Annotated in this window: 101 protein-coding genes, 2 tRNA genes and 1 riboswitch (2 of these 104 only partly in view); of the genes, 41 read left to right on the top strand and 62 right to left on the bottom strand. The window is 71.3% G+C overall.

Annotated elements, in window-relative coordinates:
- The 3 genes from ABEA82_RS05905 to ABEA82_RS05915 all read left to right on the top strand — a co-directional run.
- Positions 1-245, top strand: the 3' portion of a protein-coding gene (locus ABEA82_RS05905) for a UBP-type zinc finger domain-containing protein (protein ID WP_345660305.1). It extends 16 nt beyond the left edge of the window; the window shows 245 of its 261 coding nt (coding positions 17-261); the start codon falls outside the window, past its left edge; its stop codon occupies positions 243-245.
- Between the two features lie 274 nt (positions 246-519).
- Positions 520-933, top strand: a complete 414-nt coding sequence (locus ABEA82_RS05910) for an ATP-binding protein (RefSeq protein WP_003992877.1) — start codon at positions 520-522, stop codon at positions 931-933.
- Positions 934-950: 17 nt separating this feature from the next.
- Positions 951-2,096, top strand: coding sequence for an RNA polymerase sigma factor SigF (locus ABEA82_RS05915; protein ID WP_345660981.1), 1,146 nt, complete (start codon positions 951-953; stop codon positions 2,094-2,096).
- Between the two features lie 3 nt (positions 2,097-2,099).
- Here ABEA82_RS05915 and ABEA82_RS05920 read toward each other — a convergent pair whose 3' ends face one another.
- Entirely contained in the window at positions 2,100-2,549 is a 450-nt protein-coding gene (locus ABEA82_RS05920; RefSeq protein WP_345660306.1) for a hypothetical protein, read from the bottom strand.
- Between the two features lie 117 nt (positions 2,550-2,666).
- On the opposite strand from ABEA82_RS05920, the gene ABEA82_RS05925 reads away from it, so the two are divergent.
- Together ABEA82_RS05925 and ABEA82_RS05930 are read left to right on the top strand one after the other, a co-directional pair.
- A complete protein-coding gene (locus tag ABEA82_RS05925) occupies positions 2,667-3,635 on the top strand; it encodes a diacylglycerol/lipid kinase family protein (protein WP_345660307.1) in 969 nt (322 codons plus the stop codon).
- Positions 3,636-3,954: 319 nt separating this feature from the next.
- Positions 3,955-4,212, top strand: a complete 258-nt coding sequence (locus ABEA82_RS05930) for a WhiB family transcriptional regulator (protein ID WP_003992873.1) — start codon at positions 3,955-3,957, stop codon at positions 4,210-4,212.
- A 243-nt stretch (positions 4,213-4,455) separates the two neighbouring features.
- On the opposite strand, the gene ABEA82_RS05935 is transcribed toward ABEA82_RS05930, so the two are convergent.
- Positions 4,456-5,922 (bottom strand): sensor histidine kinase, encoded by a 1,467-nt coding sequence (locus ABEA82_RS05935; protein WP_345660982.1) that lies wholly within the window; start codon positions 5,920-5,922, stop codon positions 4,456-4,458.
- A 416-nt stretch (positions 5,923-6,338) separates the two neighbouring features.
- Positions 6,339-7,049 carry a TetR/AcrR family transcriptional regulator gene (locus ABEA82_RS05940; protein WP_345660308.1) on the bottom strand — a complete coding sequence of 237 codons (711 nt, stop codon included), beginning with the start codon at positions 7,047-7,049 and terminating at the stop codon, positions 6,339-6,341.
- A 97-nt stretch (positions 7,050-7,146) separates the two neighbouring features.
- On the opposite strand from ABEA82_RS05940, the gene ABEA82_RS05945 reads away from it, so the two are divergent.
- The gene (locus ABEA82_RS05945; RefSeq protein ID WP_345660309.1) at positions 7,147-7,899 is read left to right on the top strand and encodes an SDR family oxidoreductase; all 753 of its coding nucleotides are present in this window, start codon (positions 7,147-7,149) and stop codon (positions 7,897-7,899) included.
- 77 nt (positions 7,900-7,976) lie between these two features.
- On the opposite strand, the gene ABEA82_RS05950 is transcribed toward ABEA82_RS05945, so the two are convergent.
- Entirely contained in the window at positions 7,977-9,050 is a 1,074-nt protein-coding gene (locus ABEA82_RS05950; RefSeq protein WP_345660310.1) for an SIS domain-containing protein, read from the bottom strand.
- A 247-nt stretch (positions 9,051-9,297) separates the two neighbouring features.
- Between ABEA82_RS05950 and nagB the strand changes: the two genes are divergently transcribed.
- Positions 9,298-10,083: a glucosamine-6-phosphate deaminase gene (gene nagB / locus ABEA82_RS05955; RefSeq protein ID WP_345660311.1), complete on the top strand. Its 786-nt coding sequence runs from the start codon at positions 9,298-9,300 to the stop codon at positions 10,081-10,083.
- Between the two features lie 22 nt (positions 10,084-10,105).
- On the opposite strand, the gene ABEA82_RS05960 is transcribed toward nagB, so the two are convergent.
- The 6 genes from ABEA82_RS05960 to ABEA82_RS05985 form a co-directional block, all read right to left on the bottom strand.
- A complete protein-coding gene (locus ABEA82_RS05960) occupies positions 10,106-10,651 on the bottom strand; it encodes a hypothetical protein (RefSeq protein WP_345660312.1) in 546 nt (181 codons plus the stop codon).
- Positions 10,648-10,896 (bottom strand): helix-turn-helix transcriptional regulator, encoded by a 249-nt coding sequence (locus ABEA82_RS05965; protein ID WP_003992865.1) that lies wholly within the window; start codon positions 10,894-10,896, stop codon positions 10,648-10,650. The genes ABEA82_RS05960 and ABEA82_RS05965 overlap by 4 nt, the downstream gene beginning before the upstream one ends.
- 30 nt (positions 10,897-10,926) lie before the next feature.
- Positions 10,927-12,459 (bottom strand): glycoside hydrolase family 3 protein, encoded by a 1,533-nt coding sequence (locus ABEA82_RS05970; RefSeq protein WP_345660313.1) that lies wholly within the window; start codon positions 12,457-12,459, stop codon positions 10,927-10,929.
- Between the two features lie 9 nt (positions 12,460-12,468).
- Positions 12,469-13,308 carry a carbohydrate ABC transporter permease gene (locus ABEA82_RS05975; protein ID WP_345660314.1) on the bottom strand — a complete coding sequence of 280 codons (840 nt, stop codon included), beginning with the start codon at positions 13,306-13,308 and terminating at the stop codon, positions 12,469-12,471.
- Entirely contained in the window at positions 13,305-14,291 is a 987-nt protein-coding gene (locus tag ABEA82_RS05980; protein ID WP_345660315.1) for a carbohydrate ABC transporter permease, read from the bottom strand. The genes ABEA82_RS05975 and ABEA82_RS05980 overlap by 4 nt, the downstream gene beginning before the upstream one ends.
- A gap of 73 nt (positions 14,292-14,364) precedes the next feature.
- A complete protein-coding gene (locus ABEA82_RS05985) occupies positions 14,365-15,648 on the bottom strand; it encodes an extracellular solute-binding protein (protein ID WP_345660316.1) in 1,284 nt (427 codons plus the stop codon).
- A 314-nt stretch (positions 15,649-15,962) separates the two neighbouring features.
- Here ABEA82_RS05985 and ABEA82_RS05990 point away from each other — a divergent pair, with 314 nt between their 5' ends.
- The 5 genes from ABEA82_RS05990 (at position 15,963) to ABEA82_RS06010 (ending at position 22,530) form a co-directional block, all read left to right on the top strand.
- Entirely contained in the window at positions 15,963-16,727 is a 765-nt protein-coding gene (locus ABEA82_RS05990; protein WP_345660317.1) for a GntR family transcriptional regulator, read from the top strand.
- A 149-nt stretch (positions 16,728-16,876) separates the two neighbouring features.
- Positions 16,877-17,143, top strand: a complete 267-nt coding sequence (locus ABEA82_RS05995; protein ID WP_003992859.1) for a DUF3311 domain-containing protein — start codon at positions 16,877-16,879, stop codon at positions 17,141-17,143.
- A complete protein-coding gene (gene mctP, locus ABEA82_RS06000) occupies positions 17,140-18,765 on the top strand; it encodes a monocarboxylate uptake permease MctP (protein WP_345660318.1) in 1,626 nt (541 codons plus the stop codon). Before ABEA82_RS05995 ends, mctP begins: the two co-directional genes overlap by 4 nt.
- Before the next feature lie 135 nt (positions 18,766-18,900).
- A riboswitch (cobalamin riboswitch) is annotated at positions 18,901-19,040 on the top strand.
- A 122-nt stretch (positions 19,041-19,162) separates the two neighbouring features.
- Positions 19,163-21,523, top strand: coding sequence for a ribonucleoside-diphosphate reductase subunit alpha (locus tag ABEA82_RS06005; protein ID WP_345660319.1), 2,361 nt, complete (start codon positions 19,163-19,165; stop codon positions 21,521-21,523).
- Complete coding sequence (locus tag ABEA82_RS06010) at positions 21,523-22,530, top strand: ribonucleotide-diphosphate reductase subunit beta (protein WP_345660320.1); 1,008 nt, start codon at positions 21,523-21,525, stop codon at positions 22,528-22,530. Before ABEA82_RS06005 ends, ABEA82_RS06010 begins: the two co-directional genes overlap by 1 nt.
- On the opposite strand, the gene ABEA82_RS06015 is transcribed toward ABEA82_RS06010, so the two are convergent.
- Positions 22,443-22,685, bottom strand: a complete 243-nt coding sequence (locus ABEA82_RS06015) for a hypothetical protein (RefSeq protein ID WP_345660321.1) — start codon at positions 22,683-22,685, stop codon at positions 22,443-22,445. The two genes, ABEA82_RS06010 and ABEA82_RS06015, sit on opposite strands and share 88 nt — an antisense overlap.
- Before the next feature lie 93 nt (positions 22,686-22,778).
- Here ABEA82_RS06015 and ABEA82_RS06020 point away from each other — a divergent pair, with 93 nt between their 5' ends.
- Positions 22,779-23,741 (top strand): GlxA family transcriptional regulator, encoded by a 963-nt coding sequence (locus ABEA82_RS06020; RefSeq protein WP_345660322.1) that lies wholly within the window; start codon positions 22,779-22,781, stop codon positions 23,739-23,741.
- Positions 23,742-23,753: 12 nt separating this feature from the next.
- On the opposite strand, the gene ABEA82_RS06025 is transcribed toward ABEA82_RS06020, so the two are convergent.
- The 10 genes from ABEA82_RS06025 to ABEA82_RS06070 all read right to left on the bottom strand — a co-directional run bounded on the left by ABEA82_RS06025 (position 23,754) and on the right by ABEA82_RS06070 (position 33,862).
- The gene (locus ABEA82_RS06025; RefSeq protein ID WP_345660323.1) at positions 23,754-25,124 is read right to left on the bottom strand and encodes a bifunctional albaflavenone monooxygenase/terpene synthase; all 1,371 of its coding nucleotides are present in this window, start codon (positions 25,122-25,124) and stop codon (positions 23,754-23,756) included.
- Positions 25,121-26,206, bottom strand: a complete 1,086-nt coding sequence (cyc1, locus tag ABEA82_RS06030) for an epi-isozizaene synthase (RefSeq protein WP_345660324.1) — start codon at positions 26,204-26,206, stop codon at positions 25,121-25,123. The genes ABEA82_RS06025 and cyc1 overlap by 4 nt, the downstream gene beginning before the upstream one ends.
- Before the next feature lie 306 nt (positions 26,207-26,512).
- Positions 26,513-27,163, bottom strand: a complete 651-nt coding sequence (gene def, locus ABEA82_RS06035) for a peptide deformylase (RefSeq protein ID WP_345660325.1) — start codon at positions 27,161-27,163, stop codon at positions 26,513-26,515.
- 153 nt (positions 27,164-27,316) lie between these two features.
- Positions 27,317-28,297, bottom strand: coding sequence for a tetratricopeptide repeat protein (locus ABEA82_RS06040; RefSeq protein ID WP_345660983.1), 981 nt, complete (start codon positions 28,295-28,297; stop codon positions 27,317-27,319).
- A 117-nt stretch (positions 28,298-28,414) separates the two neighbouring features.
- On the bottom strand, positions 28,415-29,662 hold the full coding sequence (locus ABEA82_RS06045; protein WP_345660326.1) for an HD domain-containing protein: 1,248 nt from the start codon (positions 29,660-29,662) through the stop codon (positions 28,415-28,417).
- Positions 29,659-30,990, bottom strand: coding sequence for an HD-GYP domain-containing protein (locus ABEA82_RS06050; RefSeq protein ID WP_345660327.1), 1,332 nt, complete (start codon positions 30,988-30,990; stop codon positions 29,659-29,661). Before ABEA82_RS06050 ends, ABEA82_RS06045 begins: the two co-directional genes overlap by 4 nt.
- Positions 30,991-31,138: 148 nt before the next feature.
- Complete coding sequence (gene rsrA, locus ABEA82_RS06055; protein WP_345660328.1) at positions 31,139-31,450, bottom strand: mycothiol system anti-sigma-R factor; 312 nt, start codon at positions 31,448-31,450, stop codon at positions 31,139-31,141.
- The gene (gene sigR, locus ABEA82_RS06060) at positions 31,447-32,133 is read right to left on the bottom strand and encodes an RNA polymerase sigma factor SigR (protein WP_189723136.1); all 687 of its coding nucleotides are present in this window, start codon (positions 32,131-32,133) and stop codon (positions 31,447-31,449) included. Before sigR ends, rsrA begins: the two co-directional genes overlap by 4 nt.
- Positions 32,134-32,388: 255 nt before the next feature.
- The gene (locus tag ABEA82_RS06065) at positions 32,389-33,045 is read right to left on the bottom strand and encodes an alpha/beta hydrolase family protein (RefSeq protein WP_425588487.1); all 657 of its coding nucleotides are present in this window, start codon (positions 33,043-33,045) and stop codon (positions 32,389-32,391) included.
- Between the two features lies 1 nt (position 33,046).
- Entirely contained in the window at positions 33,047-33,862 is an 816-nt protein-coding gene (locus tag ABEA82_RS06070) for an SOS response-associated peptidase (protein WP_345660329.1), read from the bottom strand.
- Positions 33,863-33,912: 50 nt separating this feature from the next.
- On the opposite strand from ABEA82_RS06070, the gene ABEA82_RS06075 reads away from it, so the two are divergent.
- From ABEA82_RS06075 to ABEA82_RS06090, 4 genes are all read left to right on the top strand, one after another.
- A complete protein-coding gene (locus ABEA82_RS06075; RefSeq protein WP_345660330.1) occupies positions 33,913-34,635 on the top strand; it encodes a M50 family metallopeptidase in 723 nt (240 codons plus the stop codon).
- A gap of 124 nt (positions 34,636-34,759) precedes the next feature.
- Complete coding sequence (aroA, locus tag ABEA82_RS06080) at positions 34,760-36,070, top strand: 3-phosphoshikimate 1-carboxyvinyltransferase (RefSeq protein ID WP_345660331.1); 1,311 nt, start codon at positions 34,760-34,762, stop codon at positions 36,068-36,070.
- A gap of 17 nt (positions 36,071-36,087) precedes the next feature.
- A complete protein-coding gene (gene rsgA, locus ABEA82_RS06085; RefSeq protein ID WP_345660332.1) occupies positions 36,088-37,098 on the top strand; it encodes a ribosome small subunit-dependent GTPase A in 1,011 nt (336 codons plus the stop codon).
- A gap of 147 nt (positions 37,099-37,245) precedes the next feature.
- On the top strand, positions 37,246-37,569 hold the full coding sequence (locus ABEA82_RS06090; RefSeq protein ID WP_345660333.1) for a DMT family transporter: 324 nt from the start codon (positions 37,246-37,248) through the stop codon (positions 37,567-37,569).
- A 7-nt stretch (positions 37,570-37,576) separates the two neighbouring features.
- On the opposite strand, the gene ABEA82_RS06095 is transcribed toward ABEA82_RS06090, so the two are convergent.
- The gene (locus ABEA82_RS06095; protein ID WP_345660334.1) at positions 37,577-38,185 is read right to left on the bottom strand and encodes a TetR/AcrR family transcriptional regulator; all 609 of its coding nucleotides are present in this window, start codon (positions 38,183-38,185) and stop codon (positions 37,577-37,579) included.
- Positions 38,186-38,443: 258 nt separating this feature from the next.
- On the opposite strand from ABEA82_RS06095, the gene hisN reads away from it, so the two are divergent.
- Positions 38,444-39,244, top strand: coding sequence for a histidinol-phosphatase (gene hisN, locus ABEA82_RS06100; RefSeq protein WP_345660335.1), 801 nt, complete (start codon positions 38,444-38,446; stop codon positions 39,242-39,244).
- 131 nt (positions 39,245-39,375) lie between these two features.
- Positions 39,376-39,768: a CBS domain-containing protein gene (locus tag ABEA82_RS06105; RefSeq protein WP_345660336.1), complete on the top strand. Its 393-nt coding sequence runs from the start codon at positions 39,376-39,378 to the stop codon at positions 39,766-39,768.
- A gap of 85 nt (positions 39,769-39,853) precedes the next feature.
- On the opposite strand, the gene ABEA82_RS06110 is transcribed toward ABEA82_RS06105, so the two are convergent.
- Positions 39,854-41,305, bottom strand: coding sequence for a catalase (locus ABEA82_RS06110; RefSeq protein WP_345660337.1), 1,452 nt, complete (start codon positions 41,303-41,305; stop codon positions 39,854-39,856).
- Positions 41,306-41,450: 145 nt separating this feature from the next.
- On the opposite strand from ABEA82_RS06110, the gene ABEA82_RS06115 reads away from it, so the two are divergent.
- From ABEA82_RS06115 to ABEA82_RS06130, 4 genes are all read left to right on the top strand, one after another.
- Positions 41,451-41,867, top strand: coding sequence for a Fur family transcriptional regulator (locus ABEA82_RS06115; RefSeq protein WP_345660338.1), 417 nt, complete (start codon positions 41,451-41,453; stop codon positions 41,865-41,867).
- A 133-nt stretch (positions 41,868-42,000) separates the two neighbouring features.
- On the top strand, positions 42,001-42,768 hold the full coding sequence (locus ABEA82_RS06120; RefSeq protein ID WP_345660339.1) for an ABC transporter ATP-binding protein: 768 nt from the start codon (positions 42,001-42,003) through the stop codon (positions 42,766-42,768).
- Positions 42,765-43,628: an ABC transporter permease gene (locus ABEA82_RS06125; RefSeq protein ID WP_345660340.1), complete on the top strand. Its 864-nt coding sequence runs from the start codon at positions 42,765-42,767 to the stop codon at positions 43,626-43,628. Before ABEA82_RS06120 ends, ABEA82_RS06125 begins: the two co-directional genes overlap by 4 nt.
- Positions 43,625-44,755, top strand: coding sequence for an ABC transporter substrate-binding protein (locus ABEA82_RS06130; RefSeq protein ID WP_345660341.1), 1,131 nt, complete (start codon positions 43,625-43,627; stop codon positions 44,753-44,755). Before ABEA82_RS06125 ends, ABEA82_RS06130 begins: the two co-directional genes overlap by 4 nt.
- 48 nt (positions 44,756-44,803) lie before the next feature.
- Here the strand turns inward: ABEA82_RS06130 and ABEA82_RS06135 are convergent.
- The 4 genes from ABEA82_RS06135 to ABEA82_RS06150 all read right to left on the bottom strand — a co-directional run bounded on the left by ABEA82_RS06135 (position 44,804) and on the right by ABEA82_RS06150 (position 50,223).
- Positions 44,804-44,877, bottom strand: a tRNA-Met gene (locus tag ABEA82_RS06135).
- Positions 44,878-45,097: 220 nt separating this feature from the next.
- Positions 45,098-46,921 carry a tetratricopeptide repeat protein gene (locus tag ABEA82_RS06140; RefSeq protein ID WP_345660342.1) on the bottom strand — a complete coding sequence of 608 codons (1,824 nt, stop codon included), beginning with the start codon at positions 46,919-46,921 and terminating at the stop codon, positions 45,098-45,100.
- A 234-nt stretch (positions 46,922-47,155) separates the two neighbouring features.
- Positions 47,156-47,229 (bottom strand) — tRNA-Met (locus ABEA82_RS06145).
- A gap of 57 nt (positions 47,230-47,286) precedes the next feature.
- Positions 47,287-50,223, bottom strand: a complete 2,937-nt coding sequence (locus ABEA82_RS06150) for a UPF0182 family membrane protein (RefSeq protein WP_345660985.1) — start codon at positions 50,221-50,223, stop codon at positions 47,287-47,289.
- A gap of 163 nt (positions 50,224-50,386) precedes the next feature.
- Between ABEA82_RS06150 and ABEA82_RS06155 the strand changes: the two genes are divergently transcribed.
- The gene (locus tag ABEA82_RS06155; RefSeq protein ID WP_345660343.1) at positions 50,387-50,929 is read left to right on the top strand and encodes a PPA1309 family protein; all 543 of its coding nucleotides are present in this window, start codon (positions 50,387-50,389) and stop codon (positions 50,927-50,929) included.
- 145 nt (positions 50,930-51,074) lie between these two features.
- On the opposite strand, the gene ABEA82_RS06160 is transcribed toward ABEA82_RS06155, so the two are convergent.
- From ABEA82_RS06160 to ABEA82_RS06175, 4 genes are all read right to left on the bottom strand, one after another.
- The gene (locus ABEA82_RS06160; protein WP_345660344.1) at positions 51,075-52,166 is read right to left on the bottom strand and encodes a YlbL family protein; all 1,092 of its coding nucleotides are present in this window, start codon (positions 52,164-52,166) and stop codon (positions 51,075-51,077) included.
- A gap of 102 nt (positions 52,167-52,268) precedes the next feature.
- The gene (locus ABEA82_RS06165) at positions 52,269-52,433 is read right to left on the bottom strand and encodes a hypothetical protein (protein WP_003992824.1); all 165 of its coding nucleotides are present in this window, start codon (positions 52,431-52,433) and stop codon (positions 52,269-52,271) included.
- A gap of 116 nt (positions 52,434-52,549) precedes the next feature.
- The gene (locus tag ABEA82_RS06170; protein ID WP_345660345.1) at positions 52,550-53,011 is read right to left on the bottom strand and encodes a molybdenum cofactor biosynthesis protein MoaE; all 462 of its coding nucleotides are present in this window, start codon (positions 53,009-53,011) and stop codon (positions 52,550-52,552) included.
- A 116-nt stretch (positions 53,012-53,127) separates the two neighbouring features.
- A complete protein-coding gene (locus tag ABEA82_RS06175) occupies positions 53,128-54,249 on the bottom strand; it encodes an SDR family oxidoreductase (protein WP_345660346.1) in 1,122 nt (373 codons plus the stop codon).
- Between the two features lie 192 nt (positions 54,250-54,441).
- On the opposite strand from ABEA82_RS06175, the gene ABEA82_RS06180 reads away from it, so the two are divergent.
- Together ABEA82_RS06180 and ABEA82_RS06185 are read left to right on the top strand one after the other, a co-directional pair.
- Complete coding sequence (locus ABEA82_RS06180) at positions 54,442-55,890, top strand: zinc-dependent metalloprotease (protein WP_345660347.1); 1,449 nt, start codon at positions 54,442-54,444, stop codon at positions 55,888-55,890.
- Positions 55,887-56,414 (top strand): NUDIX hydrolase, encoded by a 528-nt coding sequence (locus tag ABEA82_RS06185; RefSeq protein WP_345660348.1) that lies wholly within the window; start codon positions 55,887-55,889, stop codon positions 56,412-56,414. The genes ABEA82_RS06180 and ABEA82_RS06185 overlap by 4 nt, the downstream gene beginning before the upstream one ends.
- A 213-nt stretch (positions 56,415-56,627) precedes the next feature.
- On the opposite strand, the gene ABEA82_RS06190 is transcribed toward ABEA82_RS06185, so the two are convergent.
- The 4 genes from ABEA82_RS06190 to ABEA82_RS06205 all read right to left on the bottom strand — a co-directional run bounded on the left by ABEA82_RS06190 (position 56,628) and on the right by ABEA82_RS06205 (position 60,644).
- Entirely contained in the window at positions 56,628-57,383 is a 756-nt protein-coding gene (locus ABEA82_RS06190; RefSeq protein WP_345660349.1) for an AIM24 family protein, read from the bottom strand.
- A gap of 17 nt (positions 57,384-57,400) precedes the next feature.
- Complete coding sequence (locus ABEA82_RS06195; protein ID WP_037766080.1) at positions 57,401-58,081, bottom strand: AIM24 family protein; 681 nt, start codon at positions 58,079-58,081, stop codon at positions 57,401-57,403.
- Between the two features lie 11 nt (positions 58,082-58,092).
- Positions 58,093-59,853 (bottom strand): TerD family protein, encoded by a 1,761-nt coding sequence (locus ABEA82_RS06200; protein WP_345660350.1) that lies wholly within the window; start codon positions 59,851-59,853, stop codon positions 58,093-58,095.
- A gap of 182 nt (positions 59,854-60,035) precedes the next feature.
- The gene (locus ABEA82_RS06205) at positions 60,036-60,644 is read right to left on the bottom strand and encodes a M48 metallopeptidase family protein (protein WP_345660351.1); all 609 of its coding nucleotides are present in this window, start codon (positions 60,642-60,644) and stop codon (positions 60,036-60,038) included.
- Between the two features lie 270 nt (positions 60,645-60,914).
- Between ABEA82_RS06205 and ABEA82_RS06210 the strand changes: the two genes are divergently transcribed.
- Positions 60,915-62,129: a TOMM precursor leader peptide-binding protein gene (locus tag ABEA82_RS06210; RefSeq protein ID WP_345660352.1), complete on the top strand. Its 1,215-nt coding sequence runs from the start codon at positions 60,915-60,917 to the stop codon at positions 62,127-62,129.
- Positions 62,122-63,492 (top strand): ABC1 kinase family protein, encoded by a 1,371-nt coding sequence (locus ABEA82_RS06215; protein ID WP_345660353.1) that lies wholly within the window; start codon positions 62,122-62,124, stop codon positions 63,490-63,492. Before ABEA82_RS06210 ends, ABEA82_RS06215 begins: the two co-directional genes overlap by 8 nt.
- Positions 63,493-63,510: 18 nt before the next feature.
- Here the strand turns inward: ABEA82_RS06215 and ABEA82_RS06220 are convergent, their stop codons facing one another.
- From ABEA82_RS06220 to ABEA82_RS06240, 5 genes are all read right to left on the bottom strand, one after another.
- Positions 63,511-63,720 (bottom strand): hypothetical protein, encoded by a 210-nt coding sequence (locus ABEA82_RS06220; RefSeq protein ID WP_345660354.1) that lies wholly within the window; start codon positions 63,718-63,720, stop codon positions 63,511-63,513.
- A gap of 137 nt (positions 63,721-63,857) precedes the next feature.
- Positions 63,858-64,181 (bottom strand): hypothetical protein, encoded by a 324-nt coding sequence (locus ABEA82_RS06225; protein ID WP_345660355.1) that lies wholly within the window; start codon positions 64,179-64,181, stop codon positions 63,858-63,860.
- A complete protein-coding gene (locus tag ABEA82_RS06230; protein ID WP_345660356.1) occupies positions 64,178-64,546 on the bottom strand; it encodes a WhiB family transcriptional regulator in 369 nt (122 codons plus the stop codon). The genes ABEA82_RS06225 and ABEA82_RS06230 overlap by 4 nt, the downstream gene beginning before the upstream one ends.
- 174 nt (positions 64,547-64,720) lie before the next feature.
- The gene (locus ABEA82_RS06235; protein ID WP_345660357.1) at positions 64,721-65,047 is read right to left on the bottom strand and encodes a hypothetical protein; all 327 of its coding nucleotides are present in this window, start codon (positions 65,045-65,047) and stop codon (positions 64,721-64,723) included.
- A 163-nt stretch (positions 65,048-65,210) separates the two neighbouring features.
- The gene (locus ABEA82_RS06240; protein WP_425588488.1) at positions 65,211-67,463 is read right to left on the bottom strand and encodes an ATP-dependent DNA helicase UvrD2; all 2,253 of its coding nucleotides are present in this window, start codon (positions 67,461-67,463) and stop codon (positions 65,211-65,213) included.
- Between the two features lie 160 nt (positions 67,464-67,623).
- On the opposite strand from ABEA82_RS06240, the gene ABEA82_RS06245 reads away from it, so the two are divergent.
- Positions 67,624-67,866 (top strand): mycoredoxin, encoded by a 243-nt coding sequence (locus ABEA82_RS06245; protein ID WP_003992805.1) that lies wholly within the window; start codon positions 67,624-67,626, stop codon positions 67,864-67,866.
- A 103-nt stretch (positions 67,867-67,969) separates the two neighbouring features.
- Here ABEA82_RS06245 and nudC read toward each other — a convergent pair whose 3' ends face one another.
- The 5 genes from nudC to ABEA82_RS06270 all read right to left on the bottom strand — a co-directional run bounded on the left by nudC (position 67,970) and on the right by ABEA82_RS06270 (position 78,110).
- Positions 67,970-68,914, bottom strand: coding sequence for an NAD(+) diphosphatase (gene nudC / locus ABEA82_RS06250; RefSeq protein ID WP_345660359.1), 945 nt, complete (start codon positions 68,912-68,914; stop codon positions 67,970-67,972).
- Positions 68,915-69,067: 153 nt separating this feature from the next.
- Positions 69,068-70,471, bottom strand: coding sequence for a dipeptidase (locus ABEA82_RS06255; protein ID WP_345660360.1), 1,404 nt, complete (start codon positions 70,469-70,471; stop codon positions 69,068-69,070).
- Positions 70,472-70,481: 10 nt separating this feature from the next.
- Complete coding sequence (locus tag ABEA82_RS06260) at positions 70,482-74,051, bottom strand: ATP-dependent helicase (protein ID WP_345660361.1); 3,570 nt, start codon at positions 74,049-74,051, stop codon at positions 70,482-70,484.
- Positions 74,052-74,142: 91 nt separating this feature from the next.
- Entirely contained in the window at positions 74,143-77,457 is a 3,315-nt protein-coding gene (locus tag ABEA82_RS06265; protein WP_345660362.1) for an ATP-dependent helicase, read from the bottom strand.
- A 266-nt stretch (positions 77,458-77,723) separates the two neighbouring features.
- Entirely contained in the window at positions 77,724-78,110 is a 387-nt protein-coding gene (locus tag ABEA82_RS06270) for an MGMT family protein (RefSeq protein ID WP_345660363.1), read from the bottom strand.
- A gap of 186 nt (positions 78,111-78,296) precedes the next feature.
- Here ABEA82_RS06270 and ABEA82_RS06275 point away from each other — a divergent pair, with 186 nt between their 5' ends.
- The 3 genes from ABEA82_RS06275 (at position 78,297) to ABEA82_RS06285 (ending at position 84,318) form a co-directional block, all read left to right on the top strand.
- Positions 78,297-81,041, top strand: a complete 2,745-nt coding sequence (locus ABEA82_RS06275; RefSeq protein ID WP_345660364.1) for a lysylphosphatidylglycerol synthase domain-containing protein — start codon at positions 78,297-78,299, stop codon at positions 81,039-81,041.
- A gap of 122 nt (positions 81,042-81,163) precedes the next feature.
- Complete coding sequence (locus ABEA82_RS06280; RefSeq protein ID WP_345660365.1) at positions 81,164-82,711, top strand: alpha/beta hydrolase; 1,548 nt, start codon at positions 81,164-81,166, stop codon at positions 82,709-82,711.
- Between the two features lie 137 nt (positions 82,712-82,848).
- The gene (locus ABEA82_RS06285) at positions 82,849-84,318 is read left to right on the top strand and encodes an alpha/beta hydrolase (protein WP_345660366.1); all 1,470 of its coding nucleotides are present in this window, start codon (positions 82,849-82,851) and stop codon (positions 84,316-84,318) included.
- Positions 84,319-84,389: 71 nt separating this feature from the next.
- Here ABEA82_RS06285 and moeZ read toward each other — a convergent pair whose 3' ends face one another.
- The 12 genes from moeZ to ABEA82_RS06345 form a co-directional block, all read right to left on the bottom strand.
- Positions 84,390-85,568, bottom strand: a complete 1,179-nt coding sequence (moeZ, locus tag ABEA82_RS06290; RefSeq protein ID WP_345660367.1) for an adenylyltransferase/sulfurtransferase MoeZ — start codon at positions 85,566-85,568, stop codon at positions 84,390-84,392.
- 63 nt (positions 85,569-85,631) lie between these two features.
- Positions 85,632-86,381 carry a spherulation-specific family 4 protein gene (locus tag ABEA82_RS06295; protein ID WP_345660368.1) on the bottom strand — a complete coding sequence of 250 codons (750 nt, stop codon included), beginning with the start codon at positions 86,379-86,381 and terminating at the stop codon, positions 85,632-85,634.
- Entirely contained in the window at positions 86,369-87,328 is a 960-nt protein-coding gene (locus ABEA82_RS06300; RefSeq protein ID WP_345660369.1) for an NAD-dependent epimerase/dehydratase family protein, read from the bottom strand. Before ABEA82_RS06300 ends, ABEA82_RS06295 begins: the two co-directional genes overlap by 13 nt.
- A gap of 301 nt (positions 87,329-87,629) precedes the next feature.
- Positions 87,630-88,841, bottom strand: a complete 1,212-nt coding sequence (locus ABEA82_RS06305) for a hypothetical protein (RefSeq protein ID WP_345660370.1) — start codon at positions 88,839-88,841, stop codon at positions 87,630-87,632.
- On the bottom strand, positions 88,838-90,559 hold the full coding sequence (locus tag ABEA82_RS06310) for a DUF3492 domain-containing protein (protein ID WP_345660371.1): 1,722 nt from the start codon (positions 90,557-90,559) through the stop codon (positions 88,838-88,840). Before ABEA82_RS06310 ends, ABEA82_RS06305 begins: the two co-directional genes overlap by 4 nt.
- Before the next feature lie 189 nt (positions 90,560-90,748).
- Positions 90,749-92,329, bottom strand: a complete 1,581-nt coding sequence (locus ABEA82_RS06315; protein ID WP_345660372.1) for a dipeptide ABC transporter ATP-binding protein — start codon at positions 92,327-92,329, stop codon at positions 90,749-90,751.
- The gene (locus ABEA82_RS06320; RefSeq protein ID WP_345660373.1) at positions 92,326-93,324 is read right to left on the bottom strand and encodes an ABC transporter permease; all 999 of its coding nucleotides are present in this window, start codon (positions 93,322-93,324) and stop codon (positions 92,326-92,328) included. Before ABEA82_RS06320 ends, ABEA82_RS06315 begins: the two co-directional genes overlap by 4 nt.
- Positions 93,321-94,334 carry an ABC transporter permease gene (locus ABEA82_RS06325; RefSeq protein WP_345660374.1) on the bottom strand — a complete coding sequence of 338 codons (1,014 nt, stop codon included), beginning with the start codon at positions 94,332-94,334 and terminating at the stop codon, positions 93,321-93,323. The genes ABEA82_RS06320 and ABEA82_RS06325 overlap by 4 nt, the downstream gene beginning before the upstream one ends.
- 23 nt (positions 94,335-94,357) lie before the next feature.
- Positions 94,358-96,076 (bottom strand): ABC transporter substrate-binding protein, encoded by a 1,719-nt coding sequence (locus ABEA82_RS06330; protein ID WP_345660375.1) that lies wholly within the window; start codon positions 96,074-96,076, stop codon positions 94,358-94,360.
- Between the two features lie 185 nt (positions 96,077-96,261).
- Positions 96,262-96,354, bottom strand: a complete 93-nt coding sequence (locus tag ABEA82_RS06335; RefSeq protein ID WP_311774658.1) for an Ms4533A family Cys-rich leader peptide — start codon at positions 96,352-96,354, stop codon at positions 96,262-96,264.
- A 68-nt stretch (positions 96,355-96,422) separates the two neighbouring features.
- Complete coding sequence (locus ABEA82_RS06340) at positions 96,423-97,952, bottom strand: DUF3152 domain-containing protein (RefSeq protein WP_345660376.1); 1,530 nt, start codon at positions 97,950-97,952, stop codon at positions 96,423-96,425.
- Positions 97,953-97,960: 8 nt separating this feature from the next.
- Entirely contained in the window at positions 97,961-99,001 is a 1,041-nt protein-coding gene (locus ABEA82_RS06345) for an alpha/beta fold hydrolase (RefSeq protein ID WP_345660377.1), read from the bottom strand.
- A gap of 250 nt (positions 99,002-99,251) precedes the next feature.
- Between ABEA82_RS06345 and ABEA82_RS06350 the strand changes: the two genes are divergently transcribed.
- The 4 genes from ABEA82_RS06350 to ABEA82_RS06365 all read left to right on the top strand — a co-directional run bounded on the left by ABEA82_RS06350 (position 99,252) and on the right by ABEA82_RS06365 (position 101,230).
- Entirely contained in the window at positions 99,252-99,476 is a 225-nt protein-coding gene (locus ABEA82_RS06350; RefSeq protein ID WP_345660378.1) for a hypothetical protein, read from the top strand.
- 204 nt (positions 99,477-99,680) lie between these two features.
- Complete coding sequence (locus ABEA82_RS06355; protein WP_345660379.1) at positions 99,681-100,328, top strand: TetR/AcrR family transcriptional regulator; 648 nt, start codon at positions 99,681-99,683, stop codon at positions 100,326-100,328.
- Positions 100,329-100,463: 135 nt separating this feature from the next.
- Positions 100,464-100,691 (top strand): DUF3107 domain-containing protein, encoded by a 228-nt coding sequence (locus tag ABEA82_RS06360; protein WP_030232462.1) that lies wholly within the window; start codon positions 100,464-100,466, stop codon positions 100,689-100,691.
- 269 nt (positions 100,692-100,960) lie between these two features.
- Entirely contained in the window at positions 100,961-101,230 is a 270-nt protein-coding gene (locus ABEA82_RS06365; RefSeq protein ID WP_345660380.1) for a hypothetical protein, read from the top strand.
- 61 nt (positions 101,231-101,291) lie between these two features.
- Here the strand turns inward: ABEA82_RS06365 and ABEA82_RS06370 are convergent, their stop codons facing one another.
- Positions 101,292-102,041 (bottom strand): ferritin-like domain-containing protein, encoded by a 750-nt coding sequence (locus ABEA82_RS06370; RefSeq protein WP_345660381.1) that lies wholly within the window; start codon positions 102,039-102,041, stop codon positions 101,292-101,294.
- A 480-nt stretch (positions 102,042-102,521) separates the two neighbouring features.
- Here ABEA82_RS06370 and ABEA82_RS06375 point away from each other — a divergent pair, with 480 nt between their 5' ends.
- Positions 102,522-105,236: a DEAD/DEAH box helicase gene (locus tag ABEA82_RS06375; RefSeq protein WP_345660382.1), complete on the top strand. Its 2,715-nt coding sequence runs from the start codon at positions 102,522-102,524 to the stop codon at positions 105,234-105,236.
- Positions 105,237-105,366: 130 nt separating this feature from the next.
- Positions 105,367-106,239, top strand: a complete 873-nt coding sequence (locus ABEA82_RS06380) for an alpha/beta fold hydrolase (RefSeq protein WP_345660383.1) — start codon at positions 105,367-105,369, stop codon at positions 106,237-106,239.
- Here ABEA82_RS06380 and ABEA82_RS06385 read toward each other — a convergent pair.
- Positions 106,236-107,129 (bottom strand): NYN domain-containing protein, encoded by an 894-nt coding sequence (locus ABEA82_RS06385; protein WP_345660384.1) that lies wholly within the window; start codon positions 107,127-107,129, stop codon positions 106,236-106,238. The two genes, ABEA82_RS06380 and ABEA82_RS06385, sit on opposite strands and share 4 nt — an antisense overlap.
- A 229-nt stretch (positions 107,130-107,358) precedes the next feature.
- On the opposite strand from ABEA82_RS06385, the gene ABEA82_RS06390 reads away from it, so the two are divergent.
- Together ABEA82_RS06390 and ABEA82_RS06395 are read left to right on the top strand one after the other, a co-directional pair.
- Positions 107,359-107,511, top strand: a complete 153-nt coding sequence (locus ABEA82_RS06390; protein ID WP_003992775.1) for a hypothetical protein — start codon at positions 107,359-107,361, stop codon at positions 107,509-107,511.
- Positions 107,512-107,659: 148 nt separating this feature from the next.
- Positions 107,660-109,765, top strand: coding sequence for a trypsin-like serine peptidase (locus ABEA82_RS06395; protein ID WP_345660385.1), 2,106 nt, complete (start codon positions 107,660-107,662; stop codon positions 109,763-109,765).
- A 9-nt stretch (positions 109,766-109,774) separates the two neighbouring features.
- On the opposite strand, the gene ABEA82_RS06400 is transcribed toward ABEA82_RS06395, so the two are convergent.
- The 3 genes from ABEA82_RS06400 to ABEA82_RS06410 all read right to left on the bottom strand — a co-directional run bounded on the left by ABEA82_RS06400 (position 109,775) and on the right by ABEA82_RS06410 (position 112,271).
- Entirely contained in the window at positions 109,775-110,380 is a 606-nt protein-coding gene (locus ABEA82_RS06400; RefSeq protein WP_345660386.1) for a MarC family protein, read from the bottom strand.
- A gap of 200 nt (positions 110,381-110,580) precedes the next feature.
- Positions 110,581-111,438, bottom strand: a complete 858-nt coding sequence (locus ABEA82_RS06405; RefSeq protein WP_345660387.1) for a PHP domain-containing protein — start codon at positions 111,436-111,438, stop codon at positions 110,581-110,583.
- Positions 111,439-111,629: 191 nt separating this feature from the next.
- Entirely contained in the window at positions 111,630-112,271 is a 642-nt protein-coding gene (locus tag ABEA82_RS06410) for a DUF6758 family protein (protein WP_345660388.1), read from the bottom strand.
- Positions 112,272-112,430: 159 nt separating this feature from the next.
- On the opposite strand from ABEA82_RS06410, the gene ABEA82_RS06415 reads away from it, so the two are divergent.
- Positions 112,431-112,882 carry the 5' portion of an MFS transporter gene (locus ABEA82_RS06415; protein WP_345660389.1) on the top strand. It continues 811 nt past the right edge of the window, so only the first 452 of its 1,263 coding nucleotides appear in the window; its start codon is at positions 112,431-112,433; its stop codon lies beyond the right edge, outside the window.

Raw genomic sequence — 112,882 nt, forward strand, 5'->3', positions numbered from 1 at the left:
ACGCCGACGCGCTGCCGCACCCCGAGCCCGTCCCGCTCAGCGAGACGTGTCCGGAGTGCCTCGCTGAGGGCATGGATCCGGTACAACTACGGCTGTGCCTCAGCTGCGGTCACGTCGGCTGCTGTGACTCCTCGCCGGGGCGGCACGCGGCGGAGCATCATAAGGAGTCCGGTCATCCCGTGATGAGGACGCACGAGCCCGGGGAGACCTGGCGCTGGTGCTTCGTCGATCATGTCCTGGTGTGACCCGGCGAAGCCCCGGCTCAGGACGGTTCGACCAGGACGGTTCGACCGTCTGACGTCTGGGTACGTCAACCCGGCGCGCGCTCTTCCCATTTGGGCCCGCCCAACCCCTAGACACGGAGCGTGTCCACAGGTTTACTGTGAGTGACGGCAAGGGGTTGGGTCCCGGGGACAGGATCGTCGAGAGCGCGATAGCGTCACCGCTGAACCACGTATCGCGTTACCCCCGGGGAACGACCCCCGGCCCTGAAACGCTTGTACCACCATGGAGGTGAGGGTGTCCCAGATCGCAGGCGAGCCCGCGACCCAGGACTTCGTGGAAGTCCGGCTGCCGGCCGCGGGTGCCTACCTGTCGGTGCTGCGTACGGCCACGGCCGGACTCGCGGCCCGTTTGGACTTCACCCTCGACGAGATCGAGGACTTGCGCATCGCGGTGGACGAGGCCTGCGCGATCCTGCTTCAGCAGGCCGTGCCCGGCTCGGTGCTCAGCTGTGTCTTCCGCCTCGTCGACGACTCACTCGAGGTCACCGTCTCGGCACCGACCACGGATGGTCATGCCCCCTCGCGGGACACCTTCGCCTGGACCGTCCTGTCCGCCCTGGCGGGCAAGGTCTCGTCCGCCGTGGACAAGGACAAAACCGTTTCGATCAGCCTCTACAAACAGCGCGGCGCGGGACCCGGGCCGGCGTGAGGAACGAGGACGGGCCGGTGCGGGACGAAGAGAGCAGCACACGAGAGCTGCCGGCCGAGGGCACAGGCACGGGCGCGGAGACGGGCCCGAGCGGAACCCGGCGCATGGCGGCCGGTATCGACGGCATCCCCGAGCAGGCCCGCCCGCATCCGGAGGACGACTCCGCGGGGGCCGCCCTCCCGGGCGACGGGCGACTGCACCGGGAAGGTGCCGTGCGGAGCGCGCCTCCGGGCGGGGGGATCACCGCATCCCCCGCCCAGGGAGGTCCACCCACTCGCGCGAAGTCGAGAGGGGCGGAGGAGGCGAGGGCTCGGGGAAGGGCGACGGGCGGGACGATGAGCGAGCACGAGCGACACTCCGAGGACGATGCGCCGAGCGCGCAGCACGCACAGGCCGCGCAGCACGGCTCTCCGGACCGCAGCGGGGCGCGCGAGATGTTCCTCAAGCTGCGCGCCCTGCCGGACGGCAGCCCCGAGTACGCGGAGCTGCGCAACCAGCTGGTCCGGATGCATCTGCCGCTGGTGGAGCATCTCGCGCGCCGCTTCCGCAACCGCGGCGAGCCGCTGGACGACCTCACGCAGGTCGCCACGATCGGGCTGATCAAGTCGGTCGACCGCTTCGACCCGGACCGCGGCGTGGAGTTCTCGACGTACGCGACCCCGACGGTCGTCGGTGAGATCAAGCGGCACTTCCGCGACAAGGGCTGGGCGGTGCGGGTGCCGCGCCGGCTCCAGGAGCTGCGCCTGGCGCTGACCACGGCCACGGCCGAGCTCTCGCAGCTGCACGGCCGCTCCCCCACGGTCCACGAACTCGCCGAGAAGCTGTCGATCTCGGAGGAGGAGGTCCTGGAGGGCCTGGAGTCCGCCAATGCGTACTCCACGCTGTCCCTGGACGTCCCCGACACGGACGACGAGTCCCCGGCGGTCGCGGACACCCTCGGCGCGGAGGACGAGGCGCTGGAGGGCGTGGAGTACCGGGAGTCCCTCAAGCCGCTGCTGGAGGACCTCCCGCCGCGCGAGAAGCGGATCCTGCTGCTGCGCTTCTTCGGCAACATGACCCAGTCGCAGATCGCGCAGGAGGTCGGCATCTCCCAGATGCACGTCTCGCGGCTGCTGGCGCGCACGCTGGCGCAGTTGCGGGAGAAGCTCCTCGTCGAGGAGTGACGGCTACTTCTGCGTGTCGCCGGGGTTGCCGGGCCCGCGGATTCCGAGGGCCCGGGTCGTCTCGGGGTTCACGAGCAGGACGAGCGCCGCGACCGCCACGACGGCGAGGGCGATCCCGGCCGGAATGGCCATGCTGTCGGCCTGGAGCAGGTTGTAGGCCACCGGCAGCGCCATGAGCTGGGTGATGACGGCCGGGCCGCGACTCCAGCTGCGGCAGCCGAGCAGTCCGCGCGCGGCGAGCAGCGGCAGCAGCGCGAGCACGACCAGCGTGATGCCTCCGGTCACGGCCTGCTGCCGGTCGTCGGGATGCCCCGTGAGGCCGAGGACGAGGATCCAGACGCCGCCGACGACCAGCGCGAGCCCCTCCAGCGCCGCCAGCAGCGCGGCATACGTCAGGCGCCGGGGGCGGGGGCCCGTGGTTTCCTCGGTCGTGGGGGTCTGCTCACTGCTCACCCCTGAAGAGTAGCCCTCGCCGTACGCGCCCCCGGTGGCGAGGTTCGCCCCCTGCCCTCTTACCGGATCCCTACCTCGGTCTGGGCCCGGTACCACCCAGTAGGTACGCTGCCACTCATGCGTGCACTCCTCGTGGTCAATCCGGCAGCAACCACCACAAGTGCGCGCACACGCGACGTACTGATCCACGCGCTCGCCAGCGAGATGAAGCTGGAAGCGGTCACCACCGAGTACCGCGGCCACGCGCGCGACCTGGGCCGGCATGCGGCGGAGAGCGACGACATAGACCTGGTGGTGGCCCTCGGCGGCGACGGCACGGTCAACGAAGTGGTCAACGGCCTCCTGCACGCCGGTCCCGCCCCGGGGCATCTGCCCGGCCTCGCCGTGGTCCCCGGCGGCTCCACCAACGTCTTCGCCCGCGCCCTGGGCCTGCCCAACGACGCGGTGGAGGCGACCGGCGCCCTGCTGGACGCGCTGCGCGACGGCAGCGAACGCACGGTCGGCCTGGGACTGGCGTCGGGCACGCCGGGCTCGGAGGACGAGGCGGTGCCGGCCCGCTGGTTCACCTTCAACGCGGGGCTGGGCTTCGACGCCGGTGTGGTCGGCCGGGTGGAACAGCACCGCGAGCGCGGCCGGAAATCCACACACGCTCTTTACGTCCGCCAGGTCGTGCGCCAGCTCCTCGGTGAGCCGAACCGCCGGCACGGGACGATCACCCTGGAGCGAGCCGGCGAGGAACCGGTCACGGATCTGGTGCTGTCCATAGTCTCGAACACCTCCCCGTGGACGTTTCTGGGGAATCGCCCGATCTACGCGGCACCTAAGGCCTCGTTCGATACCGGGCTCGATCTCTTCGGTCTCAGCCGCCTGTCCACCGCGGCGGTTGCCCGGTATGGCACCCAGTTGCTCACTTCGTCCCCCGAGCGCGGACCCCATGGCAAGCACGCCACCTCTCTGCATGACTTGACGGAGTTCACCTTGCATTCGAAGGTGCCGCTCCCCCTCCAGATGGACGGTGACCACCTGGGGTTGCGAACGAGCGTGACGTTCACAGGCGTACGCCGAGCACTGCGTGTGATTGTGTGAGCAGAAGGGGCTAAAGTCCTTTCACTCGAACGTTTAGGCCAGGATCCACCCCATGGAAGTACGGCTGTGACCTAGTCGACACCGAAGAATCAAAAAAAACTTTCCAGAAGGGGTTGTATCCGCCGCTGAGGTTTGCGAGTCTCTACGTGGCGATCGGGACGGCCCGCAACACCGGCCTCCACTGATCACCAGAACCCCTCTTCAACTCACAGGACCTCGCCAGGGAACCTGGCGGTCGGCCCTTCACTTGTTGAGGGATTCGTGAAAGCGTTCACATTCACAAGCAACGTGCATGTAATACCAAGGAGAGGTAGCAGCCATGGACTGGCGTCACAACGCCGTTTGCCGCGAGGAAGACCCCGAGCTCTTCTTCCCCATCGGCAACACCGGTCCTGCGCTGCTGCAGATCGAGGAAGCCAAGGCCGTCTGCCGTCGCTGCCCGGTTATCGAGCAGTGCCTGCAGTGGGCGCTCGAGTCCGGCCAGGACTCCGGCGTCTGGGGTGGTCTCAGCGAGGACGAGCGCCGCGCCATGAAGCGCCGCGCCGCCCGCAACCGGGCCCGTCAGGCCTCCGCCTGACAACCCACCCCTGCTGACAGCCTGAGCTTGGCGGCGCGTACAGCGAGTACGCATCTCCCGCCCCCGAGCCGCAGCGCGCAGTTCCCCCGATGCTCCCCCCTCGGCTTCGCTCGAGCAGGGGCCCCATCGCAGAGCAGTAACGAGCTTTAAGCCCCGGGCCACTTGGTGGCCCGGGGCTCAATGCTTTTCCGAGGGTACCGACAGAGGAAGCGGCGGCTGTTCCTTCCGCGTCTCCGCCTGTTCCTACTTCTCCCCCCGCACCGGAATGTCAAGGATCACGCGAGTGCCGCGTTCCGGGGCCGGAACCATGTCGAAGGTGCCGCCCAACTCGCCCTCCACCAGGGTCCGTACGATCTGGAGGCCGAGGTTGCCCGCGGTGTGCGGATCGAAGCCCTCCGGCAGGCCGACACCGTCGTCCTGGACGGTGACCAGCAGACGAGCCTCCTTCGTGGTGCCGCCGCGGACCGCCGAGACCTCGACCGTGCCGGTGTCGCCCTCACGGAATCCGTGCTCCAGCGCGTTCTGCAGCACCTCGGTCAGCACCATCGACAGCGGGGTGGCGACCTCGGCGTCGAGAATGCCGAAGCAGCCGGTGCGCCGGCCCGTGACCTTGCCCGGGGAGATCTCCGCGACCATCGCCAGGACACGGTCGGCGATGTCGTCGAACTCCACACGCTCGTCCAGGTTCTGGGAGAGCGTTTCGTGCACGATCGCAATCGATCCGACGCGCCGTACCGCCTCTTCGAGAGCTTCCCGGCCACGGTCGGACTCGATGCGCCGGGCCTGGAGGCGGAGCAGGGCCGCCACCGTCTGGAGGTTGTTCTTCACACGATGGTGGATCTCGCGGATCGTCGCGTCCTTGGTGATCAACTCACGCTCGCGGCGACGCAGTTCCGTCACGTCGCGCAGCAGTACGAGCGAGCCGATGCGAGTGCCCTTGGGTTTGAGGGGGATCGCGCGGAACTGGATGACCCCGTCGCTGGCCTCGATCTCGAACTCGCGTGGTGCCCAGCCGCTGGCGACCTTGGCGAGCGCCTCGTCCACCGGGCCCCGGGTCGGGGCGAGTTCGGCGGTGGTCTTGCCCAGGTGCTGGCCGACGAGGTCGGAGGCGAGGCCGAGCCGGTGGTAGGCGGACAGGGCGTTCGGGGAGGCGTACTGGACGATGCCGTCGGCGTCGAGCCTGATCAGGCCGTCACCGACGCGGGGTGAGGCGTCCATGTCGAGCTGCTGGTTCGCGAACGGGAAGGAGCCGGCCGCGATCATCTGTGCGAGGTCGGAGGCGCTCTGCAGGTAGGTGAGCTCCAGGCGGCTCGGGGTGCGCACGGTGAGGAGGTTGGTGTTGCGCGCGATGACACCGAGGACGCGCCCCTCCCGTCGGACGGGGATCGACTCGACCCGGACCGGGACCTCTTCGCGCCACTCGGGGTCGCCCTCACGCACGATGCGGCCCTCGTCGAGGGCGGCGTCCAGCATCGGGCGGCGGCCGCGCGGGACGAGGTGGCCCACCATGTCGTCCTGGTACGAGGTCGGGCCGGTGTTGGGGCGCATCTGGGCGACCGAGACGTACCGGGTGCCGTCGCTGGTGGGGACCCACAGGACCAGGTCGGCGAAGGAGAGGTCGGAGAGCAGCTGCCACTCCGAGACCAGCAGGTGAAGCCACTCGAGGTCGGTGTCGTCGAGGGCCGTGTGCTGGCGTACGAGTTCGTTCATGGAGGGCACGTGTGCGAGCGTACCCGGGGGTTTGTACGGCCCTGAAATGTACGGCCCGGCTGTGCGAGCTACGGCCTGGCCTGGCTCCGCCCCTGAAAACACCCGCGGGCCGCGGCGCCTGAGAGGGACCCTCAACCCTCCCGGCACCGCAGCCCGGAGCAGAATCGGCCGTGGGGTGTGCGGTCCCGGTCGGCCGAAGGACGAGGATCCGGGGCAGTCAGGGCAGAGAGCCTCGGTTCCTCTGTCCGTCTTCCTGTGCGGGGAAGACGGAGGCTGGTGCGCGCTTCACGTGCGCCCTCGCACGCGTTCTCACCACGCATTGTGGACTAGACCACTCTTGGGTGTCCATGCGTTGGAGGCTGTTCGTTGTTGTTATTTCTCCGACTGTTCGGACGCACTGGCGTCCATCAGGCAGCCTAACCCGTGTGGGTTCCTGTGCGGGGCCAGATGGACATGGCAATTTCCGCGACCGCCTCCAGTTCCTCCCGGCTCGCCCCGTCCCGCGCCTGTTGTGACATGCCCTGGATCATCGCCCCCGTGTGACGGGCCAGGGCGGCGGAGTCGGTGTCCGGGGGCAGCACGCCGGCGGCGACATCGGCCCTGATGCGACTCTCGAACGCGGCGATGTTGGCGTTGCGGCGGTCCCGCAGCGACTGTTCGACCTCGGGGGTCGAGCAGTTCGCGGCGGCGTGGACGACGAGGCAGCCGTGCGGATGGCCGGGCTCCGTGTACGCGGTGGCGGCCTCGCGCAGCGTGCGCTCGACGGCGCTCCGCGCGGTGGACTCCTCGGCGAGGGCCCGGTCGGTGAACGAGCCGTAGCGCGCGCCGTAGACGTGCACGACCTCCTCGAACAGGGAGCGCTTGTCGCCGAAGGCCGCGTAGAGGCTGGGGGCGCCGATGTCCATGACGCGGGTGAGGTCGGAGACGGAGGTGGCCTCGTAGCCGTGCTCCCAGAACGCCAGGAGCGCCTTCTCCAGCGCGGTCTCGCGGTCGAAGGAACGGGGGCGGCCGCGGGGCCTGCCCTTCTTGCCCTCTCCGGTCGCGACCGCCCTACCGGCGGCGGCCGCCCTCCCGGTGGCCGCGGCCCCGGCTCTCTCGGCCTTCGCGGTTCCGTCGTCGTTCACCATGGAGTGCATTTTATAGCGGGCACTAGAGAAATGTCGGCGGGCTGCTGTACGGTCTTTTTTGTAGCGACCGCTAGGTAAATGAGAAAGGGGAGCCGTCATGGGCGTACTCAGGGGCAGGACGGCGCTCGTCACGGGGGCGAGCAGGGGCATCGGGCGAGGTATCGCCGAGCGGCTGGCGCGTGACGGCGCGCGGGTCGCGGTGCACTACGGCAGGAACGAGGCGGCGGCGAAGGAGACGGTCGCGTCGATCGAGGCGGCGGGCGGCTCCGCGTTCACCGTGGGCGTGGAGCTGGGCACCCCGGGGGACGCCGAGGCGTTGTGGGCGGAGTTCGACCGCCATGCGGACGGGCTCGACATCCTGGTGAACAACGCGGGGATCGGCAACACCCGGCCCATCGAAGAACTCGAGGAGCAGGAGTACGACAGGGTCTTCGCGGTGAACGTGAAGGCGCCGCTCTTCATCCTCAAGCACGGCATGACGCGACTGCGGGACGGAGGCCGGGTCGTCAACATCTCCTCGGGGCTGGCCCGGACGGCGGTGATGCCGGACAACATGGCCTACGCCATGACGAAGGGCGCGCTGGACGTCCTCTCCCGGGACCTCTCCAAGGTGCTGGGTCCTCGGGGGATCACGGTGAACTCGGTGGCGCCGGGGATCATCGACACGGACAACACGGCCCGGTTGCTGCGCGGGACGGCCGACGGCTGGGCGAAGGCCGCGGCGATATCGGCGCTGGGCGGCGTGGGCGAGCCGGCGGAAGTCGCCGACGTGGTGGCGTTCCTGGTCTCGGACGCGGGGCGGTGGGTCACGGGGAGCTGGGTGGATGTGACCGGGGGCTCGCTCACCTAGGCCTGGCGCCCCCGCCCCCGCCTCTCCCGGGCCCTCTGGCTCTCCCGGTCCTCCTGGCCCTCACACCTCTCCCGCCCTCAGCGAGTCTCCGTCACCTTCGCCAGCGCGCGGGGCGCGTCCGGGTCCTGGCCGCGGGCGATGGTGACTTCGTAGGCCAGGAGCTGGAGGGGGATGATCTCCAGGACGGGTTGGACCTCCTCGGCCACGTCGTCCGTCGGCAGGACGAAGCCGGCCGACGCCTGCCCGACCTGGCTCTTGGGGCCGATGACGACCAGGTCGGCGCCGCGGCCGCGCAACCGGTCGAGGACGGGCTGGAGCGCTTCCCCACCCTTGCCGTCGGTGACCACGGCGATGACCGGAGACACGTTGTCGACCATGGCGAGCGGTCCGTGCAGCAGATCGGCGCCGGAGTAGGAGAGGGCGGGGATGTAGCTGGTCTCCATCAGCTTGAGGGCGGCCTCCTTGGCCGTGGGATAGCCGTAGCCGCGTGAGGTGATCACCATGCGTTCGGCGAAGCGGTAGCGGGCGGCGAGGGCGCGCACCTCGTCCTGCCGGGCGAGCAGCTGCTCGGCGAGGTCGGGCAGCACGCGCGCGGGCGCCCCGTCGCCGCCCCGCAGACCCTCGACGAACAGATAGAGCGCGAGGAGGGAGGCGGTGTACGTCTTGGTCGCGGGGAGGGCCTTCTCCGGCCCGGCCATGATGTCGATGTGGTATTCGGAGACTTCGGCGAGCGGTGAGTCCGGGTTGTTGGTGACGGCCAGCGTGATGGCGCCGGCCTCGCGGGCGGCCCGGGTCGAGGCGACCAGGTCCGGGGAACCTCCGGACTGGCTGACGGTGATGACGAGGACGTCGGTGAGGTCGGGCCGGGCGCCGTAGGCCGTGGTGGTGGACATCGAGGTGAGCCCGCAGGGCAGGCCTAGTCGGATCTCCAGAAGGTACTTGGCGTAGAGGGCGGCGTTGTCGGAGGTGCCGCGGGCGGTCAGCAGGACGAAGCGCGGTGCACGGGCGGCGATCCGTCGCGCCACGTCCTGGATGGCGGGGGCGCCGTCGGCCAGGATCCGGCGCAGGATGGCGGGTTGTTCCGCCATCTCCCGGGCCATGGTCCGGCCCGGGAGCTCGCCGAGGGGGTCCGGTGCGGGGGCGGCGGTCATGGCGGGTCCTTCCGGAGCACGGGCAGATGCAGGTCCCATTCCACTCCCCCACACCGTGGAACGCCCACGCGGGACCGGCACTGTTCACCTGCCGGAGACCTGGTCGGCATGGTGCGACCGACTGCTCGGGAGCGGGTTCCCGCACCCTGGGAGCGGCGCCCCTGCTCTGCTAGATTGGTCTAAACCACACGACCCCCCTCCGGGTCCGGTCCCAGTTGAGCGCTCCTCTCAGATCGGCAGGCCCAGCGTGGAAGTTGTCATCGTCCCGGACGCCAAGGCGGGCGGCGAGCTCATCGCCGAGGCCATGGCTCAGCTGCTTCGGCGTAAGCCCGGCGCCCTGCTCGGCGTGGCCACCGGCTCGACGCCGCTCCCTGTCTACGAGGCGCTGGCGGCGAAGGTGCGCTCCGGTGCCGTGGACGTGGCGCGGGCGCGCATCGCACAGCTCGACGAGTACGTGGGGCTGCCCGCCGACCATCCGGAGTCGTACCGTTCGGTGCTGCGGCGTGAGGTGCTGGAGCCGCTCGGGATCGGGATGGACCAGTTCACGGGACCGGACGGCACGGCCGAGGACGTGCAACGGGCGTGCGAGGCGTACGACAAGGCTCTCGCGGACGCCGGGGGTGTGGACCTTCAGCTGCTCGGGATCGGGACCGACGGGCACATAGGGTTCAACGAGCCGTGCTCGTCACTGGCCTCCCGGACCCGGATCAAGACGCTGACCCAGCAGACCCGGATCGACAACGCGCGCTTCTTCGACGGCGACATCGACCAGGTGCCGCACCACGTGATCACGCAGGGCATCGGCACCATCCTGGAGGCCCGGCACCTGGTGCTGCTCGCCACCGGCGAGGGCAAGGCGGACGCGGTCGCGGCGACGGTGGAAGGGCCGGTCGCCGCGGTGTGCCCCGCGTCCGCGCTCCAGCTCCACCCGCACGCGACCGTCGTCGTCGACGAGCCCGCGGCGTCGAAGCTGAAGCTGGCGGACTACTTCCGGCACACGTACGTCAACAAGCCGGACTGGCAGGGGATCTAGAGCCTGTCGTTCGGATCAGGCCCTAGCGGCCCAGCGCCTCCGCCTCCAGTACGTCGTCCTCGGTCGGCTCGTCCTGGACCCGCAGGCCCGCCACCCACAGCGGCATCACCCAGTGGGTGACGAGGACGGCGACGAGCAGGGGCGCGGCATAGGCCTTCGGGGCGTCGCCGTCGGCCAGGCCCGCCGCGAGCAGGGCCAGTACCGCCGTGGCCAGCAGCAGGGTGGTCACGCGGTGGGACCGGGCCAGGACTCGGCTGCGTTCGGCGGACTGGCGCTCGTCCAGCGCGTGTTGGCGCAGCTCCAGCAGGCCCCGGGTGGCGCCGTTGATCACGCCGGTCGCGACCATCCAGGGAAGCATCAGCGCCGCCGTCGCGGCGACGGGCCACAGCGGCTCTCCCTCGGCGAGGTAGAAGTGGGTCATCAGTGCGCCGATGGCCACGGTGAGGGTGATGTGCGAGGCGACGGCCAGGCGGCGGCGTGCCGCCGTGGCGTACCACGCCGCCCCGCGGCGGTCGTTCATCAGCCGCAGCATGGTCCGGTCGTACCGGGTGAGGCGTGTCGTCGTCATGGCTGGTTCCTCCCGTAGACCTCGTCCGTGAGCGGCCGGAACGGTTCGAGGGAGAACAGGGCCTCGACCGGCAGTCCGAAGAACTTCGAGATCTTCAGCGCCAGGTCGAGGCTCGGGTTGTACTGGCCCCGCTCGATGTAGCCGATGGTCTGGTAGTGGGCTCCCACTGCCTCGGCCAGGCTCTGGCGCGACACCTTCCGTTCGGCGCGCACCATGGCCAACCTGTTGTGCACCTGCTCGCTCATGTATAAGAAGTACTACATTCGGAAGGAGCCTTACAACCCCGCGATCACCTCGGCCGCCGCCCGGCCGCAGACGCGGGCCGCTCCGTGGGTGGCGATGTGGAGGGCGCCGCGCGGGGTGGCCTGGGGGACGCCCATCTCGACCACGATCGTGTCGGGGCGGGCGGCCAGCAGGGTGTCCAGGGCCGAGGCCATCCAGGGGTGGCGGTGCTCGTCGCGGACGACGGCGACGATGCGGCGTGGTCCGGCCGCCTGGAGGGCCGCCCGCCCGGCCTCCTCACCGGCCTCGTCCTCCTTGCCGTCCGCGGCGGCGGAGAAGGTGCCGGTCACCGTGCCCGGCAGGAGGTGGAGGAGTTCGGCGGCGACGCCCCAGGGGGTCTCGTCGCCGACCGCGATGTTGGCGACGGGGGTGAGGGCGGCGACGTAGGGCGGTTCGGTGAGGGGCTTGAAGCTCTCCGGGCTTCCCGCGGCGGGGGCGGCGGTCACCGTCAGGGCGCGGCGGGCGGCGTGCAGCCCGACCTCACTCCCGGTGCTCTCCGCGGGCGTGCGACCAGCCGTGCTCGCCCAGCGGGCGAGTGCGCGTACCCGGTCCGCGGCGTCGGCCAGACGTTCCTCGGGCAGGTCACCCCTGCGTACGGCCGCGACCAGGGCGTCCCGCAGCCGGAGTACGGTCGCGTCGTCGGCCAGGCCGCCGCCCACGCAGATCGCGTCCGCACCGGCGGCGACGGCGAGGACGCTGCCGTGCTCGATGCCGTAGGTGCCGGCGATGGCCCGCATCTCCATGCCGTCGGTGACGATGAGGCCGTCGTAGCCGAGGTCGCCGCGCAGCAGGCCGGTCAGGATGCGCCGGGAAAGCGTGGCGGGGCGGTCGGGGTCCAGGGCCGGGACCAGGATGTGGGCGCTCATCACGGCCCGGGTGCCGGCGGCGATGGCCGCGCGGAACGGAGTCAGTTCGCGCTCCGCCAGCACGTCGGCGGAGACGTCGATGCGCGGGAGCGCGTGGTGGGAGTCGACGGCCGTGTCGCCGTGCCCCGGGAAGTGCTTGGTGCAGGCGGCGACCCCGGCGGACTGCAGGCCCGTCACGTAGGCCGCGGTGTGCCGGGCGGCCAGTTCGGTGTCGGCGCCGAAGGAGCGGACGCCGATCACCGGGTTGCGGGGGTCGGAGTTCACGTCGGCGGAGGGGGCCCAGTTGAGGTTGACGCCGCAGGCCGCCAGACGGCGGCCCAGCTCGTGGGCGACCTGGTGGGTGAGCTCCACGTCGTCGACCGCGCCGAGGGCGTGGTTGCCCGGGAAGGAGGAGCCGCTGCGCACCTCCAGGCGGGTCACGTCACCGCCTTCCTCGTCGATCGCGACCAGGACGTCGTCGCGCTCGGCCCGCAACCGGGCGGTCAGCGCCGCCAGCTGGCCGGGGGAGGCGATGTTGCGGCCGAACAGGCCGACGGAGGCGAGGCCCTCGCCGAGTCGGCGCAGCAGCCAGTCGGGGGCGGTGGTACCGGTGAAGCCGGGCTGGAGAACCGTCAGGGCGTCACGCGTGAGCGTGTCGGTACCGCCGGCGAGTGTCGTCATCGGGTGGGGTCATCCCTTCACGGCGCCCGCGGTCAGGCCCGCGGCCATCTTGCGCTGGACGAGGAGGAACAGGGCGACGATCGGCACGGCCATCATCGTGGCGCCGGCCATCATCGGGGCGTATTCGGTGCCGTGCTTGGTGGTGAAGTTGCCGAGCCAGACGGTCGCGGTCTGGTTCTTCTGGCTGAGCAGCATCAGGGCGTACAGGTACTCGTTCCAGGCCTGGATGAAGCCGTAGACCGAGGTGGCGACCATGCCGGGGGCCAGGAGCGGGAAGACGACCCGCAGGAAGGCGCCCGTGCGGGAGCAGCCGTCGACCATGGCCGCCTCCTCCAGCTCCTTGGGGATGTTGACGATGAAGCCCCGCAGTGTCCACACCGTGAAGGGGAGGATGAAGGTCAGGTACGTGATGATGAGGCCGGTGAGCCGGTCGTACTGGCCCAGGTCGTTCAGGAGCAGGAACACCGGGATGATCATGGCGACCAGCGGCACCATCTGGACCGCGAGGATGCCCACGATCACGATCTTCCGGCCGCGGAAGGCGAAGCGGGAGATGGCGAGCGCGGCCAGCAGTCCGACGGCCATGCCGATGACGACCACCGCGAGCGACACCACGAGGCTGCGGCCCACCGGGCCCCAGAAGTCGGCGATGTCCAGTGCCCGGCCGAAGTTGGCGAAGGTGATGCCGGTCGGCAGCAGGCTCGGGTCGGGGTCGATGGCGTCCTTGGCGGGTTTGAACGCGGTGTTGAGCATCCAGTAGAGCGGGAAGCCGGCGGTGACGAAGACGAGAAGCCCGAGGAGGTTCCACCAGAGTCTCGGCGCCCGCCGGGGCGCCACAGTGCCGCTCATTCGACCTCTCCGATCTTCAGCATCTGCCGCATGTAGACGGCGACCACGCCGAGCAGCAGCAGGACGGTGATCAGCGCGATGGCCGAGCCCTGGGCGTAGTCGTTGACCACGAAGGCCCGGTCGTAGGAGTAGGTGTTGAGGACCTGGAACTCCGGCTCGGGGTGGCCGTTGCGCATGACGAACACCTGCGGGAAGACACCCATGTCCCAGATGACCGACAGGGTCGTGAGCATCACGATGATCGGCTTGAGGACGGGCAGGGTGACGTAGCGGAAGACGCCCCACGAGCCGGCGCCGTCCAGGCGGGCCGCCTCCTCCAGCTCCCTCGGCACCTGGGTGAGGCCCGCGCTGAGCGTGATGACCACGAACGGCACGGCCCCCCACACCACCAACAGCATGATCACGGCCAGTCCCTCGGGCCCGCTCGCGAACCAGTTGTGGCCGATCATGTCGACGCCGGGCAACGTGCTGAGCAGCGCGTTGAAGACGCCGTAGTCCGAGTCGAAGAGCCACTTGAAGACCGTGGTCGCCACGATCACGGGCATGCCCCAGCTCGCCACCAGCACGATGTTGATGAGCACCTTCAGCCAGCCCGAGACCCGCTGGAGCAGCAGGGCGAGCGCCATGCCGATCACCATCGTGAAGACGACGGCTCCGCCCGCGAAGACGAGGGTGCGCAGGACCACGGCCCAGAACTCCCCGTCACCCAGCACCTTGGCGAAGTTGTCGAAGCCGACCGTCTCGGCCGGCTGGAAGCCCCACAGCTGGGACTGCCCGAACTTCTGGAAGGACAGGGTGACCAGGCGGGCCAGCGGATAGCCCATGACCGCCGCGAGGACCAGCAGGCAGGGCGCGAGGAGCAGCCAGGGGATCGCGGCCCCGCCCGACGGCCGCCGCACGCGTGGCAGGTCGTCGGCGGGAGGTGGCGGTGCCTGCCGCGGTGGCGGCACCTTGGCGGGGGTGGTGGTGTCTGCGGCACTCATCGCGCGCTCCTTGGCGGTCCCTCAGGTCTTGACGGCGGCGGGGCTCCGCCGATGAGGGAGCCCCGCGCGAAGGTCACTTGGTGTTGATGACCTTGTCGATCGCGGCGTCCGCCTCCTTGGCGGCGGCCTCGACCGACTTCTTGCCGGTGCCGATGCTCTGCAGCATGGTCTGCAGGATCTGCGCCTTCTCGACCTGGCCCCAGCCGGGCGCCATCGGGACGAACCAGCTGGACTCGGCCGCGGTGGCGGGGACCGCCGTCTTCGGGTCGTTCTTGAGGGTCGCGAGGTCGGTCTTGTTGTTGGGCAGGTTGCCCTTGGCCATCAGGCCCTTCTGCCCGGAGGAGCCGGTGAACGCGTTGATCCATTCGGCGGCCAGGGCCTGCGCGTCGGACTTCACCGGCACGGCGAGGTCGCTGCCGCCCAGGAAGACGGGCATGTTCTTGCCGGACGGGCCGGGCATCACGAAGTTCTCGAGGTTGCCCTTGAGCTTGCCGGTCTTGTCGTTCTTGGGGTCCTCGGAGGTCGCGCCCTCCCAGGCGGCGGCGAAGATCATGGCGGACTTGCCCTGGCCGTAGACGATGTAGCGGTCGGACTCGTCCTTGGTCTTGTCGCCGTGCATGTACCTGTCGACGACGTTCTTGAACTCCTTCAGGCCCTTGAGGGACTCGGGCGAGGAGAGGGAGGCCTTCCACCGGCCGCCCGACTCGGTGGCGATGGCGCCGCCGGCGTCGTAGACGAAGGACATGGCCGCGTACCAGTCGCGGGTCGGCTGGTACCAGGCGCTGAACTTGCCGCCCTCCTTCTTCTGGATCTTGTCCAGGGCGGCGGTCAGCTCCTTGTAGGTCTTCGGAGGCGTCTTCACTCCGACCGAGGCCGCCACGTCCTTGCGCCAGTTGGCGACGCGGCCGCCGGCGTAGTAGGGGACGCCGTAGGTCTTGTCCTCGTAGGTCACCGAGGCCTTGAGGCCGTCCAGCCAGGCGTCCGAGTTGTCGAACTTCGCCGCGTCGAGGGGGGCGAAGGCGCCCTTGACCATGTAGCCGAGCATCTCGGTGTTGCCCATCTCGACCACGTCGGGGGCCTTGTCCGTGGCGAGGACGGCGTCGAGCTTGGCGTTCTTGTCGGGCCAGCCGTAGTACTCGTGGTTGATCTTGAGACCGGGGTGCTTCTTCTGCACCGCGGCGTCGGCGGCCTTCACCAGCTGCGGCCAGTTGTTCTGGGCGTCGACGGTCAGCCAGACGGTCAGCTCCTTGGCGTCCGCGCCCTTGTCCGAACCCCCGCTGCCGCCTTCGCCCCCGCACGCCGCGATGGAGACCATCATGCCCGCGATACCGATCGCGGATATCAGCTTGCGCTTCACGCCACCCTCCTCAGGGATGCCACGAACCCCCCTGCTCCCCGCGGTGAACGTGGGGCACCAGGACCTGGACCAATGGTGTAGACCAGTAGGGGGAGCTTGGACCAGACCAGCAGGCCTGTCAAGGGTCCGGTATGGGCTCTGACCAGCCGTTATGCGACCTACATATGCAGGGACCTTTAAGTAAGAAGCCAGCGAAAACCCAGGCGGGCACGGCATACTCCAGGTAGACCACTCGGAGTCGTGGACTAGACCAAAAGAGGCGCCGACGGTATACAAGTGGGATCGTGTCGGCAGAGGAGCCGGGAAGGCGGAGCATGAGCACCGACGTCAGCAGTGCGGAGAACGAGAACGGGGCACCCGTCCGTACCGCACGCGTGCCCAAGTACTACCGCCTGAAGAAGCACCTGCTGGACATGACCGACACCCAGGCGCCCGGCACGCCGGTCCCGCCCGAGCGCACGCTCGCGGCGGAGTTCGACACCTCGCGCACGACCGTGCGCCAGGCGCTCCAGGAGCTGGTCGTCGAGGGCCGGCTGGAACGCATCCAGGGCAAGGGCACCTTCGTCGCCAAGCCGAAGGTCTCGCAGGCGCTGCAACTGACCTCGTACACCGAGGACATGCGCGCCCAGGGCCTCGAACCCACCTCGCAGCTGCTGGACATCGGCTACATCACCGCCGACGACCGCCTCGCCGGCCTGCTCGACATCACGGCCGGTGGACGGGTGCTGCGCATCGAGCGGCTGCGCATGGCCAACGGCGAGCCGATGGCCATCGAGACCACCCACCTGAGCGCCAAGCGCTTCCCGGCGCTGCGCCGGTCGCTGGTGAAGTACACGTCCCTCTACACCGCGCTCGCCGAGGTCTACGACGTCCATCTCGCGGAGGCCGAGGAGACCATAGAGACCTCGCTGGCGACCCCGCGCGAGGCCGGCCTGCTCGGCACGGACGTCGGCCTGCCGATGCTGATGCTCTCCCGGCACTCGCTGGACCGCGAGGGCCGGCCGGTGGAATGGGTGCGGTCGGTGTACCGCGGGGACCGGTACAAGTTCGTCGCGCGGCTGAAGCGGCCCGCGGAGTGAAACCGGAATGAGGGACGGGGCTCCGCCGCTGCTGGGGCCGGGTTTCGGTTGGGTACCGCATTACGGACGAGGGGTTCCGTACGCGGCTCACCCTGACCTAGATTGCCTGCGCATTACACAGGTGATCACTGAGGGGACGGAGCCGCCTGATGTCGCAAGCCCCAGAAGCCAGTAGAGGGCCAGTGGTGACGCCGATGCGCGTCGTCATCGCCGTCTGCCTCATAGCGCCCTTCGTGGCCATGCTGTGGGTCGGCTCCTACGCCAAGACCGACCCGGCCTTCATCGGGATCCCGTTCTTCTACTGGTACCAGATGGCGTGGGTGCTGATCTCCACCGCTCTGACGATGATCGCCTACAAGCTGTGGCAGCGTGACCAGCGCGCCCGCTCGGCCGCGAAGGGCGGTGCGTCGGAGTGAAGGACGGCGTGAACGGCGTAGCGCTCGCCGTCTTCATCTTCTTCTTCCTGGCCGTGACGGTCATGGGCTTCCTGGCCGCGCGCTGGCGCAAGGCCGAGAACGACAGCCTCGACGAGTGGGGCCTGGGAGGCCGTTCCTTCGGCACCTGGATCACCTGGTTCCTGCTCGGCGGCGACCTGTACACGGCGTACACCTTCGTCGCCGTGCCGGCGGCGATCTACGCGGCGGGCGCGGCCGGCTTCTTCGCCGTGCCGTACACCATCCTGGTCTACCCCCTGATCTTCACGTTCCTCCCCCGCCTGTGGTCGGTGTCCCACAAGCACGGGTACGTCACGACCTCCGACTTCGTACGCGGCCGTTTCGGCTCCAAGGGGCTCTCCCTGGCCGTGGCCGTCACCGGCATCCTCGCCACGATGCCGTACATCGCGCTCCAGCTGGTCGGCATCCAGGCCGTGCTGGACGTGATGGGCATCGGCGGCGGCGAGAACACCAACTGGTTCATCAAGGACCTGCCGCTGCTGATCGCCTTCGGCGTGCTGGCGGCGTACACGTACTCGTCGGGTCTACGGGCACCCGCGCTGATCGCGTTCGTGAAGGACACGCTGATCTACATCGTCATCGCGGTGGCGATCATCTACATCCCGATCAAGCTGGGCGGCTTCGACGACATCTTCGCCAAGGCGGGCGACGCGTTCAGCCAGACCAACCCGGCGACGGGCGCGCCACGCGGTGCGCTGGCGCCGCCGGAGACGGGCCAGTGGACGTACGCCACGCTGGCGCTGGGCTCCGCGCTCGCCCTCTTCATGTACCCGCACTCCATCACGGCGACGCTGTCCTCGAAGAGCCGTGAGGTGATCCGCCGCAACACCACGATCCTGCCGCTGTACTCCCTCATGCTGGGCCTGCTGGCACTGCTCGGCTTCATGGCGATCGCGGCCGGGATCAAGGTGCAGAACGGGCAGCTGGCGATCCCGCAGCTGTTCGAGACCATGTTCCCGGACTGGTTCGCGGGTGTGGCCTTCGCGGCGATCGGCATCGGAGCGCTCGTGCCGGCGGCCATCATGTCCATCGCGGCCGCGAACCTCTTCACCCGCAACATCTACAAGGACTTCATCAGGCCCGACGCCACGCCCGAACAGGAGACCAAGGTCTCCAAGCTGGTCTCGCTGCTGGTGAAGGTGGGCGCGCTGGCCTTCGTCCTCACCATGGACAAGACGGTCGCCATCAACTTCCAGCTCCTCGGCGGCATCTGGATCCTCCAGACCTTCCCGGCGCTGGTCGGCGGCCTGTTCACCCGCTGGTTCCACCGCTGGGCGCTGCTCGCGGGCTGGGCGGTCGGCATGGTCTACGGCACGGTCGCCGCGTACGGTGTCGCCTCTCCGACCCAGAAGCACTTCGGCGGCTCCGCCAAGGAGATCCCCGGCATCGGCGAGATCGGCTACATCGGCCTCACGGCGTTCGTCCTGAACGTGGTGGTGACGGTGGTCCTGACCTTCGTCCTGAGGGCCGTCAAGGCCCCCGACGGCATCGACCAGACCAAGCCGGAGGACTACACGGCGGACGCGGGCGACCCCGGGGTCCAGGTGGAACTCCCGCCTGCCACCGCTGGTTCCGCGCACTAGGTCCAAGGGCGCGGGAAACTGCGCGAACAACCGCATACACCCCCGCAGCGGGCCACCGTGACAAAGCGTCACGGTGGCCCGCTGCCCTGTTCGACACAACATCTGGGGGTGCCACCGGAACCCGGCACAAGATGTATGCTCATGCTCGCTGTCGCCGCAGGGGAATCCGGTGCGAATCCGGAACTGTCCCGCAACGGTGTACTTGTGCATGTCTGTCTCCAGGGACGTCACGCACAGGAGTCAGTCCGAGGACCTGCCGACAGCGCACCCGGCCGCCGGCCGGTGTGCCCTGACGTCCGGGCCTCGTGGAATGGGCCGGTGGACGCGACGCCGTGTGCGCTCGTGTGCTGCCCCCCGCCCTCGACGAGGCCCCGTGCCGAGCGAGGGAGAGCCCCACGTGACCATCGCGCCAGCCGATCCGGTCTCAGCCGCCGAGGAACAGCACGACGGTCCCGGTGCCGCGCTGTTGCGGACCCTGACCGAGCTGACCGCCGACCTCCCCGACACCGACCCCGGCCGGGTCGCCGCCGCCGCGTTGCGCGGCCGGTCGGCGCGAGCCGACGAGGCGGAGTTGCGGGACCTGGCGACGGAGGCCGCGGCCGGTCTGATCTCCGAGGACCCCGCCTACTCCCGGCTGGCCGCCCGGCTGCTGACGATCGGCATCCGCGCCGAGGCCGCCTCCCAGGGCGTCACGTCCTTCACCGAGTCCGTCGCGGTCGGGCACCGGGAGGGCCTCATCGCCGACCGGACCGCCGAGTTCGTACGGCTGCACGCGGCCCGGCTCGACGCGCTGATCGACCCCGTCGCCGACGACCGCTTCGGCTACTTCGGACTGCGCACGCTCCACAGCCGCTACCTGCTCCGGCACCCCCTCACCCGCAAGGTCGTCGAGACGCCCCAGCACTTCATGCTGCGCGTCGCCGCCGGCCTCGCGGAGGACGACACCGTCCGATCCGTCGACGAGGTCGCCGCGCTCTACCGGCTCATGAGCCGGCTCGACTACCTCCCCTCCTCCCCCACCCTGTTCAACTCCGGCACCCGGCACCCCCAGATGTCGTCCTGCTACCTCCTCGACTCCCCCAAGGACGAGCTGGACTCGATCTACGACCGGTACCACCAGGTGGCGCGGCTGTCGAAGCACGCCGGGGGCATCGGCCTCGCGTACTCCCGTATCCGCGCCCGCGGTTCACTGATCCGCGGCACCAACGGCCACTCCAACGGCATCGTCCCGTTCCTGAAGACCCTGGACGCCTCGGTCGCCGCCGTGAACCAGGGCGGCCGCCGCAAGGGCGCCGCCGCGGTCTACCTGGAGACCTGGCACTCCGACATCGAGGAGTTCCTGGAGCTGCGCGACAACACCGGCGAGGACGCCCGCCGTACGCACAACCTGAACCTCGCGCACTGGGTGCCGGACGAGTTCATGCGGCGGGTGAACGCCGACGCGCCGTGGTCGCTGTTCTCCCCCTCGGACGTGCCCGAGCTGGTCGACCTGTGGGGCGAGGAGTTCGACACCGCGTACCGGGCGGCCGAGGCGAAGGGCCTGGCGAAGAGGACCCTGCCCGCCCGCGAGCTGTACGGCCGCATGATGCGCACCCTCGCGCAGACCGGCAACGGCTGGATGACCTTCAAGGACGCCGCCAACCGCACCGCCAACCAGACGGCCGAGCCCGGACACGTCGTGCACTCCTCCAACCTCTGCACGGAGATCCTCGAGGTCACCAGCGACGGGGAGACTGCGGTCTGCAACCTGGGGTCGGTCAACCTCGGTGCCTTTGTCGACACATCGACCGGCGATCTCGACTGGGACCGGCTGGACGCCACCGTCCGCACCGCCGTGACCTTCCTCGACCGTGTCGTCGACATCAACTTCTACCCGACCGAGCAGGCCGGGCGGTCGAACTCCCGGTGGCGTCCGGTCGGCCTCGGCGCGATGGGTCTCCAGGACGTCTTCTTCAAGCTGCGTCTGCCTTTCGACTCGCCGGAGGCCAAGGCACTCTCCACCCGTATCGCCGAGCGGATCATGCTCGCCGCGTACGAGGCCTCCGCCGACCTGGCCGAGCGGAGCGGTCCGCTGCCGGCCTGGGAGAAGACCCGCACCGCCAGGGGCGTGCTGCACCCCGACCACTACGACGTCGAGCTCGCCTGGCCGGAGCGCTGGGCGGCCCTGCGGGAGCGCATCGCCACCACCGGCATGCGCAACTCCCTGCTCCTCGCCATCGCGCCCACGGCGACGATCGCCTCCATCGCGGGCGTGTACGAGTGCATCGAGCCGCAGGTGTCCAACCTGTTCAAGCGCGAGACGCTGTCGGGCGAGTTCCTCCAGGTCAACTCCTACCTGGTGGACGAGTTGAAGCGGCTCGGCGTGTGGGACGCCCGCAGCCGTGAGGCCCTGCGCGAGGCGAACGGCTCGGTGCAGGAGTTCGCCTGGATCCCCGAGGACGTCCGTGCCCTCTACCGCACGGCGTGGGAGATCCCGCAGCGCGGCCTGATCGACATGGCGGCGGCCAGGACCCCGTTCCTGGACCAGTCCCAGTCCCTGAATCTCTTCCTGGAGACGCCGACCATCGGCAAGCTCTCCTCGATGTACGCCTACGCCTGGAAGTCCGGGCTGAAGACGACGTACTACCTGCGGTCGCGTCCGGCGACCCGTATCGCCCGCGCCGCCCGGGCGAGCGTCCCCGTGCAGCAGACGGCACCGGACCCCGAAGCCGTCGCCTGCTCCCTGGAAAACCCCGAGTCCTGCGAGGCCTGCCAGTAATGACCACCCAGAACCTTCTCGACCCCGGCTTCGAGCTCACCCTGCGCCCCATGCGCTACCCGGACTTCTACGAGCGCTACCGGGACGCCATCAAGAACACCTGGACCGTGGAGGAGGTCGACCTCCACTCGGACGTCGCCGACCTCGCCAAGCTGTCACCGGCGGAGCAGCACCTGATCGGCCGCCTGGTCGCCTTCTTCGCGACGGGTGACTCGATCGTCGCGAACAACCTGGTGCTGACGCTGTACAAGCACATCAACTCCCCCGAGGCGCGGCTCTACCTGAGCCGCCAGCTCTTCGAGGAGGCCGTGCACGTCCAGTTCTATCTGACGCTCCTCGACACCTATCTGCCCGACCCGGAGGACCGCGCGGCGGCCTTCGCGGCCGTGGAGAACATCCCGTCCATCCGCGAGAAGGCCTCGTTCTGCTTCAAGTGGATGGACTCGGTGGAGAAGCTGGACCGGCTGGAGACCCAGGCGGACCGCCGCCGCTTCCTGCTGAACCTGATTTGCTTCGCCGCGTGCATCGAGGGCCTGTTCTTCTACGGCGCCTTCGCCTACGTCTACTGGTTCCGCAGCCGAGGCCTGCTGCACGGCCTCGCCACCGGCACCAACTGGGTGTTCCGCGACGAGACGATGCACATGTCCTTCGCCTTCGACGTGGTAGACACCGTCCGCAAGGAGGAGCCGGAGCTGTTCGACGACCGGCTCCAGCAGGAGGTGACGGACATGCTCCGGGAGGCCGTCGAGGCCGAGCTGCAGTTCGCGCGCGACCTGTGCGGTGACGGCCTCCCGGGCATGAACACCGAGTCGATGCGGCAGTACCTGGAGTGCGTCGCCGACCAGCGGCTCACCCGGCTCGGCTTCGCTCCGGTGTACGGCTCCGAGAACCCCTTCTCCTTCATGGAGCTCCAGGGGGTTCAGGAGTTGACCAACTTCTTCGAGCGGCGGCCCTCCGCGTACCAGGTGGCGGTGGAGGGCACCGTCGACCTGGACGAGGACTTCTGAGCCGGTTCGCTCTCCCTGGCCTCCTGGGCCTCCCGGATCTGACGGTCGATGCGCCTCTCGCGCACCAGGCCGAACACGGACGGGAGGATCAGGAGGACCAGGATCCCGAAGGTGGCGGTCAGTCCGATCAGGGCTTCGATCTGGTTGCTGTTCATGGACACCACTGTCGCGCTGATTGCTCCTTACCGTCAGTGGCAGTACTGCCGTAGACCCTCGAATTACTGCCACGGACGAGGCACACTGGGAGCATGCTGCAGAACGTGGCCGTCGCCCTGCTCGACGGCGTGAATCCCTTCGAACTGGGTGTGGTCTGCGAAGTCTTCGGCACCGACCGGAGCGACGAGGGCCTGCCGGTGTACGACTTCGCCGTCGCCTCGGCCGAGGGCCCGGTGCTGCGCATGAACTCCGGCTTCTCGCTCCACGCCGAGCACGGCCTGGAGCGGCTGGAGACGGCCGACCTGATCGCCGTGCCGGCCGGGCACAGCTACGCGTCCCGGGACTTCCCGCCGGAGCTGCTGGACGCCCTGCGGCGCGCGGTCGACCGCGGCGCCCGGGTGCTGAGCGTCTGCTCCGGCGTCTTCGTGCTGGCCGCGGCCGGGCTGTTGGACGGCCGCCGCTGTGCCACGCACTGGAAGCACGCCGAGGACCTCTCCCGGCTGTACCCGCGCGTGGTGGTCGAGCCGGACGTGCTCTACGTCGACGAGGACCCCGTGATCACCTCCGCCGGCACGGCCGCCGGCATCGACGCCTGTCTCCACCTGGTACGCAAGGAGCAGGGCTCCGAGGTCGCCAACAAGATCGCGCGGCGGATGGTGGTGCCACCGCACCGCGACGGCGGCCAGGCGCAGTACATCGAGCGCCCGCTCCCCCAGCCCGAGGGCGACACGATCGCCGAGGTGCTGGCCTGGATGGAGCGACATCTGGACGAGGAGGTCACGGTCGAGCAGCTCGCCGCCCACGCCCACATGTCCCCGCGCACCTTCGCCCGCCGCTTCCAGCAGGAGACGGGGACGACTCCCTACCGCTGGATCCTGCGCCAGCGCGTACTGCTGGCCCAGCGGCTGCTGGAGGCGACGGACGAGACGATGGACGCGATCGCCGGTCGAACAGGGTTCGGCAACGCGGCGACGCTGCGCCACCACTTCGTCCGGACGGTGGGGACGACACCGAACACCTACCGCCGGACGTTCAGAGGCCCCGAAGCGGCCTGAGGCACCGGACTGTCACCTCCGTACCGGCCGCAGCCGCAGGTCGTGCGGCCGGAGCGTGATACCGACCCGCGTGGCGGCGTTCGAACCGGCCACCTCTTCGAAGCGGTAGACGGTGGCCAGGGCCGCCGTGATCAGCGTCAGCTGCGCCATCGAGAAGTGGTCGCTCGGGCACTTGCGGTTGCCGGTGCTGAACGGGCTCATAGCGTGCTTCGGGATGTCCTTGACCCGGTCCGGGAGCCAGCGGTCGGGATCGAACTCCAGGTTCCGTTCGTACGACTTCGCATCGCGCTGGATCGCGTACGGGCTGTAGACGATGTCCGCACCGGCCGGAATGCGGTATCCGCCGAGTTCCGTCTCCCGGACCGCCCGCCGCGTCAGAATCCAGACGGCGGGACGCAAACGCATCGCCTCCACGACGACATTGTTGGTGTGCCTGAGGTTCCGGACGTCCTGGAATGCCACCGGCCTCCCTCCGGTGACGGCTTCTACTTCCTCACACACCTTGTCCGCGTGTTCCGGATGTTCCGCGAGCATGTGCAGGAGCCACATGATCGTGGATGCGACGGTTTCGCTGCCGGGAGTGAGGATCGCGACGACCTGGTCGTGGATCTCCTGTTCCCCGATGGGGTCGCCATTGTCGTCCTTCGCCTCCAGCAATGCCGTCAGCAAATCGTCCGGCTTTTGACCGGATGCCCGGCGCTCGGCGACGATCTCGTCGACCAGGAGATGCAAATCGGCCAATGCCCGGTTGAATTCGCGGTTGGCAGGAAGCGGCAGCCTGTAGAGCGGTCCGAGCGGCACCACCATCCGCCGGTACATCCCGCGGAAGACGGTGGCGAGCGCGACGCACAGCCGCTCCGCCCGCTCGTCCATATAGTCGCCGCGCAGCAGGCAGCGGGCCGCGACGCGCACGGCCACCCGGAAGGACTCGGAGGTGCAGTCGATGGTCTCCCCCGGCTTCCAGCGCTCGGTCAGCGCGTGTGCCTCCTCCTCCATGATCGGCCCGTAGGCCGGGATGGCGTCGAGCCGGAAGGCGGGCTGGATGGTGCGCCGCTGGCGCCGGTGCACCGGGCCGTTCGCCGTGGCCACGCCCTCCTTGCCGAGCAGGCCCTCCAGGGACTCCCACAGCGGCCCGGCGATGATGAAGTCGTTGCTCAGCGCGAGCGCGCCGGTGAGCTCCGGGGTGGTCACCGCGTACACCGTCTTCGGTCCGAGTTTCAGACGGACGACGTCGCCGTCGTCCCGGAGCCGGGACATGAACTCCAGTGGGTCGCGCACCAGCTTCCAGCCGTGCCCGAGGAAGGGCACCCCGCCGCCCGCCCGGGGCGGCTCACGCAGCTCGGGAGCGAGAGAGGCTTCGGGCTGTACGGACTCGACGGTCATTTCTCACCTGCCGCTTCGTTGTCGACGTATGGGGGCGTGGACCGGTCGTCCCAGCTGTCGACCATGTACCGGCCGGATTCGTGATGGAACCAGTAGACGGAACTGAACCAGTTCCGCATATTGCTCACACAGGCCCGCACGGCGGCGCTCAGTTCCTTTCCCCGCACGGTGCCGTCGGCGAGATCGTCGGCGAACCGTATTGCTTCCTCTTCGATGTCGAGGAATTCCGATATGCAGGTCTCGACACGGCGCCGGACTTCCACGATCGCCTGTTCCAGGGTCAGCCCCTCATGGGTGATGAGACTGATTCCGAGATTGTGCACCTCGTCGCCCGCAATTTCCTTCGGCAGCGAGCACAGGTCGTTGTACCAGGCGGCGAACTCCTGGCTCAGCAGGGCCGCCCGCCGGTATGCCGGGTGTTTCCGGACGGCATCCGGGAGTTCGCAGCCCGCGGCCGGCTCCAGCAGATCCGTCCAGATCCAGTGGGCGAAGGTGAGCCGGCGCAGACGGAGGTACTCCTCGACCGTCGGAACGATGCCGCGAGTGCGGTTGTGGAACTCCCGGTCGTAGGCGTCGATCACCGCGTGGAAGTGCCGGGCGAACCGGAGGTTCCACGTCCGCGGCAGAAACGCGTACAGCCGCGACACGCTGTCGGCGAACCCGGCGACCAGTGGGTCCTCGTGGTGCAGGTGTGCCGCCGGCGCGTCGAGCGCAGAGTGCAGGCGGTCCCGCAGGCGTCGCCAGGCGACCGGACGGTCGTGCACGATGTCGCGGTCGTGCCGGTCGTCCCAGACGAAGAACCAGGCGCTGTAGTCCGCTATCGCCTGCATGACCTCGTCGGGGGCGCCGATGTAGTACCCGGCCATGAGGTCCGTGTAGCACAGGCCGTCGGCATATTCCTCAACCTTGTCCGCGGGCATGAGCCGCTTTTCGAGCAGCCAGGCGCGGGTCTTCTCCTGGCACTTCGGCCAATACGCGTGGAGTTGCCGGGTAAACGCCGCCTCGATCACCGGGAGAGAGAGCGACGGTGGAACTGCGATCGTGGTCGGTGTCGATGTGGTGCCGTGTGACAAAGCATGCACGAACTAACCCCTCTCAGCCGCCAGTTGGCGCGAGCGCCCCTCCCTTCGTGCCGGGCGTGCGCCGTTGCATACCCCGCTCATCCCATTCAGCACCACAACTGACCGTCCTGGGAACGTATTTGCTTCATTCACTACCCCACAGTGCCGGGATCCTCCCGGTGCGTGACTGGCACCGGCTCACAAGAAGAGCGGATGCGATCGAACGTGCGACGCACGGACGAACGACACAGGAGAACGGCGTCTGTTCGGGATGGGAAACCCGAACAGACGCCGTTCTCCTGGTGAGGCTGAGGTGAGGCCGACGCCTCAGTCGTTGGCCACCACGGGGTAGCGGGGCTCGTTCTCGGCCATCTGCCGCAGCGCGTCCTTGCGTTCCCGCTTGGAGAGCCGGTCGATGTACAGGTAGCCGTAGAGGTGGTCCGTCTCGTGCTGCAAACACCGAGCGAAGTATCCGGTGCCGCGCACCTTGATCGGGTTGCCCTTCTCGTCCTGCCCGGTCACCTCGGCGTAGTCGGGCCGGGCCAGCGGCGCGTACGCGGTGGGCACCGACAGGCAGCCCTCGTTGCTGTCGTCCAGCCGGCGCTTCTCGGCGGGCAGTTCCACGAGCTTGGGGTTGCAGACGACACCGGTGTGCCGGACGCCCTCGTCGTCGGGGCAGTCGTAGACGAAGACCTTCGCGTCGACGCCGATCTGGTTGGCGGCGAGACCCACGCCCTCGGCGGTGCGCTGGCTGGCGAACATGTCCGCGACGAGCTGCTGGAACTCGTCACCGAAGTCGGTGACGTCCTTGCACTCCTTGTGCAGCACCGGGTTCCCGACCACCGTGATCGGCCGCGAGGTCCCCCGCTCCCGCCAGGCCGCCTCGCGCTCCTCGCAGTCCTCCGTGTCGATCACGTACCCCTCGTCATCGACGGGAAGCACGCCCGCACGCTGCTGATCGGTGTCCTGCTGAGCCATGACGTTACGTACGCCTTCCTGAACAAATCCAAGCTGGGATGCTGATACAGGGTACGGGGAAGGCGCCCCCTCAGGGGCCGGGGCTGTGCCGATGTGCGGCTCCGCCGCGTGGGCGCGACCAGCCCCCACCGCCGCCGCAGCGGCACGACGGCCTCAGCACACCTCTTCCAGATCCCGCCAGTCACGAGAGTCCGGACTGTCGGCCACCCACCCGTCCAGCAACCCCCGGACCAGCGAAGCCGGCGCAGCCAGCCCGCACTCCCGCTCCGGCACCCACAGCTGCCCGTCCGTCCGGTGCCCCAGCGGCCCGGGATGCCCCGGCTCACTGTGATCATGCGGGTCGAGATGCTCCCCGTCCCCTTCGTCCGACGGCATCCGTGACTCCGAGCACATCCGGCACAGCAACCGCACCGAAGAGGACCAGTCCTCCGCCGCGAACCCGGCGTCCGCCGCGAGCTGCTCCAGCGCGTCCCGGTCCGACTCGGTCGCCGCCTCCAGCAGCACCACCCAGGTCGGCACCGGGGACGGCGCCCACAGCTCGATCTCGTCGAACACCGGGTACGTGTGCCCGGCGGCCGTGGTCCGCTCCCCGTGCGGCACGCCGTCGTGCAGGACGACCTCACCCCAGCGCCGCCCCGACGAGGGCAGCGGAATGGACAGCACCTCGATCCGCGCCGGATCCAGCCGCCGTCCCCACACGACTTCGGCCTCCCCCTCCGGGGACAGCCGGACGGCCGCGCTGCCGAGATCCATGCCGACGGGCTCACCGGCGTCGTTGGCGGCCCCCGGCGCCCGCAGCCCGTAGGCCTGCCAGGCGCGCCGGGCCAGCGGCCAGTCCTGGAGGGCGGTCGCGGCGATGCCGACGTTCCACCAGTCGGGCGCGCCGGTGTCCCGGTCGAGCAGGGCCACGGCCCTCAGCCCCGCCGCTCTCGCCTGCTCCCAGTCGTGCCGGAACTTGTGCAGCAGAGCGAGGTTGAACCAGGACTCGGAGAGCCACGGCTCCAGGTCGGCGGCACGTGTCAACAGTGCGCCGGCGTCCTCGTACCGGCCGTCGCCGATGAGTGTGAACGCCCGGTCTGTGGCCTGCCGCCAGGAGGCGGAGGGCCGGTTCCGTCCCTTGCCGAAGATCCTCACGATTCCCGCCTGCCAGTTCCGTGCGGTGGGCTGGCCGTAGCTGTGTTGCGAGCCCCCGGACACCTTCTCCTTCGCATCCAACCACGTGCGGCCTCGAGGGCGCTCATTACCCATGGGTTACCCAGCCACGGGCAGGGTCAGACTGCTCCTTGCCAGTACCCGGGCCAGTGATTCCACCACCTCCGGGGCGTACTCCCCGGCGGTGGCGAGCCGGAGTTCCTCCAGCGCCGTCAGCGGCCCGCCGGGACCACCTTCCCGGGACTTCTCCTCGTACGCATTGACCGCCCGGACGATCCGCGCGGCGAGCGGCTGCTCGGCGTAGGGGTCGGCCTGCCGCTCCACGACCACGGCCACCGCTTCGTCGACGCCCGTCTGCCGGACGACGGCTCCGCCGAGCAGGGCGATCCGCCGCTGTTCCGCGGCGGGCAGGGCGGCGGTGGCGCCCGCCGGGACCGGGTCGACGAGGCTCAGCTGGCCGATGTCGTGCATGAGCGCGGCGTACTCCAGCACCGTCAGCTCGGGCTCCGTGAGGCCCAGGTCACGCCCCACCGCCTGGCTGAGCGCGGCCACCCGCCGGGCGTGTCCGCAGGGGGTGTATCCGGCGACCTCGGTGGCCCGCGCGAGGGAGGCGATGGTCTGCCGGTAGGTCGCCCGGACGGCGGCGTACCGCCGGAAGGACATCTGGGCGAGCAGCAGGGGCACGGAGAAGACGGGCAGCGCCCACAGGCCCACGACGGCGACCGCCAGCGCCATCACCGCACCCGTGGCGATGACGGCGGACCCGATGCCGAGCAGGGCGCGCAGTTCGTCCCGCAGCACGGGCCCGAAGGGCCAGCCGGTGCGGGAGTGGGCCAGCGCGGCGGCGAGCACCGCGTCGCACAGCGCGGTCAGGGACAGCAGCGCGAGCAGCAGCAGCGCGTAGGCGGGGCCGCCCCAGTCGTCGAACATGCCCCGGTTGTACGGGGGCTGGAAGCAGAGGGCGACGAACCCGACGGTGAGCATGCGGCGGGCCAGGTGGTCGAGCGTGGGCCCCTGTCCGCGGGCGACGTGCGGCACACTGCCGAGCAGCGAGGCGGCCAGGACGACGGCGACGGCCTGGGCGACGCCGTGGTGCGTGGGCCGGCCGCCGGCCTCACCGAGCAGCGCGTACGACAGGGCCGCGGCGGCGCCGAGCGGCGCGGGTTCCCGGACCTGCGCCCCGTTGCGCCGCGTGAGCTCCCCCACGGTGACGAGGACACCGAAGGCGAGGGCGACCCGGCGTTCCTCCAGCCCGTCGTAGAGGGTGACGGCGAGGGATCCGGCGGCCAGGAGGGCGGCGCAGGCGTGGACGAGGGTGAACAGCGGGGGCGGCCGGTAGGCGCTCATCGGTGTGCTCCCGGCCGGCTGGGGACGGGCGCGCCGGGCGGGGGAACGCGGGGCGTACGGGCGTCGTCGGCGGTCACGGCGGGCCGCCATCCCACCCGGCCGACGGCCTCCACGAGAGCCGCGACCATCACCGGGTCGAACTGGGTGCCGGCGCACCGCTCCAGCTCCGCCAGAGCCACCGCGACGGGCCGGGCCCGGCTGTAGCTCCGGGTGGAGGTCATCGCGTCGAAGGCGTCCGCGACCGCCACCACCCGTGCGGATTCCGGGATCTGACGGCCCAGCAGCCCGTAGGGGTACCCGCTGCCGTCCAGCCGCTCGTGGTGGTGCAGTACGGCGGCGCGGGCCTCGCCGAGGAAGCCGATGCCCCGCACCATCTCGTGCCCGTACTCGGGGTGCAGCTCGATCACCCGCCGTTCCTCGGGCGTCAGCGGCCCGTCCTTCCTGAGCAGCCGGGTGGGCACGCCGAGCTTGCCCACGTCGTGCAGGATCCCGGCGAAGCGGAGCACCTCGACGCGCTCGTCGGCCATGCCCAGCTCGCGGGCGATCATCATGGAGGCCTGCCCGACGCGCTCGCTGTGCCCGCGCGTGTAGCCGTCCTTGATGTCGACGGCCTGGACCAGCGCCCGGATGGTCGCCTGGTGGGCGGCCCGTTCCCGGTGGTACTGCGCGAAGGCCCACCAGGAGACGCACATCGGCAGCAGCACGAGCAGCGCGGCCACGGGCCCGTACGGGCTGCGCCACAGCACGGCCATCATCAGCCCGGCGAGCCCGTGCACGGCGATCGGCGCCAGGGAGCGCTCCACCAGCCCCCGCCAGGCCCGCCGCGCCGGCACCCGCTCCGCCACGACCAGGATCCCGCCGTCCAGCAGCGCGAGCACCAGGCAGAACGCCAGCACGGCCGCCCCGGCCGGTCCGAGGGCGTAGGGGACGTCGCCCTCGAGCACGGCGTCCCGCCCGCCGAGCGCCGAGTGCACCCGGGCCGCGGTCCACACGCCGAGGACGAGTTGGGCCGCCCGCCAGATCCGCCGCAGCGCCACCGGTCGCTGCCCGGCGGGCGAGAGCAGCGCACCGGGCACCGCCACCAGGGCGGCGGCGGACGCGGGCAGCAGGAACGCACCGGCGAGCAGTACGGGGTAGAAGGTCCCGACGGGGTGGGAGATCCCCGCGAACCGGGACCGGGCGACACGCTCACAGCCGGCGTACAGCGCGGCGAGCAGCGCGACCGCCCACCAGGGCGTGCGGACGCCCGGCGGCGGCAGCAGACAGAACAGGGCGGCTACGGCGACACAGGCGACATACACACGTGTCCGCGCCGGTACCGCTTCCATGAGCCCCTCCCCGGCCATGACCATCAGGCCCGGAGCCTAGGGCGCCGGTGGGGGCTTCGCGGGCCGATAGTCCGCGGGTTAGCACGTTCGGGTGACGCCTTCGAGGATGACTACCCCCTCGGGGGGGTAGTTGAAAGGCGCAGGAGTGTCAGGACTCCGTCGGCGTGGCAGGCGAGGCGGTGACGTCCTTGTCGGGGACCGCCTGGCCGGAGCGGATCAGGTCGATCCGCCCCATGACCTTGTCCCGCAGGTCGCCCGGCACGTCGTCATGCCCGCAGCAGCGCTTGACGAGCTTCTTCACGGCCTGCTCGAGCCCGTACTTCTCGAGGCAGGGCGAGCACTCCTCGAAGTGGTGCTCGAACTTCACGCAGTCCGAGTCCGGCATCTCACGGTCGAGGAACTCGTAGAGATGATCGAGGATTTCGCTGCAATCCGTCTCGTGCGGCTCTCCGCAGCTCATGACCCCGAGCCTTTCGCTTCGTTCGACTCTCCGGCACCGGCCGGGACCATCCCGCGGTCACGGGCGTAGTCCTCCAGCATGCCGCGCAGCTGACGGCGGCCCCGGTGCAGCCGGGACATCACCGTACCGATGGGTGTCCCCATGATGTCGGCGATCTCCTTGTAGGCAAACCCCTCGACGTCCGCGAGATAGACGGCGATGCGGAACTCCTCGGGGATCGCCTGGAGCGCTTCCTTCACGTCCGAGTCGGGCAGGTGGTCGAGCGCCTGCGACTCCGCGGAGCGCAAGCCCGTCGACATGTGCGACTCGGCGCGGGCGAGCTGCCAGTCCTCGATCTCCTCGGCCGCGCTGCGCTGAGGTTCGCGCTGCTTCTTGCGGTACGAGTTGATGAAGGTGTTGGTGAGGATCCGGTACAGCCACGCCTTGAGGTTGGTGCCCTCGCGGAACTGGTGGAAGGACGCGTACGCCTTGGCGTACGTCTCCTGCACCAGGTCCTCGGCGTCGGCCGGGTTGCGCGTCATGCGCAGCGCGGCCGAGTACATCTGGTCGAGGAACTCGAGCGCGTCCCGCTCGAAGCGCGCACTGCGCTCCGCGGCCGTCTCCGCACCCGTGCCGCCCTGGCCCTCGGGCTGCTCCGCCTGGCCGTGTTCGGTCCCTGCGTCGGTCCCTGTGACCGGACCCACCTCCTCCAGTGTTCTCGTGAGACCGAAACCGGTCTCACCCGAATCGGAGGATAGACGACGATCCGGTCCGCCCGCCGCCCGAACAGGGGCGGTCTTGCCCGCGTGCAGCACCGTCCACTCCAGGTCGGCGCGGCTGCTGCGGGTCGGGCAGATGGTCGAACCCATGCGGCGGACTCCCTCTCCTACGGCGTCGGTGCTGGTCTCAGCACGTACGTCCCGCACAACAGTGACCGCCGCCCCGGCATTCCCGAAGCTTTACCCCAGTGACCCGGTCCACTCGACGACCGCGTCCGTGATGACCGCCACGGCCTCGTCCTGCGAGATCTCCGCACGCTTCGGCACGGCGAAGCCGTGATCCCCGTACGGGACCTCCACGAGCCGGTAGGGCCCCTCGGGGAACTCCTCCGGCTTCCCGAACGGGTCGTTCCCGCCCTGGACGACCAGCGTGGGCACCCCGGAACCCAGCAGTTCCTCCGCTCGGGACTTCTCCGGCTTGCCCGGCGGGTGGAGCGGGAAGCTGAGGGCGAGGACGGCGTGGGCGCCGAGCTCGGCGGCGGTACGGCAGGCGACCCGGGCCCCGGCGCTGCGCCCGCCCGAGACGACCGGCAGCCCGGGCCTCGCCAGCGCGGGCCAGATGCCCCGCCAGCCGGTGTCCAGCGTCTTCGGCGCGGGCGCCAGCTTCTTCCCGGCCACCCGCCAGGGCTGCTCCACCCGGGCCACGGTCACGCCGTGGGCGGGCAGCACCTCGGCCAGGGCCTTCAGGTCACGGGCCTCGATGCCACCGCCGGCGCCGTGGCTGACGGCGAGGACCAGCCGGGCCTTCTTCGCCGCGTGCCAGGTGATGCGGGCGGTTCCGGCGTCGGTCTCGACGGTCTCGGTGGTCGTGCCTGCCGTCTTCGTCACATGCGTCACATCAGAAGAGTGTGCCCTCTTCGGGCCCTTCCAGCTCCTTCAGCAGCTCCGGTCCGTTGTTGCGGACGTTGCTGACCGCGGTGGTGACGGGGTAGGCGCGCATCAGGCCGCCGGGCGGCGGGGCGAGCAGCTCGCGCAGCTCGTCGTTGCCGGTGCGGGACGGGTCGAGCCACGCGTCCCAGCGGTCGGGCGTCAGCATCAGCGGCATCCGGGGGTGGATGTCGGCCAGGGCCCTGGGCCCGTCGGCCGGGGACACCGCGAGGGGGCTCTGCTCCGCCTCCGTCGTGATGACCGAGCACGTCACCCACCAGGCCTGCGGGTGGTCGTCCGGCAGGGTCTTGTCACGCCAGAACTCGTACAGCCCGGCCATCGCGAAGACCGACCCGTCCGCGGGCGTCACGAAGTAGGGCTGCTTGCGCGGGCGCTTCTTCTTGCCCTCGACCTCCAGCTCGCGCTCCTGCGTGCCGGTGACCCACTCGTAGTAGCCGTCGGCGGGCAGGATGCAGCGCCGGGAGGAGAAGGCGCGACGGTAGGACGGCTTCTCGTGGACGGTCTCCGCGCGGGCGTTGATCATCCGGGCGCCGCCCTCGGGGGTCTTCGACCAGGACGGGACGAGCCCCCACTTCAGCGTGCGCAGCTGCCGAACCGGCCGCGGGTCGTCGGCGTCTTTCAGGGGGCGGTCCAGGACGGCGTAGACCTCTTTGGTGGGCGCCACGTTGTAGTCCGGCTCGAGGGTCTCCTCGGGCTCCCACTTCTCGATCTCAAAGATTCCTGCGAGATCCTCGGGCCTACGACTCGCTGCATACCGTCCGCACATACGTGCCACACTGCCAGATTCCATCCGACCACAGGGAGCCATCGCCGCACATGGACAGCACCGCATCCGCCTCGCTCGCCTCCCTCTGGGACGAGGTCTCCGGTACTCAGCCCGACCCCGACCTCTGGGTGGTGCTCGCGACCCTGGCCGCCGCGCTCGCCGTGGTGGTCCCGCACGGTCTGTGGCGCATCTCCCGCAACGCCATCACCATCGCCCACGAGGGCGGTCACGGGCTCGTGGCCCTGCTCACGGGCCGCACGCTCACCGGCATACGCCTTCACTCGGACACCAGCGGCCTGACCGTCAGCCGCGGCAAGCCGCACGGCATCGGCATGATCCTCACCGCGGCCGCCGGCTACACCGCCCCTCCCCTGCTGGGCCTCGGCGGCGCGGCCCTGCTCGGCGCCGGCCGCATCACGCTCCTGCTGTGGGCGGCCACGGCCCTGCTGCTGGCCATGCTCGTGATGATCCGCAACGCCTACGGCGCCCTGACCATGATCATCACCGGTGGGCTGTTCGTCCTGGTCTCCTGGCTGGCCGGTCCGCAGGTCCAGGCGGCGTTCGCGTACGTGGTGGTGTGGTTCCTGTTGCTGGGCGGGGTGCGGCCGGCGTTCGAGCTCCAGGCGAAGCGGTCGCGGGGCGGTGCGGGCGACTCGGACGCGGACCAGCTGTCGCGGCTGACGCATGTGCCGGCGGGGCTGTGGCTCTTCCTGTTCCACGCGGTGTCGTTGTGCTCGCTGATAGGCGGGGGTCGCTGGTTGCTGGACCTGTGACGCGCCCCGAAGGGGCAGCATCACCAGGGGCGCGGGACTGCGTCGAGGTGCGGCTCCACCGCGCGGGCGCGACCAGCCCCAACGGCGCCGCACCCGAACAACGGCCTGCTTATAAAGTAAGGGCATGGCACTGAACCCCACCGCCCTCTGGCCCGCCCCGCACGCGAGCGGAGCCGTCGACGCGACGGTCCACGTGCCGGGGTCCAAGTCGGTCACCAACCGCGCCCTGGTCCTCGCCTCCCTCGCCTCCGAGCCCGGCTGGCTGCGCCGACCGCTGCGCTCCCGCGACACCCTGCTGATGGCCGGCGCGCTGCGCGCCATGGGCGTCGAGATCGAGGAGGGCGTGGGCCCCGACGGCACCGGCGAGGCCTGGCGAGTGCTCCCCACGGGCCTGCGCGGCCCGGCCACGGTCGACGTCGGCAACGCCGGCACGGTGATGCGGTTCCTGCCGCCGGTCGCCGCGCTCGCCGACGGCCCCATCCGGTTCGACGGCGACCCCCGCTCCTACGAGCGTCCCCTGACCGGTGTCATCGACGCGCTGCGTCAGCTCGGCGCCCGGATCGACGACGACGGCCGTGGCGCGCTGCCCCTGACCGTGCACGGCAGCGGCGCCCTGGAGGGCGGCCAGGTCGCGATCGACGCGTCCTCCTCGTCGCAGTTCGTGAGCGCCCTGCTGCTGTCCGGCCCCCGCTTCAACCAGGGCGTCGAGGTCCGCCACACCGGCAGCACGCTGCCCTCCATGCCGCACATCCGGATGACCGTCGACATGCTGCGCGCGGTCGGCGCCCAGGTGGACACGCCCGAGTCGGGCGGCGAGCCGAACGTCTGGCGGGTCACGCCGGGCGCCCTGCTCGGCCGGGACCTCGTCATCGAGCCGGACCTCTCCAACGCCCAGCCGTTCCTCGCGGCGGCCCTGGTGACCGGCGGCAAGGTCGTCATCCCCGACTGGCCGACCCGCACCACCCAGCCCGGTGACCGGCTGCGCGAGATCTTCACCGAGATGGGCGGCTCCTGCGAACTCACCGAGTACGGGCTCGTGTTCACCGGCTCCGGCTCGATCCACGGCATCGATGTCGACCTGGGCGAGGTCGGCGAGCTGACGCCGGGCATCGCGGCGGTCGCGGCCCTCGCGGACTCGCCGTCGACCCTGCGCGGCGTGGCGCACCTGCGGCTGCACGAGACGGACCGGCTGGCCGCGCTGACGAAGGAGATCAACGAACTCGGCGGTGACGTCACCGAGACCGCCGACGGTCTGCACATCCGCCCGCGCCGCCTGCACGGCGGGATCTTCCACACCTACGACGACCACCGCATGGCCACGGCCGGCGCGATCATCGGCCTCGCGGTGGAGGGAGTGCAGATCGAGAACGTCGCGACGACGGCGAAGACCCTGCCCGACTTCCCCGACCTCTGGACCGGGATGCTCGGGGCGTAGGACGCGGGGATCACGTCATGCGGCGCTACGGCAAGCACACCGACGAGGACGACATCCGCACCCGCCCGGGCCGCCGGAACACCCGGCCCCGGACGAACATCCGCCCCAAGCACGAGGACGCCGCCGAGGGGCTCGTGCTCACGGTCGACCGGGGCCGCCTGACCTGCCTGGTCGAGGACCGTGTGGTGATGGCGATGAAGGCCCGCGAGCTGGGCCGCAAGGCGGCGGTGGTCGGCGACCGGGTGGCGCTCGTCGGTGACCTGTCGGGCAGGAAGGACACCCTCGCGAGGATCGTGCGCATCGAGGAGCGGACCTCGGTCCTGCGCCGCACAGCGGACGACGACGACCCGTTCGAGCGCGTGGTCGTCGCCAACGCGGACCAACTCGCCGTGGTGACCGCGCTGGCCGATCCGGAGCCCCGCCCGCGACTGATCGACCGCTGTCTCGTGGCGGCCTACGACGGGGGCCTCGACCCCCTGCTGGTGCTCACCAAGTCGGACCTCGCCCCGCCCGAGAAGCTGCTGGAGCTGTACGGCGACCTCGACATCCCCTACGTCGTCACCAGCCGCGCCGAACTGGACAGCGGCGTCGCCGTCGACCGGGTGCGCGAGCACCTCGACGGCAAGATCACGGCCTTCGTCGGTCACTCCGGTGTCGGCAAGACGACCCTGGTCAACGCGCTGGTCCCCCAGGAGCGGCGGCGTACGACGGGGCATGTGAACGCGGTGACCGGCCGAGGCCGGCACACCACCACCTCGGCGCTGGCGCTGCCGCTCTCGGGCGGCGACGGCTGGGTGATCGACACCCCGGGCCTGCGGTCCTTCGGCCTCAACCACGTGGACCCGTCCCGGGTCATCCACGCCTTCCCCGACCTGGAGCCGGGCACCGAGGGGTGCCCCCGCGCGTGCAGCCACGACGAGCCGGACTGTGCGCTGGACGCCTGGGTGGCCGAGGGGCACGCGGACCCGGCGCGGCTGTACTCGCTGCGGCGGCTGCTGGCCACGCGGGAGCGGAAGGAAGGCGACTGACCTCCGCGTTGTTTGTCAGAGCGTGTGGATGGCAAGTGCATAATCGCACCGAGCCGGACGCCGGACCGACCGCACGCCGGGGAATCCGGCGAACCAGCTCCAGCCGACTCAGCGGTCGCTGAACGTGGGACACGGGAGGAACGACTCATGGCGTGGCTGCTGGTCATCGTGGCCGGGTTGCTGGAGACCGGCTTCGCCGTGTGTCTGAAACTGTCCCACGGCTTCACCCGGCTGTGGCCGACGGTCGCGTTCTGCATCTTCGCCCTCGGCAGTTTCGGGCTGCTGACCCTGGCGCTGCGGAGACTCGACGTGGGTCCCGCGTACGCGGTGTGGACGGGCATCGGCGCGGCCGGCACGGCGATCTACGGCATGATTTTCCTGGGCGACCTGGTGTCGGCGCTGAAGATCGTGTCGATCAGTCTCGTCATCATCGGCGTGGTCGGCCTGCAGTTGTCGGGATCGGCCCACTGACGTCGTGTCAGCCGGCCGGTCGTTGCAGGGCGGTGCCGACCAGTCCGGCGACGCCGCCCTCGCCGGCCGGCGCGGCGACGCAGGACAGGGCGAGCCGGACGGCGAGTTCGCAGGAGCGGGCCAGGTCGGCGGTGTCGGACTTGGTCGTGCCGGGTCCGGCCAGGACCTTGACCGCGCGATCGCGGACGAGGGTGACGAAGTCTCCGGGTGAGGGCAGTGGCCCGTCGGCGCGGCGCTGGGCCGGTGCGGCGGAGGTGGAGGAGACGGCCGACAGGGGCGGGGCGGGCAGCCGTTCGCACCAGCAGCCGGTGAGCATGGCACGGACCAGGGCGTTCTCACGGGCGGCGGAGGTGGTCCACTCGGCGGTCGCGGCGAGCCGGTCGCAAGGGTCGCCCTGTCCGGCGAGGGCGCGGTCGACTCCCGCGAGATAGCCGTCGGCCTCTCTGCGCACGAGCGCCCGGGCGAGCCCGTCCTTGCTGCCGAACTCGTTGTACAGCGTCTGCCGGGACACTCCGGCCGCCGCGGCCACGTCCACCATGCGTACGGCGGACCAGGGCCGGCGCACCAGTGCCGTGTAAGCGGCGTCCAGTAGAGATTCCCGCGCTGCAGGCATCATCGCCTCCCCTTGGGGCGAGCGGCTGTGCGCCCAGATTTGACGCGCCCGAAACCACTGTCAAGGGCCCGCGACCACACACAGGGACACCTTTCGGCCTTACTGCTCAGCTGCGGGCAGTCGTGCCGCTGGGGCGATGGGGGTCCCCCTGCTCGAGCACCAACACCGAGCACCCGATGAACGCCGACCCCCCACAACGCCCCCACACCCACACAAACCCGCGGTAGCCCCACCCCCACCACGGCAGATACCGTTCGACACATGCCCGACTACCTCGACGACCTGCGTCTCGCCCACGTCCTCGCCGACGCCGCCGACGCCGCGACGACGGACCGGTTCAAGGCCCTCGACCTCAAGGTCGAGACCAAACCGGACATGACCCCGGTGAGCGAAGCGGACAAGGCCGCCGAAGAACTCATCCGCGGCCAGCTCCAGCGCGCCCGCCCCCGGGACGCGATCCTCGGCGAGGAGTACGGCGTCGAGGGCACCGGCCCCCGCCGCTGGGTGATCGACCCCATCGACGGCACCAAGAACTACGTCCGCGGCGTCCCCGTCTGGGCCACCCTCATCGCCCTGATGGAAGCCGGCGAGGGTGGCTTCCAGCCCGTCGTCGGCGTCGTCTCCGCCCCCGCCCTCGGCCGCCGCTGGTGGGCCGCGAAGGGCCATGGCGCCTTCACCGGCCGCAGTCTCACGAAGGCCTCCCGGCTCAAGGTCTCCCAGGTCGGCAAGCTCGCCGACGCCTCCTTCGCGTACTCCTCGCTCAGCGGCTGGGAGGAGCAGGGCCGCCTGGACGGCTTCCTGGACCTCACCCGCGAGGTCTGGCGCACGCGCGCGTACGGCGACTTCTGGCCGTACATGATGGTCGCGGAGGGCTCCGTCGACATGTGCGCCGAGCCGGAGCTGTCCCTGTGGGACATGGCCGCGACCGCGATCATCGTCACGGAGGCCGGCGGCACGTTCACGGGACTCGACTCCCGCCCGGGCCCGCACAGCGGCAACGCGGCCGCCTCGAACGGCCTGCTGCACGACGAGTTGCTCGGGTATCTCAACCAACGCTACTGAGCACCCCCCGCTGTTACCGAGCGCCCCCTTGTTGACCCTCCCTTTACCTGCCACCCTGAGAGTCCACCCGCTTGTGAATTTGTGAAAGAATGAACAAACGGCGGGGACACTCCCAGGAGGTGGCTCCATCCATGCTCGTCCGTGACGCCATGACCACCGTCGTCCTCACGATCGGCCCGACCCACACCCTTCGCCAGGCCGCCGCGCTGATGTCCGCCCGCAAGGTCGGCGCAGCCATCGTCCACGACCCTGACGCCGGCGGCATCGGCATCCTCACCGAACGCGACATTCTCAACTCCGTGGGCCTGGGCCAGGACCCGGACCAGGAGCGCGTCCACGCCCACACCACCACCGACGTCGTGTTCGCCGCGCCGGCCTGGACCCTGGAGGAGGCGGCCCGCGCCATGGCCCACGGCGGCTTCCGCCACCTCATCGTGCTGGACCGCGACGAACCCGCCGGCATCGTCTCGGTCCGCGACATCATCCGCTGCTGGGTGCCGGCGCGGCAGCACGTGCCCGCCTGACGGCACCCAGGGCACAGCGCGGACGGGCCGGGCCCCGTCGTGGGGGCCCGGCCCGTCCCTACCGCAAGCGGTCCAGCGCTGGAGTTCAGCCGCGCAGGGCCTGGACCGCGGCCTCCAGCCGCTTGCCGTAGTCCTCGTCGGCCCGACGGAAGTTGTCGATCGCCCGCTCGGCGATGTCGTCCCGCGAGACCTTGGCGATGAAGCCCGCCAGATTGGCGATCAGCCGCTCCTTCTCGTCCTCGCTCATCAGGCGGTAGAGGTTGCCCGCCTGCACGAAGTCGTCGTCCTCGGCGTGCACCGGGGCCGGGTGGTTGCCCGTGACGCCGTGCACGGCCGTGGCGGACCACAGCGGACGGTCCGTCTGGAACGGGCCGCCGAAGCTGTTCGGCTCGTAGTTCTTCGCGCCCCGGTGGCGGCCGTCGTAGAGGAAGCCGTCACGGGAGTTGGTGCGCGCCACGGTGGCGTGCGGGCGGTTCACCGGCAGGTGGTCGGCGTTGATGCCGACGCGGTAGCGGTGTGCGTCGCCGTACGCGAAGAGGCGGCCCTGGAGCATCTTGTCCGGGGACGGCCCGATGCCCGGCACGAAGTGGGCGGGGCTGAAGATCGACTGCTCGACCTCGGCGAAGATGTTCTCGGGGTTGCGGTTGAGCTCCAGCTTGCCGATCTCGATCGGCGGGTAGTCGGCGTGCGGCCAGACCTTGGTCAGGTCGAAGGGGTTGAAGCGGTACGTCGCCGCGTCCGCCGCCGGCATGATCTGCACCTGCACGGTCCAGGAGGGGAACTCACCGCGCTCGATCGACTCGCGCAGGTCGCGCTGGTGGGAGTCGGGGTCCGCACCGGCGAGCCGGTCGGCCTCGGCCTGGGTGAGGTTCCTGATGCCCTGGTCGGTCTTGAAGTGGTACTTGACCCAGAAGACCTCGCCGGCCTCGTTCTGCCACTGGTAGGTGTGCGAGCCGAAGCCGTCCATGTGGCGGTAGGAAGCCGGGATGCCGCGGTCGCCGAACAGCCAGGTCACCTGGTGCGTGGACTCGGGCGACAGGCTCCAGAAGTCCCAGACGTTGTCCGCCTCCGTGGACCCGGTGTACGGGTCGCGCTTCTGGGTGTGGATGAAGTCCGGGAACTTGATGGCGTCCTTGATGAAGAACACCGGGGTGTTGTTGCCGACGAGGTCGTAGTTGCCCTCCTCGGTGTAGAACTTCAGCGCGAAGCCGCGCGGGTCGCGGACGGCGTCCGCCGCACCCAGGTTGCCCGCCACCGTCGAGAAGCGCAGGAACGTCTCCGTCTGCTTGCCGATCCCGGAGAGGAAGGCGGCGCGGGTGTACGGGGTGACGTCTGCGGTCACCGTGAAGGTGCCGTAGGCGCCGGCGCCGCGGGCGTGCACCACGCGCTCCGGGATGCGCTCCCGGTTGAAGTGGGCGAGCTTCTCCAACAGGAGCTGGTCCTGGACGAGCACCGGCCCGCCCGCGCCCGCGGTCTCGCTGTTCTGGTTGTCGGCGACCGGAGCACCGGCCTCCGTGGTGAGCGGTCCCTGCGTCACGTACGCCTCCTGCGCCATTCCTGACCAATCCTGTCCATCGACCAAAGTCGTTCTCGATCCTACAATAGACATTGTCTAAAGCAAGTGGGGCTCTAACTTCACACCTGTTCGGAACCTGGTCCCTTTTGCTGTTAGGCTGGTGGCCATGAGTGACCTTCTGGAACGGCTGCGCGGACGCGGTTGGCGTATGACCGCGCAGCGACGTGTCGTGGCCGAGGTCCTCGACGGCGAGCACGTCCATCTGACGGCCGACGAGGTCCACGCCCGGGCTGTCACCAAGCTGCCCGAGATCTCCCGGGCGACCGTCTACAACACGCTCGGCGAGCTCGTGTCCCTCGGCGAGGTGCTCGAGGTCTCCACCGACCAGCGCGCGAAGCGGTACGACCCGAACGCCCACCGGCCGCACCACCACCTGGTCTGCGCCCGGTGCGGCGCGATCCGGGACGTCCACCCGGTCGGCAACCCGATGGCGGACCTCCCCGACTCGGAGCGCTTCGGCTTCACGATCTCGGACGTCGAGATGACGTACCGCGGCGTCTGCCCGAACTGCGCGGCCGCCTGACCCACCAGCGCGACAGCCCCGGCACCCCTCGGTGCCGGGGCTTGTCCGTGTCCGCACACTTCCCGTATCTGACGGGTCGTCATATGGTCAACGGCACCCACCAGTCCGTTCCGCACTCCGCGAGGAGACCGAAGTGGGAGAGCCGTATCCGAAAGTCACCGCCCATGACCTGACACGTGCCTTCGGCCGGGGCCCCCGCGCGGTCGCCGCCCTCGGCCCTCTCTACCTGACCGTCGCACCCGGCGAGTTCGTCTGCCTCGCCGGCCCCTCGGGGTGCGGCAAGTCCACCCTGCTGCGCATCGCCGCCGGACTGCTCCGCCCCAGCGACGGCACGCTGGAGATCCGGACCACCGGCCCACGCCCGGCCGCCATGATCTTCCAGGACTACGGCATCTACGACTGGAAGACCGTCCAGGCCAACGTCCGCTTCGGGCTCGACGTCCAGCGCGTCCCGCGCCGGGAGGCCGACGCCCGGGCCGCCGACTGGCTCTCCCGCCTGGGCCTCGCCGACTTCGCACACGCCTACCCCGCGACCCTCTCGGGCGGCATGCGGCAGCGGGTCGCCATCGCCCGCGCCCTCGCGGTCGAGCCCGAACTGCTGCTGATGGACGAGCCCTTCGCCGCCCTGGACGCCCAGCTCCGCACGATCCTCCAGGACGAGCTGCTGGAGATCACCCAGGCACTGCGCACGACGACCCTGTTCATCACCCACAGCCTGGAGGAGGCGATCGTCCTGGGCGACCGCGTCCTGGTGATGTCCGCACGCCCGGGCCGGATCATCGCCGAGCGCCGACCGCCCTTCCCGCGCCCGCGCACCGGTGACGTCCGCGCCACGCCCGAGTTCTCCGCCCTGAAGAGCGAGCTGTGGGACCTGTTGCGTAAGGAGGCGGTGCCCGCATGACCACGGTCGCTCCCGAGACGCGGGGCTCGGTCCTGGTCCGCCGCCCGGGCCCGCGCGAACTGCACCCCGTACGCACCCATCGCCGCCGCCGCGCCCTGGAACTGTCCCTCGCCGCGGCCGTGCCCGCCCTTCTGGTGCTGCTCTGGCAGCTGGCGGCCCTCCGGGGCTGGATCGACGAACGCGTCTACCCGGCGCCGTCCACCATCCTCGCGGACGGCTGGGACCGGGCCGCGGCCGGCGATCTGTGGCCGGACGTGTGGGCGACCGGCCGGCGCGTCCTGGCGGGCTATGCGGTGGGCACGGCGGCGGGCTACCTGCTGGGCCTGCTGATGGGTTCGCTGTCGCTGGTACGGGCCGCCCTGGAACCGCTCCTCGACGCGCTGTACGTCGTCCCGAAGCTGGCCCTTCTCCCCGTCTTCCTGAACATGTTCGGCCTGGGCGAGGGCCCGCAGGTGGCGCTGGTGGCGACCACGGTGTTCTTCTTCGTCTGGATCTCCACGATGTCGGCGGTGATGGCGGTCCCCGACGGCCACCGCGACGCCGGCCGGGTCTTCGGCGCCTCCGCGTGGCAGATGTTCCGCCACGTCCTGCTCCCGGCCTCCCTGCCCGCCGTCCTGGTCGGCGCCCGGATCGCGGCGGGCGTGGCGGTCCTGGTGATCGTCGCCTCCGAGCAGATCGCCGCCACCGACGGCCTGGGACACCTGATCTTCGACTCCCGGGCGCTCTTCCAGAACGACGTGATGTTCGTCGGCATCGTCTGCGTCGCCGTCCTGGGCGTGCTCTTCTCCGAACTGGTCCGGTTCGCCGGGCGGCTGCTCACGCCGTGGGCACCGCGCGACCGGGGACGGGGGCAGTCATGAGGCGGCGTCTCGCCCTGGCCTTGACCGCCCTGCTGGTGTCGGCGGCCTGCTCGTCCCCCTCCTCCGGGACCTCGGCACCGGAGGCCGACGAGCGGACGCGCGCGATCCGCCCGGTCGACGGCTGCGGCACCGGATCCTGGACGGACCCCGCCGACCTCGCCCCCGACCGCTCACCGGCCCGCTGCCGCCCCGGCTCCCCGCCCGCGCGGCGCCTCCCCGAGCCCCGGAAGCTGACCATCGCGACCGGCACCCTCGGCGCGGAGTACGTGGCACCGCTGCGGGTCGCCCTCGACAAGGGCGAGTTCGAGAAGGAGGGCCTGGACGTCACCCTGAAGGTCCTGCCGACGCCCGAGGCGCTCCCGCTGCTGGCCAAGGGCGAGGTCGACGCGCTCTGGGCGGCCCCGGAGGCGGCCGTGATGAACGGCATCCGGGGCGGTTTCACCATCCGCTGGGTCGCGGGCAACTTCTCACCCGGCCCGAAGTCCAAGAGCGGCCTGTGGGTCCGGCTGAAGGACGGCGAGACGGCGACGTCCGTGCGCATGGCGGACCGCAGGCTCGGGACGATGATCGGCAAAGGCTCGGTGATCGCCTACCCCATGGAACAGGCCCTGGAGCGGCACGGCGGCGGCCTCGACCGGATCCGCTACCAGCAACTCGGCTCGGCCGACGTCCTCACGGCCCTGCGGAACGGCGGCGTCGACTCGGCCTGGCTGCTGGACCCGGTGTGGCGCCGCGTCGACGGCGAACCCGGCTACGCCTTCCTGGGCGGCCAGCCGGCCGGCGAGCCCCTGGGCGGCATGCTGTACGGCCCGAGCCTGCTGAACGACGACATGGACGCGGGAGTGGCCCTGCTGCGGGCGTACATCCGCACGGTGAACACGTACTTCGCGGCCGACTACAAACAGAAGGAGAGTTACGTCACGTATCTGGCGAACCTTCTGAAGACCGACCCGTCGATCCTCCGCTCCACCCCGTCGCTCCGCATGGACTGGGAGATCCGCAGGGGCACCACGGACCGCCTCCAGGCGGCGTACCGGGCCCAGGGAGTGGCCGAAGGCGACTCCCTCCCGGAGTCGCGGACGGTGACCCGCTCCCTCTACGAGGAGGCGGTGGGCCACCGGCGCTGAACACACCGAGGGCCGGAACCCTTTCGGATTCCGGCCCTCGGCCTTCAGTAGCGGGGACAGGATTTGAACCTGCGACCTCTGGGTTATGAGCCCAGCGAGCTACCGAGCTGCTCCACCCCGCGTCGGTGAATGCAACGTTACGTCAACGACGAGACCGGATGCAAATCGCTTAACGATGAGCGTGAGCTGCGGGCAGTCGTGCCGCTGGGGCGATGGGGGTCCCCCCTGCTCGAGCGAAGCCGAGAGCTTGGGGGAGGGTGGGCGCAGCCGCACCCCGCTCCGCCGGGTTGCGCACGCCCCGCCCTCAGCAGCAACGCCGAGCACCCGTTCACAAACCCGGCGTCACGCAGACAGCTCCTGCCGAAGCGCATCCCGCAACCGCTCCGCCCGCTCCGTCACCGACGCCGGCCCCAGCGACACGGCCCGATCAGCCCACCGCTGCCCCTCCGCCAGCTCCCCCCGACGCGCGTAGACGAGGGCCAGCCGCAGCGCCGCCCGCCCATGCCCCGCATCAGCCGCCCGCGTCCACCACACGGCGGCCTCGGGCTCACTCCCCTCCCGGGCCAGCAGCAGCCCGAGATTGAACGCACCGTTGCGGGACCCGGCCTCGGCCGCCTCCCGGTACCACCGAGCCGCCTCGACGACGTCCCCCCGGGCCGCCGCGAGCATGCCGACCCGGACCTGCGCCCGCCGGTGCCCCTGCGAGGCCGCCCGCTCGTACCACTCCTCGCACTCGCTGCGCCGGTGCACCGGCTCCCCGAGCTCGTGCGCCGGCTCCGGCGGCCGCCGGGCGTCGAGCACGGTCGCCAGCCGGTACGCGGCCTCCGCGCTCCCGCCTCCGGCCGCACACCGCAGGTGCCGCTCGGCCTCCTGCTCGTCGCCGTCCCGCAGCCGCGCCATGCCGACCTGGAGCGCCGCCTCGGTGTGCCCGGCCGCGGCGGCCTGCTCGTACCAGCGCAGCGCGGCCTGCTCCTCGCCCCGGCCGGCGTGGAGGATGCCCAGGTTGAAAGCGGCGTCCACGCTGCCGGCCTCCGCGGCCTTGGAGAACCACGGCTCCGCGCCCGACTCGTCCCCGCCCCGCAGCAGCAGGATCGCCAGCGCGTTCGCGGCTTCCCGGTGCCCGGCGTAGGCCGCGCGCCGGTACCACTGCTCGGCCTGCTGGGTGCGCCCCTGTTCGGCGCAGAGCAGCCCCAGGTTGTACGCGCCGTTCACGTCGCCCGCGTCCATCGCGGCCCGGTACCACCGCTCGGCGGTCTGGGTCTCGCCCCGCTCGGCGTGCAGGGCGCCCAGCGCGTTCGCGGCATTGCCGTCGCCGTCCTGGGCGGCCCGCAGCCACCACACGGCCGCGTTCTCGGTGTCGCCCGCGTCGCGCAGCAGGAACCCGAGGGCGCAGGCGGCCCGCGCCTCGCCGTCCTTGGCGGACGTCAGGTACCACCGCCCGGCCTCCTTGAGCTCACCGCGCTTCTCCAAGATCGCCCCGAGGTGCAGCGCCGCCCGCCGGTGGCCGCGCGCGGCGGCCTGGCGGTACCACTGCTCGGCCTCCGCCGGTGCCGGGACACCGTTGTCACCGTCGGCCCCCCGTGTCGCGTTCCGGTCCAGCGCCCGCGCCAGCCGGTACGCCGCCTCCCGGTGCCCGCGTTCGGCCGCGACCCGCAGCCACTGTTCGGCCGCGGCGTCGCCGCGGTGCTCCAGCAGGTCGGCGAGGGCGTACGCGCCCAGGGTGTGGCCCTGTTCGGCGGACTGGCGCAGCCAGTACTCGGCGGCGGGTTCGTCGCCGCGCTCGCGGTGGTGCCGGCCGAGGGCGTGCGCGGCCGCCGCGGATCCGGCGACGGCGGCGATCCGCCACCAGCCGGCGGCCTCGTCGGCGTAACCGCGCTGATGGAGGAGGACGCCGAGGTTGTTGGCCGCGGCGCGGTCGCCCGCTGCGGTGGCGGCACGCAGATGGGATTCGGCACCGTCGAGATCACCACGGCGCAGCAGCATGGCCCCGAGGACACTCATCGCCTCGACGTCGCCGGCCTCCGCGGCGAGCCGCTGACGCAGTTCCTCGGCCGCCTCGTCGGCGATCTCCCCGGTCTCGTCCGGGGTCTCGGTGTCCTCCCGGCTGGAAGGCTGCACAAAACGCCCTGTCTCGAACAGAGTTCCCTTGTCCCCCATAACGTCCATCGTCGCACCACCCGCAACCGGGGTACACCTGGTATACCGCAGCCATTGAGGTCACTACAGCGTTTTGTCGACATGCCCACAGAGAGACAAGTCAAACACAGATTGCACAACTCCCCCCGGCGGCGCGGCCGCAGCACGCCGCAGCACAAGCGTTCACACATCACGAAGGCCCGGATTCCTGTGTGGAATCCGGGCCTTCGGTGTCGCACTGTCACTCGGACATCGCGACTTCAGTAGCGGGGACAGGATTTGAACCTGCGACCTCTGGGTTATGAGCCCAGCGAGCTACCGAGCTGCTCCACCCCGCGCCGTTGTGTTCACAACCGTATCACGGCGCGGGATGGGCATTTGACCAGGCCAGGGCCTCAGCTGCTCGGCTTTGGACTCGGACTGCCGCTCGGACTGCCGCTGGGCTTGCTCTCGCCGCCCCCGGCACCGCCGGGCCGGCTCGCCGAGGCCTGCGCGTCCTCGGCCCGCTGCAGGGCGTCCTCCAGGTCCTTCTGCGCCCGGCCGTACGCCTCCCAGTCGTTCTTCTTCAGGGCGTCCTGGCCCGCGTCGAACGCCTTCTGGGCATCTTCCAGGGCCTGTTGGACCGTCGGGTTGTCGGACGTCGGCGGTGGTGTCGTATCACCGTCGGCCGGTGGCTCAGGACTCGTGCCTTCCGCTCCGAAGACCTTGTTGAGGGCCTCGTCGAGCGTGTTCTCGAAGGCGGTCTGGCCTCCGTAGGTCACCAGGACCTTCCGCAGCAGCGGGTACTTCAGTCCACCACCGCGTACGTAGACCGGCTCCACGTAGAGCAGTCCTCCGTCGAGGGGGACCGTCAGCAGATTGCCGTACTCCACCTCGGAGTCGCCGCCTCTCAGGAGCCTGATGGACTCGGCGATGTCCTCTTGGGAGTTGAACTGGCTCTGGACCTGCTTGGGCCCGTTCACCGTGGTGTTGGTCGGCAGTTTCAGGATTCTGATCTTGCCGTAGTCACTGGTGCCGGCTTCCGCGTCGACCGCCATGAAGGCACTGAGGTTGTCCCGGCCGTTGGGCGTGAAGGTCGTCGTCAACGAGAACGCCTGCGCCTGCTGGTCGGGCATCTTCATGCTCAGGTAGTACGGCGGCACCGCGCTGCCCGAGCGGTTCGTCGGGTCGTCCGGCACCTGCCACACCTCGCTGCCGCTGAGGAACGTCGTCGCGTCCTTCACGTGGTAGCGGGTGAGCAGCTCCCGCTGGACCTTGAACAGGTCCTGCGGGTAGCGCAGATGGTCCATCAGGCCCTTGGAGATGTCGCTCTTGGGCTCCACCGTGTCCGGGAAGGCCTTCATCCAGGTCTTCAGGACCGGGTCCTTGGTGTCCCACTGGTAGAGCTTGACCTTGCCGGTGTACGCGTCGACGGTCGCCTTCACCGAGTTGCGGATGTAGTTGACCTGGTTCTGCTGGGCCACCACCGCGCGGTTGTCGTTGGTGGCGGTCAGCGAGTCGGCCGTGGTGTCGCCGAGGGTCGTACGCGAGGAGTACGGGTATCCGTTCGTCGTCGTGTACGCGTCGACGATCCACTGGATCCGGCCGTCCACCACCGCCGGGTAGGCGTCGCCGTCGATGGTCAGCCACGGGGCGACCGACTCGACGCGCTCCTTGGGCGTGCGGTTGTACAGGATCCGCGAACCGTCGCCGATGGCACCGGAGTAGAGGATCTGCGGTTCGCCGAACGCCACCGCGTACGCGGCCCGGTTGACCGGGTTGGAGAGGTTGACCCCGCTGTCGCCCTTGTAGCTGGTGGTCTTCTCGCCGTTGTCGTCGGAGTAGTCGATCTCCTTCTGGGGACCGCCGACGATCGAGTACGTGGTGGTCTTCTCGCCGTAGTAGACGCGCTGCTCGTACGTGCCGAGGTCGCCCTTGGACGGCAGGTCGGACTCCGTGAAGACCGGCCGGCCCTGGGCGTCGGCGCTGGTGCCCTCGGCGGAGACCGCTCCGAAGCCGTGGGTGTAACGGAAGTGGTTGTTGATCCAGTTCTTCTTCGGGATGCCCGCGAGGTTCAGCTCACGCAGGCCGATGACCGTGTCCTGGTCCTTGCCGTCCTTGGCGTAGCGGTCGACGTCCAGATTGGTCGGGAACGCGTAGTAGTTCCTGATCTGCTGGAGCTGCTGGAACGTCGGCGAGACGATGTTCGGGTCCATGATCCGGACGCTCGCCGTGGAGTCGACGTCGTCGCGCAGCTTGGTCTTGTCCTCGGTCTTGCTGGTGCCCGAGTAGTCCGTGACCTTGGTGCCGTCGATGCCGTACGCCTTGCGCGTCGCCTCGAGGTTCTTCTCGACGTACGGCGCTTCCTTGGCCTGCTCGTTCGGCTGGACCTGGAACTTCTGCACGATCGCCGGGTACAGGCCGCCGATGAGGATCGCGGAGAGCACCATCAGGCCGAAGCCGATCACGGGCAGCTGCCAGGTGCGCCGCCAGAGGGTGGCGAAGAACAGCAGCGCGCAGATGACGGCGATGCAGAACAGGATCGTCTTGGCCGGCAGGTAGGCGTTGGCGTCGACGTACCTCAGGCCCGTCCAGTTGTCGGTCGCGCGGAAGTCGCTGGACTTGACCGCGAGTCCGTACCGGTCGAGCCAGTACGCGACCGCCTTGAGGGCCACGAAGACACCGATGAGCACCGACAGGTGCCCGGTGGCGGCCGCCGTGGCGCGGGCGCCCGGGCTGGTGACGCGCAGCCCGCCGTAGAGGTAGTGCGTGAGCGCGGCGGCGATCACCGAGAGGATCGCGGCGGCGAAGCCGAAGCCGAGCAGGAACCGGTACCAGGGCAGGTCGAAGGCGTAGAAGGCGACGTCCAGCTTGAACTGGGGGTCCTTCTGCCCGAAGGGCACGCCGTTGACCCACATCAGCCAGGTCCGCCACTGGCCCGAAGCGGATGCGCCGGCGATCAGACCGACCAGGGCGGTGATCCCGAGCAGCAGCCACTTCTTGTAGGGCGCGATGCCCATCCGGTAGCGGTCGAGGTTCTGCTGCTCCATCGACATGGCGCTCAGCGGCGGCCGGAGCCGGTGCGCCAGCCAGATGTTGAAGCCGACCGCGAGGGCCATGAGCAGACCGAAGACGAAGAAGAGCCCGATCTTGGTCCACAGGGTGGTGGTGAAGACCGACGAGTAGTTCACCGACCGGTACCAGAGCCAGTCCGTCCAAAACCCCGCGAACATGGTGAACGCCATGCCGAGGACGGCCAGGACGCCCAGCGTCATGAGCAGGGTCCGGACTCGCCGGGACGGGCGGCCCACTCTGATCCGCGGCCCCGTCGGGCCTCCGCCGCGGTCCGGCATCTGGAAAGCCAAGGTGCGCACCTCGAATGTCGCTGTTGATTCGTCAGGCCCGCGTCTTCACGGACCCTGCGCGGCCCCCGTGATCGCGGGCCCCCACCTATGCAACTTACTCACCGTTTACTCGGTTCCCGATTCCGGTCAGGAACGAGGCAGGATTGTGACCATGTCCAACACTCCCATGGCTGCGAACCCGCTCACCCGGGCCGTCCTCGAGATCGACGAGTACGTCTCCGGCCTCGGCTGGGACCAGCCCGCCCGCCTTTTCGCCCTCGTCGACACCGCACGGCTCCGGTCCGAACAGCCGTCGCTCGCGGACCGGCTCGGTCTGGACGACGAGCCGGAGAACTCCGGCCTCACCCCGATCGAGCAGGACGAGGTTCCAACGGGCAAGCCGCTCGACGAGTTCCTCGCCACCATCGCCTGGCCCGACGCGGTGGCCGGCTGCGCCCTCGCCGTGGAGCGCCTGATGCTGCCGCCGTCCGCGGAGGCCCAGGTGCCCCGGGATCTCGACGAGGCCGCGCTGTCGAAGTGGGTGGCGGAGCACCCGGAGCGCCAGGAGGTCCGGATGACGGTCGCGGTCCAGCGCGACGGCACCCGCGAGTCGGCCCTGCGACTGCGCGAGAAGGACTCCCCCACGGAGGTCCTCACCGGCTCCGACCTGGTGCCGGGGCTGGCGGAGGCCCTGGCGGCGACGTTCGAGGAGTAGCCGGGCGGCCGTGCTGCCGAGCGGCCGTGCGGCCGGGGCCGGGCTCCGGCCGGCCGCGCTACCTGCCGCCGGTTCCGGCCGGCCGCACTACCTGCCGCCGGTTCCGGCCGGCCGCACTACCTGCCGCCGGTTCCGGTCCGCCGCACTAGCTGCCGCACTTCGGCAGAGCGGCGGTGTCGCCGCTGCGCAGGTCCTTGAGGGCGCCCAGGGCGTCCCCGATGGTGTCGACCTTGATCAGGGTGAGGCCTTCGGGGGTGTCCTTGGCCGCGGCGGCGCAGTTGTCCGCGGGCGTCAGGAAGTACCGCGCGCCCTTCGCCCGCGCGCCCACGGTCTTCATCTCGATGCCGCCGATCGGCCCGACCTTGCCCCGGTCGTCGATCGTCCCCGTGCCGGCCACGAACTTGCCCCCGGTCAGACTGCCCGGCGTGAGCTTGTCGTAGATGCCGAGCGCGAACATCAGACCGGCGCTCGGCCCGCCGACGTCGGCCAGCTTGATGTCGACGGTGAACGGGAACGTGTGGTCGGTCCCCGCGGAGATCCCCACGATCGCGCGCTTCTCACCCGCGTCCTCGGACGTCGTGGTGGTGATGGTGATCTCCTGCGTCCTGGTCGGTGTCCGCTTCTCCTTCTCGGCTGCGACCTGCTCCTTGGCGGGCACGATCGTGAAGCGGACGTCCTGTCCCGGCTTGCGCTTCGTGACGAGCTTGGCCACGTCGGCCGGCTCCTTCACCACGGTGCCGTCGACGGCCTTGATCACGTCCCCGGCGTGCAGCTTGCCCTCGGCCGGGGAGTCCTTCACGACCGTCGAGACGATCACCCACGACTTCACCGGGACGTCGAGTTCCTTCAGCGCGGCGACCTTGGCGCTCTCCTGGGATTGGCTGAACTCCTCGGCGTTCTCCTGGGTCGACTGCTCCTCGGTCTTGCCGTCCGGGTAGAGCGTCTCGTGCGGCACGACCTTGTTGTCGTGCGCGAGCCAGCCGTAGACGGCCTCGACGAGGTTCATCCGGTAGTCGGCGCTCGTGACCCGGACCGTGGTCATGTTCAGATGGCCACTGGTCGCGTAGGTCTTGTGCCCCGCGATCTGCAGCACCGGCTCGCCGTCGTGATCGCCGAGCGTGTTCACCGTGGGCCCCGGGGACATCTCCGAATACGGCACGGGGATGAACACTCCCGCGCACAAAAGCGCGATCAGCATCAGGGTGGAGGCGAGCATCGTCGCGGTGCGGCGTGGCATGACTCGACAGTACGGGACGGTCCTGTCAGCGCACCGTCAGGGCCGCCCGTCCGGGGCGGCCCTGAGCTCTCACACCACGGTGACCTGCTGTTTTCCTGGGCTTCAGCTGCCCGGTCGGGGCTTCTCCATGGCCTCCCGGAAGCGGGCGTACCCGATGAGCTCCGGGCCGTCACCACGGGCCTTTCGGGTCCGGTTGGCCCAACTGCCCCAGAGGCCGCCGCCGATCGCAGCCACAAGCGGAATCAGCAACCAGGCGAGCGCCGCCATGCCGACCTCCAACCCCTTTGAGCGTCCGCAACTGACTGATCAGCAGATTAACCATCCGCAGTGACAACGCTCACGCCAGGGGTGGGGTTACGCAACCGGAGAGCCCGCCTCCCGGATCAGCAGGCGCCCACCCACTCCTCGGTGCCGTCGGAGAACCTCTGGTGCTTCCAGATGGGCACTTCGTGTTTCAGGTCGTCGATCAGCTTCCGGCAGGCCTCGAAGGCCTCTCCGCGATGCGGACACGAGACGGCGACGACCACGGCGAGGTCCCCGACCCGGAGGTCCCCCACCCGGTGCACGGCCGCCAGCGCCCGCACCGGGAAGTCGGCGACGACCTTCTCGGCGATCCGCCTCATCTCGGCCTCGGCGCTGGGGTGGCACGAGTACGCCAGCTCCGCCACGTCGGCGCCCCCGTCGTGGTTGCGCACCGTCCCCACGAAGAGCGCGGTGCCGCCGGCCGCGTCGTCCCCGACGGCCCGGAACACCTCGTCGACGGAGAGGGCCGTGTCCCGAATCCCGATCAGTTTGATCGGGTCCTGCGCGGCCTGCTCACCGGGGTGATCGATCGTGGATGCCATGCCCCCATCGTGCCGCACGCGACGGACGGCGCGGAATAGAGCCATCGACCGGCACGCGCGCGTACGCGTCGGACTCTCCTACGAGGGCACGGGACACGCCGGTCCTGGGCGGCGCGTCAGATGCGGCGCCGGGCCTTCCGGGCCCGCCGCACCACCGCCGCCGCGCCCAGCAGCGCCACCGTCGCACCCGCGGCACCCGCGGCCGTCGCGTCCTTGCGGCCCAGTCGCCGCCCGGCCACCGTGTGCCGGCCGGAGACCTCTTCCAGGAGCTCCGCCAGCACCTCCTCGTTGGTGTACCGGGGCCGCCACCCGGCCTCGTGCAGCCGGCTGCCGCTCACCACCCAGGGGTACATCGTGTAGGCCAGGTCCCCGGCCGGGGACGGGGTGAGCCCGATCCGGTGCAGTCGCGCCGCCGCACCGAGCGCGACCGCCGAGGGCAGCTCCATCCGCCGGATGCCGCTGAGCTCCTCGACCTCCTCCTGCTCCAGCCATCCGTCGCAGCCGACGGCCAGTTCTCCCTCGACCTTCTCCAGGACGGCGTACTCCAGCGCGCTGCACAGGTCCTCGACATGGCAGAACTGCCACGCGGGCCGCGAACCGGCGACGACGAGCAGTCGAGGGGACTCGAAGTACCTGGTCAGCGCGGTGTCGGTGCCGCCGACCAGGACGGCGGGACGCACCACGGTGACGTTCAGCCCCGGGTGCGCCCGCGGCGCCCGGCGCGCCAGCCGTTCGACTTCCAGCAGGTCGCCGACGCCCGTCGCCTCCGCCGTGGCCTGCAGTTCGGCGTCCTCCGACAGCGGCAGTTCGTTGTCCGGCAGGGCCCCGTAGACCATCGTCGAGGTGCACAGCACGACCCGGTGCACACCGGCCGCCGCGGCCGCCGTCAGGACCGTCTGTGTCCCCCGTACGTTGTAGGCCGTCCGGGCGGCCGCGTCGGTCTCCAGGTCCAGGTCCAGCGCCAGGTGCACCACCACGTCCGCCCCGCGCAGCTTCTCCGCGATGGCCGGATCCCGTACGTCCAGGATGTGCCACTGGGCCGCCGCGCACTCGCCGCGCCGCTCGTCGATGGCCACGACCTGCTTGACCTCGTCCGACGCGGCGAGCTGCTCCGTGAGCAGGGCGCCGACGCCGTAGGCGGCGCCGGTGACAGCGACGACGGGTCCGCGCGCCGCGGCGCTCGCGGGACTGGTTGACTGGTTTCGCGCTGCGCGAACCTGCGGATCTGGGGAACTCACCGGGCGTCTCCAGCGGTTGTCTTCAGTACGAGCGCGTGCGACGCATGCGTACCAGGTGGCATCCATCCTGCCGCAGGCTGTCAGTCGGCGAAGCACCGAGGCCCGATCCGCCCCAGGTGTCTACGCTGGGTGGTGTTGTCGGGCAGCCGCGCCGCCGGAAAGAACCGGTGGCCCTACAAGCCGAGGAATCCCGTGAGTGACACCCCATTCGGATTCGGCCTTCCGCCGGAGGAGCCGGACGACGGCGACGAGGGCAAGAAGAAGGACCAGGAGAGCGGTGGTGGTCAGGGACCGGCCAATCCGTTCGGTTTCGGCGGCCTGCCCGGAGCCGGAGGCTTTGGCGGCGGCCCTGGTGGCCCCGGTGCGGACAATCCGTTCGCAGCCATGTTCGGCTCTCTGAACCCCAACGACCTGGGCGCCGCGTTCCAGCAGCTGGGCCAGATGCTCTCCTACGAGGGCGGCCCGGTGAACTGGGACATGGCCAAGCAGATCGCCCGCCAGACTGTCTCCCAGGGCAGTCCTGACGGCACCAAGGACACGAGCGTCGGCCCCGCCGAGCGCAAGGCCGTCGAGGAGGCCGTCCGCCTGGCCGACCTCTGGCTCGACGACGCCACGTCGCTGCCGTCGGGCGCCGGTTCCGCGGTGGCCTGGAGCCGCGCGGAGTGGGTCGAGGCGACCCTGCCCGCCTGGAAGGAGCTCGTCGACCCGGTCGCCGAGCGCGTCGGCACCGCCATGGGTGACGTCCTGCCGGAGGAGATGCAGGCCATGGCCGGCCCGCTGATCGGCATGATGCGCTCGATGGGCGGCGCCATGTTCGGCACGCAGATCGGGCAGGCCGTCGGTGTGCTCGCCGGTGAGGTCGTCGGCTCGTCCGACATCGGCCTGCCGCTGGGCCCGGCCGGCAAGGCCGCGCTGCTGCCGGTCAACATCGAGACGTTCGGCAAGGACCTGAGCGTCCCCCAGGAGGAGGTGCGGCTGTACCTCGCCCTGCGTGAGGCCGCCCACCAGCGCCTCTTCGCGCACGTGCCGTGGCTGCGCTCGCATCTGTTCGGCGCGGTCGACGGCTACGCCCGCGGCATCAAGGTCGACACGGCCAAGCTGGAGGACGTGGTCGGCCAGTTCGACCCGCAGAACCCCGAGCAGTTGCAGGAGGCACTCCAGCAGGGCATGTTCCAGCCGGAGGACACGCCCGAGCAGAAGGCCGCCCTGGCCCGTCTGGAGACGGCTCTGGCCCTCGTCGAGGGCTGGGTGGACGCCGTGGTCCACGCCGCCGCGAAACCCCGTCTGTCGTCCGCGGACGCCCTGCGGGAGACGCTGCGCCGTCGCCGTGCCTCGGGCGGCCCGGCCGAGCAGACGTTCGCCACGCTGATCGGTCTGGAGCTGCGCCCGCGCCGCCTGCGTGACGCCTCCCGGCTGTGGGCCTCGCTCACGGACGCGCGGGGTGTCGACGGCCGGGACTCCGTGTGGGCCCACCCGGACATGCTGCCGACGGCGACCGACCTGGACGACCCGGACGGCTTCGTGCACCGCGAGCAGATCGATTTCTCCGAGCTCGACAAGATGCTCGGTGAGGCGGCCGACAAGCCCGACCTCAGGAAGAAGAAGGACGACGGCGAGGGCAAGGGCGACGACGCCGAGTGAGCCTGTTCGACGACGCGGTCCTCGTGCTCAAGGGCTACGAGGACCAGACGGAGCTGCGCCAGGCCTACCTGGACCACCTGGCGGAGCACCCGGACGGCCTGTGGAAGGCCTGCCGGGCGGGCCACATCACGGCGAGCGCCCTGGTGATCGACCCGGAGGCCGGCCGGGTGCTGCTGACCCTGCACAGGAAGCTGCGGATGTGGCTTCAGATGGGCGGCCACTGCGAAGCGGGCGATTCCTCCCTGGCCGGCGCGGCCCTGCGTGAGGCGACGGAGGAGTCCGGCGTCTCGGGGCTGTCGCTGCTGCCGGGCGGCCCGGTGCGCCTCGACCGGCACCCGATCCCGCCGCCCTGCCACTGCCACTTCGACGTCCAGTACGCCGTGCTGGCGCCGCCGGACGCCGCGCACGCCGTCAGCGACGAATCGCTCGACGTGCGCTGGTTCGGCTACGACGAGGTTCCGGAGGTCGCCGACGAGTCGGTGGTGCGGCTGCTGGAAGCGACGCGCGCGAGACTTGCGGCCTGAGCATGTGCGAGGGGCGACCGCTGCGGCGGCCGCCCCTCGCATTCGGTCCTGACGGCGGGCTGCGCACCCTGAGGGAGCGCGGGGAGCATTCGGTCCCGACGGCGGGCTGCGCACCCTTAGGGGCGCGGGGAACTGCGCGACCAGCCCCCCACGGCCCGCAGCCAAGAACCGGCCCGCAGCCCCCTTGACCCACCGGCCGAACCCGCGGAACGTTCAGCTCCAGACATTGCCCTGGTTCTGCCCCCGGGCCCCCTGCTGGCCCATGCCGTACTGCGCGGCGAGGCCGGAGCCGATCTGGGCACCCTGCGGCGGCAGCAGCTCGCTGGGCTGGACCAGCGCGAAACCGCTGCCCATGAAGCTCAGCTCCCACCCCTCGCCGGTGCTGCCGCGTCGCCGCCACACCCCCGAGGAGTGCGTCTGGGCCTGCATCTGCACCCGCAGGCTCGTCGACCAGGCGACGATCGCGTCGGCGTCGCAGTTGACGTACTTGTCCGGCGTCACCTGCAACAGCAGCGGCATGCCCGAGGTCATCAGGGCGATCCTGCCCCGGCCGGTGATGTTGAGCTGGTACTTCCCGGAGCCGGAGATGCCGTACAGGCTGTCGACCGCGATGACCTCGTGGTGCAGGGAGGAGTCCATCGCCAGCACATAGCTGCTGTCGACGGTGAGGCCGTCCTGGTCCACCTCCATCACGTGGATGTGCTGCTTGAGGTTGGCGAGGTAGACCGTGCCCTGCCCGTGGCAGCGCATCAGGTCGAGTCCCTCACCGGTGTGCGCACGCGCGCGTGCCTGGTCGTTGCTCTGGTACTCGGCGTCGAACTCGACGAGGCCCTGGTAGGCGACCATGGTGCCCTTGCGGGCCAGGATGTCGTCGTGGCCCTCCAGGGCGACGCGCAGCATCTGCTTGTTCTGCAGGCTCCAGCGGTCCTGGGTCTGCTGCTCGTTGTAGGCGAAAATCGGGCTCTGCATGGCTTTCTGGCTCCCCCTCAGCCCCGGACCCGGAGACGGTCGGTGCTGTCCTCGCTGGGCTGGACGACGACGATGCCCTGACCGGAGAAGGCCATCTGGTAGGCCTCGCCGCTGCCGCGGCCGATCAGCGACTGCGCCCGGAAGCTGCGCTTGCCCTTCACCTTGAGGTTCGGGGACCAGGCGACCAGGGCGTCGGGGTCGACGTACGTCTCGTCCTCGCCGCCTCCGCAGTCGACGACGATGGGCTTGCCCCGGGAGGTCAGCGCGACCCAGCCCTGCCCGGAGATCCTGGTGTTCCACAGGCCCTGCCCGGCGAACTTCGCCAGGCCCTTGACCCGCTCGACGCCCCACGTCAGATGGGCGTCGAAGGCGAGCAGGTTCGTGGCGTTGACGGAGATGCCGTCGCCGTTGAGGTTGATGACGACGACGTTCGCGCCGTAGTCGGCGAGGTAGAGCAGGCCGTCGCCGGAGCACTTCATCAGGGGCGCGCCCTCGCCGGTGAGCCAGTCCTTGGCGATCTGGCGCACGGCCGGCGGGTTGGGCTCGTACTGGACGAACCCTTCGTAGGCGACCATCGACCCCACGCGCGCGAGGAGGTCGTTCCCGGTCTGCATGGCGACCTTCAGCATGTGGTTGCCGTGGTTCTCCATGCGGGCGGTGACGGGTGCGGGGGCGTGGCCCGCGAGCTGCTGTGTCATGACGGGCTCCCTCAGACCTCGTACGGCTGGACGACGATGAAGTTGCCGGGAGCACCCCGGAACTGGAGGTTGACGCTCTCCCCGGTGTCGCCGGGGTAGGCGTTGCGGCGCATCCGCACCTGGCTGGAGACGACGACCTGGGCGGCGGCCGACCAGGCGACCACGGCGTTGCAGTCGGCGAAGGTGGTGGGTGTGACGGGCAGGACGACGGGCGTGCCGTGCGTCTTGACGACGATGGTGCCGGTGCCCTGGAACTGCATCGTGAACAGGGCGCCCCCGGGGATGCCGTGCCCCTCGATGCGGCGGACCTCGTACTGGAGGGTCTCGTCGAAGGCCAGGACGTTCTCCGCCGAGACACAGACGGCGTCGCCCTGGAGCTCGATGGGGTGCAGCATGGTCGAGTTCTCGGCGAGGAACACCTGTCCCTGGCCCGTACAGCGCATCAACTGCATCTCCTGGCCGGTCGCGTTGCCCACGATCCGGCCGGCGAAGCCGGCGCCCTTGTAGCTGAAGTCGACCTTGCCCTGGTAGAGCACCATGCTGCCCTGCCGGGCCAGTACGGGCTGGCCGCCGATGCCGAGGTCCACGCGCACGAGCTTCTTGTTCTGCTGCGTCCAGCGCTGCCCGGTGGGGGTCTCCTTGAACTGCTGGAGCGCGGCGGTGACGCCGGGGCCCTGCGGAGCGCCCTGGGGCGCCCCTTGGGGAGCGCCGTAGGGGGCCTGGGCATGCGGGGCCTGTCCCGCCTGTCCGAACGGCGGCTGCTGGCCGTAGCCGGGCGGCGGGGTGGGCTGGCCGTAACCGGGCGGCGGGGCCGGGGCCTGGGGCGCCTGGGGCGCCTGGGGGTAGCCGTAGCCGGGGGGCGGCGGGGCCGTCTGGCCGGGGGCCTGGCCGTACGGCGGCTGCTGCTGGCCGGGCTGGCCGTACGGCGCGGGCGCCGGGGCCGGAGGTGGCACCGGGGAGCCGCCGGGCTGAGTGGTCATGGGCGCGACGATGGTCGGGGCGGCGTGCACCTGGGGAGCGGGACCCGGCGCCGGGGGCGGCGTGGCGCCCGCCGGGGGCGCGAAGCCCTGCGCGGCGGGCTGGGGCGCGGGGGCCGGGAGCGGTGCCGGTGCGGGAGCGGGGGCCGGGGCGGGAGCGGGGGCCGGGGCGGGTTCTGGGGTCGCGGGGACGCCGAACGCGGGCGGCGCGAAGCCCGGGGCGGTGCCGGCCTGCGGCTGCTGCGGTGCGGGCGCGGGCGTCTCCTCCTCGGCCACCTCGCCGCCGAAGTTCTTCAGCAGCGCGTCGAGTCCGCCGTCGAAGCCCTGCCCGACGGCGGCGAACCGCCAGACGTCCTTCAGGTAGAAGTCGCCCAGCATGACGGCCCGTTCGGTGGAGAACTCCGAGCCGCTGAAGGGGTAGCGGGCCACTTCCTCGCCGCCCGCGACGATACGGATGTAGCCGGGGGCGATCTGCGACATCTGCCCGGCGCCGTCGAGCGTCGCCGTGAAGGACAGCTTCTGGATCTGTGACGGGATCCGGTCGAGCGTCACCCGGAAGCTCTCCGTGTCGCCCGCCTGGGCGCCCAGGAGCTGAACGGCCTCCTCGGGGGACTTCGGCTGGTTGTAGAAGACGAAGTACCGGTCGTCCGAGAGCCGTTCGTCGGCGTCGAGGCCGAAGCAGCTGATGTCGAAGCTCAGTCCGGGGCCGGAGATCTGCACGCCTACGTACAGATCCGTGCCCGCGGTGAGGTCACTGATCCTGGCCTTGTGGCCGCGTTGGAATTCCCTGGCCATGCGTAACGACCGTCCCCCATCCAGAACGTGATTGCGTCGCGCCAGGCTAACGGCAAACCCTGACACCGGACGCAGTCGGTACAGACCCGGTACAGAACCCGCGCCCGGCCGTATCCGCTGCTCGCCCGGGGAAAGCGGTCACTCACCCCGGCCGCTCCTCAACCGCTCACTTCCCCAGCCGCTCACTCCGCCGAGCGCTCACCCCGCGCGCCGGGCACGTGCGGCAACCGCTCGGCGGCGGCGACACCTTCGAGATAGCCCCGGGCCCGCTCCGTGCGCGGATAGGCCTTCAGCAACTCCCAGAAACGGGGGCCGTGTCCGGGGACGAGCAGATGGGCGAGTTCGTGGAGGAGGACGTAGTCGACGACGTACTCGGGCATGCCCTGGAGACGGTGCGACAGGCGGATGCTGCCCTCGGACGGAGTGCAGGATCCCCAGCGCGTGTTCTGGTTGGTCACCCAGCGCACCGAGGCGGGCCGGGCCCGCCCGGCGAAGTACTGGTCCGAAAGCTGCCGGGCCCGCGCGGCCAGCTCGGTGTCGCCGAGGGACCGCTTGCTCTCCTGGGCGGCCAGCTTGTCGAGCATGACGTTCACCCAGCGCTGCTCCTCCGCCTCGGACATCCGGGCGGGGATGAGCACCACGGTGCGATCGCCCTCGCGGTACGCGGAGACCGTTCTGCGGCGGCGGCTGCTCCTGCGGACCTCGATCGCGCTCGCCCCCGAGCCGCTCGGCGGCTGACTCGTCGTGCTGCGGTGTGGCTTTCCGGCGCGGTGCAGTGGGTCGGCGGGCACGCCCCGACGTTACCCGCTGCACCCGGGGAAGTCCCGGCTCCAGGACGGTTCGCTGCCGATGCCCTCACCGGCCGCCGGATTTGTACGACGAATCCGCACGCCTGTGGACAACTTCCGGCGGCCGACGGCGGGTTTCGGCATGCTTGCTGTTGTCGGCGATGCGCTGGGCAGGTCGGTCCGGGACCAGGGGCCGCGCTCTGCGTCGGTCTCGGGCTGCGCTCGCGTCCGGTCGACATACGGGGATGATCTATTACATACGGGGGCCCTTTCATGCATCCGATGGTGAAGCCCGCGCTCAGGCGCGGCTGGCGCGACCTCAACACCGTGCAGTTCGGGATGACACCGGCGCATGCGATGACGCTCGGCCCGATGGACCTGGCGACGGGCAGTTACCTCGACCTGCTGAACGGAACACGGGGGATGGAGCTGCTGCGCGAGGAGGGCCGCCGTATGGATCTGCCCGACGGCCATGTCGACGGGCTGGTACGGCGGCTCGCGCGGGCCGGGCTCCTCGACGACGCACGGGGCGGCGGACCGGCCGCCGACGCCCTGCGGAAGAAGAAGGAGGTCCTCGACCGGCTGCGTCCCGACCTGGCCACCCTGTCCCTGACCACCTCGGAACCCGGCGACGCCATCAGCCGGCTGGCCGCCCGGCGCTCACAGCGCGTCCAGGTGCGGGGCGCGGGCCGCGTGGGAGCCGTCCTGGCCTCACTGCTGGCGGGGGCCGGCGTGGGCGAGGTCGACGTACTCGACGGCGGCCGTGTGGAGCCTTGGGACGTCGCCCCGGGTGGGCTGCCCGCTGACGCTGTCGGCGACCGCAGGGACGAGTCGGCCCGCCGTGCCGTGCGACGGGCGGCCCCGGGCAGGCGACAGCGCCGCTCGACGGCCCACGCGGCCCCGGAGGAAGGTGACCCGGGTTTCTCGCTGGTGATCGTCGCTCCGCGTGACGACGTCGCGGTGCACGCGCCCGATCCGGCCGCCGCCGAGCCCCTGATGTCCTCCGGGACGCCCCATCTGTACGCCGGTGTCGTGGAGGGGACCGGCGTGGTCGGTCCGTTCGTCCTGCCCGGAGAGACCGGATGCGCGGGTTGTCTGCACGAGAGCCGTACCGATCGGGACCCGACCTGGCCGCGGCTGGTCGCCCAGTGGCGCTCCGGCAGGCAGCGGCACGTGCGGCCCTGCGACCTGACGCTGGCCACGACCGTGGCCGGACTGGCCGCCGCCCACGCGCTCGCCTTCCTGGACGGCCGGGTGCCGACCACGGCGGGGGCGCGCTGGGAGGTCTCCCTGCCCGCTCTTCACTGGCATGCGCGGCCCGTCCTGGCGCATCCGGCATGCCCGTGCGCTGCGGCGGAGAGAGGAAAAGGGGAGCACCTCTCGGAGGACGGGGAGTCGGAGGGGACAATGGCGGTGCAACGGCCGTCGGCGCAGTGCCGTGAGGCAGCGGCGGAGCGGCCGGCTGGGACTTGGAGGGCGCATGTCTGATCTTCCCCGGAAGGCGGTCACCAGGACCGCCAAGCTCGCCGCGCTCCCGCTCGGCATCGCCGGGCGGGCGACCTGGGGATTCGGCGAGCGAATCGTCGGCGAGTCCGCGGAGCTCGTCGGCCGCGAGCTCCAACAGCGGACGGCTGAGCAGCTGTTCAAGGTGCTCGGAGAACTCAAGGGCGGCGCGATGAAGTTCGGCCAGGCCCTGTCCGTCTTCGAGTCGGCACTGCCCGAGGAGGTGGCAGGTCCCTACCGGGCCGCGCTGACCAAGCTCCAGGAGGCGGCGCCGCCGATGCCGACGCGCACCGTGCACGCCGTTCTGGAGGAGCGGCTCGGTGAGGGCTGGCAGGAGCTGTTCCTGGAGTTCGAGGACAAGCCCGCCGCGGCGGCCTCGATCGGTCAGGTGCACCGCGGGGTGTGGCATGACGGCCGCGAGGTGGCGGTCAAGGTGCAGTACCCGGGCGCGGGCGAGGCCCTGCTGTCCGATCTCAACCAGCTGAGCCGCTTCTCCCGCCTGCTCGGTCCGCTGATCCCCGGCATGGACATCAAGCCGCTGATCGCGGAGCTGAAGGACCGCGTCTCGGAGGAGCTGGACTACGGCCTGGAGGCCCAGGCCCAGCAGGCCCATGCGGAGGAGTTCGCGGACGACCCGGACGTGCTCGTGCCGCAGGTGGTCCATCAGTCCGACCAGGTCCTGATCACCGAGTGGATCGACGGCATCCCGCTGTCGGAGATCATCGCGGACGGCTCCCCGGAGCAGCGTGACCGGGCCGGTCAGCTCCTGGCCCGCTTCCTGTTCTCCGGTTCCGCCCGTACCGGCCTGCTGCACGCCGATCCGCACCCGGGCAACTTCCGGCTCCTGCCCGGCGGCCCGGAGGGCGAGGACGACTGGCGTCTGGGTGTCCTGGACTTCGGCACGGTCGACCGGCTGCCGGGCGGCCTGCCGGCCACCATCGGCGAGTCCCTGCGCATGACCCTCGACGGGGAGGCCGAGGCGGTCTACGAGCTCCTCAGTGCGGAGGGGTTCGTGAAGGAGACCATAGAGCTGGATCCGGACGCGGTGCTGGACTACCTGCTGCCGATCATCGAACCGGCCCAGGTCGAGGAGTTCACCTTCACTCGCGGCTGGATGCGCAGTCAGGCGGCCCGGATCGCCGACCCCCGCTCCCCCGCCTACCAGCTCGGCAGGCAGCTGAACCTGCCGCCGTCGTACCTTCTGATCCACCGGGTGACCCTGAGCACGATCGGTGTGCTGTGCCAGCTGGGGGCGACGGTGCGTCTGCGTGAGGAGTTGGCGGAGTGGCTGCCGGGGTTCGTTCCCGAGGGCCCGGCGGACGGCGAGGAGGCCGCGGTGGAGGCGTGAGCCACCCGGCCGTGCGCTTCACCACCGGTTCAGGTCGAGCCGCCCCTCGATCGACCTGAGGTTCTCCCGGGAGCAGGTCACGCAGAAGTGGCGACGGGTGCCGTGCTCCACGGAGCAGGTCCAGGTGAGCTGCGGTGCTTCGGCCGAGGCTCCGCAGCGTGCGCACACGAGACGGGCGGGCTCCGCGGCAAGACCGCCGTCGTCACTTCCTCCGGGAGGAATCGTCACCCGCCGACGATAACCCCGTGCCCGGCGGTTGGTCGGCACAACGCACCGCGGGGGCCGGTCCGTTCGGTACGGACCGGCCCCCGCGGGGGAGAGCTCCGCCTCCCGGGGTCGGGAGGCCACCGCTTCAGGTGGGTCGGTTACTGCATGACCGCCATGGCGAGCGCCCGGCGGGCGCGCCGGGAGGCGCGCTCCGCCCTGCGCTGCATCCGGCGGGCGGTCGCCAGGCGCACGGCCGGCCGTTCCCGCTCAGCCTCGTGCAGTCGCTCGCGCATATGCGCGCGAGCCATGGCTTCTGGGATGAGTTGCATCTCTCGGGTCCTGTTCTGACGCGAGTCCTTCGCGCCGCTGGTGGTGAAGTCTTGGTTCGCGGAGCCGGCGGGCTCGTATGTGGACGGCTTCATCGGGGCCTGTTTCTGGGGGTCGTGCGTGAGGGGGCGGTCGATCGTTCCTGCGGTGTTCATGCCGTGACCGGGTTCTTGCGCGGGCGGCCACGCGGCCGCTTCCGGGCGACGACGACACCCTGGACGAACAGCTCGCCACCCCAGACGCCCCAGGGCTCACGCCGCTCCTTGGCGCCGGCGAGGCAGGCCTCGATCAGCGGGCAGGTGCGGCAGAGAGATTTGGCGTACTCGACGTCCGCGGGCGACTCGGCGAAGAAGACCTCCGGGTCGTAGGAGCGGCACGGGACGGGTACGCCGAGGTTCTCGATGGCGTCGTCGAGCGCGGTGAGCGCGGTGAGCGGGGTCAAGGCGGAGTCCTCCGTGGAGCAGGGCTTGGGGATCGTTTGCGAAGGCGGTACGGACGGGGCGTGCGCTTCGAGTTGCACGGTTCGTCTTCCTCGTCTGGTCGTTCCGGCCTGTTGGCCGGGGGGCGGCTGGTACCGGGTTCTTTCCTTGTCCCGAGGCTCCTTCGGTCAGTCCGTCCCCTGTTCAGGGACAAACAGAAGGGCCGCGGATCCCGGATGGGGTTCCGCGGCCCTGAAGGCGCCGGCCTGATCGAATCAGGCTGGATCACTCCAGGGTTCTGGCCCACGGAAGGCCCACATCAGGTGGTGCTGCGTCGTCTGCTTCCGGAATCCGGCACCGGTCGCCGTAAAGGCATAGGCCTGCGCCTGTGCCGCTACTGCTGCTTCCAGTGCCTTGGTCGGTCGCTCATTGCGCTCGCGGACGGGAAGGCCCGCGGGGGCAGCGGAGGAGGACGCCGGGCGAGCGGCACGAATGCCGGACAGACCGGTGCCCAGGTTCGAAACGCCGAGCATGCACGTGGAGACGGCCGAGCGATCGGTCATTTTCACGGTGTTGATGGAGCTGGTGTTGATGCTGATCACTGGACTCGCCTCCTCTCGGCGTCTCGGGGGACTGGGTGAACCAGTCCGACGGATATGAAGTACACCACGGAATCAGGGCCTCCGAGAAGGCCGCTGTTCTCGTGCCTAAGAACCTATGGGGATTGCTGGGGCATGCGCAAACTATTTTTTCGACGAGTTCGTGTCAGACCTGACCCGTGTCGCCTCCGCCGTACTGGCCTGCGCAGATGGCCAGCACGTCGGCTCCGTAGCGGGTGAGCTTGCGCATGCCGACGCCCGGGATGCGCGCCAGCTCGTGCTCGTCGTCGGGAGAGGTCTCGGCGATCGCCATCAGGGTCCTGTCGGTGAAGACGCAGAAGGCGGGCTGGCCGCTGCGTCGTGCCTGGTCGGCGCGCCAGTCGCGCAACTGCTCGTAGAGTCCCTCGTTCATGTCGGAGGGGCAGTCGTCGCACCGCATCAGCTTCATCTCGCCGGCGTCCGTCAGGGTGCGGCCGCACACCCGGCAGCGGGCCGGGGTTCGCTGGACCCGCCTCGGGGCGGAACCCCTGGTTCCGGGGATTCCGCGCTCGATACCGCCCGCGCCTCCGGCGCTGGTACGGCCGGTGGTGGCGGTCGAGCCGGGGCGCAGCCCGTCGAGGAAGCGGCTGGGGCGGCGGTTGGCGCGGCCGCCGGGCGAGCGGGAGAGGGCCCAGGAGAGGTGGAGGTGCTCCCGCGCGCGGGTGACGCCGACGTACAGCAGGCGGCGCTCCTCCTCGATCTGTTCGTCGGTCTTGGCATAGGTGATCGGCATCATGCCCTCGGCGACGCCGACCAGGAAGACGACGTCCCACTCCAGGCCCTTGGCCGAGTGCAGGGACGCCAGGGTGACGCCCTGCACGGTCGGGGCGTGCTGGGCGCCCGCCCGTTCGTCGAGCTCGGCGACGAGGTCGGCGAGGGTGGCGCCGGGTTTGGCGGCGGCGAAGTCCTGGGCGAGGTTCACCAGGGCCGCCAGGGACTCCCAGCGTTCCCGCACGGCGCCGGAGCCGGCCGGTGGCTGCGGCGTCCAGCCCTCCCCCGACAGCACGGCGCGTACCTGGGAGGGCAGGTCGACGACATCGTCGAGGAGGGAGTCGTTGCCACCGAAGCGAGCGGCGCCGCGCAGGGCGACGCCCGCCTTGCGCACCTCGGGCCGGTCGAAGAACCGCTCGGCGCCGCGCAACTGGTAGGGCACCCCGGCGTCGGCGAGGGCCTGTTCGTAGGTCTCGGACTGCGCGTTCGTACGGAACAGGATGGCGATCTCGGCGGCCGGGACGCCCGAGTCGATGAGTTCGCGGATGCGGCGGGCCGCGCCCTCCGCCTCGGCGGGCTCGTCGGTGTACTCGGTGTAGAGCGGCTCGGGCCCGGGAGCGCGCTGGGAGACGAGCTCCAGACGGTGGTCGGCGGCGCGGCCCCGGGCCTGGGCGAGCAGGCCGTTGGCGAGATGGACGACCTGGGGGGTGGAGCGGTAGTCGCGGACCAGTTTGACGACGGTGGCGCCGGGGTGGCGGGTGCGGAAGTCGAGCAGGTGGTCCGGGGTGGCTCCCGTGAAGGAGTAGATGGTCTGGCTGGCGTCGCCGACCACGCAGAGGCTGTCCCGCTCGCCCAGCCAGAGTTCCAGCAGTCGCTGCTGGAGGGGGCTGACGTCCTGGTACTCGTCGACCACGAAGTGCTGGTACTGCGCGCGCACCTGCTCGGCGATGTCCTGCCGGTCCTGGAGGACCGCCACGGTCAGCAGCAGCACGTCCTCGAAGTCGATGACGGAGCGCTCGCGCTTGACGTCCTCGTAGGCGGCGTAGAGCTGGGCGATCTCGGCGGGGTCGCGAGGGGCCTCACGGCCGGCCTTGAGGGCGGCGGGGGCGTAGTCGGAGGGGACGGTCTGGGTGACCTTGGACCACTCGATCTCGGCGGTGACGTCCCGCAGCTCGCCCCGGTCGAGCCGGATGCGGCAGGCGGCGGCCGCGTCGGCGACGAGCTGGATCTTGCGGTCCACCAGCCGGGGCAGGGAGCCACCGATCGCTTTCGGCCAGAAGTACTGCAGCTGGCGCAGGGCCGCCGAGTGGAACGTACGTGCCTGGACACCGGAGGCGCCGAGCTGGCGCAGCCGGCCGCGCATCTCTCCGGCCGCGCGGTTGGTGAAGGTGACGGCGAGCACACTGGACGGGTGGAGGATGCCGGCGCGCACTCCGTAGGCGATGCGGTGGGTGATCGCCCGGGTCTTGCCCGTGCCCGCGCCCGCCAGGACGCACACCGGACCGTGCAGGGCCGTGGCCACCTCGCGCTGCTCGGGGTCGAGCCCCTCGAGCACCGCGTCGGCGGAGTCCGGTACCTGCGGGAACAGGGTGGAGTGCGTTGCTGCTGTCACACAGCCATGCTGCCAGGTCGCCGGAGACGGCTGTGCCGGTTGTCCACAGGCAGGCACCGATAGTCGTACTCATGCGGCAGGCGGCACGTGCGTCACATGCGATCTGATGCGGCAGGCGTCACGGCGGTGCGGCGCGGGTCCGGGAATGGTGGACCTTTCACATACGTTCCACCGAGGCGACCAACCGTCCCCGAGCCGTTGAAGGAGCACCAGAGACATGCTGGGCACTGTGACGATGTACAGCACCACGTGGTGCGGCTACTGCCGCCGGCTGAAGAGCCAGATGGACCGCGAGGGCATCGCGTACACCGAGATCAACATCGAGCAGGACCCGGAGTCCGCCGCGTTCGTGGAGAAGGCGAATGGCGGAAACCAGACGGTGCCCACCGTTCTGTTCCCGGACGGCTCCACCCTCACCAACCCGTCGCTGGCTCAGGTGAAGCAGAAGATCGGCGCGTAGTCGCCCCACGGTTGTGCGGGGAAGGCGGTTCCTGAGACAGCTCGGGAACCGCCTTCTCGTCGGGCGTGTGCCGACGGGTGCCGACGTGCGTGCTCGATCGCCGTCAGGCGACGCTCCTCGTCGGGAGCGGCTTGCCGTACCAGAGCTCGATCAGGCGGGCCGCGATCGAGATGCCGTAGGGCGGGAGCACCTCGCCGGACTCGAAGGCGGCCCGCAGTTCGTCGCGGGAGAACCAGCGGGCCTCGTGGATCTCGTCGCCGTCGACCTCGATCTCGGTCGAGGTGGCGCGGGCCAGGAAGCCCAGCATGAGGCTGGACGGGAAGGGCCAGGGCTGGCTGGCGACGTATTCCACCTGGCCGACGGTGATGCCGACCTCCTCGTGGACCTCACGGCGCACCGACTGCTCGATGGCCTCGCCCGGCTCGACGAAACCGGCGAGCGTCGAGAAACGGCCCTCGGGCCAGTGGACCTGGCGGCCGAGCAGGAGGCGGTCGTCCTCGTCGGTGACGGCCATGATCACGGCGGGGTCCGTGCGCGGGTAGTGCTCCGCGCCGCAGGCCTGGCAGCGGCGGATGTGGCCGGCCGCGGCGATGACGGTGCGCTCGCCGCAGCGGGAGCAGAAGCGGTGCGTGCGCTGCCAGTTCTCCAGGCCGACCGCGTGCACCATCAGGCCCACGTCTCGGGCCGACAGCAGCAGGCCCGCCTCGCGCAGACCGGCCGGGCGCGCGGACTGGTCCATGCGCCCGGGCAGGGAGTCCTTCTGGAGGGCGAAGTAGCTGACGCCGTCCTCGTCGTTGCCGAGGAAGTAGCGGTGCGCCTCGGTGAGAGGGGCCTCGAAGGAGGGCGTCATGACGAGTTCGGTGCGCCCGTCCGCCGTCTCGTCGATGAGGACCTGGCCGCCGGAGACCACGAAGCAGCGCGTGCTGGGGTGGCTCCACGCCGCCGCGAGCCAGGCCTCGTCGAGCCGGTGGTGCGCGGCCCGGTCGATGCCGCTCGGGGCGGTGAGCGAGATGGGTCGGTCGGCGTTGGGGTCGGTCCAGGTGGTCACGGGTGCTTCCAACTCCCCGGTGGAACGGTCGGGTTCGGCGGGCTGATCAGCGGGACGTACGGCGAGAGGCGGCCGGGGGCGGCGTTCGGGAGATACGGGATGGCCCTTTCAGTGTGCCCCGCACGCGCTGCCGGTCCGGACCGCGCGGAACGCTCAGGGCGCATGACGCCAGTGCTCGGCGAGATCACCCCACAGATACGCCGTGGTCTCGACGCCCTTGAGAAGCAGATCGAGTTCGACTTTCTCGTTCGGCGCGTGCCAGCCGTCGGACGGGACGGAGATGCCGAGGAAGAGCACCGGGGCGCCGAGGACGTCCTGGAGGTCCGCGGCCGGTCCGGAGCCGCCCTCGCGGGTGAACCGGACCGGTTTCTCGAAGGCCCGGCCCATGGCGCGGGCGACCGACTTCAGGGCCGGGTGGTCCAGCGGCGTCAGACACGGGCGGGTGGCCCCGGTGAACGTGATCTCACAGCGGATCCCGGCGGGCACCTGCTGCTCCGCCCAGGCGCGTACGGCCTTCTCCACGTGGTCGGGGTCCTGGCCCGCCACCAGCCGGAAGGACAGCTTCACCATGGCGGAGGACGGCACGATCGTCTTGCTGCCGGGGCCCTGGTAGCCGCCGCCGATGCCGTTGACCTCCGCGGTGGGGCGGGCCCAGACGCGCTCCAGGGTGGTGTACCCGGCCTCTCCCCGGGTGGCGTGCGACTTGGCCGCGCGCAGCCACTGTCCCTCGTCGAAGGGCAGTTCGGCGAAGAGTTCGCGCTCCCGGTCGCTGAGTTCGATCACACCGTCGTAGAAGCCGGGTATCGCCACGCGCGCGTGCTCGTCGTGCAGGGCGGCGACGAGGCGGGCGACGGCCGTCGCCGGGTTGGGCACCGCGCCGCCGAAGGAGCCGGAGTGGATGTCCTGGTCGGGGCCGTACAGCCGGATCTCGCACTCGGCGAGACCACGCATGCCGGTGCAGACCGTGGGGGTGTCCTCGGACCACATGCCGGTGTCGGAGACGATCACGGCGTCGGCGGCCAGCCGCTCGGCGTGCCGCTCGACCAGCGCCCGGAAGTGCGGCGAGCCGGACTCCTCCTCGCCCTCGATCAGCAGCTTCAGGTGCACGGCCGGGGTGGTGCGGCCGGTGGCGGCGAGGTGGGCGCGGACGCCGAGGGTGTGGAAGAGGACCTGGCCCTTGTCGTCGGCCGCCCCGCGCGCGTGGAGACGGTTTCCTCGGACGACCGGCTCGAAGGGCTCGCTGTCCCAGCCGTCCTCCCGGGCGGCGGGCTGCACGTCGTGGTGGCCGTAGACCAGGACCGTCGGCGCCTGCGGGTCGTCGGAGGGCCACTCGGCGAAGACGGCGGGCGCGCCCGGGGTCTGCCAGACCTCGGCCGTCGGGAACCCGGTCTTCTTCAACTGGGCGGCGAGCCAGTCGGCGCTGCGTCGTACGTCGGCGGCGTGGTCCGGCTGGGCCGACACCGACGGGATGCGCAGCCACTCGGCGAGGTCGTCGAGGAAGGCGGCGCGATGCTGCTCGATGTACGTACGGACGGCGCTGTCCGGGGTCTGGCTCATGGTCACGAGCCTATCGGCCCGCCCCGACGTCCTCGGAGTGCGGTTCCTCACCGGCCTCCACGGCGGACGGCTCGTCGAGCAGCAGCCGTTCCAGGGCGGCACGGTCCGGCAGCTCGTCCGGGCGCACGACCTCCCCGCCGCGCACGTACAGGAACGCGGCCGTGACCGACTCCGGGGGGACGCCCTGCTGCTCGGCCCAGGCGAGGCGGTAGACGGCCAGCTGGAGCGGGTCCGCGGTGCGGGAGCGGTTGGTCTTCCAGTCGACGATCTCGTACGTCGCCTCCTCCCCGTCGCCTTCCTTGTAGACGGCGTCGATGCGACCCCGTACGACGCGGCCCGCGATCGCGAGCTGGAAGGGGGCTTCCACCCGGTAGGGCGTGCGGTGCGCGTATTCGGTGCGCTCGAAGGCGTCCTTGAGGGCTTCCAGGTCCTGCTCGTCGGCGATCTCGGCTTCGCTGCCGGGCAGCTCCTCCGGCTCCAGCATGGGCAGCGTGAGCTCTTCGAAGCGGGCCTCGACCCAGGCGTGGAAGCGGGTACCGCGGCGTGCGGCGGGCTGGGGCGGGCGGGGCATGGGACGGGCCAGCTCCTGCGCGAGACCGTCCGGGTCCTCGGCCAGGCGCAGCAGCTGGGACGCCGTGAGCGTCACCGGGAGGTGGACTTCGGTGACGTTGTCGCGGGCGCGCAGGAGCTCGCCGGTGAGGGCGTCGAGGTCCCGGTCCCAGGAGGCGACGGTGCGGGTTTCCTCGGGGGTGAGGGGCGGCCTGCGGTGCCGGGGTGGGTCCGGGAGCTCCGGCGGCCCCGCCTGGTGGGGAACTGTGGGGCCTGCCGCCGGCCGTGCGTCCCCGTGGGCCGGGTCTTCCGCGAGGCGGTCTTCGTAGAACGGGTCCGGTTCGTCGTACGGACCCGGTCCGTCGAGCGAGCCCGGTCCGGCAAGCGAGCCCGGTCCGTCGTCGGGGCCCTCGTAGAACGGGTCCGGTTCGTCGTACGGAGGCTCGTCGTCCTCGGGGGGCGGGGGCCACTCCGGGTCGTCGAAGGCGTCCGGGTCGTGCACGGCCGAGGGAGGCCCGTCCTGCTGGGACGCGAGGTCCTCCAGGTGGGCCAGGACGGTCTCGGCCGCCGCGCGGCGCCGGGCCAGGGCCGCCTCGTCCAGGGGCAGGGGCCACACCTGATCGGCGGTGGCCTGGTGCAGGGCCGGGTTCTCCTCGTCCTCGGCGGGTTCGTCCGCCCAGGCCTCGATCTCGCCGTACCCGGCCGCGCAGTGGTCGTGCAGCGCCTGGAGGAACGCCGACGGGCCGCGGCGCTTCTTCTGGGTGGGCCCCCACCAGTGGCCGGACCCCAGGAGCAGGGAGCGGGGGCGGGTGAAGGTGACGTAGCCGAGGCGCAGTTCCTCGGTGTGCTGGTGGTCCTTCATCGCCTCGTGGAAGTCCTTCAGGCCCCTGGGGTCCCAGGACGCGACGTCGGGCAGCGTGTCGGCGTCGCCGCGCAGTTCGTGCGGCAGGACCTTGCCCTGGGAGGTCCACTTCTCACGGCCCTGGCTGCTGGGGAAGGTGCCGGTGACCAGGCCGGGGACGACCACGACGTCCCACTCCAGGCCCTTGGACTTGTGGGCCGTGAGCACCTTGACGGTGTTCTCGCCGCCGGGCAGGGCGTTGTCGAGGCCCTTCTCGTACTGGGCGGCGGTGCGCAGGAAGCCGAGGAAGGCGAGCAGGGTGGCCTCGTTGTCCCCGGCCGCGAAGGAGGCGGCGACGTCGAGGAAGTTGGACAGGGTCTCGCGGCGGCGGGCGGCCAGGGCGTGCGGGGACGCCGACAGCTCCACCTCCAGGCCGGTCACGGCGAGGACGCGGTGCAGGACGTCCATCAGCGGGTCGGCCAGGGAGCGGCGCAGTTCGCGCAGCTCGGTGGCGAGGCGGGCGAAGCGCACGCGCGCGTCGGGCGAGAAGGGCAGGCCGTCGTCGTCCCCGTGGCCGTCCAGCGGCGTCTCCAGGAACGTGTCGAGGGCGTCCGCGAGCGAGATCACCTCGGCCGGGTCGACCCCTTCGACGGCCTCGGCGAGCCGGCGGTCCGGGTCGTCCTCGCCCGCCACGCGCGCGCGGGCCACGAGGCGCCGGGCCCGCCGCCCCAGCAGGGCGAGGTCGCGCGGACCGATGCGCCAGCGCGGGCCGGTCAGCAGCCGCACCAGGGAGGCGTTGGCGCCGGGGTCCTGAAGGACCTCGCAGACGGCGACGAGGTCGGCGATCTCGGGCAGGTGCAGCAGCCCGGACAGGCCGACCACCTCCACCGGGAGGTCCCGGGCCACCAGGGCGCCCTGGATCTCGGCGAAGTCCGTCGCCGTACGGCACAGGACGGCGATCTCGCCGGGAGCCGTCCCGGTCCGCACGAGGTGGGCCACGGAGTCCGCGGCCCAGTCGATCTCCTCGGCGTGGGTGCGCAGCAGGGCGCAGCGCACGATGCCGTCGCGTTCGGCGCCGGGGGCCGGGCGGAGGGCCTCCACGCCCGCGTGCAGCGCGCGCAGGGGCTCCGCGAGGCCGTTGGCGAGGTCGAGGAGGCGGCCGCCGCTGCGGCGGTTCTCGCTGAGCGCCTGGCGGGTCGCGGGGCGGCCGTCGGCGTGGGCGAAGTGCTCGGGGAAGTCGTCGAGGTTGGCGACGGAGGCGCCGCGCCAGCCGTAGATCGCCTGGCAGGGGTCGCCGACGGCGGTGACCGGGTGCCCGGTGCCCTCGCCGAACAGGCCTGCCAGGAGGACGCGTTGGGCGACCGACGTGTCCTGGTACTCGTCGAGCAGGACCACCCTGAACTCGTCGCGCAGGATGTGGCCCACTTCGGGGAGTCGGGCGAGCTGGGCCGACAGGGCGATCTGGTCGCCGAAGTCGAGCAGATCCCGTTCGCGCTTGGCGGCACGGTAGCGGGTCACCAGCTCGGCGAGCGCGCGGCGGGCGGCGGCCGCGTCGGGGACCTTGCGCAGGTCGGCGTTGGTGAGCTTGGCGCCGCGCAGGGTCAGCAGCAGTTCGGCGTCGTACGCGCGCAGCGCCTCCGGGCGTACGAGGTGTTCGGCGAGTTCGGCGTCGAGGGCGAGGAGATCGCCGACGAGGTCCGGGAAGGAGCGGGTGAGGGCCGGGTAGGGCCCGGGAGCCTCCCGCAGGACGCGCGCGGCGAGCTGGAAGCGGGTCGCGTCGGCGAGCAGCCGGGAGGTGGGCTCGAGACCGATGCGCAGGCCGTGGTCGGTGAGCAGGCGGCCCGCGAAGGCGTGGTACGTGGAGATCACCGGCTCGCCCGGCGGGTTGTCCGGGTCGATGGCGTCCGGGTCGGTCACGCCGGCCTTCACCAGCGCCTTGCGGACGCGCTCGGCGAGTTCGGCGGCGGCCTTGTTGGTGAAGGTGAGGCCGAGGACCTGCTCGGGGGCGACCTGGCCGGTGCCGACCAGCCACACCACGCGTGCCGCCATCACCGTCGTCTTGCCCGAACCGGCACCGGCGACGATCACCTGCGGGGCGGGCGGCGCGGTGATGCAGGCCGTCTGCTCCGGGGTGAACGGGATACCGAGGAGTTCCTTGAGCTGTTCGGGGTCGGTGATACGGGCTGGCACGTCGAAGAGGCTAGTCGCGGCCACTGACAGTGGTGACCGGATCGGCTTCCGGGGCGGAAGAAGCGCAGGTCAGCACAGGTGGTGCGATACCTCACTCCACGACGTGGCGGCCCTCCTGCCGCGCGCTGCACGAGGCCCGGAAGGCGCAGTGCGTGCAGTGCTGCCCGGCGGTCGGCGTGAACCGCTCGTCGAGAACCTTGCCGGCGGCGGTGGCCAGCAGGTCGCCGACCCACTCCCCCGAAAGCGGCTCCTGGGCCTGCACCTTGGGGAGGGTCTCGCCGCCGTCGCGCTTCGCCGCGCCCTGCCGGAGGTGGACGAGTTCGGCGCCGCCCGGCTCGGGGCGCACCCCGTCGAAGGCGTCGTCGACGGCGCCCTCGCGGACGGCCAGCTGGTAGACGGCGAGCTGCGGGTGGCGCTCCACCTCCTTGCCGGTGGGCGCCTGCTTGCCGGTCTTGAAGTCGACCACGTAGGCGCGGCCGTCGCCGTCCGCCTCGACGCGGTCCATCTGACCGCGGATGCGCACCTGGTAGTCGCCCGCGTCGAGGGTGACGTCGAAGTCGTGCTCGCTGGCGACCGGGGTGCGTCCGGTGCGGTCCATGACATGCCACTGCAGGAACCGTTCGAGCGCCACGCGCGCGTTGTCCTTCTCCTGCTCCGACTTCCAGGGTGCGTCGAAGGCGAGGGCGTTCCACACCGAGTCGAGGCGCTCCATGAGGACGGAGAGGTCGGCCGGGGTGTGCCCGGAGGCGACCTCGTCGGCGAGGACGTGCACGACGTTGCCGAAGCCCTGGGCGGCGGTCGCGGGCGCGTCGGCCTTCACCTCGCGGCCCAGGAACCACTGGAGGGCACAGGTGTTGGCGAGCTGGTCGAGGGCGCTGCCGGAGAGCACGACGGGCTGGTCGCGGTTGCGCAGCGGCACCTTGGACTCGGTGGGCTCGAACATGCCCCACCAACGGTAGGGGTGCGCGGACGGCACCAGGGGGCGGCCGTCCTCGTCGGCGAGGGCGGCGAGCCGGGCGAGGCGACGGGCGGCGGCCTCCCGGAGGGCGTCGGAGACACGCGGGTCGACCGTGGTGGCACGCAGTTCGGCGACGAGCGCCGCGACGGACAGCGGGCGGCGGGGGCGTCCCGTGACGTCCCTGGGTTCGACGCCGAGTTCGGTCAGGAAGCGGGAGGGCTGGTCGCCGTCGTCCGCGGGGGCCTTGACCGCGGTGACGACGAGACGTTCACGCGCGCGCGTGGCGGCCACGTAGAACAGGCGGCGCTCCTCGGCGAGCAGCGCGCCGGGGGTGAGGGGTTCGGCGAGTCCGTCGCGGCCGATGCGGTCGGCCTCCAGGAGGGAGCCGCGGCGCCGCAGGTCCGGCCAGAGGCCCTCCTGGACGCCCGCGACGACGACCAGGCGCCATTCCAGGCCCTTGGAGCGGTGTGCGGTCATCAGGCGGACGGCGCCGGGGCGTACGGCACGCCGGGTGAGGGTGTCGGCGGCGATGTCCTCGGCCTCGATCTCCTCCAGGAAGTTGAGGGTGCCCCGGCCGCCGGTGCGCTCTTCGGCACGGGCCGCCGTCGCGAACAGCGCGCAGACGGCGTCCAGGTCGCGGTCCGCGTTGCGTCCGGCCGCGCCGCCCCGGCGGACGGCCCGCTCCAGCCGGGCGGGCCACGGTGTGCCCTCCCACAGGTCCCACAGCGCCTCTTCGGCCGTGCCGCCGCCCGCCAGGCGCTCACGGGCCTTGCGCAGCAGCGCGCCGAGGCGCTGGGCGCCGCGCGCGTACGTGGGGTCGTGGACGGCGAGGCGCTCGGGCTCGGCGAGTGCCCGTGCGAGCAGTACGTCGGAGGGCGGCGGCAGCGGGTCGCCGGCGGCCCGCTCCTCGTCCCGCAGGGCCCTGCCGAGGCGACGCAGGTCGGCGGCGTCCATGCCGGCGAGGGGTGAGGTGAGGAGGGTGAGGGCGGTCTCGGTGCCGAGCCAGGAGGTCGCCCCGGGCTCGCCGGACGCCTCCGTGCCGCCGGCCCCCGAGGCCTCCGCCGCCGCCACCGCGCGCAGCGCCGTCAGCAACGGTGCCACCGCCGGTTCGTGGCGCAGCGGTACGTCGTCGCCGTCCACCTCCACGGGTACGCCGGCCGCCGTGAGGGCGCGGCGCACCGTCGGGATCGTGCGGGAACCGGCGCGTACCAGGACGGCCATCTCGCTCCAGGGGACGCCGTCCTCCAGGTGGGCCCTGCGGAGGATGTCGGCGATGTTGTCCAGTTCCGTGCCGGACGTCGGGTACGTGTACGCCTCGACCCGGCCGCCGTCCCGGACGGGCGCGAGTTCGCGGTGGGCGCGCACCTTCTCGGCGGGCAGCCGGGTCAGCGGCATGCGCTGGGTCAGCAGGCGGGTGGCGGCCAGCAGGGCGGCGCCGGAGCGGCGGGACGTGCGCAGCACCTTGACGGGGGCCGGGCGGCCGTCCGCGCGCGGGAAGGCGTGCGGGAAGTCGAGGATGCCGTTCACGTCCGCCCCGCGGAACGTGTAGATCGACTGGTCGGGGTCACCGAAGGCGACGAGCGTGCGGCCCCCGTCGGCCAGGGCGTGCAGCAGCCGCACCTGGGCGGGATCGGTGTCCTGGTACTCGTCGACGTAGACGGCGTCGTACCGGGCGGCGAGCCATGCGGCGGTCTCGGGCCGGCGGGCGAGGAGCACCGCGCGGTGGACGAGTTCCGCGTAGTCGAGCACGCCCTGGAGGTCGAGCACGTCGAGGTACTCGGCGAGGAAGGCTGCGGCGGCGCGCCAGTCGGGGCGTCCCGTGCGGCGGGCGAAGTCGTCCAGGGCGTCGGGGCCGAGGCCGAGTTCACGGGTGCGGGCGAGGACCGCGCGGACCTCGTCGGCGAACCCGCGCGTGGTCAGGCAGGCGCGCAGCTCGTCCGGCCAGCGCACGTTGGCGAGCCCGAGCCGCTCCAGATCGACCTGCCCGGCGAGCAGCTCCCTCACCGAGACGTCCTGCTCGGGGCCGGACAGCAGCCGCATCGGTTCCACGAACAGGTCGCTGTCCTGGTGCGCGCGGACCAGGGCGTAGCAGAACGAGTGGAAGGTGGTCGCCTGAGGAGCGCGGGCGGCACCGGTGCGCAGGGCCATGCGGTCGCGCAGTTCGACGGCCGCCCTGCGGCTGAAGGTGAGGACCAGGACGCGCTCGGGGTCCCCGCCGCGGGCGATGCGCTCGGTCACGGACTCGACGAGCGTGGTGGTCTTTCCGGTGCCGGGACCTGCGAGGACGAGCAGCGGTCCGGTGGTGTGGTCAACCACGGAGCGCTGCGAGGCGTCCAGAAGAGGGGGATCCACTCGGGCAGGAGGGGTACGTACCAGTCGGTAAGCGCCACGGCTCCCCCGCCGCACCCGGGGGTGCGACAGGCCGCTGGTGGAGGAAGAGGAGCTCACGTGGTTCGCCGGTCCTGGTGGAAGTGCTGGTTGGCGGGCCACCGCGCGTTGCGGGCGGTGACCGCGGGGTGACGGGGACGTGTGCGGCCGACGCTACGCCGACGGGTGAGGCGGAAGCAGGGCTTCCCCTTCTTCCCGCCGGTCACTCGCGGCACTCACGGCACTCACGCCCCTCGTCTCACGAACGTACGTCATGCCGCCCCCGTGCCCCGATTCCCCCGTCCGGATCACGGGTCACACGAGGGGGCGCCCGATGCCGGAAGCTGTCAGGTGTGACCCTCCGCGCGTTCACCGCCGTCCCAACGCGCCCGTCTCATGTCGAGGCGGGGCAGATGGCCCTCGGCGGCCCGGCTCGCCTGCTTCAGGGGCGTGCCCTCCTCGCGGTAGTGGCCGAGCGCCCGCTGTTCGTGCCCCGGGAGCAGGACGCCGTCCGCGCGGACGACGCGCCACCACGGAACGGCTCCCCCGTAGAGGGCCATGACGCGGCCGACCTGCCGTGGACCGCCCTCCTCCAGCCACTCGGCGACGTCCCCGTATGTCATGACGCGACCCGGCGGGATCAGTTCGGCCACATCCAGGACCCGCTCGGCGTACGCGGGCAGCGCCTGCGCGCGCTCGTCCTCGTACCGGCCCCCAGGGCTCTGCTCACTCATCCGTCCCATCCTGCCCCACCCCACCGACAACGGGCCGCGTGCGATCCGGAGCGTTCGCCTCGCCCGGCGGCGGTACGTCGGGCAGACTGTCCGCCCCCGCATGTGCACCCTGATGCCCCCGTGTGTCGGTGCGGCATGCCACCATCGTGCGGGCGGTGACCGGTGATACGAGACCAAGAAGAGACCATGAAGCAGCAGGGTGCGCACCCGGACGACACGGAGGGCACCTCTGACGCTGCGTCGCGCCCGGACACGCCGGACGACGGCCCGAAGGCGGGCGGGAAGCAGGCCCGGCCGGTCTCCGGAGAACCGGACATCGCGCACATCGACGAGGTGGAGGGCGACGAACCGCTGCTCCCCGCGCGCGTGCACCGCCCGTCCGATCTGATGCGGCTGCTGGTGGGCGTGCTCGCCGTCGCGGTGCTGATCGGGATCGCCGCGTTCGCGCACGGCACCACCTCGGGCCTCGAACAGGACATCAACAAGGGCACCGGGCAGGCACCCGACCTGCTCATCAAGATCGCGGGACTGGCCTCCAGCATCGCGATCCTGCTGGTGCCGGTGGCCTTCGCGATCGAGCGGCTGATCAAACGGGACGGGCTGCGGATCGCCGACGGCGTGCTCGCGGCGGTCCTCGCACACGGCGTGACCCTCGCCACCGATCTGTGGGTGGCCCGGGCCGCCCCCGACTCGATCCAGGAGGCGCTCACCCAGCCCTCCCCCGGCGACATCCACGCGCTGACCGACCCCGTGCACGGCTATCTGGCGCCGGTCATCGCGTACATGACGGCCGTCGGCATGTCCCGCAGACCCCGATGGCGCGCCGTGCTGTGGGTCGTGCTGCTCCTCGACGCCTTCTCGATGCTCGTCACCGGGTACACGACACCGTTCTCGATCATCCTGACCGTGCTGATCGGCTGGACCGTGGCCTACGGCACGCTGTACGCGGTCGGCTCGCCCAACGTCCGGCCCACGGGGCAGACCCTGATGGCGGGCCTGCGGACCGTCGGCTTCCGTCCGGTCAGCGCGTCCCGCGAGGACACCTCGGACAACCCGGACACCGGCGACCGGGGCCGCCGCTACTTCGTCACGCTGGAGGACGGCCCGCCGCTGGACGTGACGGTCGTCGACCGGGAGCAGCAGGCCCAGGGCTTCTTCTACCGTGCCTGGCGCAATCTGACCCTGCGCGGCTTCGCCACCCGCAGCAGCCTCCAGTCGCTGCGGCAGGCCCTGGAGCAGGAGGCACTGCTGGCGTACGCGGCCATCGCGGCCGGCGCCAACGCGCCCAAGCTGATCGCCACCTCGGAACTCGGCCCCGACGCGGTGATGCTCGTCTACGAGCACAGCGGCGGGCGCACCCTCGACTCGCTGCCGGACGAGGAGATCACCGACGACCTGCTGCGCGACACCTGGCACCAGGTGGAGGCCCTCCAGTCCCGGCGTATCGCGCACCGCAGGCTGGTGGGAGACGCGATCCTGGTGGATCGTTCCGGCACGGTGATCCTCACCGACCTGCGCGTCGGCGAGATCGCGGCCGGCGACCTGCTGCTGCGCATGGACATCTCCCAGCTGCTGGTGACCCTGGGCCTGCGGGTGGGTGCCGAGCGGGCTGTCGCCTCGGCCGTGGAGGTGCTCGGGCCCGACGCGGTGGCGGACTGTCTGCCGATGCTCCAGCCCATCGCGCTCAGCCGCTCCACGCGCGCGACGCTGCGCAGACTGGCCCGGGAGCGGGCGCAGCGCGAGCGCGAGGCGGTCCTGGAGGCGTCCCGGCAGGCCAAGCAGGCCCGCCTGGAGGAGGCCTCGGAGGACGACACCGCACAGCTCGCGGACAAGGCCGACAAGAAGCCCGACAAGAAGGCCGTACGGGCGGAGCAGCGGGCCGAGAAGCGGGCCATCGACGAGGCCCTGGAGGAGGCGCGCGAGGAGGATCTGCTCACGCAGATCCGGCACCAGGTGCTGCGGATCAGGCCGCAGGCACCGGTCGAACCAGCCCGGCTCGAGCGGGTCAGGCCGCGCACCCTGATCAGTTTCATCGCCGGTGCGATCGGCGCGTACTTCCTGCTGACGCAGCTCACGCACATCGAGTTCGGACCGCTCATCTCGAACGCCGACTGGGGCTGGGTCGCCGCGGCCGTGCTGTTCTCCATGGGCAGCTATGTGGCGGCGGCGATGGCGCTGCTGGGCTTCGTGCCCGAGCGGGTGCCGTTCCTGCGGACCGTGGCGGCGCAGGTCGCCGGATCGTTCGTCAAGATCGTCGCGCCGGCCGCGGTGGGCGGTGTCGCCCTCAACACGCGCTTCCTCCAGCGCGCGGGAGTGCGGCCGGGGCTCGCGGTGGCGAGTGTCGGCGCGTCACAGCTGTTCGGGCTCGGCTGCCACATCCTGATGCTGCTGTCCTTCGGCTATCTGACCGGAACCGAGAAGACGCCGTCGCTGTCGCCGTCCCGGACGGTCATCGCCGGTCTGCTGACGGTGGCGGTGCTCGTACTCGTGGTGACCTCGGTGCCGTTCCTGCGGAAGTTCGTCGTCACGCGCGTGAGGTCGCTGTTCGCGGGGGTCGTGCCGCGCATGCTGGACGTGCTCCAGCGGCCGCAGAAGCTGGTCACCGGCATCGGCGGCATGCTGCTGCTGACCGCCTGCTTCGTGATGTGCCTGGACGCGTCGATCCGCGCGTTCGGCGACGAGTCCACCTCGATCAGCATCGCCAGCGTCGCCGTCGTCTTCCTCGCGGGCAACGCGCTGGGATCCGCGGCCCCGACACCGGGTGGCGTGGGCGCAGTCGAGGCGACGCTGACGGTCGGTCTGATCGCCGTCGGGCTTCCGAAGGAGGTCGCGGCGCCGGCCGTCCTGCTGTTCCGGCTGCTGACCCTGTGGATCCCGGTGCTGCCGGGCTGGCTGGCCTTCAACCATCTGACCCGCAAGCAGGCCCTCTGACGGAGCCGGCCCCTCGGCCGGCGACCAGAGGCATCAACAGGCCTTTTGGCAACATCAGCCCCTCTTACCTCGTACGGCACGCGTCCCGCGCGTCCGGCTCCGTACCGCCGCAGGATGGAACCATGCCACGCCTCCTCCGGCTGCGCGCCGCCGCTCTGACCGCCACAGCCGTGCTGCTGTCCGCCGTGCTGGGGGGCTGCGGTGACGACGGCGCCAAGAACGAGGACCTCACACAGCAGCAGCTGAGCTGGAAGGCCTGCCCGGCCCCGGACGAGGCCCAGGGGGGAGGCCCCGCCCCCTCGCCCCTGCCGAAGGGCGGCGAGTGGCAGTGCGCCACCATGAAGGCGCCCCTCGACTGGAACGACCCCAAGGGCGACACGATCGACCTCGAGCTGATCCGGGCCAGGACCAGCGGCAGCGAGAGCGAGCGCATCGGCTCGCTGATCTTCAACTTCGGCGGCCCCGGCTCCTCGGGCGTCGCCGGCCTCCCCAGCTTCGGGGAGGACTTCGAGACCCTGCGCACCCGCTACGACCTGGTCAGCTTCGACCCGCGGGGCGTCGGCCGCAGCGCCCCTGTGTTCTGCGAGAACGACCAGCAGCTCGACGCGTACTTCCAGCAGGACGCCACACCGGACGACGCCTCCGAACGCACCGAGTTCGTCGACAACACCGAGGACTTCAACCAGGCGTGCGAGCAGAACTCCGAGAAGAAGCTGCCGCACGTGCGTACAACCGACGCTGCCCGCGACATGGATCTGATGCGTCAGGTCCTCGGCGACAACAGGCTGCACTATTTCGGCTTCTCCTACGGCACCGAACTCGGCGGCGTCTACGCCCACTTGTTCCCCAAGCGGGTCGGCCGCGCCGTGTTCGACGCCGTCGTGGACCCCACCCAGAACCCCGAACAGAGCTCGCTCGGGCAGGCCGAGGGTTTCCAGCTCGCGCTCGACAACTTCGCCGAGGACTGCGTGTCGAAGACCGAGAAGTGCCCCATCGGCGACAGCGCGCAGGACGTGAAGAACCGTATCGCCGCACTGTTGAACAACCTCGACAGCAAGCCGATCCCGGGCGTCTTCCCCCGCGAACTGACCCAGAGCGCGGCGACGAGCGGCATCCTGCAAGCGCTGTACTCGCAGGACCTGTGGGAGACCCTCACCGAGGGCCTGAAGCAGGCGTACGACGGTGACGGCAGCATCCTGATGCTGCTGTCCGACTCGATGAACGGGCGCAGCAAGAACGGCGAGTACGACAACTCGGTCGCCGCCTTCACCGCCGTCAGCTGCGCGGACGCCAAACCGCGCTACGACACCGCCTACGTACAGCGGAAGCTGCCCGAATTCCGGGCCGCGTCCCCCCTGTTCGGCGACTCCTTGGCGTGGGGCATGATCGGCTGCACCGACTGGGCCGTGCCGGGTGCCGCCGACCATCCGGACGTGAGCGCGCCGGGGTCGGCGCCGATCCTGGTCGTCGGCAACACCGGCGACCCGGCCACCCCGTACGAGGGCGCGCGGAAGATGGCGGACGCGCTCGGCAAGGGTGTCGGTGTCGAGCTCACGTACCGGGGGCAGGGGCACGGCGCCTACGACAGCAAGAACACGTGCGTACAAGGCGCGGTGAACGGCTATCTGCTGGACGGAAAGGTGCCGCCGGCGGGGACGGTCTGCACCTGAGCGAAGCCACTGTCCCGACAAACGCGCAGGTCAGAGAGTTATCCACAGCCCGCAACGGCCGAGGCTTGCGTCTGCCTACCATGGCCTGACCGCCATCCGCGGCACGGTGCGGACGGCCTGCGAGGGGGGATGGGCCCATGTCGCGTTTTCCACGGTGGACCGCTCTGGCGGTCGCCTCGGCACTGCTGGCCGCGGGGTGCGGCGGTGATTCCTCCGACGACAAGAGCGGTGGACTCTCCTGGGGCCGCTGCGAGGCCACCTCCGACGCCCCGGCGCCGGGCAGCGACTGGCAGTGCGCGACGCTGAAGGTGCCGCTGGACTGGTCCGAACCGAACGGCGAGACGATAGGGCTGGGGCTGATCCGCGCCAAGGCCCGCGGCGACCACCGGGCCGGCTCACTCCTGTTCAACTTCGGCGGCCCCGGCGCCTCGGGCGTGTCCATGATGCCGTCGTACGCCCCGACCGTCTCCAAGCTCCGCGAGCGGTACGACCTGGTGAGCTGGGACCCGCGTGGGGTGGGCGCGAGCGAGGGGGTGCGCTGCCGCGACGACAAGGAGATCCAGGCGGCCGAGTCGGTGGACACCACCCCGGACACACCCGCCGAGGAGAAGGCGTACTTCGAGGACGCCACCGCCTTCGGCAAGGGCTGCCAGAAGGACGCCGGGAAGCTGATGGCGCACGTCTCGACCGCCGACTCGGCCCGCGACATGGACCGCATCCGAAAGGCCCTCGGCGACGACAGGATGCACTACTTCGGCATCTCCTACGGCACGGAACTCGGCGGCACGTATGCCCACCTGTTCCCGAAGAAGGTGGGCCGGATGACGCTGGACGCGGTCGTCGACCCGGGGGCCGACACCGTGGGCCATGCCCGTAACCAGGCCAGGGGCTTCCAGCGCGCCCTGAACGGCTACTTGAAGTCCACGGGCCAGGACCCGGCGGAGGGCACGCGGAGGATCACGGACCTGCTGCGGCGGATCGACACCCGGCCCCTGCCGACCGCCACACCCGGGCGGAAGCTGACGCAGTCCCTCGCGGTCACCGGCATCATCCTGCCGCTGTACAGCAAGGACAGCTGGCCGACACTGACCAGTGCCCTCGACACGGCGGAGCGGGGGGACGGCTCGGAGCTGCTGGCCCTCGCCGACCGCTACAACGAACGCGACGCGTCGGGGCAGTACGGCACGACGACCCACGCCCAGCGGGTCATATCGTGCCTGGACGACAGGCAGCGGCCGACCGCGGCGGAGACGAAGAAGCTGCTGCCGGAGTTCGAGAAGATCTCCCCGGTCTTCGGCAGGTACCTCGGCTGGGACACGGCCGGCTGGTGCCACGGCTGGCCGGTGCCCGGGCAGCACGACAACCCGCAGGTGAGCGCCCCGGGTGCGGCACCGGTCCTGGTCGTCGGCAACACGGGCGACCCGGCCACCCCGTACGAGGGTGCGCGGAGGATGGCCGACGAGCTGGGCAAGGGCGTCGGTGTGATGCTCACCTGGCGGGGCGAGGGGCACGGCGCGTACGGCAGTGGCAGCGACTGTGTCGACTCCACGGTGGACGCCTACCTGCTGGACGGCTCGGTCCCGAAGGACGGCAAGGTCTGCTCATGACGGCGACGGGGGCTCCGGGCACCCGTGGTGCGCGAAGCCCCCGCCGCTCGGAGGGGAAGGCCGGATCCGGCTCAGTAGACCGGCTTGTCCGGCTCGATCTGGTTGACCCAGCCGATCACACCGCCACCGACGTGGACCGCGTCCGAGAAGCCCGCGGACTTCAGCACCGCGAGGACTTCCGCACTGCGGACACCTGTCTTGCAGTGCAGGACGATCTTCTTGTCCTGCGGGAGGCTCTCCAGGGCGGTGCCCATGAGGAACTCGTTCTTCGGGATCAGCCGGGCGCCCGGGATGGAGACGATCTCGTACTCGTTGGGCTCGCGGACATCGATGATGTCGATGCTCTCGCCGTCGTCGATCCACTCCTTGAGCTGCTTGGGAGTGATCGTGGAGTCGGCGGCCGCCGCCTGGGCCTCCTCGGAGACGACGCCGCAGAAGGCCTCGTAGTCGATGAGCTCGGTGACGGTCGGGTTCTCGCCGCAGACCGCGCAGTCCGGGTCCTTGCGGACCTTGACCTGGCGGTACTGCATCTCCAGGGCGTCGTAGATCATCAGTCGGCCGACCAGCGGGTCGCCGATGCCGGCGAGCAGCTTGATGGCCTCGTTGACCTGGATGGAGCCGATGGACGCGCACAGCACGCCCAGCACGCCGCCCTCGGCGCAGGAGGGGACCATGCCGGGGGGCGGGGGCTCCGGGTACAGGCACCGGTAGCACGGGCCGTGCTCGGACCAGAAGACGGAGGCCTGGCCGTCGAAGCGGTAGATCGAGCCCCAGACGTACGGCTTGTTCAGCAGCACGCAGGCGTCGTTGACCAGGTAGCGGGTCGCGAAGTTGTCCGTGCCGTCGACGATCAGGTCGTACTGGCTGAAGATGTCCATCACGTTGTCGGCCTCGAGCCGCTCCTCGTGAAGGATCACGTTCACGTACGGGTTGATGCCCTTGACGCTGTCGCGGGCGGACTCGGCCTTGGGGCGGCCGATGTCGGACTGGCTGTGGATGATCTGGCGCTGCAGGTTCGACTCGTCGACCTCGTCGAACTCCACGATGCCGAGGGTGCCGACGCCCGCGGCGGCCAGGTACATCAGCGCCGGCGAGCCCAGGCCGCCGGCGCCCACACACAGCACCTTGGCGTTCTTCAGCCGCTTCTGCCCGTCCATCCCGACATCGGGGATGATCAGGTGGCGGGAGTACCTGCGGACCTCGTCTACGGTGAGCTCGGAAGCCGGCTCGACCAGGGGTGGCAGCGACACGGGGACTCCGTTGGTCGGTCAATCACTACGGTTGTTCTCCCCGTAACAGTGCCATGTGCTTTTTCATTCCGAGACACCTGTTCCGATCCGCGAGACGATTTCGTCCCAGTAGCCGGGCATGGTCTCCCAGGGGTCGGTGCGGCCGCCGCAGTCCGTGCGGTCGGTGAAGTAGATCGTCGCGGCGCCCTGCCAGCGGGAGATCCGCAGCGCCTCCTCCAGGTGGGGGCGGGGCACGCCGTGGACGAAGTGGCAGAAGCGCTCGGGCGCGTGATCGACGGTCCACTCGGCCACCTGCGACCAGCGGTAGTCGCTCCACGGGCCGGAGAAGGTGACCAGCTGGTCGGCGAGCTCGGCGTAGCCCGGATGCGGGTGGATGCCGTGGCCGAGGACGATGTGGGCACCATCACGGATCACCCGGAGGGTGGCGACCGTTCGGCGCACCTCGGACAGCCCGGCATGGTCCGCCGGGCAGCGGTCCAGGAGGAAGCCGTCGACCCGGTACCAGTCGACGAAACGGTGGGCGTCCCCGATCAGTTCGCCGAAAGCCCGCGTGCCGTACCGGGTACTGAGATGGCCGAGGACCCGTACGCCCGCGTTGCGCAGGCGGCCGGTCGCCTCCAGGCAGTGCGGGTCGGGGCGGGCCCCCGGGCCGTCCGCCACGTTGAGGACGACCCAGTGCAGCGGGGTGCCGGGCCGGGCGAGTGCGCCCCACTCGGTGGGGGCGAGCAGGGGATGCGCGTAGCCGGGGACACCGACGCCGGTCCGGAGCTCCGTGCCGGAGGTGCGGTGCCGTCTGCTGGTCAGATGCGGCATGCCGCCTCCATCCAGATGTCGGCGAGGGACTCCTCGAGCCCGATCCGGGGGCGCCAGCCGAGCCGGTCGCGGGCGGTGCGTACATCGGCCTGCTGCCAGCTGCCGCAGCCGTCCGGGTACGGGAAGGTGACCGGGGGCGCGTGGTCCGAGTCGGGGCGGGGGTGCCCGATGGCGGGGCGCAGCGCGCCGGGCGGGCTGTCGAGTTCGTGGAGGGCACCGCCGTATCCGGCGACGCGGGCGAGGACCGCGGCGGCGTCGCGGAGGCGTACGGCCCGGCCGGAACCGATGTTGATGACGCCCTGCGCGGCGGAGAGCGAGGCGGCGTGCACGGCTCGGGCCACGTCACGGACGTCGACGAAGTCGCGCTGCGCGCCGAGACCGCCGAGTTTCAGTTCGCCGTCGCCGGACTGCATGGCGCGGCGCATGGCCTCGGCGAGCCGGCCCAGCGGGGAGCCGGCGGGGGTGCCGGGTCCGGCCGGTGAGAAGACGCGCAGCACCACGGCGTCCAGGCCGGAGCCGAGGACGAGCTCGGTGGCGGCGAGTTTGCTGACGCCGTACGGGCCGCCGGGCCGCGGCACGGCGTCCTCCGCCGTGGAGGAGCCGGGCTGGCTGGGGCCGTACTCCGCGCTGCATCCGATCTGCACCAGCCGGGCTCCGCAGCCACTGCGGCGCAGGGCCTCGCAGACGGTGGCCACGGCGACGGTGTTGTGGCGGGTGAGCTCACGGGCACCGCCCCGGGTGGCACCGGCGCAGTTGACGACGACACCCGGGTGGACCGCGTCGAGGAAGCGGGTGAGGGCACCGGGGCTGCCGGACGCGAGGTCGAAGCGGACGTCGGCGTCGTCGCCGCGGCCGAGGGCGGTGAGCTGCACGGCAGGGTCGGCGAGCAGGCGGTCGGCGACGAAGCGGCCGATGTAGCCGTTGGCTCCGATCAGCAGGACTCTCATCGCGCGGCTCCCGGGGCGGCCGGGGCTCCTGGGTGGGTGGTCATGTCGGTTCTCCTTGGGGACGGGACGGACGGGGTGATGCGGAGGGGACGGACGGGGTGATGCGGAGGGGACGGACGGGGCGATGCGGACGGGACGGACGCTGTGATGCGGACGGGGAGACGCGGGCACCTTCGGCGGCGGGGCCGGACTCAATGGCTGCGGGGAGCCTCGACGGCCAGGGACCCGGGGTGCCGGCGGATCGGGGACCCGGGACGCCGGCGGCTCGGGCGGGTGCGGGCGTGCCCCGCTCCGGTCGGGGTCACGGCGCGTGCCCCCGGGGGGCGTGGGCCGAGGCCCTGGTCAGCTTGTGAGTGGCGTGGATCAGGAGGATCAGGGCCGCCGCTCCGCAGGCGAGGGTGGGGACACTGCCGACACCCCAGGTGGTGACGAGGGTTTCGGCGGGGGTGGCCAGGAAGCCGCAGCCGGGGAGACGGGACGCGAAGACCGAGGCGAGGGTGGCCGTCTGGACGCCGGCCGTCGCCGCGAGGACGACGGCGGGGGCGTGGGTGAAGCCGTGGGTGGTGAGGAGGCGGGCCAGGAAGAGGAGGGCGCCGAGGGTGAGGACCTCCGCGTAGGCCGCGGGTTCGTCGAGGACCGCGGTGCAGAGGGTGAGCAGTGCCGTCAGGGCACCGAGGAACAGGGCGAAGGTACCGAGCAGCAGCGGTCGTACGGCGGCGGCGAAGTCCTCCAGGCCGCGGCTCGCCTCGAGCTTGCGGCGGGCGCGGGCGGTGAAGAGGTGGGCTGTCCACGCCGCGGGCGCGCAGGCCAGGGTGAGGGCCAGGACAGGGGCGGCGGTGAGCGGCCAGGGGCCGTCGGCCGTGCCGGTGGGCAGGCCGTCGGGGCCTCCGGCGACGGCGCTGCGGAGCAGGCCGTCACCCAGGAGGGAGTAGGCGAGGAGCCAGCAGACCCACGTGGCGGTCCGGCGGGGGGTGGCGCGGTCGCTCGGGCTCAGGGGGCCTCGGCGTGCGGCGGCGCGGAGGGCCAGGGCCACGGCGAGCGTGCCGGCGACCGCCGCGAGGAGGCGGGACCGGCCGTGGGTGAGGTGGGTGGCGGTCATGGCGGCGGCGCACAGCGTGCCGGGCAGGAGCGTGAGGAGGACCCGGCCGGCGCGCACTCGTGGGGCGTCGGGCGTGGCGGGCCGGGGCCCGTCCCCGTCCCGGGAGACCCGTGCGAACATCTCCTCCGCCAGGGAGAAGACGTCCCGGTGGCGGAAGCGGGCGGCGGTCCGGTCGGTGAGGCCGTGCGCTTCCAGGCCTGCCGCGATCTCCAGGGGGTCCACCGCGCGTTCGCACAGCTCGCGGTGGCGGTGCATCAACACCTTGACGGGGTCGGCGGCACCGCGCCGCGTGGCGGACGGTCCGCGGCCGGCGGGCTTCTCCGTGGCGGCCGGGTCCGCGGTCACGGGGCTCAGCGCCTGCTCCGGGCCGGAGTCCCACGCTCCGGGGTTGTCCAGTTCGTCCAGGTCGTTCATCGTGCTCCCTCCGGGGCCGGGACGGGGTCGGCACCTCGTACGGGTCGGTCCGTCGCCCAGCCGGGGGCGCTCCGGCCGGCGAGTGGGGGTGTCGAAGCGGACCAGCGGACGGGGACGTGGGCCTCGGCGGGGTGGGCGAAGGGCAGCGGCTCCCCCGCCTCGTCGAGAACGACGCGGCGGACCGGGGTTCGCGAGACGATCTCGAGGTACATGCCGTGAAACGCCTCGATGTTCTGCTCGACCGTGAACAGTTCGAGGGCGCGGGCGCGGGCGGCGGCACCCAGGCGCGCACGGCGCTCGGGGTCGCGCAGCAACGCCACGCACGCCTCGGCGAGCGCCCGGGGATTGCGGGGCGGGACGACGAGGCCCGTGCCGCCGATCACCTCGACGACCGCCCCGACGTCGGTCGACACGGTCGCGCGCCCGCAGAGCATGGCCTCGACGAGGCCGATCGGGAAGCCCTCGACGACGCTGGACAGGACCGTCACGGCGCCCGAGGCGTAGGCGTCGGAGCGGGCCGGGAGCTCAGGCCCGCCGATCTCCTCGAAGGACACCGGGTTGTCGCCGGCGGCGTGCGGGCCGTCGGCCTCGTCGGGGAAGAGCTGGGCGGCCAGGGTCCGGCAGTGGCCGAGGTAGGCCGCGCCCTCGGGGCCGGTGGGCGCTCCGACGATACGCAGCCGCGTCGCCGGCTCCCGCTTGCGGATCTCCGCGAAGGCGTGCAGCAGCGAGACCAGGTCCTTGGCGGGCTCGACGCGCCCGACCCAGACGAGCGTGCCCGGGTCGGCGCACTCGGGGGACTCGCCGACGTCCGCGAAGGGCCGGGCGTCCATGCCGGGGTAGACGGTGCGGAGCTTCTCGCGGTCGGCGCCGCAGCGCTCCTGCCAGCGGCGGGCGTGCGCGTTGCCGGCCGTGACCAGGACGGCGCGTGCGTAGGCCTCGGTCGCGAGTCTGTTGTGGAAGGCCGCCAGCAGGGACCGCACGGCGGGTGGGGCGTCCGGGGCGGTGAGGTAGTGCGTCCGCAGGCGCACGCCGTACTCGGTCACCAGCAGGGGCACGCCGGTGAAGTGCCGGGCCAGCAGGCCCGGCAGGGCGGCGGTGCCGCCGGACGCGGCGTGGCAGAGGTCGACCGTGCCCAGCCCGTCGTCTGCGTACCAGTCGAGCGAGAGGGGGCGCAGGGCGCGTTCCAGATGGCCGGCCACAGCGAGGAGGTCCGGTACCCGAGCCTCGCGTGCCGCCCGGTGTGCGCCGGGCGCACGACAGGCGCGTTCCAGTGTGCGGACGGCCGCCTCGGAGCGGAGCGCTCCTGCCAGTCCGCCCTCCTCGCGGGCGAGTTCGGCCAGTCCGTACAGCGCGTTGGCGAAACGGTCCGCCTCAGGGGTCAGCGCCCCCATGGAGGGTCCCTCGGCAGCCGCTGAAACGCCTCCGGACACCCCGCACAGCACGGCCGCCAGTTCACCGAAGCACTCGGTGAACCGCCGACGGGCACGGCGGCCGAGGACCACTCCGTCGTCCTCGGACATCCACAGCGGCGCGGTGCGCACCCTGCGGACATGCGGGGGCAACGGGATCCAGCCCTCGTCCTCCTGGTGCTCGCTGCGGCTGAGGGCGTAGACGTCGAACTCGTGCTGTCCGAGTCCGCGCACCAGCCGGTCGCACCAGAGCCTGGCGTCACCGCTCACGTACGGATAGCCACCCTCGGTAAGCAGTCCGATGCGCACGAGTGCACCCCCGATCTCCCGTATGGGGAGCCGCCGTTGCCCGGCGACTCGCAGCGGGAAGAACGTATGCGGACAAGGCGGTGGTGCGACGGACGGTTGTCCGTCGCACCACCAAAAGGGGTGAACGGTCGTAACTTTCCTGTGCGGGTCGCGTTTTGTCGCGCTAGGGGATCAACCGGACACGGCTCGTCACACTGTGGCCAACTCCCGCCGGGCGGCCCTGCGCCGGGCCGCGAGCTCCGGGTCGAGCGCCGGTACGGCGGCGAGGAGCTGCCGGGTGTACGGGTCCTGGGGGTCCTCGTAGACCTGGTCGGCGGGGCCGGACTCGACGATCCGGCCGCGGCACATCACCGCGACCCGGTCGCTGACCTGGCGTACGACGGCGAGGTCGTGCGCCACGAAGACCAGCGCCAGTCCGAGTTCGCGCTGGAGCTCTCCCAGGAGGGCGACCACTTGGGCCTGTGTGGTGACGTCGAGCGCGGAGACGGGCTCGTCGCAGACGATGACGCGTGGGTCGGCGGCGAGCGCCCGGGCGATGCCGACGCGCTGACGCTGACCGCCGCTGAACTCGTGCGGGTAGCGGTCGTGGTGCGCCGCTTCGAGCCCCACGCGCTCCAGCAGTTCCCGTACGCGCTCCCGGATGCGCCCCTCGTCCCGCTCTCCGCGTGCCCGCAGCGGGTCCGCGATGGACTCCCCCACGCTGCGGCGGGGGTTGAGGGAGGAGACGGGGTCCTGGAAGACCATCTGCACGTCCGGCCGTACACCGCCGCCCGGCTCGATCCGTCCCGCCGTGGGTTCGAGCAGCCCCACCAGCATGCGGCCCAGTGTCGTCTTGCCGCTGCCGCTCTCGCCGACCACGCCGAGGGTCTCGCCGCGGTGCAGGGTCAGGGACACGTCGTCCACGGCCGTGAACGCCCGCTTCCCGCGCCCGAACTCGCGCCGCAGTCCCGTGGCCCGGAGGACCACCTCACCGGACGCCTCGGAGGGGGTGCGCGGCGCGTCCACACGCGGGACCGCGGCGAGCAGGTCCCGGGTGTACTGCTCCGAGGGCGCGCCCAGGACGGCGGTGACCGGCCCGTGCTCCACCGCCCGGCCGTGCCGCATGACCAGCACCTCGTCGACGCTCTCGGCGGCCACGCCCACGTCGTGCGTGACGAGGAGCAGGCCCATGCCGGTCTCCTCGCGCAGGGTGTGCAGGAGGTCGAGGATCTGGGCCTGCACGGTCACGTCCAGGGCCGTCGTCGGTTCGTCGGCGATCAGCAGGTCGGGCCGGCAGGCGAGCGCCATGGCGATCAGGGCGCGCTGCCGCATGCCGCCGCTGAACTCGTGCGGGCGCGAGCGGGAGCGCCGGGGGGCGTCCGGAATGCCGACCCGGTCGAGGACGTCGACGGCACGCGCGCGTGCCTCGCGTCGTGACACGCGCGCGTGGGCGCGGTACACCTCGGCGATCTGGTCGCCGACCGCGTAGTACGGGTCGAGGGAGGACAGCGGGTCCTGGAAGACCATCGCGGCCTTCCCGCCGCGCAGCCGCCGCAGTGCGTCGTCGGAGGCCTGTTGCACATCGGTGCCCGCGACCTCGATCGTGCCGCCGACCCGTGCTCCGGTCCCCCGGTGCAGGCCCAGCAGGGCCGAGGCGACCGTGGACTTGCCGGAGCCGGACTCGCCGACCAGGGCCAGGGCGGCGCCCTGCTCCAGGCGGAAGGAGAGCCCGTCGACGGCGCGCAGTTCGCCGAACTCGACGGTGAGGTCGCTCACTTCGACAAGACTCATGTCAGCACCACCCGTCGGTCGGCCATCGCGTACAGCACGTCCGCGACAGCGCCTGCGAGGACCACGAAGAAGCCGGTCACCAGGACCATGCCGATGACCACCGGCAGGTCGACGACCTTCACCGCCTGCACCATCGCCTGTCCGATGCCGGGCAGCCCGAAGAGCGTCTCGGTGAGGACGGCCCCGCCGAACAGCACTCCGATGTTGTTGGCGTTCACCGCGATGAGCGGCGCCACCGCTCCGCGCAGCGCGTGCCGCCAGATGATCGCCCGCTCGGCGACGCCGTACGCGCGGAAGGTCCGTACGTGGTCCTCGGCGAGGGTCTCCAGCATCGAGGAACGGGTCAGCCGGGCGTATGTGGCGGACTCGATCAGCGCGAGCGACAGCCAGGGCAGCAGCAGGTTCCAGGCCCACTGCTCGGGGTCGTCGGTGAAGGCGACGTACTCCGGGAAGGGCAGCAGTTGCAGCTGTCCGCAGACGACGATCATCAGGACCAGGCCGATGACGAACACGGGCGTGGCCGTGCCGGCGAGGGTGAGGCCGGTCAGCAGCCGTTCGGTGAGCCGGCCGCGCCGCCACACCGACAGCACGCCGGTGCCGATGCCGATGACCAGCCACAGCACCATGGCGCCGGCCGCGAGGGAGGCGGTGACCGGCAGCTTCGTCAGGATCAGGTCCATGACCGGCTGGTCGCTCTGGTACGACAGGCCCAGGCAGGGCGCCGGGCAGTGCAGCACCGACGTGCCGGTCGAGTAGTCCTGGCCGGCGAAGAGACCCGCCAGGAAGTGCAGGTAGCGCTCGTACAGCGGGTCGTCGAGCCGCAGTTGCTGGGCGACCTGCTGGACCTGTTCCGGTGAGCAGCGCGGGCCGCAGGTGATCTGGGCGACGTTGCCGGGCGTGACGTAGAAGACGACGTAGATGATCACGGAGAGGGCGAACAGCGTCACCAGGGCGCCGAGGGCGCGGCGCAGCACAAAACCTCCGAAGCCGGTCACGAGGCGCCTCCCCGGTCGGCCTTGGCCTCCCGCTTGCGGCCCGTTCCGACGCGCAGCCGCGAGGCCGCCCGGGGGTCGAGGGCCGTGCGCACCCCGTCGCCGAGGACGGTCAGCGCGAGCACGGTGACGAAGAGCGCCGCGGCGGGCAGCAGCAGGTACTGCGGGGCGGCCTGGTACCAGACGTTCGCGGCGGTGAGCATCTGCCCCCAGGAGGGGGTCGGCGGCTTCACGCCCACGCCGAGGAAGGACAGGGCCGCCTCGACGCTGATGTTCTGCGGGACGAGCAGCGCCGAGTAGGTGATGACGGGCGCCGCCAGGCCGGGCAGCAGCTCGCGGCGGGCGATCCGTGCGGTGCCCCAGCCGCTGAGCCGCGCCGCGGAGACGTAGTCCAGCTGCTTCAGGGTGAGCGTCTGGGCGCGCACCATCTTGGCGAGCGTGCCCCAGCCGGAGACCAGGCCGACGACGAGGGCGACCAGGACCGGGCGGGGGAAGCTGGTGGGCACGATGGCGAGCAGGGCCAGCGCGATGACCATCAGGGGCATGGACACGAAGATGTCGGCGATCCGGGTCACCACGAGGTCCACCCAGCGGTTGCCGAGCCCGGCGACGATGCCCAGGACGACGCCGAGCAGCAGCTGCACCACCGTGGCCGCGAGGGCGACCCCCAGCGACACCCGGGCGCCGTACACCAGCCGGGCGAACAGGTCGCGTCCGGTCTGCGGTTCGACGCCCAGCCAGTGGTCGCCGCTGATGCCGCCGAAGGAGCCGATGGGCACGCCTCCGCGCGCGGAGTCGACGAGCGACGGGTGGTACGTGGTCGGGTCCTGGCCCTCCAGGGCGGTGAGCAGCGGCGCGGCGAGCGCGACGAGGACGAGCAGCGCGACGACGGCCGCCGCGACGAGGGCGGCGCGCTGCGTCCGCAGCCGCCGCCAGAACGGACGGGCCCCCGAGGCCGCCGGGACGGGGGTGTCCGTCCCGGCGGCCTGGGAGGCCAACAGGGCCTCACTCATGATTGCTTGACCAGCCCCGTCGACTACTTGACCGCGACCTGCGAGATGTCCAGCACACCGGTCCAGTCGCTGATCACGACGTTCTTGACGTCCTTGCCGTACAGGCGCTTGTAGACGGGGTGGAACAGCGGGACGGTGAGGGCCTTCTCGCCGATCTTCTTGTCCAGCGCACCCCACCTCTCGGCGGCCTGGTCGAGATCCGTCAGCTTGTTGATCGCGTCGATCTCGGCATTGACCGACTTGTCGTTCAGCAGGCCGGTGTTGAAGTTCGCGCCGTCCTTGACGATCTGCCGGCCGTCGAAGATCGGGGCGAGGAACGGGCCGCCGGAGGGCCAGTCGGCTCCCCAGTGGGCGAGGAAGAAGCCCGGCTCGGTCTTCACGCTGTGGATCTTGTCGGAGTAGTCGTTCTCCTCCAGACCCTGCAGCTTGACCGTGATGCCGGCCTTCTTCAGCGCGTCCTGGATCGCGGTCGCGATCTCCGGGCTGGTCTCGAAGTCCTTGGCGTTGGAGTGCGTCAGCGTGACGGTGAGCCCGTTCGGGTGGCCGGCCTCCTTCAGCAGCTCCTTGGCCTTGGCCGGGTCGCCGGCCTTGCCCGCCGGGAAGAGGTCGTAGGGCGTGTAGCCGAAGGACTTCTGGTTCGGCAGGAAGGTGGTGGCGGGCTCGGCGAGCGCGGATCCCCCGGCGGCGTTGACCACGGACGACCGGTCGATGGCGTACGAGATCGCCTGCCGCACCTTGGGGTCGTCGAACGGCTTCACGGTCGGGTTGAACGCGATGTAGTTGGTGTAGCCGAAGTGCCCGGTGCCGACGCGCGAGGCGAGGTCCTTGTCGCCGGTCACCTTGGCCAGCTCGGCGGGGCCGAGATTGGTGTCCGTGGTGACGGCGGCGGCGTCCGCCCCCTGGGACGCGGACAGCCGCTGGTTGATCACGGCCGAGTCCAGGCCGGACCGTACGTCGATCTTGTCCGGGTAGGCCTTGCGTTCGGCGTCGGTCGAGGCGGACCAGTGCGTGTTGCGCTCCAGGACCAGCCGCTCACCGTCGTTCTCGTTCCGCACGACCTTGTAGGGCCCGGACGAGACGGGGTGCTCCTCGTACTTGGTGCCCGTGTCCTTGCTCTTCGGGACGGGCGTGAACTGCGTCTGCGTGGCGAGGTAGGGGAACTCGCCCTCGGGCTTGTTCAGATGGAAGACGATGGTCCGCTCGTCCGGCGTCTCGATCGCGTCGAGGCCCTTCTTGTCCTTGTACGGGCCCTGGTAGTCGGCGGCTCCGACCAGCCAGTCCCGCAGGTAGGGGGCACCGCCGGAGAGCTCGGGGGCGAAGGATCGCTCGATGCCGTACTTGATGTCGGCCGAGGTGATCGGGGTGCCGTCCTCGTACGTGAGGCCCTTCTTCAGGGTGTACGTCCACACGGTCGCGCCCTTGCTGGGGCGCCCGGTGTCGGTGGCGAGGTCCGGGACGACCTCGGTGCCGGCGGCGCCGTTCTCGCGGTTGCGGGTGGTGAGCGTGCGGAAGACCAGGGACGGGACGTTGCCGCCGCCGGAGGTGTACAGCCGTGCCGGATCGAAGTCCTCCTGCGGGCTCGCGTTCAGCACACTGAGGGTGCCCCCCTTGTGGGGCGTGGAGTCGCCGCCGGCGCCCTTGGCATCGTTGTCCTTCGGCCCGCAGGCGGCGGCGCCCGCTGCCAGGACCAGGCTGACGGATGCCGCGGCCACGCGGCGCGCTGTGACGGACGGTTGGCGCATCGGAATGACGACCTCTCGGATGGTGTCCCGGATCGCGAGACGAGTAGACGATGGGTGAGACGAGGCTGAGCAGACGTCTCCCCGGGCGCCGGGTCGTCGAAGATGCCGCGACCGGGGTCACGGACAGGCCGTGACGGAGGTCACAAAAGAGAGGGTGGGTTCGCGACGCGCGCCTGGGGCGGGCGTCAGCAACAGTGGATGTCGGCCACGCAGAGCGGGGTCACGCCGATGAGCGCCAGCTCGATGGCGGCGCGAACGGAGACGTGGCGGGGCGACATGCCCAGAAATATGAACGAACTTTCGGCGCCTGTCAACGCGCGACGTGGGCCGTTCCCTGTGACGCCTGTCAACTCCTGGGGTACGGCCAGGGGTTGGCCCGGCAGTGGATGCCGTCGTGGTCGAGGAACTTGGTCTGCTGCTGCATGACCGGGGCGAGGTCGCCGTTCTTGTCACAGGTGACGTGGTTGTAGCCGAGGCGGTGACCGACCTCGTGGTTGATCAGCATCTGCCGGTAGGCGTGGATCTTGTCACCGTATGTCTCCGAGCCCTGCGCCCACCGGTAGGCGTTGATCATCACGCGCTCGGTGGAGAGCGAGTCGCAGGAGACGTTGTCCACGGTGGTGTCCAGGCCGGACTTGGCGCACCAGTCGGCGGTCGTGCCGGGGCTGGCGAGGGTGATCACGAAGTCGGGCTTGCCGGAGTGGATGCGCTCGAAGGTGCGGGCGCCGTTGTGGGCCCAGCTGCGCTGGTCGTTGAGCGTCTTCTGCACGGCCTCGGCGAAGAGCGCGCCGTCGAGCCCGAGCCCCTGCTCCACGTCCACCCGGTAGGTGAACTTCTGTCCCGAGCCCGGGGCCTTGGCGATGCCGGGGACGGCGTCGAACGTCCCCGAGCCCTTGAGCTTGGCGCCGAGCGGGTAGGTCCTGGCCATCGCCTCGCCGTACGTCAGCGCCGTCGTACCGGAGTCCGGGGCGGGCGCGCGGCCGTCCGCCCCGGACGCGGAGTCCCGTACGTCGCCGCGGCCCTGTTCGGTGGCGGACTGCGACTGCACGCCGGCACCGCCGTTGTCGTCGGCGACCTGACCGGCGACGACAACGGCCAGCACGGTGGTGACGGCGGCTGCCGCGATGCCGGTGAAGGTACGGCCCTTGGCGCCCTTGCCCGGTGCGGGTGCACCGGTGGGCTCCGCGTCGTCGTGGTCGCGGTCGCGGTCATGGTCGTGGTCGTCGGAGCGACCGCCTGCCGGGGTGCTCGCGTTCCAGCTGCTGACGGAGGCGTAGGCGTCCGCCGCCTGTGCGGAGGCGGGCGTACCGGGCGCGAAGACGTCGGCACCCTCCCCGAAGGCGTCGAGGTACTCCTGCCGCGGTCCGGGCACGGGCGCCCGGCGCTGCCGCGGTATCGGCGCGCCGTCGGCCTTCAGCTCACCCCAGCCGCCCCCGGCCTCCCGCTGCTCGGGATGCCCGCCGCGAGCCTGCGGGAAGCCGTGCGGAGGGGTGCCGTCGGACAGCCGGGGCACCCCGCGCGCGGGGGTGCCGTCCGGAAGCCGTGGACCACCTCGGGCCGGGGTACCGTCCGGTTGCCTGCCTCCCGGCGAACGCGGAATGCCTTGGGCAGGCGTCCCGTTGCCCGGGGCGCCCGGGGCGGGACGTGGCCCCGGCGTGCGCCGAGGGGCCGGGCCCTGGGGCGGCCAGCCGGTCTGTCCGGAGCGCGGCGGTGCCGTGCGTTCACCCCGGCCGATGTCCGGCGCCTGATCCTGACCCGGACCCGGACCCTGGCCCTGACCCGGCCACTGTCCCGGCCCGGTCCGGCCTTCCCGTACTGCGGTTGTGTCCGCGGTGTCGCCCTTGGCGACGGGCCCGCGGCGGCTGTGGCGTCCCACCTCGCGCCTCAGCCCCCCATGCTCTCGTCGGTGTGTTCCTCGTCGGCGACCCGATCCGCCCGGGCGTCCACCCGCCGCGCTCGCCGCTCGCCCAACTCTCCCGCATCCTCGAGAAGTTCGCGAAACGCCAAGGCCACGGTCTCCGGGTACTCCATCATGGCCACGTGTCCCGCGTCCGGCAACGTCACGAGACGTGAGCCTCGGAAGGCCCGGGCCGCCCGCTGCGCCATGCGGAAGCCGACGAGCTGGTCCCGGCCGCCGTAGACGAGAAGGGTCGGCGCGAGGACCCGTTCGGCCTGGCGCCACAGACCCTGCTGGCCGCCCAGCGTGTACGCGTTGACGATGCCACGCGCGGAACGCGCCATCGCGTCCCAGAAGTACGGCAGCCGCAGCCGCCGCTCCATCTCCTGCACGGCGTTGCGGAAACCTTCCGGCGTCACCCGGCCCGGATCCCCGTAACACAGCGCCATCACACCGCGGACCCGCTGCTCCGCCGTCCAGCCCCGGGTGAGCCGGGTGAAGAGCAGGGCGACGCCGGGCACCGCGAGCAGCCCCGTCGGAACGGCGGAGCGCTGCACTCGGATCTCGGGCAGAGCGGGCGACACGAGCGTGAGCGTACGGACGAGATCGGGCCGTACCGCCGCGACACGAGTGGTGATGGCGCCGCCGAGCGAGTTGCCGAACAGGTGCACGGGGCCGCGCCCCGTGGCATCGAGGTAGCGGATCACCGCGCGCGCGTGCCCGGTGACGGAGTAGTCGCCGTCGTCCGGCGGCGGGGAGTCACCGAAGCCCGGCAGGTCCAGGGCCTCGCTGTCGACGACGTCGTCCAGCAGCGGCATGAGCGCCGACCAGTTCTGCGAGGAACCCCCGAGCCCGTGCACGTACAGCGCGGGCGGCAGCCCCTCGCGCGCGGGGCGTCGCGAGCGCACCGTCAGTGTGACCCCGGGCAGTTCGACCGACCTGAGCCGCTCGCCCTCCGCGACCCTGACGCCCCCCACTTTCGGCAGCACGTTGGCGGGCGGCACGAACGGCAGCTCGGTCGAAGACATGCGGCAATGTTACGAGACGATCACGTAGTGGCTCATGTGTTCGCCGTCACAGGAATCGGCCATCGAGGAGCATCGGCCATTGAGGAGCGAGGAGGGGGGCACCCGAGAAGCAGCCGGCGGTATGCGCACCGCGTCACGTCGTGAACGCGGATGGCATGGCGTCCGGATCGGGTGTCTCCTAGGCTCGGACAGAGGGCACCCGCGTGTGGCCCCTGCATGCACAGGGACGTTCGTAGGAAGGGAGCCCAGCATGGCCGTTGACCCCACCGACCCTGAGACGTTCGAGGCCGAGAACGCGCCGGAAACGCCGGAGTACGACGTCGAGGCCCCCGAGGTCGACGCGGCCGAGCAGCACGCGGACATCACGCCGGACCGCGACGACCCGCTGACCGGCGTCGACCCGGAGCGCGCCAACGAGGCCGATCTGGTCGAGCAGGCCCGGGTCGTCTCGCTCGACGAGGACGACTACCGCTGACGCACGCCGCCGGAGGGCGACACTGAGCACCGGTGAACAGGAAGGGAGCCGCATTTTGCCCGCTCTATCCCTGTTTGAAACCTTCTCAACCACTTTCGTAACCGTCCGGTCCGTGAAATTCTGCGCTCTCACCGCGCACACCACGGTTACCGAAAAGTACGATGGCGACGCGGCCAGATCCGCAGGACGACTATGGGAGGCGGCGTGACAGCCATCGAGCAGACAGAGGCGGTTCGCCCACGGGGCACACGCCTGCCACGCCGTGCCCGACGGAACCAGCTCCTGGGCGCCGCCCAGGAGGTCTTCGTGGCCCAGGGCTACCACGCGGCCGCGATGGACGACATCGCCGAGCGCGCCGGCGTCAGCAAGCCCGTGCTCTACCAGCACTTCCCGGGCAAGCTCGACCTCTATCTCGCGCTGCTGGACCAGCACTGCGAGTCGCTCATCCAGTCCGTGCGGAGCGCGCTGGCGTCGACGACCGACAACAAGCAGCGCGTGCGCGCCACGATGGACGCCTACTTCGCGTACGTCGAGGACGACGGCGGAGCCTTCCGCCTGGTCTTCGAGTCGGACCTGACGAACGAGCCCGCCGTGCGCGAGCGCGTCGACAAGGTCACCAACGAGTGCGCGGAGGCCATCTGCGACGTCATCGCGGAGGACACCGGCCTCTCGCGCGCGGAGTCGATGCTCCTCGCCTCGGGCCTGGGCGGTCTCGCCCAGGTGGTGGCCAGGTCCTGGCTGCACAGCGACCGCAGTGTGCCGCGCGAACAGGCGGTGCAGCTGCTCACCTCGCTGGCGTGGCGCGGCATCGCGGGCTTCCCGCTGCACGGGACGGAGCAACAGCAGCACTGACGGCTGCTTTGTTCCCGGCGGGTGTTCGCTCGTGGCGTTCTCACCCGGAGCATGCAGGTCCCCTCACCGGGCTAATGTGTGCTGCGTACGGCGCGGAAGGTCGCGCACATCACTGACCGTCGGAGGGACATAGCCGTGGAGGTCAAGATCGGCGTGCAGCACGCGCCCCGCGAGATCGTTCTGGAGAGCGGCCAGAGCCCCGAGGAGGTCGAGCGCGTGGTGGCCGAGGCACTGGCCGGGAAGTCGCAGCTGCTCAGCCTCGTGGACGAGCACGGCCGCAAGGTCCTGGTTCCGGCCGACCGTCTCGCCTACGTCGAGATCGGCGAGCCGGCTCCGCGCAAGGTGGGCTTCGGAGCGCTGTAGGCGCACCACGTGGGACGGGGCGGGGCGGCTGTGTGCCGCCCCGCCCCGTTCGCGTTCTCCCCGCCCCGTCCTGCCGGCCCGTTCTCACGGCCGGTCCTGCCGGCCCGTTCCGCCGGCCCCGTTCCGCGTACTCCGCACTCGCGCGGCACACGGGTTCCTCCACGGATGGAGCACAAGTCGCCCACGGGGGTGGATTGGATTCCGCAGGTCAGGGGTAAGACGGGCTACGACCGATTTGGGCAGGCCGCCCGTGTGGGAGGGACCCCGACATGCTCCTGGAAGCGCTGAGCTCCGCGATCCTCGGCCTGGCTCTGGCTTTGGCGGCGTCGTACCGCCTGCCGCACCGTCTCCCGGCGCGCCCGCTGGTCCTCTCGACCGGCGTCGCCGGCGCGCTCTTCGGCGCGTTCGTGATGCACAGCGCGCTGGAGGCCGGGCATCTGCTGGTGGTCCTGCTCGGCGCGGTGATCGTCTCGGTGGCCTCACTGTCACTGCTGCTGCGTCCCGCGGGGCGCCTGCGCCGACGATCAGCGACGGCGTAGCCGGACCGTCAGGGGCGCGCGGAGCCGCGCGCCCTGCCGGAAGACCACCTGACGACGAGCGCTACGCGGCCAGGCCCAGCGCGGCCATCCGCTTGGTGTGGGCCTCGGTGATCCGCGAGAACATCTTCCCGACCTCCGCCAGGTCGAAGCCGTCGGCGACGCCGCCCACGAGCATGGTCGACAGCGCGTCCCGGTCGGCGACCACACGCTGCGACTGCGACAGGGCCTCGCCCATCAGCCGCCGCGCCCACAGCGCGAGCCGACCGCCCACCCGGGGGTCGGCGTCGATCGCGGCCCGCACCTTCTCCACGGCGAAGCCGCCGTGCCCGGTGTCGTCGAGGACCGCCAGCACCAGATCGCGGGAGTCGGAGTCCAGCCGCGCGGCCACCTCACGGTAGAAGTCGCTGGCGATCGAGTCGCCGACGTACGCCTTGACGAGCCCCTCCAGCCAGTCCGAGGGGGCCGTCTGCTTGTGGAACCCGTCGTACGCGGCGACGAACGGCTCCATCGCCCGCGTCGGCTCCTCGCCGATCTCCGCGAGCCGGTCGCGCAGCCTCTCGAAGTGGTGGAACTCGGCCGACGCCATCTTCGCCAGCTCTGCCTTGTCCGCCAGTGTCGGTGCCAGCTTGGCGTCCTCCGCGAGCCGCTCGAACGCCGCCAGCTCCCCGTACGCGAGCGCACCGAGCAGGTCCACGACCGCGGCGCGGTACTGCGGGTCGGCGGACGCCGTCGCCCAGTCCTGGGCGGCGACTCCGGTGTGTTCGGCGGGGGCGGTTTCCGGGGCGTTCGCAGGCTTGTCAGAGCTCGTCATGAAGCGCACAATAGCCCGCCCGCCGGGAGGCGTAAGGCCCTGGTGAATCACTGTGACGACGACTACGTGACCAAATCGGCCATCGCGTGTGCGGCAATCCGGGGTATGGTGGTAATGCGCCTGCTGGTACGTCGACGTACCTCGACAGGCCGCACGTATGAGGATGCCCGGTCGGTGGCCCGATCGGCTCCGACCCGACAGCCCTCGTCGGCCGTCCGCCACAGTGCGTACGAGATCCGGAGGGGGACACCCTCAGCGGCATGAGCGCTAGAGCGTCGGCGCGGTCCCGTGCTCTACGGCCCGCCCGTAGGCAGCCGACGTCCCCGGCACGGTCCGACAAGACCCCCGCGCTCGCCTCGCGCCGCCCCACACAGAAGAGGCAGCACCCTGACTACGACGTTCCGAGAGCTCGGAATCCTCCCCGAGACCGCCGAGGCCCTGGAGGCCGTCGGCATCACCACCCCCTTCCCCATCCAGGAGATGACGCTCCCCGTGGCCCTGTCGGGCACGGACGTCATCGGCCAGGCCAAGACGGGCACCGGAAAGACGCTGGGCTTCGGCCTGCCGCTCCTCGAGCGTGTCACCGTCCCCGCCGACGTCGAGGCCGGGCGCGCCCGGCCCGAGGACCTCACCGACACCCCGCAGGCGCTCGTCGTCGTCCCCACGCGCGAGCTGTGCCAGCAGGTGACCAACGACCTCCTGACGGCCGGCAAGGCCCGTAACGTCCGCGTGACGGCGATCTACGGCGGCCGGGCCTACGAGCCCCAGGTCGAGGCCCTGAAGAAGGGCGTCGATGTCGTCATCGGCACCCCGGGCCGGCTGCTCGACCTCGCCGGTCAGAAGAAGCTGAACCTGAAGCACGTCAAGTGCCTGGTCCTCGACGAGGCCGACGAGATGCTCGACCTGGGCTTCCTGCCCGACGTCGAGAAGATCATCAACATGCTTCCGGTGCGGCGCCAGACGATGCTGTTCTCGGCCACCATGCCGGGCGCCGTCATCGGCCTGGCCCGCCGCTACATGTCGCAGCCCACGCACATCCGCGCCACGGCGCCGGACGACGCGGGCGCGACGGTCGCGAACACCAAGCAGTTCATCTACCGCGCGCACAACATGGACAAGCCCGAGATGGTCGCGCGCATCCTCCAGGCCGAGGGCCGCGGGCTGGCCATGGTCTTCTGCCGCACCAAGCGCACCGCGGCCGACCTCGCCGACCAGCTCAAGCAGCGGGGTTTCGCCTCCGGCGCGGTCCACGGCGACCTCGGCCAGGGCGCCCGCGAGCAGGCCCTGCGCGCCTTCCGCAACGGCAAGGTGGACGTGCTCGTCTGCACCGACGTCGCCGCCCGCGGCATCGACGTCGAGGGCGTGACCCACGTCATCAACTACCAGTCGCCGGAAGAGGAGAAAACGTACCTGCACCGCATCGGCCGTACGGGCCGCGCGGGCGCGAAGGGTACGGCGATCACTCTGGTCGACTGGGACGACATCCCGCGCTGGCAGCTGATCAACAAGGCGCTGGAGCTGGACTTCAACGACCCGCCGGAGACGTACTCCACCTCCCCGCACCTGTTCTCCGACCTCGGTATCCCCGAGGGCACGAAGGGCGTCCTGCCGCGCTCGGAGCGCACGCGCGCCGGGCTGGACGCGGAGGAGCTGGAGGACCTGGGCGAGCCGGGCGGCCGCGCGCCGCGCGGGCGCGGAGGCCGGGGCCGTGGCGACCGGGACGAGTCCCGGTCGGCCGACCGTGAGCGTTCGCCGCGTACGCCGCGACGCCGCCGCCGCACCCGCAACGGGGCGCCGGTGGACGGGGCACCGGAGTCAGTCGGCACGACCACGCCGGAGACCACGGCCACGGGCGGCGCCGCCGAGGCGGAGGCCGTCACGGCACCTCGCACCCCGCGTCGCCGTCGCCGCACCCGCGGCGGAGCCCCGTCCGAGTCGGCGCCGGTCACGGCGGTCGAGACGCCCGCGTCCGAGCAGGCGGAGAACGCCGTGGCGACCGCGGAGGGCACCAGCACGGAGGCGACCGAGGCGGCGGCCAAGCCGCGCCGACGCCGTACGCGCAGGTCGGAGACGCCGGTGGAGACGCCGGTGGTGGAGACCGAGGCCGCGGTGACGCCGTCGGACACGAAGCCGACGCCCTCGGCTGAGGCCCCGGCGGACGCGGACGCCGCATCGGTCGCGACCGCCACCAAGCCGCGCCGCCGCACCCGCAAGACCACCGCGGCATCCGCGGCCGAGGCTGCTGTCGACACGGCCGAGGGAGCCATAGAGGCCGCCCCGGAGCCGACGGAGACGAAGCCGCGCCGCACGCGCAAGGCCGCCACCGCGGCGGAGGACGCCGTGGACACGGCCGAGACCGCCGAGGCCGAGCCCAGGCGCACGCGCACGGCGACGGCAGCGGCCGAGACGGCCGTCGACACCGCCGAAGCCACGGCGACCAAGCCCCGCCGCACCCGCAAGTCGACAGCGGCGGCGGACCCGGCCGACACGGCTGACGCCACCGAGGCCAAGCCGCGCCGGACGCGGAAGACCGCCGCAGCGGCCGAGACGGCCGTCGACACCGCCGAGGCCACCGAGGCCAAGCCCAGGCGCACGCGCAAGGCGACAGCAGCGGCCGTGACCGCCGTCGACACCGCCGAAGGCACGGAAGCCAAGCCCCGCCGCCGCACCCGCAAGGCCGCCGAGACCGCCGTCACCACCGCGGAGATCCCGGCCCAGGCCGCTCAGGAGCCGGAGACCGTCGAGGCCAAGCCGCGGCGTGCCCGTAAGGCGACGGCCAAGGCCGAGGCGAGTGCCGACACGGCCGAGGCGGCCGAGGCCAAGCCGCGCCGCACGCGGAAGACCGCTGCTGCCGAGGCTCCGGTCGCGGAGGCCACCGAGGCCAAGCCGCGCCGGACGCGGAAGACGGCCACAGCCGCCGAGGCCGCCGTCGACACCGCCGAAGGCACGGAAGCCAAGCCCCGCCGCCGCACCCGCAAGGCCACCGAGACCGCCGTCACCACCGCGGAGATCCCGGCCCAGGCCGCTCACGAGCCGGAGGCGGCCAAGGCCACGAAGCCGCGCCGCACGCGGAAGTCCACGGCGTCCACCGAGGTCTCGCAGGACGCCGAGGTCTCGCAGGACGCGGCCGAGGCGAAGCCGAAGGTCCGTCGCACCCGCAAGGCCACGGCCGCCGCGGAGCCCACGGAGGGCTGACACTCCCCCCGACGGCCCGGTCCCACTCAGCGTGGGGCCGGGCCGTCGGCCTTTCCCGGGTGCGGGCCATCGCGGACGCCCCCCGTCGGCACACACTCCCGACCACGCCCCCACCCGTTACCCTCACCCCGTGACCAGGCAACCGACCTTCGCCCCGCCCCCGGGCGCCCGCGCGTACCACCTGCGCACGACCCGCGGCGAGTTCGCCGTCGTCGACTCGTCGCCGAGGACGGAGGCGGAGGTCAAGGGCGTCGCCCTGATGGTGCCCGGATTCACCGGGAGCAAGGAGGACTTCGGGCTGCTGCACGAGCCGCTCGGGGCGCGTGGGTACCGGGTCGTCGCCGTGGACGGGCGGGGACAGTACGAGTCGGACGGGCCGGCGGACGACGAAACCGCCTATGCCCAGCGGGAACTGGCGCGGGACGTGCTCGCGCAGGCCGCCGCGCTGGGCGTGCCCGTGCATCTCGTCGGCCATTCGCTCGGCGGGCAGATCGCCCGTGCGGCCGTGCTGCTCGACCACTCCCCCTTCCTCTCCCTCACCCTCGTCTCGTCCGGCCCGGCGGAGATCTCGGTCTCGCAGCGGCAGCGCGTGAAGCTGCTGCGGGACGCGCTCGCCGTGATGTCGATGGAGAAGGTGTGGGAGGCCATCGAGGCGATGGGGCCGCCGGAGGAGGTCGGCGGGCCCGCCCGCGGCCTGGGCGACCAGGAGCAGTTGCGCCGCCGCTGGCTGGGCAACAAGCCCGCCCAACTCCTCGCGACGGGGCGCCAGCTGTGCACCGAGCCGGACCGAGTCGCCGAACTGGCGGCCGTGCCGCTGCCGTTGCATGTGCTGTCGGGGGCGCACGACGACACCTGGCCGGTGGCGATCCTCGACGACATGGCCGCACGGCTGTCCGCGCACCGCACGATCGTCATGGGCGCCGAGCACTCCCCGAACGCCGACCAGCCCCTGCCCACGGCCCGGGCCCTGGCCGACTTCTGGGACGGCACCCGCGCGGCCTAGTACAGGGTCCGCAGATGCTCCCAGAAGCCGTCCCGCAGCGACCGCCGCAGGTCCGCCTGCCCCCGCAGCGAGTGCTGCAACAGCCCCTCCGCCTCCACCAGTAGATCCTGGTCCACCGAACCGGGCAGATAGGGGTGCCCGGGCAGCAGCTCCACCAGCGCGTCCCGGCCGCGCGCCGCCAGCCACTTCGCGGCGATCTGCGCGCCCACGAACCGCACGTCCTCGCGGGTGGGCCGGCCCGTGGTCGCCTCGTAGGCGGCGGCCGTGCGGCGGGAGACGTACGGCTTGAAGAAGTCGAGGTCCAGGGTGCGCTGGCTGTCGACCTCCCACAGCAGCGGCTCCGCCTGGTTGCGGCCGTCGGGTGCCTCGATGCCCCAGAGGTGGACGCGGGCGCCGTAGCCCTGGGCCGCCTCCACCGCCGACACCAGGTCCTCGTCGCCGCCGAGCAGGGCTGCGTCGCTGATGGCGCGGTGCCGGGCGAGTGACTCCAGGTCGGTACGGATGAGCGAGTCGACGCCCTTCTGCTGGTTGTTGGCGTTCAGGTTGCCCAGCCGCACCTTCACGTCGGGCAGCTCGGCGATGCTCTGCTGCTCCGCCGTGTGGATGCGGCGGCGGGCGCCGTCGTACCAGTAGACCCGCAGCAGCCTGCTGTCGGCGAAGATCGTGCGGGCCCTGTCGATGAGCGCGTCGATCAGGCCCTCGGCGTCCAGGTCGAAGGCCCGGCGGTCCTCCGTACCGGAGACGAGCCGTCCCGCGGCGGCGTAGAGGTACCCGGCATCGACGAAGATCGCATGGGTCGAGGGCGTCTTCGCCACCTCGGCGAGCATGCGCTGGAGCAGCTCGTTGGTGCGGTCGATGCGGGCGCTGAGGGCCGCGAGGTCGTCGTTCATCACCTCCATTCTCCCGGCGGTCACGCTGCGGGCACAAACGGTCCCGGTCGGTCTCGTAACGACACTCTTACGGCTCAGTAATTAGCCGGTCGAAAAATTTCCTTAGCGTAGGGAATGTTTGACCCATGCAGCCCTGTTGACTCATACGGAACACCGAGCGCCGCAGCCTGGTGGACCACCCACTCAAGTAGTTCTCCTCAGGAGGATGACCAGACGAAGGGAGAAGCCCTTGCGCTTCGAAATCATGCGACTCGACGACGTCGACGGCACGCCTGTGGACTCGACCGTTGTGGACGCCGCCTCCGTCAACCGCATCGTTCAGCAGGCAGCCGCCATCGGGCAGCGCCTGTGGATCCGCCCGGCCGAGACCACGGCCTCATAACGCGCGCGGCTCTCCCCACACCTCGGAGCCCCCGCCCGGCATCGGCCGTGCGGGGGCTCTGCTGTTGCGGACCACCGCGGCCGGGGGCGTACTGGCTGGGGAGCACGGCGACAGCGGGAACAGGACGGGGAACAGGACGGTGGGCCACATGTCGGTGACGGGCCGGTCGCACGCGGAGCTGCACGCACAGGCCGCCGCAGAGGCCGCGCGACGGTACGAGGAGTCGGCCGCGGAGCGCGCACGGGTCGAGGACCGGCTGGCGTCCGGCGTGCGGTTCCCGGACACCCCGGACGCGCTCGCCGTCCGCGCCGACCGGATCCTCGGCCTGGGCGGGCCGTCTGCCTCGGCGGTCGTGGCGGACATCCACCGCGAGGCCATGGACCGGCCGGACGCCAACGAACGCATCATCGACCTGTCCAACGAACTCCAGGCCTGGAGCTTCCTGCCGCGCGGGGTCAGGGCCGGGGCGACGGTCGCCCGGATCACCCGGCGCCGCGACGGCCGTGAGCTTCCGCACGGCACGGGTTTCCTGGTCTCGCCCCGGCTGATGATGACCAACCATCACGTGCTGCCCGACGAGAGCTTCGCCCGCACCTGCTTCGCGGAGTTCAACGCCCAGGTCACAGCCGACAACCTGCCCGACACCGTGCTCCGGACCGAACTCGACCCGGGGGCCTTCTTCGCCGCTGACCAACGGCTCGACTTCGCCCTGGTGGCGCTCGCGCCGACCTCGGACGGCCGCCCGCCGGGCGAGATCTTCGGCTGGAACCGGCTCAGCGTCCAGATCGGCAAGCTGGTGCTCGGCGAGAAGGTGAACATCATCGGCCATCCGCAGGGGCGATTGAAGGAGATCGCCCTGCGCGACAACCAGGTGCTGGTACGGCTCGACGACTTCGTCCACTACACGACCGACACCGAACCGGGGAACTCGGGCTCCCCCGTCTTCAACGACCAGTGGGAGGTCGTCGCCCTGCACCACAGCGGCGTGCCGAAGAGGGACGACCAGGGCCGCGTCCTGCGCAGGGACGGCCGCCCCTGGAGTGAGGGCGACGGCGAGGACGCGGTCGAGTGGATCGCCAACGAGGGCGTCCGCATCAGCTCGATCCTGAGGAACCTGGCCCAGCTGACGCCCGACCCGAGGCGGCGCGCGCTGCTGGCCGAGATGGGGCCGGACTCGGGCCTGGACCAGAGCGCGGTCGCACCCGCGCCGCAGCCGGGGGCGACCACACCGGCCGCACCCGGCGTCACGGCACCGTCGGCCCCCGCCGTCCCGGCGACGGTGACGGTGACGGTGAACGGCACGGAGACGGGGACCGGGGCCCGTAAGCCCAAGACCGGACTCCGCGCCCGCGCCACCGCCTTCGGCGGCCGTCGGCACCTGGTCTTCCTGCACGGCCGGGACCAGCAGGACAAGGAGCCCGACGACCTCCGCCGGAACTGGACGTCCGGCCTCAACCGCGGACTCACGCTCGCGGCACTGCCCACCGTCGACCCGGAGGACGTGTGGTTCCCGTTCTACGGAACGCGACTGGCCGACTTCGTCAGCGGACGGGAGAGCACGGCCGAGGCCGTCGGCCTCGACCAGGTGAGCGCGGCCGCCGCCGCGGAGGCCTTCGCCGCCGCGTCACCCACCGGGTCCTACGAGCGGCTGCTCTACGAGGCGGCCGTCCGGGCCGGTATGCCACAGGACGGCCCGGCGGCCACGGAGGGCTTCGGGGCGGGGCTGGTCGGCGCGCTGCACCGGCCGCTGAGCTGGCTCGCCGCCCGGTCCGACCTGGACGAGTGGACCATCGCCACGTTCCTGCGGGACGTCGACCTGTACCTCGGCGACGGTTCCGTGCGGCAGGCCGTGCTGGACAGCGTCATGCAGACGATGCCCACCTCCGGCGAACTGGTGCTGGTGACCCACAGCCTCGGCACCGTCGTGGGCATGGACCTGCTGACCCGGCTCCCGGACGGCCTCGACCCCGTACTGATGGTCACCGCGGGCAGCCCGCTGGGACTGGACGGCGTCAACGAGCGGCTCCTCACGCACGGCCCGCACCGGCCCCCCAGGGTGCGTGACTGGGTCAACGTCTGGTGTCCCACCGACGCGGTGGCCATCGGCTGCCCGCTGGCGGACGAGCGGTGGGGGAAGCTCACCCAGCCGGCCGTCGCCAACGGCCGCGACCGCGCGCACAAGATGGAGGAGTACCTCGGCCACGCGAACCCGGCCAAGGAGATCGGCTCGGTGCTCACCGGCCCCCGGCCGTGACGCGCGCGGTCAGCTCCCCCGGATCACCTGCGTGACCCCGTTGATGATCTGCTGCACGGCGATCGCGGAGAGCATCATGCCCGCGAGCCGCGTCACCAGGACCACGCCGCCGTCCTTGATGATCCGGATGATCACCAGCGAGTAGCGCATCACCAGCCACAACACGACGTGGATGGCGAGGATCGCCGTCCACACCGACACCTGCGTGGCGACGCTGTGCGCCTTCTGCACCGCGAGGATGACCGACACGATCGCTCCTGGCCCCGCCAGCAACGGCATGCCCAGCGGCACGAGGGCGACGTTGACGTCCTTGGTCTGCTTCGGCTCGTCGGTCTTGCCGGTCAGCAGATCGAGCGCGATCAGCAGGAGCAGCAGCCCACCCGCGATCATCAGCGCGGGCACGGAGACGTGCAGATAGTTCAGGATCTGATGCCCGAGCAGCCCGAACACCGTGATCACCCCACCGGCGACGCAGACGGCCTGAAAGGCCATCCGCTTCTGCACCTTGCCGGGCCGCCCGGCGGTGAGCGCGAGGAAGATCGGGGTGATCCCCGGGGGATCCATGATGACGAAGAGCGTGAGAAAGAGAGAGCCGAAGACGGCGACGTCGAACATGAGTGTGATGGCCTTGCGGTGTTGAAGAAGCGCGCGACAGACAGCGACCGGTGCCGGCACCGGTTCCGCTACCGCTGTGGGCAGGCGTTCCGCACGGCGATGGGGGCACCGCCCTGCTCGAACGCAGTTGAGAGCTTGGGGGAGGGTGGGCACAGCCAGCAGCGCCGGGTGCCTTGAAACGGACCTACAAAAAACGGACCTCAGACCCCGCCGGCTCCGGGCACGGGAAACGCCCCGAAGGCCCGCCGCGTAATCTCCCCGTACACCTCGGGATCCGTCGTGTACTCCCCGAGCACACACGTCTTCCGACTGCCGTGGTAGTCCGAGGACCCGGTCACAAGAAGCCCCAGCTCCTTCGCCAGCCCCCGCAACCGCGCACGCGTGTCCGCGTCATGGTCCATGTGGTCGACCTCGATGCCGTCCAGCCCGGCCACGGCCATCTCCGCGATCGCGGCCTCCGGCACCGTACGCCCCCGCTTGCTCGCCGCGGGATGCGCGAACACCGCGACCCCGCCCGCGCCCTTGATCAGCCGGATCGCCTCGAAGGGGTCGGTCTCGTGCTTCTCCACGTAGGCGCGGCCGCCGTCGGCCAGCCAGTCCTCAGTGAAGGCGTCGTTCACGGTCGGCACGACACCCAGCTCGACCAGCGCGCTCGCCACGTGCGGGCGCCCGACGGACCCGTCACCGGCGATCCGGGCCACCTGCTCCCAGGTCACCGGCACGCCCAGCTCCCGCAGCTTGGCGATCATGCCCTGGGCCCGGGGCACCCGGTCGTCCCGCACGAGCTCACGCTCGGCGAGCAGCGCCGGTTCGTCGGAGTCGAAGAGGTAGGCCAGCATGTGCATGCTGATCCCGTCGAGGCGGCAGGAGAGCTCGGCCCCGGTGACCAGCGTGAGCCCCTCGGGCAGCGCGGCGATCGCCTCGGCGTGCCCACGGGTCGTGTCGTGATCGGTGAGGGCGACGACGTCCAGCCCGGTCGCCGCGGCCTTGCGCACCAGCTCGGCCGGAGCGTCGGTGCCGTCGCTGGCAGTGGAGTGGGTGTGCAGATCGATACGCACGACACGAACTCCAGACACGGACGACACGAACAGGGCTGCTCAAGGATAACCACATCTTCAACGCCCGCCGTCACACCCGAACCCCCCAAGCGCCCCCTACACCAACGCCCCCAAAGGGGCGCGGGGAACTGCGCGACCAGCCACACCCAGCCCGCAGCCGCCAAACAGGCACACCCCCACCCCAGTAGGCGCTACGGCTCAAGCAAGCGCGGCGACAACGCCCCGCACGGCACCAGCTCCACCTCGGCCCCCGCGTCCCGCAGGTCCGCCAGCACGAGCTCGTCGTACATCAACAATCCCGACTGCTCGGGCCACACCACGGCCCACAGCCACAGCCCCAGCGCCTCACCGGCGAAGACGGCCCGGTCGTCCGGCGCGCCCGTCACATGCCACAACGGCGTCGGCCGCCCCGCGGCGAGCACCTTCGCCTGAGCCGGCTTCCCGACGTCCATGGAGGGCCCGGGGTCCGGCCCCTCCATTCCCGCGTACCGCGCGCCGAGGCCGACGCCGAGTTCCTCCGCGACCAGGATCAGCTCGCCCATACCGCCGAGCGGCCCGGGCCCCGTGCAGGCCACCGCCGTCGCCCGCCCGCCCGTACGGTCGTCCCCCGCGCAGGCCACGCCCGTGAACAGCCAGCCGACCGGCAGCGGCCAGGGCATCCACACCGGCACCTGGGTGCGGTGCACCACGACGTTGAGGGCGTCGACGCTGGGCGGTATCACGGGCTGCACCGGATGAACGGTGCCGTGCACATCGCACTGCCACGAGTCGGAGAAGAGGCCGGGAGCCCTGACCCGGCCACCGCACTTCGGGCAACTGGGTTCGCCCCTCATAGGGCCCCACGGTCCTACCCCCGCCCCGTCGCGTCAAGGACGATCACCCAACCGGACGGAACCCTTCACCCAGGCACTGGATGTAACTTGCATTAATTAGTCTGGCTAACTTAGTGTGTGTATATACCAACTAACTCGGCCCAGGGAAAGGGAGCAACCATGGACCCCTTCGACGCCGGAGTGGGCGGCCTTCTGAGGCAGCCCAAGTCCGCGTGGGCGACCGCCGGGGCGTCGGTCGTCGCCTTCATGGGCATCGGACTCGTCGACCCGATCCTGCCGTCCATCGCCCAGGGTCTGCACGCCACCGCGAGCCAGGTCTCCCTGCTCTTCACCTCGTACTTCCTCATCACCGCCGTCGCGATGCTGGTGACCGGCTTCGTCTCCAGCCGGATCGGCGGGAAGAAGACACTGCTGCTCGGCCTCGCGTTCGTCGTGGTGTTCGCCGGACTCGCCGGCACCTCCGGATCGGTCGGCGAACTGGTCGGCTTCCGGGCCGGCTGGGGCCTCGGCAACGCGCTGTTCGTCTCGACGGCCCTCGCGGTCATCGTCGGAGCGGCGGCCGGTGGCAGCGCCGCGGCGATCCTGCTGTACGAGTCCGCCCTCGGCCTCGG

It is taken from the genome of Streptomyces venetus (assembly GCF_039540295.1).
Lineage (GTDB): Bacteria > Actinomycetota > Actinomycetes > Streptomycetales > Streptomycetaceae > Streptomyces > Streptomyces venetus.

What these genes read in the sequence shown, in the direction of transcription:
- ABEA82_RS05925 (WP_345660307.1), top strand. Translation starts at nt 2,667, where the DNA reads ATGCGTGCACTCCTCGTGGTCAATCCGGCAGCAACCACCACAAGTGCG.
- ABEA82_RS05930 (WP_003992873.1), top strand. Translation starts at nt 3,955, where the DNA reads ATGGACTGGCGTCACAACGCCGTTTGCCGCGAGGAAGACCCCGAGCTC.
- ABEA82_RS05935 (WP_345660982.1), bottom strand. Translation starts at nt 5,922, where the DNA reads ATGAACGAACTCGTACGCCAGCACACGGCCCTCGACGACACCGACCTC.
- ABEA82_RS05940 (WP_345660308.1), bottom strand. Translation starts at nt 7,049, where the DNA reads ATGGTGAACGACGACGGAACCGCGAAGGCCGAGAGAGCCGGGGCCGCG.
- ABEA82_RS05945 (WP_345660309.1), top strand. Translation starts at nt 7,147, where the DNA reads ATGGGCGTACTCAGGGGCAGGACGGCGCTCGTCACGGGGGCGAGCAGG.
- ABEA82_RS05950 (WP_345660310.1), bottom strand. Translation starts at nt 9,050, where the DNA reads ATGACCGCCGCCCCCGCACCGGACCCCCTCGGCGAGCTCCCGGGCCGG.
- ABEA82_RS05960 (WP_345660312.1), bottom strand. Translation starts at nt 10,651, where the DNA reads ATGACGACGACACGCCTCACCCGGTACGACCGGACCATGCTGCGGCTG.
- ABEA82_RS05965 (WP_003992865.1), bottom strand. Translation starts at nt 10,896, where the DNA reads ATGAGCGAGCAGGTGCACAACAGGTTGGCCATGGTGCGCGCCGAACGG.
- ABEA82_RS05970 (WP_345660313.1), bottom strand. Translation starts at nt 12,459, where the DNA reads ATGACGACACTCGCCGGCGGTACCGACACGCTCACGCGTGACGCCCTG.
- ABEA82_RS05975 (WP_345660314.1), bottom strand. Translation starts at nt 13,308, where the DNA reads ATGAGCGGCACTGTGGCGCCCCGGCGGGCGCCGAGACTCTGGTGGAAC.
- ABEA82_RS05980 (WP_345660315.1), bottom strand. Translation starts at nt 14,291, where the DNA reads ATGAGTGCCGCAGACACCACCACCCCCGCCAAGGTGCCGCCACCGCGG.
- ABEA82_RS05990 (WP_345660317.1), top strand. Translation starts at nt 15,963, where the DNA reads ATGAGCACCGACGTCAGCAGTGCGGAGAACGAGAACGGGGCACCCGTC.
- ABEA82_RS05995 (WP_003992859.1), top strand. Translation starts at nt 16,877, where the DNA reads ATGTCGCAAGCCCCAGAAGCCAGTAGAGGGCCAGTGGTGACGCCGATG.
- ABEA82_RS06010 (WP_345660320.1), top strand. Translation starts at nt 21,523, where the DNA reads ATGACCACCCAGAACCTTCTCGACCCCGGCTTCGAGCTCACCCTGCGC.
- ABEA82_RS06015 (WP_345660321.1), bottom strand. Translation starts at nt 22,685, where the DNA reads ATGAACAGCAACCAGATCGAAGCCCTGATCGGACTGACCGCCACCTTC.
- ABEA82_RS06020 (WP_345660322.1), top strand. Translation starts at nt 22,779, where the DNA reads ATGCTGCAGAACGTGGCCGTCGCCCTGCTCGACGGCGTGAATCCCTTC.
- ABEA82_RS06025 (WP_345660323.1), bottom strand. Translation starts at nt 25,124, where the DNA reads ATGACCGTCGAGTCCGTACAGCCCGAAGCCTCTCTCGCTCCCGAGCTG.
- def (WP_345660325.1), bottom strand. Translation starts at nt 27,163, where the DNA reads ATGGCTCAGCAGGACACCGATCAGCAGCGTGCGGGCGTGCTTCCCGTC.
- ABEA82_RS06045 (WP_345660326.1), bottom strand. Translation starts at nt 29,662, where the DNA reads ATGAGCGCCTACCGGCCGCCCCCGCTGTTCACCCTCGTCCACGCCTGC.
- ABEA82_RS06050 (WP_345660327.1), bottom strand. Translation starts at nt 30,990, where the DNA reads ATGGAAGCGGTACCGGCGCGGACACGTGTGTATGTCGCCTGTGTCGCC.
- rsrA (WP_345660328.1), bottom strand. Translation starts at nt 31,450, where the DNA reads ATGAGCTGCGGAGAGCCGCACGAGACGGATTGCAGCGAAATCCTCGAT.
- ABEA82_RS06070 (WP_345660329.1), bottom strand. Translation starts at nt 33,862, where the DNA reads ATGTGCGGACGGTATGCAGCGAGTCGTAGGCCCGAGGATCTCGCAGGA.
- ABEA82_RS06075 (WP_345660330.1), top strand. Translation starts at nt 33,913, where the DNA reads ATGGACAGCACCGCATCCGCCTCGCTCGCCTCCCTCTGGGACGAGGTC.
- aroA (WP_345660331.1), top strand. Translation starts at nt 34,760, where the DNA reads ATGGCACTGAACCCCACCGCCCTCTGGCCCGCCCCGCACGCGAGCGGA.
- rsgA (WP_345660332.1), top strand. Translation starts at nt 36,088, where the DNA reads ATGCGGCGCTACGGCAAGCACACCGACGAGGACGACATCCGCACCCGC.
- ABEA82_RS06090 (WP_345660333.1), top strand. Translation starts at nt 37,246, where the DNA reads ATGGCGTGGCTGCTGGTCATCGTGGCCGGGTTGCTGGAGACCGGCTTC.
- ABEA82_RS06095 (WP_345660334.1), bottom strand. Translation starts at nt 38,185, where the DNA reads ATGATGCCTGCAGCGCGGGAATCTCTACTGGACGCCGCTTACACGGCA.
- hisN (WP_345660335.1), top strand. Translation starts at nt 38,444, where the DNA reads ATGCCCGACTACCTCGACGACCTGCGTCTCGCCCACGTCCTCGCCGAC.
- ABEA82_RS06105 (WP_345660336.1), top strand. Translation starts at nt 39,376, where the DNA reads ATGCTCGTCCGTGACGCCATGACCACCGTCGTCCTCACGATCGGCCCG.
- ABEA82_RS06115 (WP_345660338.1), top strand. Translation starts at nt 41,451, where the DNA reads ATGAGTGACCTTCTGGAACGGCTGCGCGGACGCGGTTGGCGTATGACC.
- ABEA82_RS06125 (WP_345660340.1), top strand. Translation starts at nt 42,765, where the DNA reads ATGACCACGGTCGCTCCCGAGACGCGGGGCTCGGTCCTGGTCCGCCGC.
- ABEA82_RS06130 (WP_345660341.1), top strand. Translation starts at nt 43,625, where the DNA reads ATGAGGCGGCGTCTCGCCCTGGCCTTGACCGCCCTGCTGGTGTCGGCG.
- ABEA82_RS06140 (WP_345660342.1), bottom strand. Translation starts at nt 46,921, where the DNA reads ATGGACGTTATGGGGGACAAGGGAACTCTGTTCGAGACAGGGCGTTTT.
- ABEA82_RS06150 (WP_345660985.1), bottom strand. Translation starts at nt 50,223, where the DNA reads ATGCCGGACCGCGGCGGAGGCCCGACGGGGCCGCGGATCAGAGTGGGC.
- ABEA82_RS06155 (WP_345660343.1), top strand. Translation starts at nt 50,387, where the DNA reads ATGTCCAACACTCCCATGGCTGCGAACCCGCTCACCCGGGCCGTCCTC.
- ABEA82_RS06160 (WP_345660344.1), bottom strand. Translation starts at nt 52,166, where the DNA reads ATGCCACGCCGCACCGCGACGATGCTCGCCTCCACCCTGATGCTGATC.
- ABEA82_RS06165 (WP_003992824.1), bottom strand. Translation starts at nt 52,433, where the DNA reads ATGGCGGCGCTCGCCTGGTTGCTGATTCCGCTTGTGGCTGCGATCGGC.
- ABEA82_RS06170 (WP_345660345.1), bottom strand. Translation starts at nt 53,011, where the DNA reads ATGGCATCCACGATCGATCACCCCGGTGAGCAGGCCGCGCAGGACCCG.
- ABEA82_RS06190 (WP_345660349.1), bottom strand. Translation starts at nt 57,383, where the DNA reads ATGCAGAGCCCGATTTTCGCCTACAACGAGCAGCAGACCCAGGACCGC.
- ABEA82_RS06195 (WP_037766080.1), bottom strand. Translation starts at nt 58,081, where the DNA reads ATGACACAGCAGCTCGCGGGCCACGCCCCCGCACCCGTCACCGCCCGC.
- ABEA82_RS06200 (WP_345660350.1), bottom strand. Translation starts at nt 59,853, where the DNA reads ATGGCCAGGGAATTCCAACGCGGCCACAAGGCCAGGATCAGTGACCTC.
- ABEA82_RS06210 (WP_345660352.1), top strand. Translation starts at nt 60,915, where the DNA reads ATGCATCCGATGGTGAAGCCCGCGCTCAGGCGCGGCTGGCGCGACCTC.
- ABEA82_RS06215 (WP_345660353.1), top strand. Translation starts at nt 62,122, where the DNA reads ATGTCTGATCTTCCCCGGAAGGCGGTCACCAGGACCGCCAAGCTCGCC.
- ABEA82_RS06225 (WP_345660355.1), bottom strand. Translation starts at nt 64,181, where the DNA reads ATGAACACCGCAGGAACGATCGACCGCCCCCTCACGCACGACCCCCAG.
- ABEA82_RS06245 (WP_003992805.1), top strand. Translation starts at nt 67,624, where the DNA reads ATGCTGGGCACTGTGACGATGTACAGCACCACGTGGTGCGGCTACTGC.
- ABEA82_RS06255 (WP_345660360.1), bottom strand. Translation starts at nt 70,471, where the DNA reads ATGAGCCAGACCCCGGACAGCGCCGTCCGTACGTACATCGAGCAGCAT.
- ABEA82_RS06270 (WP_345660363.1), bottom strand. Translation starts at nt 78,110, where the DNA reads ATGAGTGAGCAGAGCCCTGGGGGCCGGTACGAGGACGAGCGCGCGCAG.
- ABEA82_RS06275 (WP_345660364.1), top strand. Translation starts at nt 78,297, where the DNA reads ATGAAGCAGCAGGGTGCGCACCCGGACGACACGGAGGGCACCTCTGAC.
- ABEA82_RS06280 (WP_345660365.1), top strand. Translation starts at nt 81,164, where the DNA reads ATGCCACGCCTCCTCCGGCTGCGCGCCGCCGCTCTGACCGCCACAGCC.
- ABEA82_RS06285 (WP_345660366.1), top strand. Translation starts at nt 82,849, where the DNA reads ATGTCGCGTTTTCCACGGTGGACCGCTCTGGCGGTCGCCTCGGCACTG.
- ABEA82_RS06295 (WP_345660368.1), bottom strand. Translation starts at nt 86,381, where the DNA reads ATGCCGCATCTGACCAGCAGACGGCACCGCACCTCCGGCACGGAGCTC.
- ABEA82_RS06300 (WP_345660369.1), bottom strand. Translation starts at nt 87,328, where the DNA reads ATGAGAGTCCTGCTGATCGGAGCCAACGGCTACATCGGCCGCTTCGTC.
- ABEA82_RS06305 (WP_345660370.1), bottom strand. Translation starts at nt 88,841, where the DNA reads ATGAACGACCTGGACGAACTGGACAACCCCGGAGCGTGGGACTCCGGC.
- ABEA82_RS06315 (WP_345660372.1), bottom strand. Translation starts at nt 92,329, where the DNA reads ATGAGTCTTGTCGAAGTGAGCGACCTCACCGTCGAGTTCGGCGAACTG.
- ABEA82_RS06325 (WP_345660374.1), bottom strand. Translation starts at nt 94,334, where the DNA reads ATGAGTGAGGCCCTGTTGGCCTCCCAGGCCGCCGGGACGGACACCCCC.
- ABEA82_RS06330 (WP_345660375.1), bottom strand. Translation starts at nt 96,076, where the DNA reads ATGCGCCAACCGTCCGTCACAGCGCGCCGCGTGGCCGCGGCATCCGTC.
- ABEA82_RS06335 (WP_311774658.1), bottom strand. Translation starts at nt 96,354, where the DNA reads ATGTCGCCCCGCCACGTCTCCGTTCGCGCCGCCATCGAGCTGGCGCTC.
- ABEA82_RS06345 (WP_345660377.1), bottom strand. Translation starts at nt 99,001, where the DNA reads ATGTCTTCGACCGAGCTGCCGTTCGTGCCGCCCGCCAACGTGCTGCCG.
- ABEA82_RS06350 (WP_345660378.1), top strand. Translation starts at nt 99,252, where the DNA reads ATGGCCGTTGACCCCACCGACCCTGAGACGTTCGAGGCCGAGAACGCG.
- ABEA82_RS06365 (WP_345660380.1), top strand. Translation starts at nt 100,961, where the DNA reads ATGCTCCTGGAAGCGCTGAGCTCCGCGATCCTCGGCCTGGCTCTGGCT.
- ABEA82_RS06370 (WP_345660381.1), bottom strand. Translation starts at nt 102,041, where the DNA reads ATGACGAGCTCTGACAAGCCTGCGAACGCCCCGGAAACCGCCCCCGCC.
- ABEA82_RS06375 (WP_345660382.1), top strand. Translation starts at nt 102,522, where the DNA reads ATGACGCTCCCCGTGGCCCTGTCGGGCACGGACGTCATCGGCCAGGCC.
- ABEA82_RS06385 (WP_345660384.1), bottom strand. Translation starts at nt 107,129, where the DNA reads ATGAACGACGACCTCGCGGCCCTCAGCGCCCGCATCGACCGCACCAAC.
- ABEA82_RS06395 (WP_345660385.1), top strand. Translation starts at nt 107,660, where the DNA reads ATGTCGGTGACGGGCCGGTCGCACGCGGAGCTGCACGCACAGGCCGCC.
- ABEA82_RS06400 (WP_345660386.1), bottom strand. Translation starts at nt 110,380, where the DNA reads ATGTTCGACGTCGCCGTCTTCGGCTCTCTCTTTCTCACGCTCTTCGTC.
- ABEA82_RS06410 (WP_345660388.1), bottom strand. Translation starts at nt 112,271, where the DNA reads ATGAGGGGCGAACCCAGTTGCCCGAAGTGCGGTGGCCGGGTCAGGGCT.